This window comes from Nocardia sp. NBC_00511 (assembly GCF_045161165.1).
GTDB lineage: Bacteria > Actinomycetota > Actinomycetes > Mycobacteriales > Mycobacteriaceae > Nocardia.
The window spans coordinates 1-113,281 of record NZ_CP107849.1 but is presented as its reverse complement, the minus strand read 5'-3'; the positions used below and the strand labels follow the sequence as shown (position 1 = coordinate 113,281).

The 113,281-nt window shown below is 67.4% G+C and carries 110 protein-coding genes, 2 tRNA genes and 1 pseudogene (1 of these 113 cut by a window edge); 50 read left to right on the top strand and 63 right to left on the bottom strand.

The window, feature by feature from the left end:
- Positions 1–541: the final stretch of a RecQ family ATP-dependent DNA helicase gene (locus OG300_RS00565; RefSeq protein ID WP_405490973.1), read on the top strand. 1,604 nt of this gene lie to the left of the window's left edge; 541 of the gene's 2,145 nt are visible here — the last part of the coding sequence; the start codon falls outside the window, past its left edge; the stop codon is at positions 539–541.
- A gap of 176 nt (positions 542–717) precedes the next feature.
- Here OG300_RS00565 and OG300_RS00560 read toward each other — a convergent pair whose 3' ends face one another.
- Positions 718–1,200, bottom strand: coding sequence for a MarR family winged helix-turn-helix transcriptional regulator (locus OG300_RS00560; RefSeq protein ID WP_405490971.1), 483 nt, complete (start codon positions 1,198–1,200; stop codon positions 718–720).
- 124 nt (positions 1,201–1,324) lie between these two features.
- Here OG300_RS00560 and OG300_RS00555 point away from each other — a divergent pair, with 124 nt between their 5' ends.
- A complete protein-coding gene (locus OG300_RS00555; protein ID WP_405490969.1) occupies positions 1,325–2,164 on the top strand; it encodes an NAD(P)H-binding protein in 840 nt (279 codons plus the stop codon).
- Positions 2,165–2,273: 109 nt separating this feature from the next.
- Positions 2,274–3,374, top strand: a complete 1,101-nt coding sequence (locus OG300_RS00550; RefSeq protein WP_405490967.1) for a methyltransferase — start codon at positions 2,274–2,276, stop codon at positions 3,372–3,374.
- Positions 3,375–3,543: 169 nt separating this feature from the next.
- Here OG300_RS00550 and OG300_RS00545 read toward each other — a convergent pair whose 3' ends face one another.
- From OG300_RS00545 to rplU, 5 genes are all read right to left on the bottom strand, one after another.
- A complete protein-coding gene (locus OG300_RS00545) occupies positions 3,544–3,993 on the bottom strand; it encodes a DUF4254 domain-containing protein (RefSeq protein WP_405490965.1) in 450 nt (149 codons plus the stop codon).
- A 475-nt stretch (positions 3,994–4,468) separates the two neighbouring features.
- Positions 4,469–5,590, bottom strand: a complete 1,122-nt coding sequence (gene proB, locus OG300_RS00540) for a glutamate 5-kinase (RefSeq protein WP_405490963.1) — start codon at positions 5,588–5,590, stop codon at positions 4,469–4,471.
- Between the two features lie 128 nt (positions 5,591–5,718).
- Positions 5,719–7,173, bottom strand: coding sequence for a GTPase ObgE (obgE, locus tag OG300_RS00535; RefSeq protein ID WP_405490961.1), 1,455 nt, complete (start codon positions 7,171–7,173; stop codon positions 5,719–5,721).
- A 158-nt stretch (positions 7,174–7,331) separates the two neighbouring features.
- A complete protein-coding gene (gene rpmA, locus OG300_RS00530) occupies positions 7,332–7,598 on the bottom strand; it encodes a 50S ribosomal protein L27 (protein WP_400347954.1) in 267 nt (88 codons plus the stop codon).
- A 42-nt stretch (positions 7,599–7,640) separates the two neighbouring features.
- The gene (rplU, locus tag OG300_RS00525) at positions 7,641–7,952 is read right to left on the bottom strand and encodes a 50S ribosomal protein L21 (RefSeq protein WP_036547931.1); all 312 of its coding nucleotides are present in this window, start codon (positions 7,950–7,952) and stop codon (positions 7,641–7,643) included.
- Between the two features lie 340 nt (positions 7,953–8,292).
- On the opposite strand from rplU, the gene OG300_RS00520 reads away from it, so the two are divergent.
- A complete protein-coding gene (locus OG300_RS00520; protein ID WP_405490958.1) occupies positions 8,293–8,700 on the top strand; it encodes a DUF3224 domain-containing protein in 408 nt (135 codons plus the stop codon).
- A gap of 83 nt (positions 8,701–8,783) precedes the next feature.
- On the opposite strand, the gene OG300_RS00515 is transcribed toward OG300_RS00520, so the two are convergent.
- The 5 genes from OG300_RS00515 to OG300_RS00495 form a co-directional block, all read right to left on the bottom strand.
- The gene (locus OG300_RS00515) at positions 8,784–12,014 is read right to left on the bottom strand and encodes a translation initiation factor IF-2 N-terminal domain-containing protein (protein ID WP_405490956.1); all 3,231 of its coding nucleotides are present in this window, start codon (positions 12,012–12,014) and stop codon (positions 8,784–8,786) included.
- 560 nt (positions 12,015–12,574) lie between these two features.
- A complete protein-coding gene (gene ndk, locus OG300_RS00510) occupies positions 12,575–12,991 on the bottom strand; it encodes a nucleoside-diphosphate kinase (RefSeq protein WP_405490954.1) in 417 nt (138 codons plus the stop codon).
- 158 nt (positions 12,992–13,149) lie between these two features.
- Entirely contained in the window at positions 13,150–13,488 is a 339-nt protein-coding gene (locus OG300_RS00505) for a DUF4233 domain-containing protein (protein WP_405498864.1), read from the bottom strand.
- Between the two features lie 149 nt (positions 13,489–13,637).
- The gene (locus OG300_RS00500; protein ID WP_405498863.1) at positions 13,638–15,008 is read right to left on the bottom strand and encodes a bifunctional folylpolyglutamate synthase/dihydrofolate synthase; all 1,371 of its coding nucleotides are present in this window, start codon (positions 15,006–15,008) and stop codon (positions 13,638–13,640) included.
- Between the two features lie 74 nt (positions 15,009–15,082).
- Positions 15,083–17,779 carry a valine--tRNA ligase gene (locus OG300_RS00495; RefSeq protein ID WP_405490952.1) on the bottom strand — a complete coding sequence of 899 codons (2,697 nt, stop codon included), beginning with the start codon at positions 17,777–17,779 and terminating at the stop codon, positions 15,083–15,085.
- 362 nt (positions 17,780–18,141) lie between these two features.
- Between OG300_RS00495 and OG300_RS00490 the strand changes: the two genes are divergently transcribed.
- Complete coding sequence (locus OG300_RS00490) at positions 18,142–18,780, top strand: class I SAM-dependent methyltransferase (RefSeq protein ID WP_405490951.1); 639 nt, start codon at positions 18,142–18,144, stop codon at positions 18,778–18,780.
- Between the two features lie 247 nt (positions 18,781–19,027).
- The gene (locus OG300_RS00485) at positions 19,028–19,390 is read left to right on the top strand and encodes a hypothetical protein (RefSeq protein WP_405490949.1); all 363 of its coding nucleotides are present in this window, start codon (positions 19,028–19,030) and stop codon (positions 19,388–19,390) included.
- A 59-nt stretch (positions 19,391–19,449) separates the two neighbouring features.
- Here the strand turns inward: OG300_RS00485 and OG300_RS00480 are convergent, their stop codons facing one another.
- Together OG300_RS00480 and OG300_RS00475 are read right to left on the bottom strand one after the other, a co-directional pair.
- On the bottom strand, positions 19,450–20,448 hold the full coding sequence (locus OG300_RS00480; protein ID WP_405490947.1) for a diacylglycerol/lipid kinase family protein: 999 nt from the start codon (positions 20,446–20,448) through the stop codon (positions 19,450–19,452).
- Positions 20,449–20,489: 41 nt separating this feature from the next.
- Complete coding sequence (locus OG300_RS00475) at positions 20,490–22,148, bottom strand: FAD-binding oxidoreductase (protein WP_405490945.1); 1,659 nt, start codon at positions 22,146–22,148, stop codon at positions 20,490–20,492.
- 20 nt (positions 22,149–22,168) lie between these two features.
- On the opposite strand from OG300_RS00475, the gene OG300_RS00470 reads away from it, so the two are divergent.
- Both OG300_RS00470 and OG300_RS00465 read left to right on the top strand, forming a co-directional pair.
- Positions 22,169–22,807 carry a TetR/AcrR family transcriptional regulator gene (locus OG300_RS00470; protein WP_405490943.1) on the top strand — a complete coding sequence of 213 codons (639 nt, stop codon included), beginning with the start codon at positions 22,169–22,171 and terminating at the stop codon, positions 22,805–22,807.
- A gap of 106 nt (positions 22,808–22,913) precedes the next feature.
- Positions 22,914–24,452 carry a glycerol-3-phosphate dehydrogenase/oxidase gene (locus OG300_RS00465; RefSeq protein WP_405490941.1) on the top strand — a complete coding sequence of 513 codons (1,539 nt, stop codon included), beginning with the start codon at positions 22,914–22,916 and terminating at the stop codon, positions 24,450–24,452.
- Between the two features lie 206 nt (positions 24,453–24,658).
- Here the strand turns inward: OG300_RS00465 and OG300_RS00460 are convergent, their stop codons facing one another.
- Positions 24,659–25,069 (bottom strand): hypothetical protein, encoded by a 411-nt coding sequence (locus OG300_RS00460; protein ID WP_405490939.1) that lies wholly within the window; start codon positions 25,067–25,069, stop codon positions 24,659–24,661.
- A 185-nt stretch (positions 25,070–25,254) separates the two neighbouring features.
- On the opposite strand from OG300_RS00460, the gene OG300_RS00455 reads away from it, so the two are divergent.
- On the top strand, positions 25,255–26,820 hold the full coding sequence (locus OG300_RS00455; protein ID WP_405490937.1) for an FHA domain-containing protein: 1,566 nt from the start codon (positions 25,255–25,257) through the stop codon (positions 26,818–26,820).
- Positions 26,821–26,828: 8 nt separating this feature from the next.
- Here the strand turns inward: OG300_RS00455 and OG300_RS00450 are convergent, their stop codons facing one another.
- From OG300_RS00450 to OG300_RS00435, 4 genes are all read right to left on the bottom strand, one after another.
- Positions 26,829–29,888, bottom strand: a complete 3,060-nt coding sequence (locus OG300_RS00450) for an FAD-dependent oxidoreductase (RefSeq protein WP_405490935.1) — start codon at positions 29,886–29,888, stop codon at positions 26,829–26,831.
- Between the two features lie 127 nt (positions 29,889–30,015).
- Complete coding sequence (locus OG300_RS00445; protein WP_405490933.1) at positions 30,016–32,199, bottom strand: protein kinase domain-containing protein; 2,184 nt, start codon at positions 32,197–32,199, stop codon at positions 30,016–30,018.
- 19 nt (positions 32,200–32,218) lie between these two features.
- Complete coding sequence (locus tag OG300_RS00440) at positions 32,219–33,559, bottom strand: hypothetical protein (protein ID WP_405490931.1); 1,341 nt, start codon at positions 33,557–33,559, stop codon at positions 32,219–32,221.
- Positions 33,556–34,005, bottom strand: coding sequence for a hypothetical protein (locus OG300_RS00435; RefSeq protein WP_405490929.1), 450 nt, complete (start codon positions 34,003–34,005; stop codon positions 33,556–33,558). The genes OG300_RS00440 and OG300_RS00435 overlap by 4 nt, the downstream gene beginning before the upstream one ends.
- 130 nt (positions 34,006–34,135) lie before the next feature.
- Between OG300_RS00435 and OG300_RS00430 the strand changes: the two genes are divergently transcribed.
- The 5 genes from OG300_RS00430 to OG300_RS00410 all read left to right on the top strand — a co-directional run bounded on the left by OG300_RS00430 (position 34,136) and on the right by OG300_RS00410 (position 39,535).
- Positions 34,136–34,531, top strand: coding sequence for a hypothetical protein (locus OG300_RS00430; protein WP_405490927.1), 396 nt, complete (start codon positions 34,136–34,138; stop codon positions 34,529–34,531).
- 756 nt (positions 34,532–35,287) lie between these two features.
- Positions 35,288–37,606, top strand: a complete 2,319-nt coding sequence (locus OG300_RS00425) for an FdhF/YdeP family oxidoreductase (protein ID WP_405490925.1) — start codon at positions 35,288–35,290, stop codon at positions 37,604–37,606.
- Positions 37,603–38,412, top strand: coding sequence for a formate dehydrogenase accessory sulfurtransferase FdhD (fdhD, locus tag OG300_RS00420; protein WP_405490923.1), 810 nt, complete (start codon positions 37,603–37,605; stop codon positions 38,410–38,412). Before OG300_RS00425 ends, fdhD begins: the two co-directional genes overlap by 4 nt.
- 115 nt (positions 38,413–38,527) lie before the next feature.
- The gene (locus OG300_RS00415) at positions 38,528–38,899 is read left to right on the top strand and encodes a nuclear transport factor 2 family protein (protein ID WP_405490921.1); all 372 of its coding nucleotides are present in this window, start codon (positions 38,528–38,530) and stop codon (positions 38,897–38,899) included.
- A 96-nt stretch (positions 38,900–38,995) separates the two neighbouring features.
- Positions 38,996–39,535: a hypothetical protein gene (locus OG300_RS00410; RefSeq protein ID WP_405490919.1), complete on the top strand. Its 540-nt coding sequence runs from the start codon at positions 38,996–38,998 to the stop codon at positions 39,533–39,535.
- A gap of 357 nt (positions 39,536–39,892) precedes the next feature.
- Here the strand turns inward: OG300_RS00410 and clpX are convergent, their stop codons facing one another.
- From clpX to OG300_RS00380, 6 genes are all read right to left on the bottom strand, one after another.
- The gene (gene clpX, locus OG300_RS00405; RefSeq protein WP_405490917.1) at positions 39,893–41,176 is read right to left on the bottom strand and encodes an ATP-dependent Clp protease ATP-binding subunit ClpX; all 1,284 of its coding nucleotides are present in this window, start codon (positions 41,174–41,176) and stop codon (positions 39,893–39,895) included.
- Between the two features lie 332 nt (positions 41,177–41,508).
- Complete coding sequence (locus OG300_RS00400) at positions 41,509–42,183, bottom strand: ATP-dependent Clp protease proteolytic subunit (protein ID WP_405490915.1); 675 nt, start codon at positions 42,181–42,183, stop codon at positions 41,509–41,511.
- 32 nt (positions 42,184–42,215) lie between these two features.
- Positions 42,216–42,797 carry an ATP-dependent Clp protease proteolytic subunit gene (locus OG300_RS00395; RefSeq protein WP_405490913.1) on the bottom strand — a complete coding sequence of 194 codons (582 nt, stop codon included), beginning with the start codon at positions 42,795–42,797 and terminating at the stop codon, positions 42,216–42,218.
- A gap of 226 nt (positions 42,798–43,023) precedes the next feature.
- Positions 43,024–44,430, bottom strand: a complete 1,407-nt coding sequence (tig, locus tag OG300_RS00390; RefSeq protein ID WP_405490911.1) for a trigger factor — start codon at positions 44,428–44,430, stop codon at positions 43,024–43,026.
- A gap of 98 nt (positions 44,431–44,528) precedes the next feature.
- Positions 44,529–45,083 carry an FKBP-type peptidyl-prolyl cis-trans isomerase gene (locus OG300_RS00385; protein WP_405490909.1) on the bottom strand — a complete coding sequence of 185 codons (555 nt, stop codon included), beginning with the start codon at positions 45,081–45,083 and terminating at the stop codon, positions 44,529–44,531.
- 183 nt (positions 45,084–45,266) lie between these two features.
- On the bottom strand, positions 45,267–46,508 hold the full coding sequence (locus OG300_RS00380; protein WP_405490908.1) for a hypothetical protein: 1,242 nt from the start codon (positions 46,506–46,508) through the stop codon (positions 45,267–45,269).
- A 250-nt stretch (positions 46,509–46,758) separates the two neighbouring features.
- Between OG300_RS00380 and OG300_RS00375 the strand changes: the two genes are divergently transcribed.
- Positions 46,759–48,534, top strand: a complete 1,776-nt coding sequence (locus OG300_RS00375) for a 3' terminal RNA ribose 2'-O-methyltransferase Hen1 (protein WP_405490907.1) — start codon at positions 46,759–46,761, stop codon at positions 48,532–48,534.
- Positions 48,534–51,110: a polynucleotide kinase-phosphatase gene (locus OG300_RS00370; RefSeq protein WP_405490905.1), complete on the top strand. Its 2,577-nt coding sequence runs from the start codon at positions 48,534–48,536 to the stop codon at positions 51,108–51,110. The genes OG300_RS00375 and OG300_RS00370 overlap by 1 nt, the downstream gene beginning before the upstream one ends.
- Before the next feature lie 205 nt (positions 51,111–51,315).
- On the opposite strand, the gene OG300_RS00365 is transcribed toward OG300_RS00370, so the two are convergent.
- Entirely contained in the window at positions 51,316–51,789 is a 474-nt protein-coding gene (locus OG300_RS00365) for an NUDIX domain-containing protein (RefSeq protein ID WP_405490903.1), read from the bottom strand.
- Positions 51,790–52,002: 213 nt separating this feature from the next.
- Here OG300_RS00365 and OG300_RS00360 point away from each other — a divergent pair, with 213 nt between their 5' ends.
- On the top strand, positions 52,003–52,878 hold the full coding sequence (locus tag OG300_RS00360; RefSeq protein WP_405490901.1) for a hypothetical protein: 876 nt from the start codon (positions 52,003–52,005) through the stop codon (positions 52,876–52,878).
- Here the strand turns inward: OG300_RS00360 and OG300_RS00355 are convergent.
- Entirely contained in the window at positions 52,875–54,089 is a 1,215-nt protein-coding gene (locus tag OG300_RS00355) for a GAF domain-containing protein (RefSeq protein WP_405490899.1), read from the bottom strand. The genes OG300_RS00360 and OG300_RS00355 overlap by 4 nt on opposite strands.
- Positions 54,090–54,253: 164 nt before the next feature.
- Between OG300_RS00355 and pflB the strand changes: the two genes are divergently transcribed.
- From pflB to OG300_RS00340, 3 genes are all read left to right on the top strand, one after another.
- Positions 54,254–56,506, top strand: a complete 2,253-nt coding sequence (gene pflB / locus OG300_RS00350) for a formate C-acetyltransferase (protein ID WP_405490897.1) — start codon at positions 54,254–54,256, stop codon at positions 56,504–56,506.
- Between the two features lie 34 nt (positions 56,507–56,540).
- Complete coding sequence (gene pflA, locus OG300_RS00345) at positions 56,541–57,314, top strand: pyruvate formate-lyase-activating protein (protein WP_405490895.1); 774 nt, start codon at positions 56,541–56,543, stop codon at positions 57,312–57,314.
- Positions 57,315–57,390: 76 nt separating this feature from the next.
- Positions 57,391–58,071, top strand: a complete 681-nt coding sequence (locus tag OG300_RS00340; RefSeq protein ID WP_405490893.1) for a response regulator — start codon at positions 57,391–57,393, stop codon at positions 58,069–58,071.
- Positions 58,072–58,083: 12 nt separating this feature from the next.
- Here the strand turns inward: OG300_RS00340 and OG300_RS00335 are convergent, their stop codons facing one another.
- From OG300_RS00335 to OG300_RS00325, 3 genes are all read right to left on the bottom strand, one after another.
- Entirely contained in the window at positions 58,084–58,386 is a 303-nt protein-coding gene (locus OG300_RS00335) for a type II toxin-antitoxin system PemK/MazF family toxin (RefSeq protein WP_405490891.1), read from the bottom strand.
- Positions 58,383–58,622: a YlcI/YnfO family protein gene (locus tag OG300_RS00330; RefSeq protein WP_405490889.1), complete on the bottom strand. Its 240-nt coding sequence runs from the start codon at positions 58,620–58,622 to the stop codon at positions 58,383–58,385. Before OG300_RS00330 ends, OG300_RS00335 begins: the two co-directional genes overlap by 4 nt.
- Positions 58,623–58,718: 96 nt before the next feature.
- On the bottom strand, positions 58,719–59,060 hold the full coding sequence (locus OG300_RS00325; RefSeq protein ID WP_405490887.1) for a hypothetical protein: 342 nt from the start codon (positions 59,058–59,060) through the stop codon (positions 58,719–58,721).
- A 141-nt stretch (positions 59,061–59,201) separates the two neighbouring features.
- Here OG300_RS00325 and OG300_RS00320 point away from each other — a divergent pair, with 141 nt between their 5' ends.
- Positions 59,202–59,882: a GntR family transcriptional regulator gene (locus tag OG300_RS00320; protein WP_405490885.1), complete on the top strand. Its 681-nt coding sequence runs from the start codon at positions 59,202–59,204 to the stop codon at positions 59,880–59,882.
- Here OG300_RS00320 and OG300_RS00315 read toward each other — a convergent pair.
- From OG300_RS00315 to OG300_RS00295, 5 genes are all read right to left on the bottom strand, one after another.
- Entirely contained in the window at positions 59,879–60,781 is a 903-nt protein-coding gene (locus tag OG300_RS00315; RefSeq protein ID WP_405490883.1) for an alpha/beta fold hydrolase, read from the bottom strand. The genes OG300_RS00320 and OG300_RS00315 overlap by 4 nt on opposite strands.
- A 41-nt stretch (positions 60,782–60,822) precedes the next feature.
- A complete protein-coding gene (locus tag OG300_RS00310) occupies positions 60,823–61,479 on the bottom strand; it encodes a TetR/AcrR family transcriptional regulator (RefSeq protein ID WP_405490881.1) in 657 nt (218 codons plus the stop codon).
- A gap of 40 nt (positions 61,480–61,519) precedes the next feature.
- The gene (locus OG300_RS00305; RefSeq protein ID WP_405490879.1) at positions 61,520–61,702 is read right to left on the bottom strand and encodes a hypothetical protein; all 183 of its coding nucleotides are present in this window, start codon (positions 61,700–61,702) and stop codon (positions 61,520–61,522) included.
- Between the two features lie 108 nt (positions 61,703–61,810).
- On the bottom strand, positions 61,811–62,026 hold the full coding sequence (locus OG300_RS00300; protein ID WP_405490877.1) for a hypothetical protein: 216 nt from the start codon (positions 62,024–62,026) through the stop codon (positions 61,811–61,813).
- A complete protein-coding gene (locus OG300_RS00295) occupies positions 62,026–62,466 on the bottom strand; it encodes a DUF4254 domain-containing protein (RefSeq protein WP_405490875.1) in 441 nt (146 codons plus the stop codon). The genes OG300_RS00300 and OG300_RS00295 overlap by 1 nt, the downstream gene beginning before the upstream one ends.
- A 171-nt stretch (positions 62,467–62,637) precedes the next feature.
- Between OG300_RS00295 and OG300_RS00290 the strand changes: the two genes are divergently transcribed.
- The 4 genes from OG300_RS00290 (at position 62,638) to OG300_RS00275 (ending at position 65,373) form a co-directional block, all read left to right on the top strand.
- On the top strand, positions 62,638–63,555 hold the full coding sequence (locus OG300_RS00290) for a helix-turn-helix domain-containing protein (RefSeq protein WP_405490873.1): 918 nt from the start codon (positions 62,638–62,640) through the stop codon (positions 63,553–63,555).
- Between the two features lie 16 nt (positions 63,556–63,571).
- On the top strand, positions 63,572–63,931 hold the full coding sequence (locus tag OG300_RS00285; protein WP_405490871.1) for a DUF397 domain-containing protein: 360 nt from the start codon (positions 63,572–63,574) through the stop codon (positions 63,929–63,931).
- 325 nt (positions 63,932–64,256) lie between these two features.
- Entirely contained in the window at positions 64,257–64,700 is a 444-nt protein-coding gene (locus OG300_RS00280) for a hypothetical protein (protein WP_405490869.1), read from the top strand.
- 391 nt (positions 64,701–65,091) lie between these two features.
- Positions 65,092–65,373, top strand: a complete 282-nt coding sequence (locus tag OG300_RS00275) for a tyrosine-type recombinase/integrase (protein ID WP_405490867.1) — start codon at positions 65,092–65,094, stop codon at positions 65,371–65,373.
- A gap of 506 nt (positions 65,374–65,879) precedes the next feature.
- Here the strand turns inward: OG300_RS00275 and OG300_RS00270 are convergent.
- Positions 65,880–66,749, bottom strand: coding sequence for a sterol desaturase family protein (locus OG300_RS00270; protein ID WP_405490865.1), 870 nt, complete (start codon positions 66,747–66,749; stop codon positions 65,880–65,882).
- Positions 66,750–67,514: 765 nt separating this feature from the next.
- Entirely contained in the window at positions 67,515–68,279 is a 765-nt protein-coding gene (locus OG300_RS00265; RefSeq protein WP_405490863.1) for a TetR/AcrR family transcriptional regulator, read from the bottom strand.
- 61 nt (positions 68,280–68,340) lie between these two features.
- Between OG300_RS00265 and OG300_RS00260 the strand changes: the two genes are divergently transcribed.
- The 3 genes from OG300_RS00260 to OG300_RS00250 all read left to right on the top strand — a co-directional run bounded on the left by OG300_RS00260 (position 68,341) and on the right by OG300_RS00250 (position 70,165).
- Positions 68,341–69,150, top strand: coding sequence for an ABC transporter ATP-binding protein (locus OG300_RS00260; RefSeq protein ID WP_405490861.1), 810 nt, complete (start codon positions 68,341–68,343; stop codon positions 69,148–69,150).
- Positions 69,147–69,953 carry an ABC transporter permease gene (locus tag OG300_RS00255; RefSeq protein ID WP_405490859.1) on the top strand — a complete coding sequence of 269 codons (807 nt, stop codon included), beginning with the start codon at positions 69,147–69,149 and terminating at the stop codon, positions 69,951–69,953. Before OG300_RS00260 ends, OG300_RS00255 begins: the two co-directional genes overlap by 4 nt.
- 65 nt (positions 69,954–70,018) lie before the next feature.
- Positions 70,019–70,165: a hypothetical protein gene (locus OG300_RS00250; RefSeq protein ID WP_405490857.1), complete on the top strand. Its 147-nt coding sequence runs from the start codon at positions 70,019–70,021 to the stop codon at positions 70,163–70,165.
- Between the two features lie 124 nt (positions 70,166–70,289).
- Here the strand turns inward: OG300_RS00250 and OG300_RS00245 are convergent, their stop codons facing one another.
- From OG300_RS00245 to OG300_RS00230, 4 genes are all read right to left on the bottom strand, one after another.
- On the bottom strand, positions 70,290–71,426 hold the full coding sequence (locus tag OG300_RS00245; protein ID WP_405490855.1) for a hypothetical protein: 1,137 nt from the start codon (positions 71,424–71,426) through the stop codon (positions 70,290–70,292).
- Between the two features lie 392 nt (positions 71,427–71,818).
- Positions 71,819–72,523, bottom strand: a complete 705-nt coding sequence (locus tag OG300_RS00240) for a hypothetical protein (protein WP_405490853.1) — start codon at positions 72,521–72,523, stop codon at positions 71,819–71,821.
- Positions 72,524–72,606: 83 nt separating this feature from the next.
- The gene (locus tag OG300_RS00235; protein WP_405490851.1) at positions 72,607–75,018 is read right to left on the bottom strand and encodes a WXG100 family type VII secretion target; all 2,412 of its coding nucleotides are present in this window, start codon (positions 75,016–75,018) and stop codon (positions 72,607–72,609) included.
- Positions 75,018–75,314, bottom strand: a complete 297-nt coding sequence (locus tag OG300_RS00230) for a type VII secretion target (protein ID WP_405490849.1) — start codon at positions 75,312–75,314, stop codon at positions 75,018–75,020. Before OG300_RS00230 ends, OG300_RS00235 begins: the two co-directional genes overlap by 1 nt.
- Positions 75,315–75,481: 167 nt before the next feature.
- Here OG300_RS00230 and OG300_RS00225 point away from each other — a divergent pair, with 167 nt between their 5' ends.
- Complete coding sequence (locus OG300_RS00225) at positions 75,482–75,913, top strand: hypothetical protein (protein ID WP_405490847.1); 432 nt, start codon at positions 75,482–75,484, stop codon at positions 75,911–75,913.
- A 36-nt stretch (positions 75,914–75,949) separates the two neighbouring features.
- Here the strand turns inward: OG300_RS00225 and OG300_RS00220 are convergent, their stop codons facing one another.
- Both OG300_RS00220 and OG300_RS00215 read right to left on the bottom strand, forming a co-directional pair.
- A complete protein-coding gene (locus OG300_RS00220) occupies positions 75,950–76,795 on the bottom strand; it encodes a hypothetical protein (RefSeq protein WP_405490845.1) in 846 nt (281 codons plus the stop codon).
- Between the two features lie 43 nt (positions 76,796–76,838).
- The gene (locus OG300_RS00215) at positions 76,839–77,441 is read right to left on the bottom strand and encodes a TetR/AcrR family transcriptional regulator (protein ID WP_405490843.1); all 603 of its coding nucleotides are present in this window, start codon (positions 77,439–77,441) and stop codon (positions 76,839–76,841) included.
- Positions 77,442–77,555: 114 nt separating this feature from the next.
- Here OG300_RS00215 and OG300_RS00210 point away from each other — a divergent pair, with 114 nt between their 5' ends.
- Together OG300_RS00210 and OG300_RS00205 are read left to right on the top strand one after the other, a co-directional pair.
- The gene (locus tag OG300_RS00210; protein WP_405490841.1) at positions 77,556–78,455 is read left to right on the top strand and encodes an alpha/beta fold hydrolase; all 900 of its coding nucleotides are present in this window, start codon (positions 77,556–77,558) and stop codon (positions 78,453–78,455) included.
- Positions 78,452–79,363, top strand: a complete 912-nt coding sequence (locus OG300_RS00205) for an alpha/beta fold hydrolase (protein WP_405490839.1) — start codon at positions 78,452–78,454, stop codon at positions 79,361–79,363. Before OG300_RS00210 ends, OG300_RS00205 begins: the two co-directional genes overlap by 4 nt.
- On the opposite strand, the gene OG300_RS00200 is transcribed toward OG300_RS00205, so the two are convergent.
- Positions 79,318–80,121 (bottom strand): DUF1542 domain-containing protein, encoded by an 804-nt coding sequence (locus OG300_RS00200; RefSeq protein ID WP_405498862.1) that lies wholly within the window; start codon positions 80,119–80,121, stop codon positions 79,318–79,320. The genes OG300_RS00205 and OG300_RS00200 overlap by 46 nt on opposite strands.
- An 89-nt stretch (positions 80,122–80,210) precedes the next feature.
- Entirely contained in the window at positions 80,211–81,206 is a 996-nt protein-coding gene (locus OG300_RS00195) for a diguanylate cyclase domain-containing protein (protein ID WP_405490837.1), read from the bottom strand.
- 403 nt (positions 81,207–81,609) lie between these two features.
- On the opposite strand from OG300_RS00195, the gene OG300_RS00190 reads away from it, so the two are divergent.
- Both OG300_RS00190 and OG300_RS00185 read left to right on the top strand, forming a co-directional pair.
- Positions 81,610–81,680, top strand: a tRNA-Gly gene (locus OG300_RS00190).
- A gap of 22 nt (positions 81,681–81,702) precedes the next feature.
- Positions 81,703–81,779: transfer RNA gene (locus tag OG300_RS00185), tRNA-Pro, on the top strand.
- Between the two features lie 84 nt (positions 81,780–81,863).
- Here OG300_RS00185 and OG300_RS00180 read toward each other — a convergent pair.
- Positions 81,864–82,109, bottom strand: a complete 246-nt coding sequence (locus OG300_RS00180; RefSeq protein WP_405490835.1) for a hypothetical protein — start codon at positions 82,107–82,109, stop codon at positions 81,864–81,866.
- A 114-nt stretch (positions 82,110–82,223) separates the two neighbouring features.
- The gene (locus tag OG300_RS00175; protein WP_405490833.1) at positions 82,224–82,631 is read right to left on the bottom strand and encodes a hypothetical protein; all 408 of its coding nucleotides are present in this window, start codon (positions 82,629–82,631) and stop codon (positions 82,224–82,226) included.
- Positions 82,632–82,788: 157 nt separating this feature from the next.
- Between OG300_RS00175 and OG300_RS00170 the strand changes: the two genes are divergently transcribed.
- The 3 genes from OG300_RS00170 (at position 82,789) to OG300_RS00160 (ending at position 86,357) form a co-directional block, all read left to right on the top strand.
- Entirely contained in the window at positions 82,789–83,412 is a 624-nt protein-coding gene (locus OG300_RS00170; protein ID WP_405490831.1) for a glyoxalase, read from the top strand.
- Positions 83,413–83,699: 287 nt separating this feature from the next.
- Complete coding sequence (locus OG300_RS00165) at positions 83,700–85,019, top strand: phosphatase PAP2 family protein (RefSeq protein WP_405498861.1); 1,320 nt, start codon at positions 83,700–83,702, stop codon at positions 85,017–85,019.
- Positions 85,020–85,079: 60 nt separating this feature from the next.
- Positions 85,080–86,357, top strand: a complete 1,278-nt coding sequence (locus OG300_RS00160; RefSeq protein WP_405490829.1) for a glycosyltransferase 87 family protein — start codon at positions 85,080–85,082, stop codon at positions 86,355–86,357.
- Between the two features lie 6 nt (positions 86,358–86,363).
- Here OG300_RS00160 and OG300_RS00155 read toward each other — a convergent pair whose 3' ends face one another.
- Positions 86,364–87,359: a LysR family transcriptional regulator gene (locus OG300_RS00155; protein ID WP_405490827.1), complete on the bottom strand. Its 996-nt coding sequence runs from the start codon at positions 87,357–87,359 to the stop codon at positions 86,364–86,366.
- A gap of 206 nt (positions 87,360–87,565) precedes the next feature.
- On the opposite strand from OG300_RS00155, the gene OG300_RS00150 reads away from it, so the two are divergent.
- The 4 genes from OG300_RS00150 to OG300_RS00135 all read left to right on the top strand — a co-directional run bounded on the left by OG300_RS00150 (position 87,566) and on the right by OG300_RS00135 (position 91,425).
- Positions 87,566–88,255 (top strand): succinate dehydrogenase cytochrome b subunit, encoded by a 690-nt coding sequence (locus OG300_RS00150; protein WP_405490825.1) that lies wholly within the window; start codon positions 87,566–87,568, stop codon positions 88,253–88,255.
- A 2-nt stretch (positions 88,256–88,257) separates the two neighbouring features.
- A complete protein-coding gene (locus OG300_RS00145) occupies positions 88,258–90,195 on the top strand; it encodes a fumarate reductase/succinate dehydrogenase flavoprotein subunit (protein ID WP_405490823.1) in 1,938 nt (645 codons plus the stop codon).
- Positions 90,196–90,208: 13 nt separating this feature from the next.
- Entirely contained in the window at positions 90,209–90,952 is a 744-nt protein-coding gene (locus tag OG300_RS00140; RefSeq protein ID WP_405490822.1) for a succinate dehydrogenase/fumarate reductase iron-sulfur subunit, read from the top strand.
- 155 nt (positions 90,953–91,107) lie between these two features.
- Positions 91,108–91,425, top strand: a complete 318-nt coding sequence (locus tag OG300_RS00135) for a hypothetical protein (RefSeq protein WP_405490820.1) — start codon at positions 91,108–91,110, stop codon at positions 91,423–91,425.
- Between the two features lie 27 nt (positions 91,426–91,452).
- Here OG300_RS00135 and OG300_RS00130 read toward each other — a convergent pair whose 3' ends face one another.
- Complete coding sequence (locus tag OG300_RS00130) at positions 91,453–92,109, bottom strand: TetR/AcrR family transcriptional regulator (protein ID WP_405490818.1); 657 nt, start codon at positions 92,107–92,109, stop codon at positions 91,453–91,455.
- 90 nt (positions 92,110–92,199) lie between these two features.
- On the opposite strand from OG300_RS00130, the gene OG300_RS00125 reads away from it, so the two are divergent.
- On the top strand, positions 92,200–93,702 hold the full coding sequence (locus OG300_RS00125) for an MFS transporter (protein ID WP_405490816.1): 1,503 nt from the start codon (positions 92,200–92,202) through the stop codon (positions 93,700–93,702).
- Between the two features lie 74 nt (positions 93,703–93,776).
- Here the strand turns inward: OG300_RS00125 and OG300_RS00120 are convergent, their stop codons facing one another.
- Entirely contained in the window at positions 93,777–94,088 is a 312-nt protein-coding gene (locus OG300_RS00120) for an EthD family reductase (RefSeq protein WP_405490814.1), read from the bottom strand.
- A gap of 164 nt (positions 94,089–94,252) precedes the next feature.
- Between OG300_RS00120 and OG300_RS00115 the strand changes: the two genes are divergently transcribed.
- Entirely contained in the window at positions 94,253–95,155 is a 903-nt protein-coding gene (locus tag OG300_RS00115) for a LysR family transcriptional regulator (protein ID WP_405490812.1), read from the top strand.
- Between the two features lie 137 nt (positions 95,156–95,292).
- Here the strand turns inward: OG300_RS00115 and OG300_RS00110 are convergent, their stop codons facing one another.
- Together OG300_RS00110 and OG300_RS00105 are read right to left on the bottom strand one after the other, a co-directional pair.
- Positions 95,293–95,775, bottom strand: coding sequence for a hypothetical protein (locus OG300_RS00110; RefSeq protein WP_405490810.1), 483 nt, complete (start codon positions 95,773–95,775; stop codon positions 95,293–95,295).
- A 163-nt stretch (positions 95,776–95,938) separates the two neighbouring features.
- Entirely contained in the window at positions 95,939–96,448 is a 510-nt protein-coding gene (locus OG300_RS00105; RefSeq protein WP_405490808.1) for a hypothetical protein, read from the bottom strand.
- 698 nt (positions 96,449–97,146) lie between these two features.
- On the opposite strand from OG300_RS00105, the gene OG300_RS00100 reads away from it, so the two are divergent.
- A complete protein-coding gene (locus OG300_RS00100; protein ID WP_405490806.1) occupies positions 97,147–97,800 on the top strand; it encodes a hypothetical protein in 654 nt (217 codons plus the stop codon).
- Positions 97,801–97,903: 103 nt separating this feature from the next.
- Here OG300_RS00100 and OG300_RS00095 read toward each other — a convergent pair whose 3' ends face one another.
- Together OG300_RS00095 and OG300_RS00090 are read right to left on the bottom strand one after the other, a co-directional pair.
- Positions 97,904–98,716 carry an Fpg/Nei family DNA glycosylase gene (locus tag OG300_RS00095; RefSeq protein ID WP_405490804.1) on the bottom strand — a complete coding sequence of 271 codons (813 nt, stop codon included), beginning with the start codon at positions 98,714–98,716 and terminating at the stop codon, positions 97,904–97,906.
- Positions 98,717–98,719: 3 nt separating this feature from the next.
- Positions 98,720–99,190 carry a ribose-5-phosphate isomerase gene (locus OG300_RS00090; RefSeq protein WP_405490802.1) on the bottom strand — a complete coding sequence of 157 codons (471 nt, stop codon included), beginning with the start codon at positions 99,188–99,190 and terminating at the stop codon, positions 98,720–98,722.
- A gap of 248 nt (positions 99,191–99,438) precedes the next feature.
- Between OG300_RS00090 and OG300_RS00085 the strand changes: the two genes are divergently transcribed.
- Positions 99,439–100,434, top strand: coding sequence for a M48 family metallopeptidase (locus tag OG300_RS00085; protein WP_405498860.1), 996 nt, complete (start codon positions 99,439–99,441; stop codon positions 100,432–100,434).
- Between the two features lie 46 nt (positions 100,435–100,480).
- On the opposite strand, the gene OG300_RS00080 is transcribed toward OG300_RS00085, so the two are convergent.
- Positions 100,481–101,125 carry a disulfide bond formation protein DsbA gene (locus tag OG300_RS00080; protein WP_405490800.1) on the bottom strand — a complete coding sequence of 215 codons (645 nt, stop codon included), beginning with the start codon at positions 101,123–101,125 and terminating at the stop codon, positions 100,481–100,483.
- 167 nt (positions 101,126–101,292) lie between these two features.
- On the opposite strand from OG300_RS00080, the gene OG300_RS00075 reads away from it, so the two are divergent.
- From OG300_RS00075 to OG300_RS00065, 3 genes are all read left to right on the top strand, one after another.
- Positions 101,293–102,513, top strand: a complete 1,221-nt coding sequence (locus tag OG300_RS00075; RefSeq protein ID WP_405490798.1) for an NAD(P)/FAD-dependent oxidoreductase — start codon at positions 101,293–101,295, stop codon at positions 102,511–102,513.
- 115 nt (positions 102,514–102,628) lie between these two features.
- Entirely contained in the window at positions 102,629–103,030 is a 402-nt protein-coding gene (locus OG300_RS00070) for a YciI family protein (protein ID WP_405490796.1), read from the top strand.
- A gap of 21 nt (positions 103,031–103,051) precedes the next feature.
- On the top strand, positions 103,052–104,410 hold the full coding sequence (locus OG300_RS00065) for an RNA polymerase sigma factor (protein ID WP_405490794.1): 1,359 nt from the start codon (positions 103,052–103,054) through the stop codon (positions 104,408–104,410).
- A 201-nt stretch (positions 104,411–104,611) separates the two neighbouring features.
- Here the strand turns inward: OG300_RS00065 and OG300_RS00060 are convergent, their stop codons facing one another.
- Positions 104,612–105,196: a TetR/AcrR family transcriptional regulator gene (locus OG300_RS00060; protein ID WP_405490792.1), complete on the bottom strand. Its 585-nt coding sequence runs from the start codon at positions 105,194–105,196 to the stop codon at positions 104,612–104,614.
- Positions 105,197–105,283: 87 nt separating this feature from the next.
- On the opposite strand from OG300_RS00060, the gene OG300_RS00055 reads away from it, so the two are divergent.
- The gene (locus OG300_RS00055; RefSeq protein WP_405490790.1) at positions 105,284–106,216 is read left to right on the top strand and encodes an NADP-dependent oxidoreductase; all 933 of its coding nucleotides are present in this window, start codon (positions 105,284–105,286) and stop codon (positions 106,214–106,216) included.
- Here the strand turns inward: OG300_RS00055 and OG300_RS00050 are convergent.
- On the bottom strand, positions 106,180–106,701 hold the full coding sequence (locus OG300_RS00050; RefSeq protein ID WP_405490788.1) for a DUF4262 domain-containing protein: 522 nt from the start codon (positions 106,699–106,701) through the stop codon (positions 106,180–106,182). The genes OG300_RS00055 and OG300_RS00050 overlap by 37 nt on opposite strands.
- Before the next feature lie 142 nt (positions 106,702–106,843).
- On the opposite strand from OG300_RS00050, the gene OG300_RS00045 reads away from it, so the two are divergent.
- Positions 106,844–107,440: a GNAT family N-acetyltransferase gene (locus OG300_RS00045; RefSeq protein WP_405490786.1), complete on the top strand. Its 597-nt coding sequence runs from the start codon at positions 106,844–106,846 to the stop codon at positions 107,438–107,440.
- A 90-nt stretch (positions 107,441–107,530) separates the two neighbouring features.
- Here OG300_RS00045 and OG300_RS00040 read toward each other — a convergent pair whose 3' ends face one another.
- From OG300_RS00040 to OG300_RS00020, 5 genes are all read right to left on the bottom strand, one after another.
- Positions 107,531–108,769 carry a thiolase family protein gene (locus OG300_RS00040; RefSeq protein ID WP_405490784.1) on the bottom strand — a complete coding sequence of 413 codons (1,239 nt, stop codon included), beginning with the start codon at positions 108,767–108,769 and terminating at the stop codon, positions 107,531–107,533.
- A 102-nt stretch (positions 108,770–108,871) separates the two neighbouring features.
- Positions 108,872–109,336 (bottom strand): nuclear transport factor 2 family protein, encoded by a 465-nt coding sequence (locus tag OG300_RS00035; RefSeq protein ID WP_405498859.1) that lies wholly within the window; start codon positions 109,334–109,336, stop codon positions 108,872–108,874.
- 158 nt (positions 109,337–109,494) lie between these two features.
- A complete protein-coding gene (locus OG300_RS00030; RefSeq protein ID WP_405490782.1) occupies positions 109,495–109,626 on the bottom strand; it encodes a hypothetical protein in 132 nt (43 codons plus the stop codon).
- Positions 109,627–109,666: 40 nt separating this feature from the next.
- Positions 109,667–109,840 carry a CsbD family protein gene (locus OG300_RS00025; protein ID WP_405490780.1) on the bottom strand — a complete coding sequence of 58 codons (174 nt, stop codon included), beginning with the start codon at positions 109,838–109,840 and terminating at the stop codon, positions 109,667–109,669.
- A 529-nt stretch (positions 109,841–110,369) separates the two neighbouring features.
- Positions 110,370–111,386, bottom strand: coding sequence for a fused (3R)-hydroxyacyl-ACP dehydratase subunits HadA/HadB (locus OG300_RS00020; RefSeq protein WP_405490778.1), 1,017 nt, complete (start codon positions 111,384–111,386; stop codon positions 110,370–110,372).
- Positions 111,387–111,560: 174 nt separating this feature from the next.
- On the opposite strand from OG300_RS00020, the gene OG300_RS00015 reads away from it, so the two are divergent.
- The gene (locus OG300_RS00015; protein WP_405490776.1) at positions 111,561–111,968 is read left to right on the top strand and encodes a nuclear transport factor 2 family protein; all 408 of its coding nucleotides are present in this window, start codon (positions 111,561–111,563) and stop codon (positions 111,966–111,968) included.
- A gap of 111 nt (positions 111,969–112,079) precedes the next feature.
- Here the strand turns inward: OG300_RS00015 and OG300_RS00010 are convergent, their stop codons facing one another.
- Positions 112,080–112,586 (bottom strand): hypothetical protein, encoded by a 507-nt coding sequence (locus OG300_RS00010; RefSeq protein WP_405498858.1) that lies wholly within the window; start codon positions 112,584–112,586, stop codon positions 112,080–112,082.
- Positions 112,560–113,255 (bottom strand): annotated as a pseudogene (locus OG300_RS00005) (ferric reductase-like transmembrane domain-containing protein); the annotation flags it as partial. The pseudogene OG300_RS00005 and the gene OG300_RS00010, both read right to left, overlap by 27 nt.
- Between the last annotated feature and the right edge of the window lie 26 nt (positions 113,256–113,281).

Sequence of the window (113,281 nt, the reverse complement as noted above, 5' to 3'; positions counted from 1 at the left end):
GCAGTGGCCGACCGGCCTGGCCAAACTCGGAATCTCGTTGTCCGGCAAGATCACCGGCGGCGCGTCGACCGGCCGCGTGCTGGGCCGCCTCAGCGACCTGGGCTGGGGTCAGCGGCTGCGCCCGCTGCTCGACGGCCCCGACGCACCCGTCCCCGACGAGATCTTCCGCGCCTGCACCATCGTGCTGCGCGAATGGAATTGGGACCAGCGGCCCACCGCGGTGCTGGCCCTGGAATCCGGCAATCGGCCGCTGCTCACCCGCTCCCTGGCGGCCCGGCTCGCCGAAGTCGGCCGCCTGCAGGACCTCGGCACCATGCACCTGCGCCCCGACCTGCCGCCCGTCTCCGCCGCCAACTCCGCCCACCGGGTGGCAGCACTCGACAATGCCTGGGAGACACCGGATCTCGGCTCAGTCACCGGCCCGATCCTACTGGTCGACACCCTCACCGACACCGGCTGGACCTTCACCATGGCCGCCCGCACCCTGCGCGCGGCGGGCGCGGCGGCCGTCCTACCCTTCGCCCTGGCCACCCCGAGCTGAATCGATAAAGCGCTCAACGGCTTTCGGGCCTCCCGAGCTCTCGACAAAACCGGCAGCCCAGGCTGGGGCACAGTCGAAGTCGCGAACCCGCACGAGACAACGCCACGCCGGGAGGATGGAAACCTGCGCGGTGACCTTCAGGGCGGGAGCGGCCGCCAGCGAATCCCCTCGACCGATCAGTGATCCGGGGTCGAGGAGCGGCGGAGCTGCTCGCAGGCGTCGACGTAGCGGAGCATGAGGCGGGCGAAGTCGAGGCGGTCGCGCTCGGGCCAGTCGGCGGTGATCTGTTCGTAGGCGCGGCGCTGATGGGCCCGGTAGCGGGTCATCAGTTCCTCACCCTCGGCGCTCAGGCGTAGGACCGCGCGGCGACCGTCCTGCTGGGAGGGGACGCGGACCAGGTAACCGGCCTTGATGTTGTCGGTGACCATGCGGCTGGCGACCGACGGGTCCACGCACAGATGCTCGGCCACGCCACCGACGGTGATCTCCGCGTCGGGATCCTGACTGCGTTCCAGCACCACGTGCAGCACCATGGTGCGGGTCATGTCCTTGGCCGAGAGCGGGTTCTCGACCTCGCGCAGGACGCCGCGACGCAGCTTGCCGAAGGCCGGGCCGACCTGGTTGAGCAGGTCTTCGTCGGTACGGGAGTCCTCGGTCATGGGCATATCGTAGCGAGCCTGCATATGTGTGCACACACGAATATATGTGTTGACTGTCAAATGTGTGCATGACAACATGCATTTATCCAGTTCTCGTGGATTACCCCGAACGGAGAGTTCCCCCATGACCATCCTCGTCACCGGCGCCCGCGGTCAGGTCGGCCGCGCCGTCATCGACCGGCTGCACACCGCCGGACTGCCGGTCCGCGCCGCGACCGCCGATCCCTCGGCCCTCGAGCTGCCCGCCGGGGTCGACCGTGCCGAATGGCGCGACGATCCCGAAACCCTCACCGCCGCACTGAAAGACGTGCGCGAGGTGTTCCTCTACGCCAACCCCGCCACCATCGACGCCATCCTCACCGCAGCCACCCGGGCCGGGGTGGAACACGCGGTGCTGCTGTCATCCGGCGCGGCCGGGCATCCGGGCGCGGCGGAGAACTTCATCGGCAGCCGGCACCTGGTCGTCGAAAACGCGCTCGCCGCTTCGGGTCTCGAGGTCACCGCGCTGCGCCCCGGCGGCTTCGCCAGCAATTCCTTCTCGTGGATCCCGGCCGTCACCTCCGGGCAGCCGATCGAACACCCCTACCCGGAGGCGAGCCAGACCCTGATCCACCCGCTCGACATCGCCGACCTCGCCGTCTCCGCGCTCACCGGCGGCGAACCACGCGGGCGCACAGTCACTCTCAGCGGCCCCGAGGCCGTGAGCTTCCGTGCGCAGGTCACACAGCTGGGCGCTGCGCTCGGGCGGGAGATCCCGCTCGTCACCATCGATCCCGGTCGGGCCCGCGCACAGATGATCCGCACCATGCCGCCCGAAATCGCCGATTCGCTGCTGACCTACTGGGCCGCCTCCCTCGACCATCCGGAGACCATCGACGACACCACGGCGACGCTGCTGGGCGTCCCGGCCCGGACCTACGCGCAGTGGGCCCGCGACAATATCGCCGCCTTCACACCCCACTGATCCGACCGAACAGTTCATTCGTCGCAATACCGAAACCCGCTGCCCAGCGCCACCCACCGCGTACGCTCGAACCATCCCGCAGCCGCCTAGCGATCCTCTGGAGTTCATCATGGCGTCCGCATCACCGAAGATTCCTCCACTGCCCCTGCTGCGTGCGATCGGCCGCTTCCGGGACGGCCTGGCCGCCCTGCACCGGCGCACCACGCCCGGGCACATCGCCCTGCTGGAATTGCAGATGACCGGGTTCCTGAGCCAGGCCATCGGCGCTGCCGCCGAACTCGGCATCGCCGATGCCCTGGCCGAAGGACCAAGGCAGCCGGGCGATCTCGCGCGGGCCATCGGCGTGGACGAGGACGGACTGCGGCGGTTGATGCGGCTGCTGATCAGCTTCGAGATCTTCAAGCAGCGGCGCGACGGGTCCTATCAGCTCAACGGCATCGCACAGGCGCTGCGCAGCGACACCGACGTGTCACTGCGAAATCTGTTCCTGTTCTTCGGATCCGAGTATCACCGCTCGCACTGGACCCACCTCGCCGACGCCGTGCGCACCGGGAAATCCGTCGGGCCCACGCTGGACGGCATGGAATTCTTCGCCTACGCGGCCGAGCACCGTGAGATCGGCGAGGTCTTCGATCGGGCCATGACCAGCATCAGCAGCCTCGCCACCGCTCCGCTGCTGGCCGCCTACGATTTCGGCCGCTACGGCACGATCGTCGACATCGGCGGCGGGCACGGCAGCCTGCTCATCGATATCCTGCACCGCCAGCCCTCCACCCGCGGCATCATTTTCGACCTGCCCGAGGTGGTCAAGGAACTGCCGCAACAACTCTCGAGCTCCGGGCTCACCGGCCGCCTCACCATCGAGACCGGCAGCTTCTTCGAAGCCGTGCCCGCCGGGGGCGACGCCTACATCCTCAAACACATCCTGCACGACTGGTCCGACGAGGCCGCCGGACGCATCCTGCGCAGCGTACGCGCGGCCATGGACGCCGAAACCCGGCTGCTCATCATCGATATCGTCATGCCCGCGCATCGGCGGCCGCATCCGGGCAAGTTCATCGACCTGGAGATGCTGGTCAATACCGAGGGCGGCCGTGAACGCACCCAGGACGAACTGGGAACCCTGCTCTCCCGCAGCGGATTCGTGCTCACCCGGGTGATCCCGACCGCCGCGCCCGACAGCATCATCGAGGCGCACCCCGCCTGGTGACGGCCGCGATTCCCGATGCCGCGCCGCGATCGAACGCCGCGGCCGAACGGGGGTCGGACCCTGCACGATCCCCGTCCGGACGCCGCGACCCGTGCGGTGTGTACGGCGCAACCCACACGCCCGACACGGGCCCATTGACCACCTGGATTCGGCTGTCACGCAACCGGATTCAGGCGGAACGCCGGATATCCTGGCCGACAACCCCTGCGGCCCGGTCGGTCCAGCCGTCCGCCATCTGCGCGAGCAGGAACCAGGCGGCATGCACTTGTTCGTCGGACACCTTCTCCACCGTGCGCAGCAGATACACCGCGCGCACCTGCGCCGCGGCCATCGCATCCACCACGGCACCCAGCGACTCCGCCCGCGCTGCACCCCTCGGCAGCGCCCGGTTGGTCACCCACTCGTCGATGAAGCCCACCAGCCGCGCCCGTAGTTCGTCGATCCCACCGGCGTCGCCGGGGCGTTCGCGGCGGCGCAGATGCAGCTCGGCGAGGGCCCGGGCCCAGCGGGTGACCGGGTGATCGTCGGGCTGGTCACCGATGTGGCCGCAGAAGGCGGCCAGCAGTTCGTGCCAGTCGGGCAGTACCGGGCGGGTCTCGAAACCGAAGTCACGACCCACACCGACCCGCCACAACTGTGTGTTATCAGGTTGCGGTACGTACATACCTTCCTCCACGGCAGTGCGGGCGCACCCGGCGCCGCGGGCGGTTCCTGGACCGCGAGCCCGGCGCGGCAAGGGCGGACCGCGCCGGATCCAGGTAACCGCTATCGGCGAAGGGCACATCTCGATACGGCACCGGGTGCACTACCTAGAATCCTCCGCATCCCGGTCCCGCCCACTGCCCTTCCCCCGCCCTCCGACTGCCCCTCACCCGCCGCGTCCCCCGACACGCCCACCAGCCCCAACCGACCAGTCTCCCCTGTTACTCGCCCTCTGCCCCAACGCAATTCACCCGTGACCACCCACCATCAACAGAATCCCTGAATACCCACCGAATTCGCCGCCGAATCCAGACATTTCCAGCCCGGGCGACAGAAAATCCCACCGCGCCAACATCACTCACCGCACGAGGCAGGTCCGGGGGTGCTGCGGGTCAGAGTTTGACTAGGTCGTCGGCGTGAACCACGGGACGCTGCATGCTGTCGGGGAGGTCCGTGCTGGAGCGACCGCGCATGGTTTCGAGTTCGTCACTGTCATAGGTGGTCACGCCACGGGCGACGAGATGACCGTCGGGGGCGATCAGGTCGATGACGTCGCCGCCGTAGAAATGCCCCTTGATCGCGGTGATGCCCGCGGCCAGCAGCGAGTGGCGGCGTTCCGCGACCGCCAGCACCGCACCCGCGTCCAGATGCACCTCACCGTGCGCGTCGGCGGCGTGCCGGACCCAGAACTTGCGGGCGGACAGGCGAACCGGTCGCGCGGCGAAGGCGGTACCCACCGTCGCGCCGGAGAGGGCGGCGGCGGCATCGGAGGCGGCGGCCAGCAGGACGGGAACGCCCGCGTCGGCGGCCAGGCGGGCGGCCGAGAGCTTCGACGCCATGCCGCCGGTGCCCAGCGCGCCACCCGAACCGGCGATCACGCCGTCGAGGTCGGCGCTGCCGCGGACCTCGGGAATGAAATTCGCGGCGCCCTTGCGCGGGTCACCGTCGTAGAGGCCGTCCACATCCGACAGCAGGATCAGCGCGTCCGCGCCGACCAGGTGTGCCACCAGCGCGGCCAGCCGATCGTTGTCGCCGAAACGGATCTCTTCGGTTGCGACAGTGTCGTTCTCGTTCACCACCGCGATGGCGTGCAGCGAACGCAGCCGGTCGAGCGTGCGCTGGGCATTGCGGTGATGCTCACGACGGCCGAAGTCACCGGCGCTCAACAGCACCTGGCCGACCACCCGGTCGTAGCGGCCGAACGAGGTCCCCCACGCGTGCGCGAGCGCCAGCTGACCGACGCTCGCCGCCGCCTGCTTGGTGGCCAGATCCCTGGGGCGCTTGGACAATCCGAGCGGCGCCATCCCCGCACCGATGGCGCCCGAGGACACCACCACCAGATCCGAACCCGCCCGCATGCGCGCCTCCACCGCGTCGGCCAGTAGATCCAGCCGATCGGTGTCGAGGCCGCCGGCCAGGCTGGTCAGCGCCGAGGACCCGATCTTGACGACCACACTGCGCGCCGAGGCGATCGCGTGACGCGCCGCACTCTGCTGGGCGGCTCCCGAATTCACCTGCACCACACCTCAATTCGCCCGCGATACCGCCGCATCGCCGCACTCGAATCCGATCCTACCGGCGCCACGGCCGCTCCCCCGCGAACGATCGTTCGCACGGGAGCCGACCGCGTTGCGGCACATGACTATTCGTCGTCTCCGTCGATCAGGCCACGACGCGCGCGCGAGGCGTGCTTGCGCTCGGCCGCGCCGATCCGCTCGGTCTGCTCCAGTCGCGGGTCCACGCCACGACGGGTGAGCAACGTCTCGACACCGGCCGAGATCGACGGCTCCCAATCGAAGCAGTAGTCGGCGATGGTGACCGACGCGCCCGGCTGCGCACCCAGCTTGACCAGCTCGTCCTCGACACCGAGGCGCGCCAGCCGGTCGGCCAGGTAGCCCACGGCCTCGTCGTTCTCGAACTGGGTCTGATGCACCCAGCGCTCCGGCCGCTCGCCGATGACGATGAACCCGCCCTCGACCTCCGGATCCGCGATGACACGGAAACCACTGTCGCCCTTGGCGACCGGGCGGATGATCTGCCGCTTCGGCTCCGCCTTCGGATTCGCGGCACGGTAGGCCAGCACCATCTCGGCCAGACCGAAAGTCAACGGGCGCAGGCCCTCCCGGCTCACCGCCGAGATCTTGTACACCGGCCAGCCGCGCTTCTCGAACTCCGGCAGCACGAACTCCGCCAGCTCGTCGGCGTCGGGGATATCGGCCTTGTTGAGAATGACCACGCGCGGGCGATCAGCCAGATCACCCAGACCCGCATCACCCTGCAGCGCAGGCTGATACGCGGCCAACTCGGCCTCCAGCGCATCCACATCGGAGATCGGATCGCGACCCGGCTCCAGCGTCGCGCAGTCCACCACATGGGCGAGCACCGCGCAGCGCTCCAGATGCCGCAGGAAATCCAGACCCAGACCACGACCCTCGCTGGCACCCGGAATCAGACCGGGCACATCGGCGATGGTGAAGGTCGTATCACCGGAAAGCACCACACCGAGATTCGGCACCAGCGTGGTGAACGGGTAGTCCGCGATCTTCGGCTTGGCCGCCGACAGCACCGACACCAGCGACGATTTACCGGCCGACGGGAAGCCCACCAGGCCCACATCCGCCACCGACTTCAGCTCGAGCACCAGATCGCGCTCCTGGCCGTCCTCACCGAGCAGCGCGAAACCGGGAGCCTTGCGCGCCTTCGACACCAGCGCGGCATTGCCCAGCCCGCCGCGACCGCCCTGAGCGGCCACGAACTGGGTGCCCGCACCCATCAGGTCGACGATCACCTCACCGTCGGTACTCATCACGACGGTGCCGTCCGGAACCTTCAGCAGCAGACCCTCGCCCTGCTTGCCATTGCGGTTGCTGCCCTCACCGGGCTTGCCGTTACCGCCCTTGGCATGCGGGTGGAAGTGGAAGTCGAGCAGCGTGTGCACATTCGGGTCGACCTCGAGGATCACATCCCCGCCGTTGCCGCCGTTACCGCCATCGGGTCCACCCAACGGCATGAACTTCTCGCGGCGCACCGAAGCGCACCCGTGCCCTCCCCGGCCCGCACGAACATGCAACTCGACCCGGTCGACGAATTTGGACATATCAGTGATCATCCTCCTTCAGGACTTGTCGACTGTGATCGGTGCTCGGACAAGCAACCGTGTTGAAAACAGAACTGGCTGAAAACACAGAAACGGGCCAGGGTTACGACAACCCTGACCCGCTTCGGAAGTGTGTGGAGAGAACTCCGGTGTGCCGGTCAGGCGTTCACCGGCTCCGGAACCACGATGTTGATGGTCTTGCGGCCACGCTTGGTGCCGAACTTGACCGCACCCGCCTCGAGGGCGAACAGCGTGTCGTCGCCGCCACGGCCGACGTTGACGCCGGGGTGGAAGTGCGTGCCACGCTGGCGAACCAGGATCTCGCCGGCCTTGACGACCTGACCGCCGAAGCGCTTCACACCGAGCCGCTGGGCATTCGAATCGCGACCATTGCGCGAGCTGGATGCACCCTTCTTATGTGCCATTTCTCAAACTCCTCGTGCCGGGGTGACGAACCCCAAGTCGGATTACTTGATGCCGGTGACCTTCAGGACCGTCAGCTTCTGACGGTGGCCCTGACGCTTGTGGTAGCCGGTCTTGTTCTTGAACTTGTGGATCCGGATCTTCGGGCCCTTGGTCTGTTCGACGACCTCGGCGGACACGGAAACCTTCGCCAGCTTGTCAGCATCGGTGGTCAGCTCGGCGCCATCAACTACCAGCACCGGCGACAGCGACACCGAAGTGCCCGGCTCACCCTCGATCTTCTCGACCTTCACCAGGTCACCGACCGCGACCTTGTACTGCTTTCCGCCGGTCTTGACGATCGCGTACGTTGCCATCGGTCGGCTGCCCTTCTCTCTTTACAAGTGCTGGGAAGAGCACTCGTCTCACACGGCTGGCTATCCGACTTCACATCGGAAACCGCCGCAGACTGGTCTGGTGGTATTCTCCGCCGCCTCGGGCCACCCGTTCGAGATCCGAACCGGGACCCGCGCTCTCACAGCACTAATCACAAAAGAGTGCCGTCGCAGGGGGCAGCGACTGGCCAAGACTACAGGACATGCGCGACCCCATCCAAACCGGGGTTATCGGCGTCACCGCGAAGTGCCGCCCGGAGCATCGGACCAGGCTGTCGCATTCTTACAAGATCGCGCGGCCGGTTCGGGAGAAGATTGTCCCATGCGTGCAACCGGAACCTTCAGCGTCAAATCCTTCGTCCCCACCGACGTGACACCCGAACCGGCCATCGCCACCGCGCTGCCGGTCGGGCTGGCCAAGCTGGAGAAGCAGTTCGAGGGCGAGGTCACCGGACGGTCCGCGACCCTGTTCACCTCCGCCTACGACCCGGCCAGCGGGGTCGGCACCTACCTGGCGATGGAGTCGTTCGAGGGGACGCTCAACGGGGTCGCGGGCAGCTTCAACTTCGTGCACTCGGCCACCACCACCGGCGAGGATCGCGGCAACCTGTACTTCCTCATCGTCCCGTCCAGCGGCACCGGCGGACTGGCCGGGATCACCGGCACCGGCGACCTGTCCATCGACGCGGACGGCACCCACCACATGTGGTTCGAATACGAACTGTCCTGATCACTTCACGCTGTCCTGCTTCACGAAAAGGCCGTGGCCCCACCGGAATCCGGTGGGGCCACGGTCGTTGCTGTCCGCGACGGCTAGTTCGCGTCGGCCTCGGGGGCACCCGCGGCCCGGCCCGCCGCACGCCGGCGCGGGCGAGCCCGCGGCGGCACGACGGCCGGAGCCAGATCCTCGAGATCGAGAACCGGAGCCTTCGGCTGATCCGAACTGGAGAGCACGAACACCGCGCCCGCACTGTCGGCGGCCGGAGCGGACGCGGTCCGCGCCACCCGGCGACGGGCCGGACGACGACCCTCCGCGACCGGCTCGGCGGCCTGCGACTCCTCCACCAGCACGGTGGCCTGCGCGGCGGCGGCAGTCGCCTCGCCCGCGACCACCACGTCGGCCGCGGCCGACCGAGCGGTGCCGTTGCTCCGGCCACGGTGCCGGGTCCGGCCGTTCTCGGCCCGAGCCTCGGTGCCGGACTCCACCTTCTCGACCGCGGCGGCGGCCAGGGCGGATTCGGCGGCGGCGTTCTCCGTCAGCGTCTCGACCGAGGCAGCGGCGGCGGCGACATCGGCCTCCGTCGCCGAATCACCCTCGGCCAGCAGCTCGTTCGCGACATCGGCGGCCGCTTCCGCGTCGTCACCCGCCACGTGCGTGGAATCCTCGGCCGCATGCGCGGCCATGGCCATCGCCACCGGATGAGCCCGCTTGATGGCGGCCCGCTCCGACTTCTCCTCGAACTCGTGCTCGTCCGGCTCCTCGGCGACGACCTCGACCGCGGCCGGGGTCTCGGCGGGCGCGTTGCGGTCCTTGCGGCGGCGACGCGAACCCTCGCGACGACCGACACCGTCACCGCTCTCGGCCGGAGCCGACGCCTCGACCGGGTAGTTGTGCACCAGGATGCCGCGACCGTGGCAGTGCTCACACGTGGTGGAGAACGCCTCGACCAGGCCGGTGCCCAGCTTCTTTCGCGTCATCTGGACCAGGCCCAGCGAGGTGACCTCGGAGACCTGATGGCGGGTCCGGTCGCGCCCCAGCGCCTCGGTCAGACGCCGCAGCACCAGATCCCGGTTGGACTCCAGCACCATGTCGATGAAGTCGACGACGATCATGCCGCCGATGTCCCGCAGGCGCATCTGACGGACGATCTCCTCGGCCGCCTCCAGGTTGTTGCGGGTCACCGTCTCCTCGAGGTTGGACCCGCCCGACCCGGTGAACTTGCCGGTGTTGACGTCGATGACCGTCATGGCCTCGGTGCGGTCGATCACCAGGGTGCCGCCCGAGGGCAGCCACACCTTGCGATCGAGCGCCTTGGCCAACTGCTCGTCGATGCGCAGGCTGCCGAACACGTCGACGCCGGTGCCCTCGTAGCGCTCCACCCGGGCCAGCATGTCGGGAGCGACCGTGCGCACATAGTTCTCGACGGTCGTCCAGGCCCGCTCGCCCTCGATGATCAGCTTCGAGAAGTCCTCGTTGAAGAGGTCGCGAACCACCTTGACCAGCAGGTCGGGCTCTTCGTACAGGGTCTTGGGGGCATTGCCGCCGTGCTTGGCCTGCTCCTCGATGGTGCGCCAGGTGGCTTGCAACCGTTCGACATCGCGGGCCAGCTCCGGCTCGGAGACACCCTCCGACGCGGTCCGGATGATGACCCCGGCGTCCTGCGGCACGATGTCGCGCAGAATCTCCTTGAGCCGCTTGCGTTCGGTATCGGGCAGCTTGCGCGAGATACCGGTGGAGGTGCCACCCGGCACGTACACCAGGAAGCGACCGGCCAGGCTGATCTGCGTGGTCAGGCGGGCACCCTTGTGGCCCACCGGATCCTTGGAGACCTGCACCAGCACGGTGTCACCGGGACGCAGCGCCTGCTCGATCTTGCGCTCCTTGCCGCCCAGACCGGCGGCCTCCCAGTTCACCTCGCCCGCGTACAGCACGCCGTTGCGACCCCGGCCGATGTCGACGAACGCCGCCTCCATCGAGGGCAGCACGTTCTGCACCTTGCCCAGGTACACATTGCCGACCATCGAGGCCGAACCGGTGCTGGTCACGAAGTGCTCGACCAGGATGTTGTCCTCGAGCACCGCGACCTGGGTGGTGGAGGTCGGGTGTTCGGCGAAGTGCTTGTCGCGCACCACCATCACCCGGTCCACCGCTTCGCGGCGGGCCAGGAACTCCGACTCGGTCAGGATCGGCGGGCGACGACGACCGGCCTCACGGCCGTCACGGCGACGCTGACGCTTGGCTTCCAGCCGCGTCGAACCGCTGATGCCCTGCACCTCGTCGACATCCTTGGCCGCGGCGGCGGCGCGGCGCTTGCTGCGCGGCTCCCGCTCGTGCACCACGGTGTTCGGCGGATCGTCCTCGGAGTTGGCTTCGGGCTCGTTGTCCTCGCCGCCCTTGCGGCGACGACGGCGGCGACGGCGACGGCTGCTCGAGCCCTCGGGCACGGCGTCGTTGTCGTCCTCGTCGTCGGTGTCGGCGGAGTCGGCCGACTCGTCGTCGGCGGTATCCGACTCGTCGTCGGTGTCGTCGCCCTCGTTCTCGGGCTGTTCGCCACGACCACGGCCACGGCCGCGACGGCCACGACGACGACGACGCGAGGTGCCCTCGCGGTCCGAATCGTCGTTGCCGCGCTGCTCGCCGTCCTGATCGCCGTCCCAGTCACCGTCTTCCACGGTGTCCTCGGGTGCGGGCGCCTCGACGACGGCCTTCGGCTCGGGGGTCGCCTCGACGACGACCGGCTCGGCCTCGACGCGCGGCTTGCGCTCGACGCGGCGCTTGCGGCGGGTCTCCTCGGCGGCGACGGCGTCCGGCGGCAGGAACAGCGGCGCGGCGACGACCGCGGTGGGCTGGTACTGCACCGAATCCTCGACGACCGGAGGCGCCTGGAACTGGAAGGGGCTGGCGAACAGGCTGGTCTGCGGTGCCGTGGACTCAGCGGCAGCGGCGGCCTCGGCCGCTTCGACTTCCTGGGCGGCCAATTCGTCGGCCGCGCGGTCGTCACCGGCCGCGATGGCGGCGTCGACCGTGGTCTCGGCGATCGGGGCGGGCCCGGCCACCGGTTCGGCGGTCTCGACCACGTCGCGCGGCCCGAACGCATCCCGGACAGTCTCGGCGACCGTCCGATCCAGACTCGATTGCGGACTTCTCGCTTGGGCGCCCATCTCGGTGAGGTGGGCCAGGATACGTTTGCTGGTTGTGCCCAGCAGCTTCGCCAGTGCGTGCACTCGGATCCGTTCCGGCAATTGTCCGGCACCCGGGGTGTTCTGAGCGCCCTCCCCTTCACCGGTGCTCTGCGATGCTTCCAGCGGCTCTTGATCGGCCACGAATTCTCCTCGGGGCCCCCGGGCGCGTCCCTCCGAAGAGAATCGCGGCCGACGCGGGGGCTGTCAGTTGGCCTCGCACCCCTCGGGGCGCGAGATCGTAAGTCTTCGCGCCGCGTGGCCCGTTATCGCCGTATTCTCGTCGTTCGGGCTAAAAGGTCACGTGGCGCCTGGTTGGTTGGCTCAACTCCGTGTCACGAGCGTTCATCCAGCGTGCCCGCCCGACGGCCGAGTCTCGGTAGCCGTCGGCGGCAGCGATGATCGTCCGTCGCTCCGCGGTGTCAATTTCGAAAGAGAACATCACCCGCCGCTAATGGCGGGCGTCGATCACTTCCAGAGCCAGTATCCCACACCACGTCGGGGCCCCGTGCCCGCGCGGTCGCGACTGGCTTTCGCGAGTCGTGTACCGGGCGCGGTCACACCCCCTCCCGCACCGGGTGGAGCGGGATCCCGCGAGCTGTGGCGACTCGGCGGGTTTTCGGTGCTCGGCGTAGGAACGCCGGTAGCCTCGCACCCCGCTGCCGGGGCGGCGGGGCACGGAAGACTAGCGGTAAGACCCTCGGTCAGAGGGTGAATTCGGGGAACCAGAGCGAAATCTCACGCTTGGCGGACTCGGGCGAGTCGGAGCCGTGCACGAGGTTGTACTGGGTCTCGAGGGCGTAGTCGCCGCGGATGCTGCCCGGGACGGCCTTCTCGACCGGGTCGGTGCCGCCGGCGATCTGGCGGAAGGCGGGGATGGCGCGCTCACCCTCGAGGACGGCCGCGACGACCGGTCCGGAGGTGATGAATTCGATCAGCGATCCGAAGAACGGACGCTCGGCGTGCTCGGCGTAGTGTTCGGCGGCGAGTTCGGGCGAGACGTTCACGAGCTTCAGCGCCGCGATCTTCAGACCCTTGCGCTCGATGCGGGTGATGATCTCTCCGACGAGGCCACGGGCCACGCCGTCGGGCTTGATGAGTACCAACGTCTGCTCAGTCACAGCGCCACAGTACCGCCTCCCCGGACCTTCAGCGCACGGCCGGGAGCCGTCGGCACTCCCATTCGCGTGCCGGCGGTCAGGACCCGAAACAATTTCGGACGTACCCGACAAGTTACCCCAGTCGCAACGAAATCAGTTGTCGCCTCGGGCAACGTCTTTCAGACGTCCGATACCCGCTGGCTGGGCAGCGTGCCCGCTTCCATGCGTTTCTTCACATCCGCGCGCAGGAACAGGACGAACAGCCAGACGGCCGCGAAGACCACGCCGATCACCAGGATCGAGAGGTGGATGAAACCGCCGAGCAGCAGCGCCACCTGGAGGAGCAGGTTGAAGGGGATGGCCCAGGGGCGGCGCTGCATGCCCGCGCCCAGGAACATGATCAGGGCCAGGCCGACGCAGTAGAGGGTCGACCACCAGTGCAGGCCGCCGCCGACCGCGCTGAGCACCGGCAGGGCGAGCAGCACGGTAATGGCTTCCAGGACAAGAGTTCCGGCCATGACCCCGCGTAGGCCCTTCCAAGGATCGGTCGCGGGCGGCGGCACTTCGGTTGTCGCTTCGTTCTCGCCGCTCACGCCTGCGCCTCGCTGGCGCTCGGCTTCGGCGTGCGCGGTGCGCGCTGTGCCATCGGTTCGCTCGCTGCGCTCGCTCACGCGGGGTCCTTTCCGAACAGGCTGCGGGCCGCACCGGCGGTGACGACCGATCCGGTGATGACAACGCCCGCGCCGGAGACCAATTCGCCGTCCTCACCCTCTTCGGCGAGGGCGATGGCGGTTTCGATGGCGTCGGCGAGGTCGTTGGCCACCGCGACGCGTTCGTCGCCGAAGCGCTGCACCGCGAGGTTGGCCAGGTCGTCGACGGGCAAGGCGCGCGGGGAGCCGTTCTCGGTGACGACGATCTCGTCGAAGATCGGTTCCAGCGCGTCGAGGATGCCGCCCGCGTCCTTGTCACCCAGCACCGCGATCACGCCGACCAGTTTGCGGAAGTCGAATTCGCTGGTCAGGGTGGCGGCCAAAGCCGCTGCGCCGTGCGGATTGTGGGCGGCGTCGAGGAAGATGGTGGGCGCGCTGCGCATGCGCTCCATCCGGCCGGGACTGATGGCGGTGGCGAAAGCCGCACGGACAGCGTCGATATCGAGCTGCCGGTCGGCGCCCGCGCCGAAGAACGCCTCGACCGCGGCCAGTGCCAGCACCGCGTTGCGGGCCTGATGTTCACCGTGCATGGGCAGGAAGATGTCGTCGTAGACGCCGCCGAGCCCCTGCAGTTCCAGCACCTGGCCGCCGACGGCGACGCGGCGCGAGAGCACCCGGAACTCCGAACCTTCGCGTGCGACAGCGGCATCCACCTCGACCGCGCGGCGCAGCAGGACGTCCATGACTTCGGGTTCCTGCTGGGCGATGACGGTGACGGTGTCGCGCGGGACCAGTTCGTCCTCGGGGGCCTTCTTGATGATTCCGGCCTTCTCCCCCGCGATGGAGGTGAGGTCGGGTCCCAGATAGTCGGTGTGGTCCAACCCGATCGGCGTGATGACCGCGACCTGGCCGTCGATGACGTTGGTGGCGTCCCAGCGTCCGCCCATGCCGGTTTCGACGACGGCGACGTCGACGGGCGCTTCGGCGAAGGCCGCGTACGCCATCGCGGTCAGCACCTCGAACTTCGACATTGCCGGTCCGCCCGCGGCTTCGGACTGCTTGTCGATCATCTCGATGAACGGCAGCAGTTCCTTGTACACCTCGACGTAGCGGCCCGGCGTGATGGGCGCGTTGTCGATGGCGATGCGTTCGGTGGCCAGCTGCAGATGCGGGCTGGTGATGCGGCCGGTACGCCGGTGCAGCGCGGTGAGCAGCGAGTCGATCATGCGGGTGACGGAGGTCTTGCCGTTGGTGCCCGCGATGTGGATGGCCGGATAGCTCTGCTGCGGTGAGCCCAGCAGGTCCATCAGGGTGCTGATCCGCGAGAGCGACGGTTCGATCTTGGTTTCCGGCCAGCGCTTGTCGAGTTCGGCCTCGACCAACGCCATTTCGGCGAGGTCGACCGGCGAGGTGCCGATGGGGGTCAGGGGTCCTTCGGCGTACCGGCGTTCGGGTTCGTCGTTCACTTGGCCGCCACCGTCTTCGCGATCTCGGCCAGGCGCGCGGTGATGCGGGTGACGTCGCCCTCGGCGATCTCCTTGCGCGCCTTGATCTTCTCGACCACGGCGTCGGGCGCCTTGGCCAGGAAGGCCTCGTTGCCGAGCTTGGCGTCGGTGCCCGCGAGTTCCTTCTGCGCTGCGGCCAGGTCCTTTTCGAGGCGGCGGCGTTCGGCGTCGAGGTCGACGGTGCCGGAGGTGTCGATCTCGACGGTGACGGTGGCGGTGCTCAACCGGACCTCGAGCGACGCGGTGGCGGCGAACTCGTCGCCGGCGGCGGTCAGCTTGGCCAGGTTGGCGATTCCGGCTTCCTGCGCGAGCAGGTCGGCGGTGTCGATGCCGATGAGCTTGGCCGCGACCTTCTGACTGTCGGCCAGACCCTGGTCGGCGCGGAAGCGGCGGATCTCGGTGATCAGCTTCTGGGTGTCGGAGATGCGCTGTGCCGCGCCGGTATCGGTGCTCGCGCCGGAGACGGTCGGCCAGGACGCGACCACGATGGATTCGCCCTCCGCACCCTCGGTGAGTGCCTGCCACAGGGATTCGGTGACGAACGGGACGGCCGGGTGCAGCAGTCGCAGCACGGCGTCGAGGACGTTGCCGAGCACGATCCGGGTGCTCGCCGCCCGCTCCTCGGTGTCGGAGAACTGCACCTTCGCCAATTCCAGGTACCAGCTGCAGAATTCGTCCCACGCGAAGTGGTAGAGGCCCTCGAGGGCCTTGCTGAACTCGTAACGGTCCAGGGCCGAATCGACTTCGGCGACAACCTCGTCGAGGCGGTCGAGGATCCACAGGTCGGAGTCAGTGAGGGTGTCGCGGGCGGGCAGTCGGCCCGGCTGCGCACCGTTCATGAGCGCGAACTTGGTGGCGTTGAACAGCTTGGTGATGAAGCTGCGCGACGCGGTCACGTGCGGGGTGCCGACCGAGAGGTCGCCGCCGGGCTGCGCGCCGCGGGCGAGGGTGAATCGGGTGGCGTCGGCGCCGTATTCCTCGATCCAGTCCAGCGGGTCGATGCCGTTGCCCTTGGACTTGGACATCTTCTTGCCGTGTTCGTCGCGGATCAGGCCGTGCAGGAACACATCCCGGAACGGCACCTGCCGGGCGTCCTTGCCCGCGGTGAGCACCGGGTCGTCGGCGACGAACATGCCGAACATCATCATCCGGGCGACCCAGAAGAACAGGATGTCGTAGCCGGTGACCAGCACGCTGGTGGGATAGAACTTGGTCAGTTCCGTGGTGGCGTCGGGCCAGCCCATGGTGGAGAACGGCCACAGGCCCGAGGAGAACCAGGTGTCGAGCACGTCGGGGTCCTGCACGTAGCCCTCGGGCGCCTGCTCGTCGGGTCCGACGCAGACGATTTCGCCTTCGGGGCCGTACCAGATCGGGATGCGATGACCCCACCACAGCTGGCGCGAGATGTTCCAGTCGTGCATGTTGTCGACCCACTCGAACCAGCGCGGTTCCTGGCTGGCGGGGTGGATCTTGACGTCGCCGTTGCGGACCGCGTCCCCGGCGGCCTTGGCGATGCCCTCGACCTTCACCCACCACTGCATGGACAGGCGCGGTTCGATGGGTTCGCCGGAGCGCTCCGAGTGGCCGACCTGATGCAGATACGGGAACTTGCGCCCGACCACGCGGCCCTCGGACTCGAGGCGTTCGCGGATCTTCAGACGCGCTTCGAAGCGGTCCATGCCGTCGAATTCGGTTCCGCTGTCGGCGATCTTGCCGGTCTTGTCCATGATGGTCGGCATGGGCAGGTTGTGGCGCAGGCCGAGCTCGAAGTCGTTGGGGTCGTGCGCCGGGGTGATCTTGACCGCGCCGGAACCGAATTCGGGGTCCACGTAGTCGTCGGCGACGATCGGGATCTGCCGTCCGGTGATCGGGTGGTAGAGGGTGGTGCCGACGAGGTGCTTGTAGCGCTCGTCCTCGGGATGCACCGCGACCGCGGTGTCGCCGAGCATGGTCTCGACTCGCGTGGTGGCCACGATCACGTGCGGCTCATCATCGTTGAGCGAGCCGTAGCGCAGGGAGACCAGTTCGCCTTCCACTTCCTTGTGGTCGACCTCGAGGTCGGAGATGCCGGTCTCGAGCACCGGCGACCAGTTGACCAGGCGCTCGGCGCGGTAGATGAGGCCCGCTTCGTAGAGGCGCTTGAAGATGGTCTGCACGGCGCGGGAGAGGCCCTCGTCCATGGTGAAGCGATCGCGGTTCCAGTCGACGCCGTCGCCGAGGCGACGCATCTGACCCTGGATCTGGCCGCCGCTCTCGCGCTTCCAGTCCCAGACCTTGTCGACGAACAGTTCGCGGCCGAAGTCCTCTTTGGTCTTGCCGTCGACGGCGAGCTGCTTCTCCACCACGGTCTGGGTGGCGATGCCCGCGTGGTCCATGCCGGGCAGCCACAGCACCTCGAAGCCCTGCATGCGCTTGCGGCGGGTGAGCAGGTCCATCAGCGTGTGGTCGAGGGCGTGGCCCATGTGCAGGGTGCCGGTGACGTTGGGCGGGGGCAGCACGATCGAGTAGGCGGGCTTCGTACTGGTCGCGTCGGCGGCGAAGTAACCGGCGGCTACCCAGCGCTCGTACAGGTCGGCCTCGACGTCGCTGGGGTTCCAGCTCTTGGGGAGGGCATCGGCACGATTACGTGGGTTCTCAGAGGCTGCGCTGGTCACCGTGTGATTCTAAGGGCTGGGATTATCGCCCCTCGACCGGGTTTTTGCCGAGGTCACCGAGGACGGCGGACGAACCGGGAGCGGACAAGCCGAAGGGCGAGGCATCCGGCGGATGAGGGACACCGGATGCCTCGCCCTCGTGACTCAGCCTACCGCCGTTTTCGCCGGGTCTCGGGTTTCCAAAGGCAATTCTCAGGTTCTGACCCAAATCGGCCAGGGTAGACCACAATTCGTTGCATCCGCGTTGCGTTGCGCGCATTGTTTCCACGCTGTGACACGGGGGCTGCGAGACCATGGACACCGGGGCTGCGAGACCGCCGGATACCCGGTCAGGCGGCGGCTCCGACGGTAGCCTGATGTTCATGAATCCCATCGTCGACCGGGTGATGTCCACCGTTGCCGGGCAGCTGGGCAATCCGCACGGCCTGCTGGGCAAGGGTGTCGCGACCTTCCTCAACCGGGGGAACCGGGCCATGATCGAGGCGGCCGTCGCGGCGGCCGAGGTCGCGGCCGGGGAATCCGTGGCCGATATCGGGTTCGGCGGCGGCATCGGTTTGACGCTGCTGCTGGATCGGGTGGGCACGACGGGCAAGGTGACCGGTGTCGAATTGTCGCGAGACATGCTGGTGCGGGCGCGATCCCAGTTCTTCGACCAGGTGTCGACGGGAAAGCTGCGGGTGGCCGAGGGCTCACTTACCGTGCTGCCGTTGGATATCGGGTCGGTCGATGCCGTGATCACTTGCAACACCGTGTATTTCGAGCCCGCACTGGAGGAGGCGTGTGTGGAGCTGGCACGGGTGCTGCGGTCGAAGGGACGCCTGGTGGTGGGGATCGGCGATCCGGACGCGATGGCGAGAATGCCGTTCACCAAGCACGGTTTCCGGCTGCGCCCGGTCGCCGAGGTGGTGGCGGCGATGGAGGTCGCGGGCCTGTCTGTGGAGCAGCGGGAGCTGCCCATGAAGCCGATTCCGGGCCATCTGCTGATCGGCCGCCCGGAGTAGCGGCGGGTCGGTCTCGCCCCGAAAAGCGGAGGCGGGACCGCCGTCACAATGTCCGATTCGCCCCGCTCGAGGGCCGTGTCGAAGAGCACTCGTAGCCCGTGTCGTGAGCCGGGTCTCATACCCCTTGCCTTCGCTACCTGCGGTGATGTGTTCTGGCTATCCGGCTGGCGCCAGTCGTCTCCAGTTCCACAACACACCGACACAGCTCCCCAGGGATCCTTCGTCCCACGCTGGAAAGCGAGTCATCATGCGTGTTCGAACCTTCGCCTTCGCCGCCCTCGCCGGTTCCGCCTTCGCCGGACTGACATCCCTCGGAACCGCTTCCGCCGCAACCCCGTTCGTGATTCCTGATGCCGCCGCGGTGGGCGTGGAACTGACGCCGGGCGAGACCCAGTCGCTGGCCAGCGGTCCGCTTCCGGCACTGGTGGACCGTTTCGTGCCGTCGTCGTCGGTCACCGTGGGTGTCATGCCCGACTCCAGGCTGCCGCAGGACGACAAATACGTGTACGCGGATGTGAATTCGATCGTCGGCGAGGCCGCGTCCCGCCCGGGCGGCTCGGTGGACGTCGTGATCGATTCGGAAGGGCTTGCCGTACTCCAGTACTGGTGATCCCGGAAACAACTGTGCCCCTTGCCTTCCAGGCAGGGGGCACAGTCATGTATCGAGGGTCAGGGTACGAGCACGTCCAGTGCGCCCGCCTGTGCCCGGAATACTGCGGGCAGCATGCCGACCGGATCGCCGTCCGCGGTGGCGGGCGCGCCCGGAGCGGTGAGCCGGATCTCGGCGGCCCGGTACTGGACCGCTGCCGGATGGTCGATGCGCTTGCCCGAGGACAGCGTGGGCAACAGCCGGATCATGTCCAGCCGCGACATGGCCCCGACCACGGTGAGGTCCAGCAGCCCGTCGTCGATCTCCGCGTCGGGGCAGATGAGCATGCCGCCGCCGTAGGTGCGGGTGTTGCCGACCGCGACCATGCACGCGTCGAGTTCGAGCACGGTGCCGTCCGGATGGTCGGGCGAGCCGGTGAGTTCGATGCGGTACGGGACGGCCAGTTTGCCCGCGAGCTCGAGCAGGGCCGCCAGCGTGTAGCGGATCGGCCCCTTGGGCCAGCGCATCTCGTTGGCGCGCAAGGTGACTCGCGCGTCGAGTCCGGTTCCGGTGACGGTGGCGAACCAGATCGGCCGGGTGGCGTCGAGGGCGGGGTGGGTGGCGTCGGCCCCGGCGCCGAGGACCGGACTGCCCGCACCGGACGACTTGCCGATCGGCTGGGCCGCCACGGTCCCCAGATCGACGGTGCGCGTCTTGCCCGCCAGCACCACGTCCACGGCCGCGGTGGTCTCGTCCGGGATACCGAGTTCGCGGGCGAGGTCGTTGCCGGTGCCACCGGGGACCAGGCCCAACGGAATGCCGGTGCCCACGACGGCCTGCAAGGTGACGCAGACCAGGCCGTCACCACCGGCCGCCACCACGGCGTCGGGGCGGGTGGCGGGGTCGGCGAGGGTCTCCCGCAGCAGGCGTTCGGTGTCGGCGGCGGAGTCCCCGTGCACGACGGTGACCTGGATGCCGCGTGCGGCGAACTGGTCGGCGGCCGCCACCGCGACCTCCGCGCCCTTGCCGTGCCCGGACAAGGGGTTGGTCACCAGGGCGATGGAGCGAATACTTGTCACGCTGTAGTCCTTATCAGCCTCGGGCTATCGGCCGGGTCCGGTCACGGAATCAGCTTGCCGGGGTTGAGGATTCCGGCGGGGTCCACGGCCTGCTTGACCGCGCGCAGCACGCGCACGCCCAGGTCGCCGATCTCGTCGGTCATCCACGGGCGGTGGTCCGCGCCGACGGCGTGGTGGTGGGTGATGGTGCCGCCGGCCGCGACGATGGCGTCACCGGCGGCGCGTTTGGCGATGGCCCACTGAGCGATCGGGTCCTCGGCCTGCTTGCCGACGATGGTGAAGTACAGCGACGCACCGGTCGGGTAGGTGTGCGAGATGTGGCACATGACCAGGGCGGGGGTGCCCTGCGCGGTGAGCGAATCCGTCAGCGCGGCAGTGACCTTCGCCTTGAGGTTGGCGAGATTGGCCCAGGTGGTGGCGGTTTCGAGGGTTTCGCACAGTACGCCGACGTCCAGCAGCGAGTCGCGCAGATACGGGGCGGCGAAGCGGCCGTGTTCCCATTCGCGGGCGGGGGTTTCGCCGAGTGCGGTGCCCCCGGCGGCGGTCAGCAGTGCGGTGGCTTCGGCGCTGCGGGCGGCGACGTGTGCGGCGGTGCCCTCGAAGGTGGTGACGGCCAGACAGCCGCCGACGGCCGCGCCGCCGATGTCTCCGGCGCGTGCCAGGTTGAGGCCGGTTTCGGCTTCGTCGGACAGTCGCATCACGGTGGGTGCGGCCCCGGCCTGGATGACGGTGCGCAGTGCGGTCGCGCCGGTGGCGAAGTCGGGGAAGGACCAGGCCTGGTAGCCGGTGGCCTCCGGGACGGGGTGCACGCGCAGGGTGACGGCGGTGATGATGCCGAGTGTGCCCTCCGAACCCGAGAACAGTTCGCGCAGATCGGGTCCGGCGGCCGAGGCGGGGGCGCGGCCGAGTTCCAGGGTGCCCGCGGGGGTGGCGATGGTGAGGCGCTGGATCATGTCGTCGAAGCGCCCGTATCCGGCCGAGGCCTGCCCGGAGGAGCGGGTGGCCGCGAAGCCGCCGATGGTGGCGTATTCGAAGCTCTGCGGGAAGTGGCCGATCGAAAGACCTTGCCGGGCAAGCAGTTCCTCGGCCTGTGGACCGGACAGACCGGCGCCGAGGGTGGCGGTGCCGCTGATCGGGTCGACCTCGGTGAGGGCGTCGAGGCGGTTGAGGTCCAGGGCGATGACGGTGTCGAAGCCGCCGCGCGCCGGGTCGAGTCCGCCGACGACGCTGGTGCCACCACCGAAGGGCACGACGGCGATGCCCGCTGCCGAACAGTATTCGAGCAGGGCCGCGACCTGGGCGTGGTCGCCGGGGAAGACGACGGCGTCGGGGGCGTCCTGCGGGCCTTCGCTGCGGCGGCGCAGCAGGTCGGGGGTGGATTTGCCGCCGGAGCGCAGCAGCCGGTCGCGGTGGTCGGTCGACACGCGTTCGGCGCCGACCAGCGCGGCGAGTCCGGCTCGGTGTTCGGCGGTGAGCGCCGATGCGGGCAGCGGCACGTCGCCCTCGTCGCGACGGGCCACCGGCTCACCGGAGACTCCGAAAACCTGGGTGAGTAGCCCCCGGATCTGCTCGGACAGTGGTTTGTGTCCGGCCGGGGAGCCCCAGGCGTCCCACACCATACTCGGGCGGGCTTGCGGCCCGCCCGGGTTTGCTACGACGGCACTGTCCGTCGAGGTGGCGGCTGCTTGTGTGTCGACCATGCGTTACAGTCTGTCATAGAATGTCAAGCAGTAACGTCCCTACTCCCCCGGCGGTGGCAATCATGACCTCGACCGAACCGCCCTCCGCCGTGGACCGGGCGATCCTCGACGCGGCCCGCGAGTGCGTGGCCGAGTTCGGCGTGCGCCGCACCACCCTCACCGAGGTGGCGCGCCGGGCCGGAGTCAGCCGCCCGACCGTCTACCGCCGCTGGCCCGACACCGGATCCCTGGTCGCCGACCTACTCGTGCGCGAACTGCGCGATATCGTCGCCGACACCGCACCCAGTACCGGCACCGCCCGGGAACGCCTGGTCGGAGCGATCGTCGGCGGTGGCGCGATGATCCGCCGGAACCCGTTGTTCGCCAAGATCTTCCGCGCCGACACCGACATCATGCTCACCTACGTCTTCGAACGGCTGGGCCGCAACCAGCGCGCGCTGATCACCCTGTTCGCCGATGCCATCCGCGAGGGACAGGGCGACGGGTCGGTGCGCGCCGGGGATCCCGAGCAGATGGCGGCCATGCTGCTGCTCATCGCTCAGTCGGCCGTGCAGTCCGCGAGCACCTTCGCCCCGGTGCTGGACGCCGAGCACCTGGACCTCGAGCTGACCCATGCGCTGCACGGCTACCTCCGGCGCGATCCAGAGGAGGGTCGATGAAAACCCCGACGCTCCACGACTTCCGGCCCGGGACGCCGCCCCTGTCCGCCCCGCGTGCGGCGCGCGCTCTCTTCTCGACTTCGACACGGAATCGAAAGGCCTTCTCATGACCAGCAATTCGCATATCGATCCGTCTTCGCTGAATCGTGCACGGCGGCAACAGGAGCTGCTCGCGCTCGCCGACGGCGCGGCGGTCGACGTGCTGGTGATCGGCGGCGGCATCACCGGTGTCGGGGTCGCCCTGGACGCGGTGTCGCGCGGACTGCGAACGGTGCTGGTGGAGAAGCACGATCTGGCGTTCGGGACCAGCCGGTGGAGTTCCAAGCTGGTGCACGGCGGACTGCGGTATCTGGCCAGCGGCGGGGTCGGCATCGCGCACGAGAGTGCGGTGGAGCGCGACATCCTGCTGACCCGCACCGCGCCGCATCTCACCCGGGCGCTGCCGCAGGTGGTGCCGTTGCTGCCGAATATCGGTGTCGCGCAGAAGCTTCTGGTGCGCACCGGGTTCGTGGCGGGAGACGTGCTGCGGCGGACGGCGGGGACCTCGTCGTCGGTGCTGCCCCGTTCCCGGCGGGTGGCGGCGGCAGAGGCGCTGCGGATGGCTCCGACGGTTCGGCGCGCGGGTCTGCGCGGTGGCCTGGTGGCCTGGGACGGGCAGTTGGTCGACGATGCCCGGCTGGTGGTGGCGATTGCGCGCACGGCGGCCCGGGAGGGGGCCTCGATCCTGACTCGGGTGGAGGCCACCGACGTCACCGGCACCTCGGCCACCCTGCGTGACGGCCTGACCGGCGAAACCTGCTCCGTGACAGCGCGTTCGGTCATCAACGCGACCGGTGTGTGGGCCGATCAGGTGGATCCGAGCATCGAGCTGCGCCCCTCGCGCGGCACCCACCTGGTGTTCGACGCCGCCGCCTTCGGTGGCCTGTCGGCGTCGCTGACGGTGCCGATTCCGGGCAGCACCAGCCGGTTCATCTTCGCCTTCCCCGCCGCGCACAATCGCGTCTACCTGGGTCTCACCGACGAGGAGGCCCCCGGCCCGGTGCCGGATGTTCCGCACGCCACCGACACGGAGATCGACTTCCTCCTCGACACGGTCAACACCGTCCTGCGAGAGCCGTTGACCCGCAATGACATTCGCGGCACCTTCGCGGGCCTGCGCCCGCTGCTGAAGACCGGCGACGACAGCACCGCCGACATCTCCCGCGAACACGCCGTCCTCACCTCCCCCACCGGCGTGATCACCGTGGTCGGCGGGAAACTCACCACCTACCGCCGCATGGCCCAGGACACCGTGGACGCCACCGTCGCCCATGCCGAGCTGTCGGCCTCCCCCTGCCGCACCACGAATCTGCCTTTGGTGGGCGCGGTTTCGGGTGCGGCCCGAGACGCCATCCAGGCACCCACCCGACTGGTGGAGCGCTACGGCAGCGAGGCGAACACCATCCTCGAACTGGTGCGGCAGGACCCCGCGCTGGCCGAGCCGGTCGCCCCCGGAATGGATGTCACCGCAGCCGAATTCGCCTTCGCCATCCAGCACGAGGGCGCTCTCGACGAAGGCGACCTCCTCGACCGCCGCACCCGCATCGGACTGGTGGACACCGACCGCAAGGCAGCCCGACCGGCCGCCGAACGAGCCCTGTCCTGATAGCGACTCCGCAATCGCACAAGTCCGATTCAGCCCGTCTCTGCCGAGAAGCCGCGCTTCGGAGGGCGTCGCCGGCACGAATCCTGGCGATGCGGTCGAAGTTGGCGAAGTACCCACGGGTGCCGAACCCGTGGCGGGCACGATCAGGTCACGGTCTTCTGCGAGGTGAGACCGTCCGTGACGGTGTGGCCCGGGACGATCTGCGGCTAATTGGTTACGGCGCAACCGGATCCGGTGAGCAGTCCGACCCCTACGGTGACGTCCACGTAGGGGAAGACATCGTCGCCGGGCCGGGAGTGCTGGACGATCTGCAACCGGTGCGGGCCCGGGGTCGCCGGAATCCAGTGGGCCTGAGCCAGACCGCCGGAGGGGTAGGCGAAGGCGAAGGGGACCGTGTTGTCGTAGAAGACGACCGGGGCGCTGGGGTCATCGACGTAGCCGTCGATGTCGTAGCCGCAGCCGGTGCCGTAGTTGGTGGCCGAGCCGAAGCTGATGCCGGGGTCGACGCCGACGCGGGTGCCGGTGGCGCCCGCGGGGGCGGCCAGTGCGGTGGCGGCGGCGAGGGCGGCCAGGCCCGCGGCGACGGTGGTTCCGGTCCTGAAGCTGGTGCCCGTCATGATTCGGTCCTCATCGGTGCTGCCGGAGCCCGGGTGCGTCCGGCACAGTGTCTCGATCCTCGCGCCCGCGGGGCCGGTTCGGGGCGCATTACGGCAATCCGTCCGGTTCCGTGTCGCTGCGGGCGGGTGGGAAACGGCCCTATGCTTGGCTGCGTTGCTGTCAGCGCCAGGCGAGGGAGGCGCGCATGGGCCGGATGCCGACGACGGTCGGATTGGTGGCCGGATCGGGTCTGATCGCGCGCTTCGGCGCGGTGATCCTGTTTCTGAGCGGGGAGAGCACCTCCACCGAACGCATGCTGGGCGCTGCCGAGACCGCGGCGGACGCACCGGATCCGGGAGTCGCGATCGCGCAGCGACTGCTGGCCACCGTGTTCACCGGCGGGTCGGCGCAACCACCCGCGTTCGGAGTGGTCGCGCCGACCGACGGCGGCATCCTGCTGCTGCTGCGGGGTTCCGTACGCGCCACCGTGGACGGCCCGGAGGGTCCCCGACTGCTCTCCGGTGAGCGCGCCATGACCTGGGCCGACGAGATCATCCGCGACCCGGTCCGCCGAATCTCGATACTGTCCGACGGCGCCGCGCCCACCCCGATCCCGCGCACCGACCTGCGTGCGGGCGTGGTCGCGGGCGGCGGCTTCATCGTGCAGGCCCCCGTATTCGGACTCGCCGCCCGCGAAAACAGTGGTTCGCTGCCGAAAGTCGCCGCGCCCGAACCGCTCCCGGACGTCACCCGCCGCTCCCCCACCCCGACCACGTCACACACCCGCATATCGGCCCCCATCCCCTCCTCGGATTCCGGCCGCCGCCAGCAGGTTTCACCGGATCCGGACCGTCAGCAGCCTTCCCCCGAGCACGGCGTCGACCGCGAGCAAGGTCCAGCCGAGCAGGGCGGGGACCGTCGCCAGGGTGCATCCGAACAGCCCGGGAGCCGCCCAGGCGATCGCCGAACTGCCGCAACCACACCCGCTTCCGCGCCGCCGTCGGTCTCCGATCGCCCGGTGCGCATGGACGCCCAGCCCGCACCACCCGTACCGAACCCGGCGGGTGGCCGTGAGCCCGCGAGTAGTCCACGGCTGCCGAAGGATCCGATCAGTGCCCCACGGCTACCGAAGGATCCGGCGAGCAGTCCTCGGCTGTCGCGGGACCCGGCCAGCAGCCCACGGTTACCCCGGGACCCCGCCAGCAGCCCCCGATTCCCGCAAGACCCCGCCAGCAGCCCACGCTTGCCGCAGGGCCCAGCCAGCAGTCCGCGGTTGGCGAAGCAGCCGGTGCGGGAACCGAATTCGGGGGCGGTGGCGAGGCCGGGTGAGCGGCCGGATCCGGACGATCAACCACCGACCGCCGCCTATAACCCGGAGGCCGAGAGTTTCGGCGAGGCTCCGCCGCCCACCTCCGATATGGCGGCGGTAGGCGGCGCGCTCACCGGTGCGGACGGTGCCGTGTATCCCCTGGATCGCCAGTATGTGATCGGCCGTGATCCGATGATCGACGAGGCGGTGCGGCGCGCGGCGGCGTCACCGATCGTGATTCCCCGCGATCGGCACGTGTCGCGGGTGCACGCGCGCCTGAATATCGAGCAGGGCAAGGTGTTCGTGCGGGATGCGGGCACGCCGGGTGGGACGTTCATGGCGGCTCCGGGCGCACCGGATTGGGTGCGGGTGGGGCAGCGGCCGACGGAGTTGCGTCCGGGCTGGAGTCTGCGGATCGGCGAGCGGGTGCTGACCTTCCGGACCGCGCAGGAGTCGCACTGAACCCGGTCTCATTGCAGAACCGACCAGTCGCCGTGCTGTAGTGCGGTGCGCACGCCTGCAGGCACCGGCAGCCGACCCTTCACAGCCTGTTGTGCCGCAGCCACATCGGCGGGGTGATGACCGATGACGATTGCTCCGGCTGCCCGCCCCTCCGACAGCACCAGCCGCCGATAGGACCCGTTCGCGGATCGATCCACGACGATCACCTCGTCGCGCGCTTCGGGTTCGACGCGGCCGACGCTGAACAGTTCCAGGCCGACACCCTTCAGAATCGTCGCTGGAGTTTCCGCGGTCAGCACCTGATCACCGCCGAGCGCATTGACTGCCGCCGCCTGTGCCTGTTCCGCGGCGATCGGCCACAGTCCGAGCACCCGGTCGCGATGCTCGGCGACGTCTCCCGCCGCGTACACGTGTGGCACACCGGTCCGCATCCGGTCGTCGACGAGAATGCCTCGGCGAACCGGGATTCCGGCCCGCCGCGCCAGATCGATGTTCGGGCGGATGCCGATGGCGGTGAGGAACACCTCGCACGGAATCCGGCTGCCGTCGTTCAGGATCACTCCGGACACCGTCGAATCGCCTGCCACCCGGGCGGTTTCGGCGCGGTACCGCACCTCGATGCCGAATCGGCTGAAATGGCTGTGCACCAGCGCCGAGGCTCGCGGGTCGAGTTGCTTGCCCAGCAGCCGCTCTCCGCGTTCGAGCACCGTCACCCGCAAACCGAGCTGATACAGCGCGTAAGCGGCTTCCAATCCGAGCAGCCCGCCGCCCGCGACCACCGCGAGTCCGCAGGAGCGCTGCTGGGCGTAGGCGCGCATGTGCAGGGCGTCCCCGGCTTCGCGTAGTACGAAGCTGCCGGGCAGGCCGAGCCCCGGGATGTCGGGCTGGGCGGCGGCCGCGCCGGTGGCGAGCACCAGCCGGTCGTAGGGCAGCACGTCCCCGGTGCCGAGCCGGATCCGTTGTGCGCGTGTATCCAGCTGGGTGGCAAGGGTATTGAGCCACGGCGTGACCCGATGCTCCTCGTACCACTGTGGGGGCTGCAGGTACAGGCCCTGCATGGCGGAGCGCCCGTGGATGAGCCGGGAGATGCCCATGCGGTTGTAGAAGTCGTGGGATTCGCGTCCGACGAGGTGAATTTCGCAGTCGGGGTGGCCGCGGCGCAGGAAGTCGGCGGCGGTGACCCCGGCGATCCCGGTGCCGATCACCACGACGCTCATGATGGAGCGGTCGAAATGCGCTGGCGTGCTGCCGTTTCCGTGCCCAGGTTCGGGTGTGAGCGAGACCCGGACCGCGCCGGTCGCGCCGTCGGTGATGCGGGCACAGCACGCCATCCGGGTGTTGTCTGCGAATCCGAGGCGGCGCAGCGTATTCCGTTCCTCCGGGGTGGGTTCGCAGAGTCGGTCGCCGCCCGCGAGCACGGCGACGGGATCGGCTCCGCAGACGCCCATGCGGCAGCCGGATTCGATGGTCAGCTTGGCCTGCTCGGCCAGATCGAGCAGGCTCGCACCGGTTTCGGCGGGCACGCTGACTCCGGCGGGCTCGAAGCTGACGGGTGCGGCCTGGGCCACCGGTTCCGCCACGGCCGCACGGGATTTGGGGAACGGCAGCAGTACCGGCGCACTGCGGGCACCGGTCGTGACCGCGTACTGGAGTTCACGCACCCGCGTGCGCGCCAGGAACAGTACGGTCGCCACCAGCACCACCAGGCTGATCGGCCAGCGCAGCCAGTCCACCCCGACACCGGTGACGGTGTGGATCGACGCGGCCAGCACGGGTCCCGCGTACCAGTAGAAGATGTTGAGGGCCAGCGCCGCGTACCCAGCGGTCAGTACGGCCGCACTCACCGAGGTGACCGCCTCCACCGCGAAGAACACCCCGACCGCGACCAGCACGAACAGCCCGAGCGCCAGATACCGTTGCGCCAGTGGCAGATTCCCGTACCCCGTGAGCACCATGAATCCGAGCACGAACCCGGGCAGGGCGGCCGCGAACAGCTTGCGCGGTGCGCTCCAGCCGCTCTCGCTGTCGTCCATGTCGGCCTGGTAGGCGGCGCGCGGCTGGAAGTCGAAGCAGTTCTTGGCACAGCCCACGCAGGGCTGGCAGTGATTGTTGGCGACCGTCACGAACGGTGTCTGCCCGTACACGCGCTGCACCGGGAACAGCGGGCAGATGCTGCTGCACCACCCGCTCTTGCCCTTGAACACGACGCCGCCCGCGAACGCGGCGGCCAGCACCGCCGACAGCACCGCACCGCTGGCGACGCCGCTGCGATCCAGGCCAGCCACCCGGGATCCGGCGATGCCGAAGAACAGCGCGACCGCGATCAGATATCCGCGCCGCTGCAACCAGGCGGGCGGGGTCAGCGCCCGGGTGAAGCCGAACAGTCGCGGCAGCTGATTGGTGGCGGCGAGCGGACAGGTGTTGCGCCACAGGCCCGGCGCGATCAGGAACAGTCCGGGCAGCAGCGGCACGATCACCTTGAAGAACCAGAACAGTCCGGCCGTGGGCCGCACGAACATGGTGACGATCAGGACCAGGTAGACGGCGATGCTCACGAATCGCAGTGCCTGCCAGGCGCGCAGCGGCACCCGCTGCGGCAGTTCGGTGAAGGCGGGGAACAGGTTCCGGGTCCCGGTGGCATCGATGTCGAGGATCCGGTTGGCCAGTGCCACCGCGCGGCCGGGCGTCGGTTCCGGTCCGGGCGGCCGGGGTGCGGGTCCGGGGGCGGTCCCGAGTTCGGTTACGGATCCGTCGTATTCGGGGGTCTCACCGGTCGGGCTGTGCAAGACGAGGATTTCGGCGCGCCCCAGCCGCACCACGTCCCCGGTGACGAGTTCTCGCCGTCCGGTGATCGCCAGCCCGTTGACGGTGGTGCCGTTGCGGCTGCCCAGATCGGCGACCGACAGCGAGGTGGGTGTCGGCACCAGCCGCAGATGCTGCCGGGACACACCGTGGTCGGCCAGCACCTCCCCGTCGCCGCCGCGCCCGAAGACGATGGGCCCGTCCAGTTGCCGCCGCCGCGGTGGCCGCCCCCATTCCCGGATCTCGATTACCGGCCGTCCCGCCATGTGCTGTACCTCCCCGCCCCGTGCGCGCCGATCATGATGCGCTCGTGGAACTATCGACGGTGACCGGCCTGTTGGTTACCGCTGTCCGGGTATTTTTCCGTGAAATCGGGCGCTCCCGCGCAGCGAATCAGGCGCGCTCCCGCAGCAACTGCACCCGCAGGTACCGGAAGCGTTTGCCGACCCGGCGGCAACCGGTGGCGAGCGCCAGACCCGTGACGGCACCCACGGCCGCACACGCGATGACGGACAGCAACGTCGGCTCACGCCCCAGCAGTACCCAGGCCACTGCCACCGCCGCGACACCGAGCAGTCCCGTGCTGATCGCGAGTCCGACGGTGGCGGAGAATCGGGCGCTGCCGTGACGCAGTGTGCGCGCGTTGGATTCGGCGTAGGCGGCCGCGAACAACACCAGCAGCAGGGTGGCGACGGCGGTCGCCGTGGTGGTGGAACGCTGCGTGGTGCGCACCCCGAACCGATAGGTGGCGGTGTCGGAACCATTGTGGGACAAGGTGACCGCACCGGTGAGATGCCCGGCCAGCACATACTGGTTCACCGGTGCCGCCAACTCCGCCGTACCGCCGCTCAACGGGGTACTCGTGCCGCCGGCCTGGATACCGAGCAGGTTCACCGAGAGCTTCGCGGCGTCGGCGTCACCGCCCGAAACCGTGACAGGGATCGGCTTGGACAGATCAAGGCCCACGGTTCCCACCGCCGGATCGACCCCGCCGATCTGAATCATCCCGGCAGGCGGCATATCCCGGCTCGGTGACCCGACTCCGAGCACCGCCAGCGCCCCGAGGAGCACGATCAGCACCGCCGCCGCCAGGAACGGCACCCGCGGCGACGGCAGGGTGATTACCCGCTGCACCGGCAGCAGCTCCGACCGATCGACATCGGCGAGTCGAATACCGCTGTGCCGCACCGGCTCTTGTGGACGCATGCGTGCCTGCGGCCCGGGCCTCGGCATCTGCGGATACATGGCCCGGCCAGCACCCGAGCCGACCTGTGGTGCAGCGGGATCTCCGCGCCGTGGCATGGCCGACGGCGCGTGACCTGCACGCTGCCCGGCCTCGGTGCCGCGCTCCGTTTCCTCGCCACGATTCGGAAGCTGCTTTGGCTCAGCGGTATTCGGAATCTGACGAGAGCCGAACGGCTGACCCATGGATGTCCGAGTGGGCGCACCGGGGGGCGGTGTCCGCGGGCCTCTGCCGTCCTCGGTTCGGGCATACGGCGCGGGTCGCGGGCGACTCGGTGACGAGTCCGTGCCGGTCCAGCGCGGGCCGGGTGTCATCGGGCCCGCGACGGGGTTGCCTGGTGGCGGGGTGTACGGCGCTGGCGACGGACCGTACGGTGCGGGAGTTCTCGGGCCGCGAGCGCTGCCTGTAGCTGCCGCGACGATGGTGTCCGCACCGATCACCGGAATGCCCACCGGGGTAAGCCAATTCACGCCCCAGCAGTGGGCGGCGGGCTCGGCGAGGGCGACGCCGAACGTCTCTGCGGTGTCGAAGCGTTCGGCCGGGTCCGGGGCCAGGCCGCGCATGACGGCCTCGGCGATCGGCTGCGGGATGAACGGAGCGACCTTACCCAGCGGAACGGGGTCCCCGTAGGCATGGGCGAACAACAGCGACAGCGCGTCGGAGCCGGGCGGGAAGGGCAGCACCCCCGAAAGCAGCTGATAGAGCATGGTGGCCAGCGCGTACACGTCGGTGGCGGGTGAAAGCTGGTGTCCTCGCACCTGTTCCGGCGCGATGTAGGACGGGGTGCCGATGATCTCCCCGGCGCGCGTCACCAGTGTCTCGTCGCCGCCGACGATCTTGGCGATCCCGAAATCGGCGAGTTTCAGCGTCCCGTTCGCGGCGAACAGCAGGTTGGACGGCTTCACATCCCGGTGCAGGATGCCACCGCGATGCGCAGCCTCCAGTCCGGCCGCGCACGACAGCGCCACCGCGACCGCCGCGGTAGCCTCGAAACCCGCTGTGACGAAACGATTCTCGACAGTGCCGCCGGGCAGATACTCCAGGACCAGCAGACACAGGTCCTCGTGCTCGACAAAGTCGTAGACCGGTACCACGTGCGGGTGATCCAGACCCGCCATCACCCGCGCCTCGTCGACGAAGCGCCGCCGCACCTGGGCATCGTGGGCGAACTGCGGCGGAATCTGTTTGATGGCGACCCGGCGGCGCAGTCCGCGATGCACCCCGGCCAGCACCACACCGCAACCGCCGCGGCCGATCTGGCCGCCCACCTCGTATCCGGGCAGGGCCGCCCGCACCCGGGCGATGTCCGCACCGGTCAAGTCGGCCACGCTCATGGTTTCGCTCCCCGCGGTCTCATGGCTTCGCTCCCCCGGACCCGGAATCGCGCGGGACACTGCGGATCGTCGGCTCGTCGTCACCGGATTCGGCGGACCGGCCGATCGTGGTCTCGCCGGTGCGGGGGCCGGGTGGCGCGATCGGACCCGCGACGGTCGAATCGTTCATGCCCGCACCGGAATACCGGACCCGACGGCCCGGGACCGGGGCTCCAGGCGCGACGACGGTGGGTCCCTCGCCGGGCCCGCTCGGCCCGATCACGGTCGGCAATCCACGCGGTGCGCTGCCGGGTGCGATGCGCCGGGTCTCGGTCTCCGGGCGGATGCCACCGCGATTGCCCTGGTCCGGGAAGGCGACACCCCGACGCCCCGGCTCCGGCGCGGTCTCCCACTGCGCCGCGAATCTCGGATCCGAGAACCCACCGCCCCCTGGGGTTTCCGGCACCAGGTCGGGGAATGTCCCGCCGTGCGGCGGAGATCCGCCCGTCGGCCCGCCGGGGGCATTCGGTCCGGCAGGGTAGCCGTGGGCGTCGAGTTCCTTTGCCGCAGCGAGGTCTTCGGCGTCCAATCCCAGATCGTCGGCCTGACGCGGTGTGGGCGAGAGATATCCGACCAGGAAGAACACGGCGGCCACCACACCGGCCAGCGACAGCCACAGCGCGGTCCCCGGCACCCACCAGCGCGCCACCGACGCGGTGAAGCCGATCATCAGCCCGATTCCGAGGCCGGGCGCGAGCAGCCGCAGGCCGCGCTGCCAGCGGTTGGCCGAAAGCCGTTGGCGGGCAACGGTGAGGACGGCGTCGGCGATGGCGAGCGCGGTCAGCACCGCGATGATCACCCCGAACAGGCCGTACACCGACACGATCGACCCGCGCACATCCACAACCGTGTGCTCGGCGGTCAGCGGCTTCCCGTCGGAGCCGATGAGCGTGAAGTCGGAGCCGATCAGCCCGGTCGCCTGACCGTCCAGACCCGCCGGATCCAGGCGGTAGGTGAGCTTGCCGGTCTTACCCGCCGCCACCGTCAATTCGACTGTCGTGGAATAGGAGAAGAAGTTCAGACCGAGCACGTGACCGGTGACGTCGACGCGGCGGATGGAGATCGGCTTGTCGGTGCCGTTGGCGACGTCCACCACCACCTGCGAGACGCGGCTCGGATCCAATCGCACCGGGTTTCGCGCGCCCGCACCCGCGATGGCCCGGCCGTCCAGCGTCGCCACGGCGGTCACCGTACCGGCGGCGGATGCCGGTGCGGCCGCCAAAATTGTTGCGGTACAGAAGAATATGATGAGCAGCAACCCCGAGATCAGTCCGGGTGCGCGGGCCGATGCCGCCATGGATCCACGTGCACTGCCGGTCATCTTGGCCTCCGAGCCGGGAGATGGGACACCAGGCGGTGGCCGTAGAACCACCCGCCGATCAGCAGGAAGAACAGCAGCACCGTCATGGTGCCCGCATCGCCGCCGACCTGACTGACCAGCACGATGTCCAAGGGGGCGGCCAGCTTCCGGCCACACTCGGCGGTCACCTCGTGCTGGCCGATCCCGGTATCGCCGGTGGCGAGCGTCGCCTGGAAACCGCCGTCGGCACGCGCCGTGGTGTCGGCCCCGTTCGCACCCCCGATCGCCAGATGAACGGACGCGCCCGGATCACAGCCGGTTCCGCTGGCCACCACCTGCGCACCCGGCGGCACCGCGACCGGATTCAATGACAGCCCGGTTGTCTGGGCGGGAGCGGGAGTCGGGGTGGTCGATGGTGGCGGCTGCGCGTCCGATGTGGTCGGAGGCGCGACAGGCACGGTGGTCACGACCGGCGTGGTCGGCGGAATCACCTGCGGCGGAGGCTGATTCCCACCACCCGGCGGCGACGTCACCCCCGCGGTCACGCACACCCCGCTCGCCGGTTTCACCGAACCGTCGGGACAGGTCTGCGGCTGCGTGGTGGGACAGTTCCCGCTCGCGGGCTTCGTGGAACCGTCAGGGCAGGTCTGCGGATGTGTGGTCGGGCAATTCCCGCTCGAAGGCTTCACCGAACCATCCGGGCAATACTGCGTCGCCGGGCACGACCCGCTCGAAGGCTTCACCGAACCATCCGGGCAATACTGCGTCGCCGGACATGAACCGCTCGAGGGTTTCACCGAACCATCCGGGCAGTACTGCGTCACGGGACACGAACCACTCGACGGCTTCACCGACCCGTCTGGGCAGTACTCCGGCTGTGTCGCTGGGCAACTGCCGCTCGAAGGCTTCACCGAACCATCCGGGCAATACTGCGTCACCGGGCACGATCCACTCGCGGGCTTCTCCGAACCGTCCGGGCAGTACTCCTGCTGAGTCGGGCAGTGCTGGCCCTTCTGCTGCACTGAGCCATCCGGGCAGTAGGTCGTCGCCGGGCAGGACCCGCCGGATGGTTTCAGTGAGCCGTCCGGGCAATATTCCTGCTGCACCGGGCATTTGCCGCTGGCGGGCTTGACCGAACCGTCGGGGCAGTACTCGGTGGGTTTGCTCCCGCAACCGGTGCTGGCGTAGCAGGGGTCGGACTGCCCGCCGCTGTTGTAGCCCGGATTCGGTGTGGTGGTGGGAACTTTCGCGGGTGCGCGATCCTGGTGAATCCCGATCGGCGCGACCGCGGGTGCGGTATCGTTCGGGGCCGCCCAACCGATCACCGCCGGAATCGCCAGCGCGAGGGCGGACACCAGCAATAGCAGCAGCCGCGAGGTTCGCTGTGAAAGCCGCACCGCGCGTGTCAATTTCGCGCGCCGGCGTTCCCCTCCGGCACGCCGACCAGAATGTACGCATGTATTCATTCGGCGTGACCTCGCTCGTTCGATGGTAAGTCCGTCGAGCCCGGGAGCGGAGCCGTCTCGCCGAGGCGTTACCTGTCGGACGCATCGACGACAACCCCTGGACGGCGTGTGCACGCCGGTATGAACCCCTCGATCCGGTTATCGCGGCCCACCGCGTCCGCGTTCACACGACGCCCGCATCGAACCCCGGACACTCCCACCGCGCCCGGGTCCCCCGCGATTCGGACATACGATGCGGATACCGACTGGGACAGCCCCCGCGCCGGAGAGGACAATCGAGGCCATGCATCGTTCCGCGCCGAAGAGTGATATCGACGAGTCCGCGCTGACGGTCACCGCGCCGAAGACGGCGGCGGCGGGGGTCAAGGCGGTCACGGTCGCGTTGGAGCGCGCGGTCGAGGAGATGGGCGTGACCCGGACCGCCCGCACGCTGACCCGGGTGAATCAGCGCCACGGGTTCGACTGCCCGGGCTGCGCCTGGCCGGAACCGAGCGGTCGGCGGCGTCCGGCCGAGTTCTGTGAGAACGGCGCGAAGGCGGTCGCCGAGGAGGCGACCCTGCGCACCGTCACCCCCGAATTCTTCGCCGAGCACTCCCTCGCGGATCTGGAGGGCAAGTCCGGCTACTGGCTCGGGCAGCAGGGCCGCCTCACCCATCCGATGGTGTTGCGCGAGGGCGACACCCACTACTCCCCCATCCCGTGGGACGACGCCTACCGGCTGATCGCCGAACAGCTCAACGGCCTGGACTCACCCGACGAGGCCGTCTTCTACACCTCCGGCCGCACCGCCAACGAGACCGCGTTCCTCTACCAGCTGCTGGTCCGCAGTTTCGGCACCAACAACCTGCCGGACTGCTCCAACATGTGCCACGAGTCCTCCGGCACCGCGCTGGTGAGTTCGATCGGCATCGGCAAGGGCTCGGTGACCATCGACGACTTCTCGGCCGCCGACGTGATCATCGTGGCCGGGCAGAATCCGGGCACCAATCATCCGCGCATGCTCTCGGCGCTCGGCGAGGCGAAAACGCACGGCGCGAAGGTGATCGCGGTCAACCCGCTGCCCGAGACCGGGCTCATCGGGTTCAAGGATCCGCAGACCGTGAAGGGTTTCACCGGCGGCATCACCATCGCCGACGACTTCCTGCAGATCCGGCTCGGCGGCGACATGGCGCTGTTCCAGGGCCTGGGCAAGCTGCTGTTCGAAGCCGAGGACCGGGCACCCGGGACCGTGGTGGATCGCACGTTCGTGGACGCGCACACCGCGAGCTTCGCCGAGTACGAGAAGCAGATGCGGGCCGTCGACCTCGCGGTGGTCGAGCAGGCCACCGGGCTCTCGCGCGCGGACCTGGACCGCACGGCGGCGCTGCTGGCCGAATCGAAGGCCACCATCATCTGCTGGGCCATGGGTTTGACCCAGCAGGTGCACGGGGTCGCCACCATCGAGGAGGCCACCAACCTGCTGCTGATGCGCGGCATGATCGGCAAGCCCGGCGCGGGCGTGTGCCCGGTGCGCGGGCACTCCAACGTGCAGGGCGACCGCACCATGGGCATCTGGGAGAAGATGCCCGAGGCGTTCCTGTCCGCGCTGGATCACGAATTCGGGATCACCAGTCCGCGTGAACACGGCTGGGACACCGTCAATGCCATTCGCGCCATGCGGGACGGGCGCGGCAAGGTGTTCTTCGGTATGGGCGGCAACTTCGTCTCCGCGACCCCCGACACCGAGGTGACAGAGACGGCGCTGCGCAATTGCGCTCTCACCGTGCAGGTTTCGACCAAGTTGAACCGCAGTCACGTGGTGCACGGGCGGACGGCGCTCATCCTGCCGACGCTGGGCCGCACCGACGAGGACGTGCAAAACGGTGCGCGGCAACAGGTTTCGGTCGAGGATTCGATGTCGATGGTGCACCTGTCCACCGGGCGGCTGAAGCCCGTCAGCGGCGAACTGCGCAGTGAGGTCGCCATCGTGTGCGAACTCGCCCAGCAGGTGTTCGGTCCCGAGCACTCGGTGCCGTGGGCGGAGCTGCAACGCGATTACGACCGGATCCGCGACGCCATCGCGAATGTCGTCCCCGGCTGCACCGACTACAACGCGAAGGTGCGCGGCCGCAACGGTTTCCAGCTTCCGCACCCGCCGCGGGACGCCCGCGAGTTCCGGACCAGCACCGGCAAGGCCAATTTCGCGGTCAACGACCTGCACTGGCTGCCCGTCCCCGAGGGCCGGTTGATCCTGCAGACCCTGCGCAGCCACGACCAGTACAACACCACCATCTACGGCCTCGACGACCGCTACCGCGGCATCCACAACGGCCGCCGGGTGGTGCTGGTCAATCCAGCAGACATCACCGAATTCGGTTTGGCCGAGGACGATCTGGTGGATCTGGTCTCCGAGTGGACCGACGGCAGTGAACGCCGCGTCACCGGCTTCCGCGTGGTCGGCTACGCCACCCCGCGCGGCAACGCGGCCGCCTACTACCCCGAGACCAACCCGCTGATCCCCCTCGACCATGTGGCGCAGCGTTCCAACACCCCCGTCTCCAAGGCGGTCACCATCCGCCTCGAACCCCACGTCCACACCGTCGCGGACGTCCCCACCGCATGAGCAGAGTCACCGCCCGCCGCCCCACCCTGCGCATCTCCCCCACCGGCACGGTCACCCGCCCCGACACCCTCGCGGTGGAGGAGCCACTCGAAATCCGCACCGGCGGAGAGTCTCTGACGGTCACCATGCGCACCCCCGGCGCCGATATCGACCTCATCCACGGCTTCCTCTACACCGAGGGCATCATCACCGCCGCCGAGGACATCCGGACGGCCCGCTACTGCGCCGGCACCGACGAGAACGGCCAGAACACCTACAACCTCCTCGACATCCAATTCCGCACCCCGATAACGGTGCGCCCCCGCAACTTCCTCACCAACAGCGCCTGCGGCCTCTGCGGCAAAACCGCCCTCGACGAAGTCCGCACCCGCCTCCCCAACCCCATCCCCGCCCCCACCCCGCTGGTCGACGTCCCCACCCTCGCGAAGCTCCCCGACCAACTCCGTTCCCTCCAACAGGTTTTCGCCGCCACCGGCGGCCTGCACGCCGCGGGCCTCTTCACCCCCGACGGCACCCCCCTCGTGGTCCGCGAGGACGTAGGCCGGCACAACGCCGTCGACAAGGTAATCGGCTGGGCCCTCCGAGAATCCCGCCTCACCCCCGACCTCCTCCTCATGGTCTCCAGCCGAGCCTCCTTCGAACTGGTCCAAAAAGCCGCCATGGCCGGCCTCCCCTTCCTCGGCGCCGTCTCCGCCCCCAGCTCCCTGGCCGTAGACCTGGCCACCGAAACCGGCATCACCCTCGTAGGCTTCCTCCGCGGCGACTCCATGAACGTCTATTCCGCCCCCGAACGGGTGATCCTCTGAACACCCCGGAGCGGGCCGAAAACCGGTTCCGCACAGTGAGGCGCAGGGGTTCGCGGCGGGTCGGTGGCTGCTACGCTGCGCGGTAGAACACGTTTCAATTCGAACGGGAGTTTCCATGGCAGCGCAGCCTCGTGATGTGGTCGAACAGTATGTGAAGTTGGTGGCCAGCGGGCCTACCTCGGCGATCGTGGATCTGTATGCCGAGGATGCTGTCGTGGAGGATCCGATCGGGACTCCGCAGCGGCGGGGGCATGCGGCCATCGGGGAGCTCTACACGGCGCTCGAGAGCTTGGAGCGGGAGACCGAGTTGCACACCGTGAAGGTGGTGGGCAATCAGGTGGCTGCTTCGTTCACATTGGTGACGGTGTCCAATGGGCATCGGATGACGTTGTCGCCCATCGACGTGATGGAGTTGAACGACGAGGGCAAGATCATCAGCATGCGGGCCTACTGGGGGCCCGAGGATCTGAAGATGGAGCAGATCTAGCTCGAGGGTTGTTCCCTCCCGCCCTCGGAATTACGGTGGCAGCACAGTGATTCGGCGCGTGCCGCCCCGAATCGGGCCCGAGGGTGGGAGGGACCTGTGCGGATCTCTTTGCACGGCACCGGAAACGGTGTGCGCGTCAGCATGAAGCTGGAAGTGAACCGGCGGCGGTGGATCGCCCTGTTCAGCCTGCTGGGGGTACTGACCGCGATCGGAATCATCACCGGGCTGTGGGCGGTGTGCGCGCCGGAATCGTTCTACGACAGCTTCCCCGGATTCGGGCTGCACTGGGTGCGCGCCGACGGGCCGTACAACCATCACCTGGTCGCCGACGTGGGGGCGTTCTTCCTCGCACTGGGCGCCATCTCCGGCGCGGCGCTCTGGTATCGCGACAGCGTCATCGCCCGGGTCGCGGGCTTCGGCTGGATCGTCTTCGGCGTCCCGCACCTCATCTACCACGCCTTCCACCACCCGGAAGAGCTCAGCACCGTCAGCTACACGCTGTCGCTGCTATCGGTGCTCGCGCTGCCCGCCTTGGGTCTGGCCGCACTGCTGGTCGCCCCGCGCGAACGCTTCCCGGTCCCGGAACCGACACCCTTCACCGTCCGGTTTCCCCGCCGCGGCAACACGGGCCGATGATTTCGCGGGCATCGCGCCGTCGTAACAGGTGAGGAACACACACCGATTTCCGGAGTAGCGGAGTAAAGGTTCAACGGCGAACCACGGAAGATCAACGGCGATCTTCACAACCGGCCGCGATCGAGCAATCGACCGTCACCGACTCCGTGACCGACCGACAACGGGCGGTCGATATCGAAGAAGATATGCAGCGGTACCGGAAACTCCCCGGGCACGGGAGGATCCGCATGGGGGAATCCCAGATCCAACGGCTGTGCGGCGCTGCGACGCGACGAAGCCCGCCGACAACAACAACGAGAGCGGCTCCGCGATTTACTCGCGGAGCCGCTCTCTGGGTATTTCGAACCGGTCGGCCGGTTACGCCGACTTCTCGCGGCGCTCCGGACCCGACTGACGCTTGCGCGGCACGATGGTCGGCAGCACATTGTCGTTGACGGTGTCGGCGTTCACGACCACCTTGGCCACATCGTCGCGGCTGGGGATGTCGTACATCACCGGGAGGAGCACCTCCTCCATGATGGCGCGCAGGCCACGAGCACCGGTGCCACGCAGAATCGCCTGGTCCGCAATGGCTTCCAGCGCGTCCTGGGTGAATTCCAGGTCCACGCCGTCCATCTCGAAGAGCCGGACGTACTGCTTGACCAGCGCGTTCTTCGGCTCGGCGAGAATGCGGACGAGGGATTCCTTGTCCAGGTTGGTCACCGAGGCCACGATCGGCAGACGACCGATGAACTCGGGGATCAGACCGAACTTGATCAGGTCCTCGGGCATCACGTCGACGAAGTGGTCGGCGGTGTCGATCTCGGCCTTGGAACGCACCTCGGCACCGAAACCGATGCCGCGCTTGCCGACTCGATCCTGCACGATCCGCTCCAGACCCGCGAACGCACCGGCAACGATGAACAGCACGTTGGTGGTGTCGATCTGGATGAACTCCTGGTGCGGGTGCTTGCGACCGCCCTGCGGCGGCACCGACGCCTGCGTGCCCTCGAGGATCTTCAGCAGCGCCTGCTGCACACCCTCACCGGAGACGTCGCGGGTGATCGACGGGTTCTCCGACTTGCGGGCGATCTTGTCGACCTCGTCGATGTAGATGATGCCGGTCTCGGCGCGCTTGACGTCGTAGTCGGCGGCCTGGATCAGCTTCAGCAGGATGTTCTCGACATCCTCACCGACATAACCGGCCTCGGTCAGCGCGGTGGCGTCGGCGATGGCGAACGGGACGTTCAACATCTTGGCCAGGGTCTGCGCCAGGTAGGTCTTACCGCAACCCGTCGGACCGAGCATCAGGATGTTGGACTTCATCAACTCGACCGGTTCACCCCGGGAGTCGCGGCCCTTGTCGCCGGCCTGAATTCGCTTGTAGTGGTTGTAGACCGCGACCGCGAGGGTCCGCTTGGCGGAGTCCTGCCCGATCACGTACTGCTCGAGAAAATCACGGATTTCCGCGGGCTTGGGCAACTCGTCGAGCTTGACCTCGCTGGATTCGGCGAGCTCTTCCTCGATGATCTCGTTGCACAGGTCGATGCACTCGTCGCAGATGTACACCCCCGGTCCCGCAATGAGTTTCTTGACCTGCTTCTGGCTCTTTCCGCAGAACGAGCACTTCAACAGATCGCCGCCATCACCGATGCGCGCCATCTCCTGGGTCCCTACTTCCTTGTCCGCGTGCAACCGTCTGTCCCCGGCTGCCGGCGAGCTGCCTTCTTCGAGCGTAAGCCGCGACCCCTGAGTTTGCGGATCCGGCGATTCGGCTGGTTCACAAAATCGCGTTCGTTACGAGCTGCGTTCGTGAAGAGCAGAGCCGACAACCACGAGCAAAGGTCCCTAGAGTGACCGTACCCGTTCCAGCCGACCGAGGTCGACAACTTGGGCACGTTTCTCGACGGACATGTGCGTGGCCTCACCCTGCCCGGGTGGCGAGCGTGATCTCACCCGCCACCCGGCCGCGGTGCAGCGGCGCGGTTTCCCGCTTACTTCTGGGCGCTGAGCTTCCGGTACTCGAAGACCGTGTCGACGATGCCGTAATCCTTGGCATCGGCCGCGGTGAGGATCTTGTCGCGGTCGGTGTCCTTGCGGATGGTGTCCGCGTCCTTGCCGGTGTGCCGGGCGAGGGTGATCTCCATCAGGCGACGCATCCGCTCGATCTCGGCGGCCTGGATCTCGAGGTCGGAGACCTGACCCTGGATGCCACCCGAGGTGGACGGCTGGTGGATCAGCACGCGGGCGTTCGGCAGCGCGGCGCGCTTGCCGGGGGCGCCGGCCGCGAGGATGACCGCGGCGGCCGAGGCGGCCTGGCCCAGGCACACGGTCGCGACGTCGGCGCGCACGTACTGCATGGTGTCGTAGATGGCCATCAGCGCGGTGAACGAGCCACCGGGCGAGTTGATGTACATGGTGATGTCGCGGTCCGGATCCTGCGACTCCAGCACCAGCAGCTGCGCCATGATGTCGTTGGCGGAGACATCGTCGACCTGGTTGCCCAGGAAGATGATTCGCTCTTCGAACAGCTTGTTGTACGGGTCGGAGGTCTTGACGCCGAAGCTGGTCTGCTCGGTGAACTGCGGCAGGATGTAGCGCGACTGCGGCAGGTTACCGGCGGCGGCGAAGGTGACGCCCGCGGCCCGCGGATCGATCATGTTGGACATAAACGTCTCCAGAAGTCTGTAGGGGTGCGGACCTAGTTGCCGTTCGCCTGGCTGGCGTGGGTGACCACGTGGTCGATGAACCCGTAGTCCTTGGCGTCGGCGGCGGTGAACCAGCGGTCGCGATCGGCGTCGGCGGTGACCTGCTCGATGGACTTACCGGTGTGCAGCGCCTGCAGCTCGTTGAGTTCGCGCTTGGTGTAGGCGAACTGCTCGGCCTGGATGGCGATGTCGGCGGCCGAACCACCGAGACCGGCCGACGGCTGGTGCATCATGATCCGCGCGTGCGGCAGCGCGTAGCGCTTGCCCTTCGCGCCCGCGGCGAGCAGGAACTGACCCATGGAGGCGGCCAGGCCCATGCCGACCGTCTTGATGTCGCACTCGGCGAACTGCATGGTGTCGTAGATGGCCATACCCGCGGTGACCGAACCACCCGGCGAGTTGATGTAGAGCGCGATGTCCTTGGTCGGGTCTTCAGCCGACAACAGGAGGATCTGCGCGCACAGCTTGTTGGCGATGTCGTCGTCGACCTGAGTCCCCAGGAAGATGATTCGTTCGCGCAGCAGGCGCTCGTACACCGAATCACTGAGGTTCAGACCAGCAGTCGCGGATGTCATGCGCACCCCTGCCTGATGAATTGTCACGGATACCTGCCCTCTCTCAACGGCTCGGTTACAAGCCCCTACTGATCACTTGAATAACCCAGCACCTGAAATTCCAGCGCTGTCACAGACCCTAACGAAGCAGGGCGGCACCGAACTCCCGGTACCGCCCTGCTTCGCTCACAGCGCAAAACTACAAGGTCGCTGCGCGGCCCGGCGCGCCGGGCCGAATATGGAGTTCTTACTTGGCTTCGACTTCGGCTTCCGCCTCGGCCGCGTCGGCGACGGTCGCGAGCTCCTCAGCGGAAACCTCTTCGGCTTCTTCGGCCGGGTTGCCGAACATCTCGGCGGTGTCCACGGTGTTGCCCGCGGTGTCGGTGACGACCACGCTGGAGACCACACCGGCGAGAGCCTTGCCGCGACGCACGTCGGCGAAGACGGCGGGCAGCTGACCGGCCTGCTGGATCTGCTGGATGAACTGATCGGGCGACATGCCGTAGCGCTGCGCCTGGAAGATGATCCGCTCGTAGAGCTCGTCCTGGCCGACCTGGGTGTTCTCCTGCTCGGCGACGGCGTCGAGCAGCAGCTGGGTCTTGACCGACTTCTCGGCCGACTCCTTGGTGTCCTTCTCGAACTCCTCGAGCGAGGAGCCCTGCGCCTCGAGCGCCTCGGCCAGCTTGGCCTCGTCGTGGTCGAAGCCGTGGACGGCGTCGTGCTTGACGGCGTCGATCTCGGCCTGCACGACCTTCTCCGGCAGCGGCACCTCGACCTGCTCCAGCAGCGCCTCGAGCACCTTGTCGCGGATCTCGCCGGCCTGCTGCACCTTCTTGACGCGCTCGACGCGGGTCTTGAGGTCCTCGTTCAGCTCGGCGATGGTGTCGAATTCGCTTGCCAGCTGGGCGAAGTCGTCATCGGCCTCGGGCAGCTCGCGCTCCTTCACCGACTGCACGGTGACGGTGATGATCGCTTCCTTCTCGGCGTGCTCGCCGGCGACCAGCTTGGAGGTGAAGTCCTTGGACTCGCCCTCCTTGAGGCCGATCAGGGTCTCGTCGAGGCCCTCGATGAGCTGGCCGGAACCGACCTCGTGCGACAGGCCGCTGGTGGAGGCCTCCTCGACGGGCTCGCCGTCGACGGTCGCGGACAGGTCGATGGAGACGAAGTCACCGGATTCGATGGCCCGCTCGACGGCCTTGAGGGTGCCGAAGCGCTGACGCAGCGACTGCAGCTGCTCGTCGATGTCCTCGTCGCTGATCTCGATCGGGTCGACGGTGACCGCGAGGGTCGAGAAGTCGGGCAGCGCGATCTCGGGGCGGACGTCGACCTCGGCGGTGAACGCCAGCTCTTCGCCGTCTTCGATCTTGGTGATCTCGATCTCCGGCTGGCCGATGACCTTGGCCTTGGTCTCGATCACGGCTTCGCTGTAGCGCTTGGGCAGCACATCGTTGACGACCTGCTCCAGCACGGCGCCACGGCCGACACGGGCCTCGAGGAGCTTGGCCGGAGCCTTGCCCGGACGGAAGCCGGGGATCTTGATCTGCTGCGCGAGAGCCTTGTAGGCGCGGTCGAAGTCGGGCTTGAGCTCCTCGAAGGGCACCTCGACATTGATGCGGACCCGAGTCGGGCTCAGCTGCTCGACGGTGCTCTTCACGGACATGCTCCTTGTTCGTTGTTCATTCATGGTTGACGTCTAGGTTCCCCCCGAACGCATCCCGACCAGGTTAGTCGACGGTGCGAGCGGGGTCGCAATCAGCTCCCGACCTGGACGGCGTCGGTGACGAAGACCAGCGTCTCGTTGGGCTTGATGCCGTTGCCGCCCTGGCCGTAACCGAGGTTGGACGGGACGATGAGCACGCGGCGGGCGCCCTTCTGGACACCGACCAGGCCCTGGTCCCAGCCCTTGATGACCTGGCCCGCGCCGAGGGTGAGGGTGAACGGCTTGCCGCGGTCGAAGGAGCTGTCCAGCTTCTTCTTGTCCGACCAGGTGACCAGCGAGTAGTTCATGGTCAACGGCTGTCCGGCCGCCGCGCCCGGGCCGCTGCCGGGGACGATGTCCTTGACGATGAGGTCGGTGGGCGGCGTGCAGCCGTCCGGAATGGTGATCTTGGGGGCGGTGCCGAAGCCGCCGTCGATGGTGACCGCGCAGTCGTGGCCGTCGGCCTGCGGGACTGCGACGGTGGCGGTGAACGGGGCCGCCGTCGAGGACGTCGAGTCGGACTTGCTGTCGCTGCTACCGCAGCCGGCCACCAGTACCACCGCGGCCGCGGCCGCACCGATCGCACCGATCTTGCCCATCAAGCGCATCGCCGCTCCTGTTCCACCGTGTCCGAGTCCGGCCGCGGGGTTGCGGCGCGCCGCGCCGAACCTACACGCCGGGGGCGATGTGGGCGGGGTGGGGCGACGCGGAACGCCTTGCCCCGATGCGAGAACCGCTACATCGGCGGCCGATGGGGAGTGCCGCACCACTGGCCGATGGGGAGTGCCGCGCTACTGGTCGGTGGCGAGTACCTCGTACTGCGCCGCGGCCTTGCGCCGCACATCCGGTGCGGTCGCGGCGGGCACCAGCGCCAGGTAGCGGCCCTCCAGTACCAGGCAGCGGTATCCGTCCTCGCCCGCCTGCGGATCCGTCTCGGATTCGTGCCGGCAGACGGTGTCGGGGACGCCCGCCGGGGATTCCACGGCGGACCCGTCGGCGTCGCGTTCGGTCAGGCGCCGCAGGGCTTTTCGCGCCGCGACCGGATCGGCGAAACGGAGCAGTCGCGCGGATCCCGAGACGGCCATGGCCTCGACCGGGATCAGGTCTTGTTCGGGCCGGTCGAGCCAGACCTGCGCGAGCAGCGGTCCGTAGACGATCCCGTCCGCGCCGCGCTGCCCGCCCCAGCCTGCGATGTGCGCGTCGTCGTCGCGAAACACCCTGGGGTACGGCCATTTTCCGGCTTCGGCGGGCACGAGTCGGCTCAGCAGTCCGTCCGGGTCGAGCGGGAGGGCGGGCAACCCCTCGGCGGGAGTGGGCGCGAAGGCGTCGAGGCGCGGTAGTTCCGCGTCGAAGGCGGTGGTGGCCAGGTCGCGCAGGGTGGCGCGGTCGGTGGTCGGGTCGGTGATGAACAGGGTCACCACGTAGGGTCCGTGCGCCAGCGTGGCGGCGAACGTGGGCACGAGGGGCCGCCAATGCCCGTGTGTCGCAAAGTATTCGGAGAATCGCACGGCGACGTTGTCCCGGTTGTAGTCGTAGTCGACCGAGTCGATGTCGTGGGCGGCGTCGATGGCCGCCGTATTGTCGCGCACGCGCAGCACCGTGATCCGCACCGAGCGCGCGGTGCCGATGTGCGGGGTGCCGGTGGGGTCGTCGGTGCCGCCGATGCTGAAGCCCGCCAGCATGCCGTGCGCGGTGAGCGTCGGGACGGTGACGTCGGCGAGGATGCCGACCGCGTCGGCCGGGGTCGGCACGGGGACCGCCGCGATGTGCGTCAGTCCCGGGTCGATCGCGAGCGGTGAGACGAGTGCGTCGGCCATCCGCACCGATTCCATCAGCGCCCCATAGGTTTCCCCGGCCGCCGCGGGCTCGGCCAGCGCTCGACCGCTGTATCCGTCGAGGTCGAGGCGTCCCAACCGTGGCGGGGCAGCCTGTGGGCTGCCCGCGACGGTGCAGGCGGTCAGCAGCGTGGCGACCGAGAGCACGGGTAGCAGTCCGGCGCGGTCGTATCGATTGGTCGGGTCGGATCGGCGCATGTCGCCACCACCTGTCGCGCAGACCCCGCCCCGGCCGATCCGTCCCCCGGAGCCGGGCCCGCCGGTAGTGCGCTGACCGGCGAGAACGTCCACTGGACGCTTGTTCGAGTGTGATCGCCACCGTGCTGTGCGACAACGGTTTTCGGCGAGAGCGACGCCAGGTTGTGACCATCCGCACCGTCCCGGACAGCGAGCCTTTCGAGACGGAAATATGTTTGCGACCCGCCTTGACGTAAGAGAGCATCTCAGCATGCTGCTGACGATTTCTTGTACGCGACCCGAGGGCGCCGCCTGGCCGGCCACCGATCTCGGTTTTCTGCTGCACAAGAACCCTTCGCGCATCCAGACTTTCGAGCAGTCCTACGGTGTCGCGCAGGTGTTCTATCCGGAGGCGACAGAGCAGCGCTGCACGGCGGCGCTGCTGCTGGAGATCGACCCGGTCCGTCAAGCGCGGGGAGGCGGAGCGGTGCGCGGAAAGTCCAAGGGCACACCCGAATTCAGCCTGGCACAGTACGTGAACGACCGGCCGTACGCCGCGTCGTCGCTGCTGGCGGTGGCCATCTCCACGGTCTTCGGCAGCGCCCTGCACGGCCGCTGCACCCAGCGCCCTGAGCTGCCGGACACTCCGCTGGCGCTGCGCATCGAACTCCCGGCCGTACCGTGCAAGGGCGGCCCGGAGTACGCCGAACGCGTCTTCGCACCCCTGGGCTGGACGGTCACGGCCACTCCCCTGCCCCTGGACCCGGCCTTCCCGGACTGGGGCGACTCGCATTACGTGCGCCTCGAACTCACCGGCACCCTGCGCCTGGCCGACGCCCTGTCGCACCTCTACGTCCTGCTGCCCGTCCTCGACGGCAGCAAGCACTACTTCCTCGACACCACGGAGATCGACAAACTGCTGCGCGCCGGTGAAACCTGGCTCGCCGACCACCCGGAACGCGAGTGGATCACCCGCCGCTACCTGTCCCGCCGCTACGCCCTGGTCCGCACCGCCCTGGCTCGCCTCGCCGAACTCGACGACCGCGAACCCGATGACCTGGATGTGCTGGACGACGCCTGCGACGAGGAGCAGCCGGATTCCGCTCCCGACGTGGTCGGAACTCATTCCGGGACAGCAGGACCCGATGTCGCGAGCGGTCCGGCGACGAGTCCGGTACGCGCTGGCCGGGCAGCACCGTCACACGGCGAAGCCACCTCGAAGCCGGACGGCGTAGCGGTGTCGGACCCGGACGGTGTGCTCGAAGGACGCGCGGATGTGCCGGAGGTCGATCCGGCCCGTCCCGCGCAGACGGCCCACACCGGCAGTGTTGCCGATTCGGCCCCGGCGACTGCGGACGATGCCGGCGGCTCGGCGAGCGGCGATCCGGCCGACGGCGCGGTGGTGTCGGACGCCGAGCGTGGGCCTGCGCTGGCCGTGCTGCGGCGGGCGGCGGTGCGCCGGGCGCTGCTCGGGGTCGGGGCGAGCCGGGTGCTCGATCTCGGGTGCGGGCAGGGTGCGCTGCTGCGAGAACTGGTGGCGGACCGGGCTTTCAGCGAGATCGTCGGGATCGACGTGTCGATGCGCGAGCTGCATATCACGGCGCGGCGGCTGCGGCGGTTGCCGGAGTGGCAGGCGCGGCGGGTCAGTGTGCGGCAAGGGGCGCTGACCTACAGCGACGCCTCGCTGCGCGGGTACGACGCGGCGGTGCTGATGGAGGTGATCGAGCATGTGGACGCCACCCGGCTCGGCGCGCTCGAGCAGGCGGTGTTCGGGTCGGCGCGGCCGGGTGCGGTCATCGTGACCACGCCCAACGGTGAGTACAACGTGCTCTACGAGGGCCTGGACGCGGGCGCGTTCCGGCATCACGATCACCGATTCGAGTGGAGCCGGGCGGAATTCGCCGCCTGGGCGCACCGGGTCGGCGAAAGTTACGGCTACACGGTGGGATTCGAGCCGGTGGGGCCGGTCGACGAGCAGGTGGGGGCTTCGACGCAGATGGCAGTGTTCACGCGCACGGCGCACGACGACGAGCAGGGAGCGGCGTGATGACGGAACTGTCGGTACCGGCGCTGTCGCTGGTCGTGTTGATCGGCAGCAGCGGCTCGGGGAAAACCACGTTCGCGCACAAGCATTTCCGCTCGACGGCGGTGCTGTCCTCGGACGCCTACCGCGGTCTGGTCAGCGATGACGAGGCCGATCAGTCGGCCACCGACGAGGCGTTCGCGCTGCTGCACCATGTGGCGGGCGTGCGGTTGCGGCTGGGCCTGCGCACCGTCATCGATGCCACCAATGTGCAGCCGAAGGCCCGGCAGTCGCTGGTGGAGCTGGCGCGCGCCCACGATGTGCTGCCGGTGGCGATCGTCCTGGACGTGCCGGAGGCGGAGTGTGTGCGGCGCAACGCGTTGCGGCTGGATCGCACAGATCTGGGCCCGCACGTGGTGTCGCGGCAGCAGCGGGAGCTGCGGCGTTCGCTGCGGTTCCTGGAGCGTGAGGGCTTCCGCAAGGTGCACGTGCTCGCCGGTGTCGAGGAGATCGAGGCCGCCACCGTTGTCGACGAGCGGCTGTGGAACGACCTCACCCACCTGACCGGCCCGTTCGACGTGATCGGCGACATCCACGGCTGCCGTGCGGAATTGGAGGAGCTGCTGGGCGAACTCGGCTACCCGATCACCCGCGACGAGGCGGGCCGGGCGGTGGATGCTCGCCACCCCGAGGGTCGCACCGCGGTGTTCGTCGGCGATCTGGTCGATCGCGGCCCGGACACCCCGGGCGTGCTGCGTCTGGTGATGGGCATGGTGGCGGCCGGAAACGCCCTGTGCGTCACCGGAAACCACGAGTTCAAGCTGGTGCGCGCACTGGACGGCCGCCGCGTCAAGGTGGCGCACGGCCTGGCCGAGTCGCTCGAGCAGCTCGCCGCCGAGGACGCCGACTTCCGCAAGGCCGCACAGGAGTTCATGCGGTCGCTGGTCAGTCACTACGTGCTGGACGGCGGCAAGCTGGTGGTGGCGCACGCCGGTCTCAAGGAGGCCTACCAGGGCCGCACCTCGGGCCGGGTGCGCGAGTTCGCCATGTACGGCGAATCCACCGGGGAGACCGACGAATACGGGCTGCCGGTGCGCTACCCGTGGGCCAGCGACTACCGCGGCAAGGCACTGGTGCTCTACGGCCACACGCCGATGACCGAGCTGGTGTGGGTGAACAACACCCTGTGCCTGGACACCGGCGTGGTGTTCGGCGGCCGTCTGACCGCGCTGCGCTACCCCGAGCGAGAGCCGGTTTCGGTTGCGGCGCACGAGGTCTGGTTCGAGCCGGTGCGCCCACTGGAGGCCGCCACCTTCGCCACCGGCACGGCCGTGGTGCAGCGGGATCCGGGCGTCCTCGACCTGGACGACGTGCTGGGTCGCCGTGTGGTGGAGACGCGGCACCTGGGCCGGGTGAACGTGCGAGAGGACGCCGCGAGTGCCGCACTCGAGGTGATGAGCCGTTTCGCCGTGGATCCGCGCTGGCTGGTGTACCTGCCGCCGACCATGTCGCCGTGCGCGACCTCCACGCTGGAGGGTCTGCTGGAGCATCCCGCGCAGGCCTTCGAGTACTACCGCGCCGAGGGTGTGAACACGGTGGTGTGCGAGGAGAAGCACATGGGTTCGCGTGCGGTGCTGGTGGTTTCACGATCGGCGCAGGCCGCGCGGGACCGCTTCGGTGTCGAGGACGGCAGCACGGGCGCGATCTACACCCGTACCGGCCGCCCGTTCTTCGACGATTCGGCGCAGACCGAGGCGCTGCTGGCGCGGGTGCGGGCGGCGGCCGAAACCGCCGGGCTGTTCGAGGAATTGGAGTCGGACTGGCTGCTGCTGGACGCCGAGCTGATGCCGTGGTCGGCCAAGGCGCTCGGCCTGCTGCGCCACCAGTACGCGGCGGTCGGCGCGGCGGCCAGGGCCTCGCTCTCGGAGGCCTCCCGCCTGCTGGCGACCGCGGCCGAACGCGGTCTTGACGTAGCCGAGCTGGCCGAGCGCACCACCGCGCGCGGCCACGACGCGGACGCCTTCACCGCCGCCTACGGCCGCTACTGCTGGCCGGTGGACGGTCTAGCGGGCGTGCGTCTGGCTCCCTTCCAGCTGCTGGCGGCCGCGGGCGCGAATTACGCCGTCCGCGAGCACAGTTGGCATCTGGAGCGCATCGACCGTCTGGTCGCCGCCGACCCGGAGCTGTTCACGCCGACCGCCCGCGTCACCGTCGACCTCGCCGATCCGGAGTCGGAGGCCGCCGCCACCGCCTGGTGGACGCAGCTCACCGCAGCGGGCGGCGAGGGCATGGTGGTCAAACCCGCGGATTCCTTCGTCGCGGGCAGCGGACGCAGTGGCCGCCCGGTGCAGCCGGGCGTGAAATGCCGTGGCCCGGAATACCTCCGGATCATCTACGGCCCGGAGTACCTGCGCCCCGACCAGCTGGCTCGACTGCGCTCGCGGGGGCTGGGCGGCAAGCGCTCGATGGCACTGCGCGAATACGCCCTGGGCCTGGAAGCCTTGGAGCGCTTGGTGTCCCGCGAACCGCTGTGGCGGGTGCACGAGGCGGTTTTCGCGGTGCTGGCGCTGGAGACCGAACCGGTCGATCCGCGACTGTGAACCCGGACCGGGCCGATGCGATCACACATCGGCCCGGTCCCACACTCCCGCGCCAGTCCGAACTCGTTGCGCTAGTGCATCTTCCGCACCGCAGACCCAGCCTGCGAGCCGACATCGTCACGCATGCGAGCGCTGTCGCTGCGCAGCGTGCGACCCACCTCAAACCCGGTGGTCTCCGGTCTCGGCTGAGCGGTGGTCGCCCCGATCAGCCGAGGTGCTCGCGCAGGCGGTCCAGGTAGGGCCGCTGTCCCTTGCCGAGCTTCTCGTGCGCGGTCTCCAGGTCGAACCATTCCGCGCGGTCGATCTCCGGGAATTCGGCCATCCGTCCGGAGCGCGGCGGCCATTCCATCTCGAAGGTGCCGGGCACCACGAGGCTCACGTCCAGATCGCCCTCGAGGGCCCACACGGTGACCTGCTTCTTGCCGCGCCCGCTGCCGTATTCGACGTCGCCGAGCGGGATCCAGTCGCCGTCGGGGACCGGCAGCCCGAGCTCCTCGGTGAACTCGCGCGCGGCGGCGACGCGGGGTTCCTCGTCGCCGGGGTCGTATTCGCCCTTGGGGATGGACCAGGCGGCGGCGTCCTTCTTGGCCCACAGCGGCCCGCCCATGTGCCCGATCAGCACTTCGAGGCCGGTGGTGCGGCGGAAGAGCAGGACTCCGGCGCTGTATCTGAGGCTCATGTCCAGCAGTTTGCCGGTTCGCTGGTCACGGGTGTCGGGCGGGCGCTAGGGTGATCGACACCAACCGGCAATCCGCCCCAATCGGATAATTTCCCGATAACGGGCGAATCAGTCGGGTTGGTCTTCTGCGCCCGAAACCTATTCGGCACCTACGACTTCCATTAAGCTCCTGGGTTTGGATCGGCCCCACCTGATGACGGATTGGATACCGCAATGCAGTTCCGCAGCGCTACCGCGGCAGCCACCCTGGTGATCGGCACGTTCGTAGCCCAGGGGGCAGTACTCACCGCGGGAGCCGGCCCGGCCTTCGCCGAACCCGCCTCGCCCACGACGCCCGAGAACATCACCTACTCGGCGAAGTTGATCGACAAGGCGGTCGTCACCACCTTGCGCGGCGGCACCTTCGCCCTCTCCAAGGCGCTCGACACCGAGGTCGCCGCGGGCGGCAGCCAGCGACTCAGCGACCAGAACGGCACGGTCGTCGACGCCACCGGCGCGACCGTCGACCCGGCCAAGGTCGTCAACGTGGTCGACGTGAAGGACAGCGACGGCAAGGTGCAGCTCACCCTGCCGCTGGCCTTCCACCTCGGCCCCATCGACATCCCGGTCAAGCCGGAGCTCCAGCAGAACGACACTGTCCTCGCCCTCACCCCGGACAAGCCCGCGGGCCTGTCGATCAGCCAGCCGCTGGTGGCCAAGCCGATCGCGTCGGATGTCGAGAACCAGCGCGCGATGGGCAATTTCAGCAGCCAGTTCGGTCTGGCCTCCAGCATCGGCAGTTTCGTCGGCACCGCGCTGGGCGCGGGCATCGGCTGTGTGGCGACCATCGCGGCGGGCTGCATCGGCGGCCTGGCCACCGGCGCGGGCATCGGCGGCATCATCGGCACCATCGTGGTGGGCGGCCCGGTCCTGATCGCCGCGGGCGTGGATCTGGTCAGCACGCTGACGGCGCCCAACGGCACTTCCAAGTGGTCGGACAAGGCACAGGCCGCCCAGGCCTCGGCGGCCGCTGCCGCCACCGCGACGCCCGCGGCCCCCGCACCGGCGGCGGCTCCGACACCGCAACCGGCGGCGCAGCCCGCGAACTAACCCTGCGGCAGCGGCACCCGCCACAGCAGCGTGGTGCCGCGGCCGTCCAGGCCCGGAGTCACCTCGAGCACCCCGTCGAGTTCGGTGGCGCGTTCGGCGATATTGCGCAGCCCGCCCCGACGCGGCGTATCACCGAGTCCGATGCCGTTGTCCGCCACCATGATCCGCAGTTCACCGCGGTTCACGTCGACGCGTACGTCGATGCGGGTGGCGTCGGCGTGCCGCACCACGTTAGACAGTGATTCCCGCAGCACCGCGATGCCCTGCCGGGCGATCTCCGGCGGCACCACGGTGTCGATGGGCCCGTTCTGCCGCAGGGTCGGCGTGAAGCCGAGGTGCCGGGCCGCGGTGGTCACCAATTCGGTGATGTCGCTGCGTAATCCGCCGTGCCCGCCCGCCGCGGATTGCAGCGAGAAGATGGTGCCGCGAATGTCCTGGATGGTTTCGTCGAGGGCGGTCACCACGCGTTCGAGGCGTTGCTGGACGTCCCGCGACGGCTCCAGCCGCACCGCCCCCTGCAATGCCAGCCCGGAGGCGTAGATCCGCTGGATGACCGAGTCGTGCAGGTCGCGGGCGATGCGGTCGCGATCCTCCATGACCGCGATCTTGATCGAATCCTCGTGTCGCCGTACCGCATCGCGCTGCACCTGCCGGTACATCCGCACATTGGCGATCTTGACCGCGGCGATGACGGCCAGCGCCTCGATGATCCGCTCGTCCTCCTCGGAGAAGATGCCGCCGCCGCGCTTGTCGGCCAGGTACAGATCACCGAGCACCCGTCCCCGATAGCGCACCGGCACGCCGAGGAAGCTGCGCATGTCGGGATGCCCCGGGGGCCAGCCCTTGAAGGCCGGATGCTGACGGACATCGGCCATCCGCACCGCCTCTTCCCCGGCGAGCACCGCGCCGAGTACCCCTTCGCCGCGCGGCCAGTGCCCGATGAGCGCGATGGTCTCGTCGTCCATGCCGACGGGCACGAATTGCGCGAGTCGCCGCTCCTCGGTCTCGGTGTCGATCTCCAGCAATCCGAGGGCAGCGTATTTCGCGTCGACCAGTCGGGCCGCCGCGGCCACCAACTCGTGCAGCACCCGGTCCACATCCAGGTCGGAGACCACCGAGTAGACGGCCTCGACCAGGTCGTGCAGTCGTTCCCGGGAGGCGGTCAGTTCACGCAGCTCGTCCGGTACCACACCCCACGGCTCTTCCGACATGAGAAGAGGCTACCCACCGGCAACCTGGGGACATTTGTCTCTGGGTTGGGGTGTCGCGCGGGACGAGCATAGGAGTCGACCATCTGGGGACATTTGTCTCTGGGTTGGGGTGTCGCGCGGGACGAGCATAGGAGTCGACCATTCGGCTGAACAGGAGTCACACAATGACGATGATCGGAACCGAATCGCGTACCGAGGCCTGGACCGGATTCAAGGGCGGCCTGTGGCATGACGCCATCGACGTGCGCGATTTCATTCAGCAGAACTACCTCCCCTACGAGGGTGACGGCAGCTTCCTGAGCGGACCCACCGCCCGCACCCTGGGCATCTGGGACAAGCTCAGCGCGATGTTCCCGGCCGAGCGCGAACGCGGCATCTACGACGTGGATCAGCACACCCCGTCGACCATCACCGCGCACGCCCCCGGATACATCGACGAGGACAACGAGTACATCGTCGGTTTGCAGACCGACGCGCCGCTGAAGCGGGCGATCATGCCCTACGGCGGCTACCGCATGGTGCAGACCAGCCTGCAGGCCTACGGTGTCGAGGAGGACCCGCAGGTCACCGAGATCTTCACCAAGTACCGCAAGACCCACAACGCGGGCGTGTTCGACGCCTACACCGCCGACATCCGCGCGGCCCGCAAGGCCGGCATCGTGACCGGTCTGCCGGACGCCTACGGCCGCGGCCGCATCATCGGCGATTACCGCCGGGTCGCGCTCTACGGTGTGGACCGGCTGATCGCCGCCAAGATGGCCGACAAGCAGGCCCTCGACGAGCTGTGGGCCGATGACGAAACCATCCGTCGCCGTGAGGAAGTCAGCGAGCAGATCCGCGCGCTGGACGAGCTGAAGACGATGGCCGCGAGCTACGGCTACGACCTCTCCGGTCCCGCCACCACCGCGCAGGAGGCCATCCAGTGGCTGTACTTCGCGTACCTGGCCGCGGTGAAGGAGCAGAACGGCGCGGCCATGTCGCTGGGCCGCACCTCGAATTTCGTCGACATCTACCTGGAGCGGGATCTGGCCGAGGGCCGGATCACCGAGGAGCACGCCCAGGAACTGGTGGACGACTTCGTGATCAAGCTGCGCATCGTGCGCTTCCTGCGGACTCCCGAGTACGACGAGCTGTTCTCCGGTGACCCGACCTGGGTGACCGAGTCGATCGGCGGCATCGGGGTGGACGGTCGTCCGCTGGTGACCCGCACCAGCTTCCGCTACCTGCAGACCCTCTACAACTTGGGCCCGGCCCCGGAGCCGAACCTCACCGTGTTCTGGTCGCCGCGACTTCCCAACGGCTTCAAGCGTTTCTGCGCGAAGGTGTCGATCGACACCAGCTCCATCCAGTACGAGTCGGATGAGCTGATGCGGCCGCGTTTCGGCGACGACACCGCGATCGCCTGCTGTGTGTCGGCCATGGAGGTCGGCAAGCAGATGCAGTTCTTCGGCGCGCGAGTCAATCTCGCCAAGACGCTGCTGTACGCCATCAACGGCGGGCGTGACGAGAAGTCCGGTCAGGTGGTGGCGCGCGGCTTCGAGCCGATCACCGGCGACCTGCTCGACTACGACGAGGTCGACGCCGCCATGGACAAGCTGATGGACTGGCTGGCGAGCACCTATGTGCACGCGCTCAACGTCATTCACTACATGCACGACAAGTACGCCTACGAGCGTATCGAGATGGCGTTGCACGACACCGAGGTCCGGCGCACCATGGCCTGCGGTATCGCGGGTCTGGCGGTCGCGGCGGACGCGCTCTCGGCGATCAAGTACGCGAAGGTGCGCACTCTGCGCGACGAGACCGGCCTGGTCACCGATTACGACATCCAGGGCGAGTTCCCGACCTACGGCAACAACGACGATCGGGTCGACTCCATCGCCGCGGATCTGGTGATGCGGTTCATGCAGAAGATCCGCAAGTACCCGACCTACCGCAATGCCGAGCACACCCAGTCGGTGCTGACCATCACCTCGAATGTGGTGTACGGCAAGAAGACCGGCAACACTCCCGACGGCCGCCGGGCGGGCGAACCGTTCTCGCCGGGTGCGAACCCGATGAACGGACGCGACACCCACGGCATCGTGGCCTCGGCCATGTCGGTGGCGAAGCTGCCCTACGAGCATGCGACGGACGGCATTTCGCTGACCACCACGGTGACGCCGCAGGGTCTGGGCCGTGAGGCCGAGGAGCGCATCACCAATCTGGTGGGTGTCATGGACGGCTACATCGCGACGACCGGTTTCCACATGAACGTGAACGTCCTGAATCAGGAGACGCTCACCGACGCGATGGATCATCCGGAGAACTACCCGCAGTTGACGATTCGCGTCTCGGGTTACGCCGTGAACTTCGTGCGACTGACTCGCGAGCAGCAGCTCGACGTCATCAACCGCACCTTCCACGCCAGCCTCTGACCTACCCGCTCCAGTTCGAGAAAGGTTGAATGTCATGTCCGCACCGGTCCTGATGCAGCCGAGTATCGGCGTCGGCGCTCCGCTCACCGGTTCCGTCCACTCCTGGGACATCTCCACCGGGGTGGACGGGCCGGGCACCCGGTTCGTCACGTTCCTCAGCGGCTGCCCGCTCCGCTGTCTCTACTGCCAGAATCCCGATACTTGGTTGCGCAGCAACGGATCTCCGATGAGCGCGGACGACGTGCTCACGGAGGCGGCCAAATACGTGCCGTTCATCCGCGCTTCGGGCGGCGGCGCAACCATCAGCGGCGGGGAACCGTTGCAGCAGCCACAGTTTGCGACCTCACTGCTGCGAGGGTTCCAAGGTCTCGGCCTGTCCACAGCGCTGGATACGTCCGGCTACCTGGGGCGACTGGCGTCCGATGAGCTGCTTGCGGCCACGGACCTGGTCCTGCTGGACATCAAGGCCGGGCAGCCCGAGACCTACCGCCGCCTGACCTCCCGTGAACTGCGGCCGACGCTGGAGTTCGCCGAACGTCTCGCCGAACTGAACAAGAAGGTGTGGGTCCGCTACGTGCTGGTGCCCGGGATCACCGACGCGCCGGAAGAAGTCGGCGCGGTGGCGAAGTTCGCGGGCGGCCTGGGCAATGTGGAGCGGGTGGATGTCCTGCCCTTCCACACGCTCGGCCAGTCCAAGTGGGAGGCGCTCAATCGTCGTTTCGTGCTCGCCGATACCCCGCCACCGAACGCTGAACAGGTCGAACGGGCACGAAACGAATTCCGGGCCCACGGCCTGGTGGCGTACTGAGCTGTGCAGGTTTCGGCCCGTCACCCGCCGCGCTCGCCTCACCGGTTCCGCCGCGACCACCTGCGAGGATGAAGCGATGGACAACTCAGGCAAGATCCGGGTCTTCCTGCTCGACGATCACGAGATCGTCCGCCGCGGTCTGCAGGATCTGCTGGAAGCCGAGGGCGACATCGTCGTGACCGGCGAGGCGGGCACCGCCGCGGAGGCGCTGCGCCGGGTTCCCGCCGTCCGCCCCGACGTGGCGGTCCTCGACGTCCGCCTCGAGGACGGCGACGGCATCAGCGTCTGCCGCGACCTCATCTCGGAGATGCCGGACCTCAACGTCCTCATGCTCACCTCGTTCTCCGACGACGAGGCCCTACTCGGCGCGGTCCTGGCGGGCGCGAAAGGCTATGTCCTCAAACAACTCCGCGGCCCCCAGCTGATCACCGCCATCCGCCGCGTAGCCGCGGGCGAATCGCTGATCGACCCCCGCACCGCCGCCGAGGTCACCGAACGCCTGCAACGCCGCACCCCCGTGAACCCCCTCGCCGACGTCGACCTCACCGAACGCGAACGCCAAATCCTGCTGCACATCGGCCACGGCCTGAGCAACAAGGAAATCGCCGCCAAGGTCTACCTGTCGGAAAAAACGGTCCGCAACTACGTCTCCGCCCTCCTGGGCAAACTGGGCCTGGCCCGCCGCTCCCAAGCCGCCATCCTCGCCGAACACCTCCGCCACGAACACGGCGACAACTGGGCCGACGGCGGCAGCTAGCGATCGATTGATCTACTTCAGTTCGAACGCGGCGTGAATCGCATCAGTCAGGTACGGCTCCTGCGCCGGGTGCAAATAACCGACGCGGCGGCCGAGCGCATCGGCCGGGATGGTGGTGACCTTGTCCAGCAGCACCACGCAGTCGTGGTCCAGCCCATTGCTCGAGTCGAGCCGAACCTCGGTGGGTATATCGCGGATGGTGCTGGTGATCGGAGCGACGGTGACCGTGTTCAACACAGGCCGTGCGACCTCGCGGGTGAGCACGAGCACCGGCCGGGGCTTTGTGCCCAACTCGGCAATGTGAATCGGCCTCACTCATCACCCCATACGGACTTGTTCGCAGCGGACAGAAATTCGTCCAGGTCTTCGTCCTCGCCGTCGGGGACCGAGGCGTATCCGGCAACGATTGCTTCACCGATTGCGCGTTCGCGGTAGTGCTCGAGAGCGGCTGCGACCAGGGCGGCACGGCTGGCGCAATGCTGGGCAGCTACCTCGGCATCCACGAAGTCGACTAGCTCATCCGGGAGTCGGATGGTGATCTGCTTGCTCATACCAGTCAGCATACCAAGCTCGGTATGGAACCTGGGATTCATCCAATCAGCCGCCGCGTATCGCAAGTAGGATGTCTATCCAAATCGGTTGTGCCACTACCGGTTCTCGGCCTGGGACGGCGGGTTCGCCCAGCGGACGAAGGTCTCCTCCGGTTCGAGGGTGATCACGTCGACGAGGTTGACGAGGTCGCCGGGGACGGCGCCGCCTTCGAAGTGCCTGATGCTGGGGACCACGACCGCCTCGGCCTCGAGTCGGACGATGGTGGCCTTCAGACCCGCCACCGGTTGTGGGCTCGAGCGACCGTCGACGACCACGACCTTCGCGAAGTCGTACCCGAGCCGCCTGGCGTGGCTGCGAATTCGCTCCTCGTCCCAGGCCAGCCTCACCCCGCTGATGTCGCTGCGTAGATATCCGACTGCGGTCGGCCGGAACCTCATGGCGATCCTTCCCAGCACTGGAAGCGACGATGATGCGAGAGTATACACAGTTGCGTATACGCATGTTCTGCGGATACGCAACTGCGTATACTGACAGCGAGTTTCACAAGAGCGACAACGTGATTCGAAGGGAACGAGCCGATGGCGGAACCTGCCTATGTCTCGATCGCAGGCGACTACGCGAGACAGATCCACACCGGCGCGCTACCCCCGGGCACCCAACTCCCGAGCCTGGCCGAGGTCGCCGAACGCCAAGGCGTTTCCCAGATCGTGGTCCGCCAGGCCGTCAAACTGCTGCTGAGCCAGGGCCTGGTGCGCACTGTCGAACGACGGGGAACCTTCGTGGCAGACCGCCCCGACCTGGTCCGACTGGCCCCCGAACGCCAACTGGAAACTCCGGAAACCACCTTCGCCAACGAGTCCGACCGAGAAATCCGAGTCGACCGCGACTCCGAACGCCTCTCCGCCACCGACGACCTGGCAGCCCTGCTCGGCATCTCCCCCGGCAAGCCGATCATCCACGTCGTCACCCGAGCCAGCGAAGACGGCCGCCCCATCTCGATCTCGGATTCCTACCAGCCCTTGAATGTCCGCGACACCAGCGACGCGGCGTTCCTGGAGGAGACCATCGCCGACCGCCTCCCCTCACCGGCGCATGCGGCCTGGCTGGGCACCACGGCAGGAGATCTGGTCAAAGCCGTCCACCAGAGGTTCCTGTCCACCGAAGAGCGCGTGCTGATGGTCTGCGACGTGTCCTACCCGCGAGATCGCTACGGCGCGTTCGTATTCCGGATGGCGTTGAAGTCCGACGAGTGCCGTTAGCTGCCGACCTGCACGGGCGTACGTTGAACCAATTCACGGATGAAGGCCGCGATATCCACGGGCTTTTCTTCTGCCATGAAGTGCCCCGCATCGATCGACTGATAGGTGGCGTTCGGAGCCCATTTCCGCCATAGGGCAGAGGAGTCGAATCCGAGGCGCGCCCCCCAATCCTGCGAGATCACGCCCACGGGCATGGCCAACTGAGCACCGGCTTTCCGGTCGACCCGGTCCATCTCGAGGTCGATACCGGCGGTGGCCCGGTAGTCGGCGACGATGGATGGTACTGCGCGCGTGGAACTTTCGATGTAGTGCCGGCGTACGTGTGGCGGGAATGTGGTTCCGCTGGGGTCCCAGGCGTCGAGGAACGAGCTGAAGAAGTCGTCGGCGACTGCTCCGATCATCCGCTCGGGCAACCCTTTCGGCTGTGCCATCAGGTACATGTGCCAGGCGACCGCCGCATCGACACCGTGCAGCACGTCCCAGGTATCCATGGTCGGCAGGACATCGAGGATCCCCAGGTGAGTGATCGTCTCCGGGTGGTCGAGCGCTGCCCGAACCCCGACCAGCGCGCCACGGTCATGACCGATCAGGCTGAACTGTTCGTATCCGACTGCGCGCACGACGGCGACGATGTCGCGCGCCATGGTCCGCTTCGAGTACGTGTCCGGCGTCGTTTCCTCGGGTTTGTCACTCTCCCCGTAGCCACGCAGGTCCGGCACGATCACCGTGTACTGCCCGGCGAGTTCACCGGCGACGTGCCGCCACATGAGGTGAGTCTGCGGGAAACCGTGCAACAGGACGATGGGCTCACCCGAGCCGCCGATGGCGACATTCAGCTGAACTCCGTCTTCCCCTGCGAGCCTTCGATATTCGAAGCCGTCGATCGTCGTGCCCGTCATCGGCGCACCTTTCATTGGTTCGAGTCGAGAGAAATGTGCCGTCACGAGAAGATCGCCGACAGCGGCGGTTCAGAGCCCACACTCGCCCGCAAGGCCGGAATCAGAATGGTGTCCACCAGGTGCGCCAGGTACTCAGGCCCTGCGGGAAGCCCATTCATCCTGCGCAGCAACAACACCGACCCGGTGATCTCCTCGTAGGGGAACGCTTGCGCACCGGCTGGTAGCTCGCCCCGGTCGATGGCCGCGGCCATCACCGATGCCGGCAGTTTGGCCCCCGTCGGCCCGGTCACCTCTTCGATATGACGACACAGATCGGGGTCTTCCAAACCCGCTTGCAGCAGCATCAAACTCATCGTCGAGTCAGCCGACCGCATAGTGGTATCGAGCCGCTCACACAGCGCGACCAAGTCCCCCCGCAGCGACCCGGTATCCACCGGCTCACCGGACCCACCGGATGCAGGACCAGCCTTAACCGCGGCAACCACCATGTCGCGCTTGGTTTCCCAACGCCGATACAGCGTGGCCTTCGATGCCCGAGCCCGACGCGCGACCGCCTCGAACGTCAACGCGTCATAGCCAACCTCGCCGACCAACTCCAACACGCACACCAGAATCTCGCCCTCACGTATTCGATCGCGAGGTCGCCCGGTACGCACTTCAGCGGCCACATCAGCAGCGGACTCATTACGAAACGACACGTTCCGTACTGTATCAGGTCCATCCCCGATCAGTCGAGGGTCAGGGAGCCGCGAGGATCGATGCAGCCAGTACCGCACACGCGTCGGGCTCATGGCCGCGATGGAGCAGACGGAGTTGCTCGGCGCGACGCGCGGTGAGGCCGAGTAGTTCGACCTGGCAAAGAGATTCGGCGAGCACTCCGTCCGCGTGGACGAACATGTGGGTGACAGCGGGCTCGAACATGAGCGCTCCCGGTCGAGGTCTGGATTGATGCTGTCGCAGCCTGCCGAACGTTGTCGGGAGCGGCGTCAGTGGTGGCGAGCTGCTGATCGCTCGACCGACGTGCGTTCGTCAGTAACCGATCGGCGTCGCAATGCGAGCCGCACGCCGCAACTCGACACGTTCGCGCTCGATCCGTGCGGCGATACTTCGCACCGTCCAGCAATCCTGCTGCGCGGCGGCGCCAAGCTGATGGTTCGAGTCAATAGTCCTGTGGTTCAACAACACCCACATGATCAGCACACCCATACCCAGGCCGACCAGGAATGTCACTATCACCATGGTCATCACACCCTCCTGATTTCCCCAGGCGCACAAGGCAATCGCCGCCGCCCACAGGTCAATTCGTCTTTGAGGTCCTCATAGCCGATCGCCAACTCCGCCAACCGTTCCCAGGTCTCACAGAGCCCGATCCCTGCACCGCTCAGTTCCACGAAGGCGCAAGCACTCAGCTGCGCCAGCCGATCTATCACCATGCCAACGGTTTCGGTGTGCAACCGGGCACATCCAAGCGACCGAGGCAGCTGCCGAGCCACCCAGGAGTCGATCTCCCGAATCGCCGCAACCCTCCGCCGCTCGACCTCGGCATCGGCGACCTGGTCCGGCCTCGACAGCCGCCGCTGATGAATTCCGGACAACTCACCGGCCCACTCCAGTAGCGGATGGTTCTCACCCGCGCCGCCCCAGCAAGCGGCCAGCAGTCGATTTCTGGCGGGAAACAGGTCCATCGGAGTCACCTCGTGCCGTATGCGGTTGAAGCGGGCTGCCGAAAATTGGAGAACCAAGTCTGCACTGTCGCCCCGAGGCCGGGACTCGTCCGAGTCACGCGAACCGGGGCATCCGAACCTCTGCAATGCTATTCCGTATATATACACGATTCAATACATGGCCTAGATTGGGTGGTCATCACCATCGACGTAGGATGTATTTGTCAACTCATCCAGCCACAGTGGGAGGCGAAGGTGCCGGACCATCGTTCCGATCCTGCGGCACTGCGGTTCTTGATCGGTCACGATCTGCGGGTTTCGCGAGAAGAGGCCGGAATGACCCAGGCCGACGCCGCCAGGGTCCTCGGCTGCAACCAACCGAAGATCAACTATCTGGAAACCGGTAAGACACAACAGAAGCCGGACGAGACGACCGCGTTGCTGCGCGCGTACGGGGCTGATGTCGAGCATGTCGACCGCATCGCATCCCTTGCCGGTCAAGCTGATCGGGCGACGTGGTGGGCTGCCTTCTCAGATGTGCTTCCGGACTGGTTCCGAACCTTCATGGGCCTGGAAGGGCTGGCTGCCGGGCAGTTCGTATACCGCGCCAAGGTGATCCCCGGTCAACTGCAGACGGAAGGCTACGCCACCGCGCTCCTGGAGGGTGGCCTGCAAATCGCGTTGATGGATGTCCCGCAACTGGTTCGAAGCCGGATGGCACGGCAGCGTTTGACCGAAGACGCGAGCCCCTTGCACATGGTCGCGGTCCTCGAGGAGACCGTGTTGGACCGGTTGGTGGGCGGCCCGGCAGTGATGCGGGAACAGCTCGAGCATCTGCTGGAACTGATGCGACTGGACAACCTCGAACTGCGAATCATGCCTGTTCGTGTCGCCGTGCACGATGGCCTGGACGACGAGTTCATGCTCCTCGACTTCCAATCAGCCCAGAGCATAGGTTATTTGGAGTTCGCGGCAGGGGCCCTCTACGTGCAGGACAAGGATCAGGTGCGCTTGTATAAGATGATGGCCGACCGTATCCGTGCTGCGGCACTCTCACCTTCCGAGTCTGCAGAAGTCATCGCGGAACGACTTGCCAACCTGGAAGCGTGAGTTCGGAGCGACCAAGGTGAACAACACTGCCGCCGTATGGCGAAAGTCCAGCTACAGCGGAACCAACGGCGGCGAATGCGTCGAAGTCGCATTCGAGAACGACCGAGCGCTCATCCGCGACAGCAAGTTCCTTCGCGACCCCGCCAACAACCCGGCCGCACAACCTCTGATCACGATGAACGTGAAGCTCTGGCCAGCGTTCCTGAGTCTCGCCCTGGGCGGGACCACCGTTGCCGCCGGAGTACCGATCATTCAGCGCGAGGCCGAGTCCGGTGAGGTACGCCTCCGCTCCGCGACAGGCGTTTGCCTGACATACACAGCTGCCGAGTGGGCCGCATTCATCTCCGGTGCGCGCGACGGAGAGTTCGCAGCCTGACCGCTCGCGAACCTTGATACGCGACAGCGTATTTCGCAGCTGACACCTACGCCCCCGCCGCGACCTCCGGCCCTTCGGCGGCACCGTGCCCAGAGCCGACTCCACCCAGGCCACTCCCGGCGTCCGGTCGCTCGTCGGCTGCATGAAGCAGCCACTGTTACGCGTGCGCCGAACCGCAGGGGTTAATTGAAGTATGGGCTTTTCAATTTGCACGCGCGGGCCTCGCCACGCGGTTACCGTCGGAGCGGCACTCAGGTGCCGACACGACCACTCCAACGGGAAAGTACAGATGAGGCATATGAATTGGGCCGCCGCCACGGTGGCCATGCTGGCGATTCCGGTCGTCGCGGCGGCATCGGCGTCGGCCACGGTCGACAATGTGAATCTGATGCAGATCGAGACCGGCATCGGCGGATGTGAGGGTGCAGGCAATACCTGCACGATCTACGTGGCCACCAGCGGCGCGGATGCCCTGACGCCTGTCACAGTCACCTTGAACGGGCAGAACGTCGGCACCTTCACCCCGCAAGCCGGATCCACCGCCGGCACCGGAACCATCCAGACCGTCTATCGCTCAAAGCTTCCCGAAGGCATCTACAACCTCACCGCCACGCAGGGCTCGTCGACCAAGTCCATGTTGGTGCAGAACTGCGGCAGCCAGCCGACCGGCAGCTCCACCGCCTCGGCCCAATGCACCGGAAACAACATTCTCGGCACCCTGCTGATGCCGCTGATCATCATCGCCGGCTCCGGGCACACCCAACTCTGACCGACCAGTTGGGGCAGTGGGTCGATGAACGTCACGAAGCGCAGTGGTCGACGTCGACTTCAGTGCGCCGCAATTGACATCAAAAACGGCCGGTCATCGCAACGCCCACGACGACCACCCGAACCCACACCGCATGCCGCGCGGTCGCCCGAGGCACCAGACCTCACCCAACTAGCGATCAACGGCCCCAGGGTATATCGGTGCCGTCGTGGTGTCTGAGTAGCCGAGTTCCGTGCGACTGGCAGAATCCCGCAATATCCACTAGCCAAGTGTCCTGGTTCGCGAATTTCAAAGCAGGAGTGCGGGATTCTGCCAGTCGGCGCGTGAACGCGACGTATCGCGGCGACCCGCGCGTCTGCTCGGGCGGTTCGCCAGGGTCGCGGCATCGTGAATGATGGCTCCCTCACCCGACCTCGATGTCACCTTCGCCGGTGACGACCTCGTGCTCCGGCTGGCCGAGCGGTCGGTGGTGCGGCTGCCGAAACTGCACCCGCACATGCTGCGCCACACCTTCGTCACCACCATGCTCGACGCCGGTGTGGACCTACGCGATGTCCAGATCGCCGCGCGCCACGCAGACCCACGCACCACCATGCGCTACGACCGGGCTCGAACCAACCTCGACTGGCACCCGAACTACATCCTCGCTGCCTACATGGCCTCAGCCACATGACATCAACCATCCGCACATGCCGAGTTCCGTGCGACTGACAGAATCCCGCAATATCCACTGGCCAAGTGTCCTATTTCGCGAATTTCAAAGCAGGAGTGCGGGATTCTGCCAGTCGGCGCGTGAACGCGACGTATCGCGGGACTGCACGCCATTGCCGCATCCCGCGCGATTCGAAACGGCCACGCGGCCTAGCTGAAGATCAACGCCCCGAGATCATCTCGGGGCGTTCGTCGTCCCGGGAACGTCCGCAACTGCCGAATGTGGTGCAGACTCAAGGGATCTGGTGTCAGGCTGGGGCATTGGTCGGCCGGTACGGTTTGTTGCGACATTGCGGATTCGCCATGGGGAATGGCCGCCACTGGAATTCGGGGCGAAACTACCGGAACCCGAGCATCATCAGTACTTGAGGTAATCGGTCCAGCAGTCCGGTCAGGGCCTCGTCGATGGTGTTGCCGGGTCGGCCGTGCGGGACCTTGCTGTGGGCGCTGGTCGAACTGTGTTCGTCACTACGTGTGTGTGGTGATTGCGGACCTGATCGGCGCGGTGGGCGGGCCGAAGACCGCGCGCAACACCGCGCGCGTGCCGTGTGCTCGGCCGATGTCGGTGAGCATGGCGAGGAATTCGTGGAAGTTCGTAGTGGCCGGGTTGAAAGTTCCGATGTTCCTGGTCAGTCCGTAGACGACGGGGTCCGATTCGTGTGCGTAGCTGCCGAATACGCGGTCCCAGACGATCAGGACGCCACCATAGTTCTTGTCCAGGTACGGGTTGTTCGAGCCGTGGTGCACGCGGTGATGTGACGGGGTGTTGAACAGGTATTCGATCGGTGCCGGGAGCATGTCGATGCGTCGGGTGTGTAGTGGCCACTGGAAGAGCAGGGTCACGGTCTGCCAGAACAGAATGACCGACGGCGGGATCCCCGCTAGCGCGGCGGGCGCCAAGGTGGCGTTGTCGAGGAAGACCGCGAACGGCATCAGCGCCGGCATCCGCAGCGCGGTGGACAGGTTGAACTGCTCGCTGGAATGGTGCACGCTGTGCGCGGTCCACAACAGGCGCACCCGGTGATCGGCGCGATGTCCCCAGTAGTAGCAGAAATCGGTGGCCGCGAATCCGATGGCCCAGGTCCACCACCGGTCGGCGGGCAGGTGGATCGGTGTCCAGGCCGCCGCGACGAGGGTGAACGAGAACGGGACGAGCAATGCTTCCAGTGGTCTGGTCGCCTTGCTCACAATCCCGATCACCAGACTGTTCACGGTGTCGCGACCATGGAATCCGTTGCCCCGCTCGGTGTCCGAGACCCGACGCCAGGACACCCATTCGACGGCCAGAGCGACACAATATGCTGTGAACGCGAACAGGAAGATACATGTGTAATCCACCGTGGGGTCCTCGTCGGGGTGTTCGCGGCGCGGTGCCGCGTGCTTGCGTTCCGGAGCTCAACTGCAGGCGATTTCCGGGAATCGATTCTCGGGAATGTCGGCCTCCCTCAGGAGAACTCGCTGCGGGAGGTTGCGGTGACGAAGAAAAGGATCGGAAGCCGAATTCCAGCGGAAATCTCAACTATCCGTGCGCGACGATGTCGGTGCAGGGGCTGAGGAAACTGAGATGCCACATCCCCGCGGGGCACGGGTCGAGGAGGCTGCTTGACCCGGCCCCCAACCGCGACCCGGTAGCCGACGACCCGGTCGCGGGCTGGGTTGTGGTTGCGATCGGCGCAGCGGGCCCGAGGGTGGTCGATGTGGCGACGGCTGCCCCCTTGGCTGCGGCCAGTCCGGTGAAAAGCACGGCGGCGGCCACTGATCCGCGAATCATCGTTCGAGTGTCGAACTTGGACAACGTATTCCCCCAACTAGGTTGTGTAGAGGTCCCCGAGGCTACCGATTGCGAAGCATTTGTATTTCAAATCATTTGCCCCTATTTTTCGGGGCACTGTCGGCCGGTGGTGCCCCGAAACCTGAACGACCGGCGCACGGACCTGCGCACCGCATCTGCCAGCCAGGTCGCGTCAGGTGAACGCACTATTCTGGCCGCATACCGTGCTGACCGAGGAGACCAGCGCGAAGAGCGAAAGGTCGACTGGCCGTATCGGAACGTCGGATGTTCTTCACTGGGCTGTCCGATAGCGATTTAACGGGTGTGCCTGCTCAGGTGGCGAGCAAAGCCGCCACCCCGGCGAGGAGGCGGTCCAGGCCGAATACATAGGCGTGCTCGGGATTCTGCGCGGCTTGGTGTTCTTCACCGGCGGCTCGGCCGACTCGGTCGGCGACCGGAAACTGTTCGGGATCGAGGACTTCGGATAGGGCCGGGCCCGCGGCTGCCCACCATTGTTGGTCGGTGATTCCGGTCCGCCGCACGGCTTGCTCGGCGTCGACGCGGCGCCGGGCGACGCCTTCGACGTGTGTGTGCACGAGCGTGAGGACGGCGTCCATCTGCACGTCGTCGAGGCCGATGCCGTCGATGACCGAAAGCTCGAGATCGTATTTCGCGATGGCATTGGGTCCGAGCGCCGGGCGGCCGGTGAACACCTGCAGCGCCCATGGATGTTGTTGGTACATCCGCCAATTCAGGTCCGCGACCACGTGCAGCCCGTCACGCCAACTGGTCGGCGTTTGTTCTCGCAACGCCCGCACGACGTCGGCGTAGATGGTGTCGAGCATCGCCTCGACCAGCTCGTCACGGGAGGCGACGTAGGTGTAGAGCGACATGGTTCCCACGCCGAGCCGCTCGGCCACGCGCCGCATCGACAGCGGCGCGATGTCCCGGTCGGCGTCGGCTATGGCGATCGCCGCGATCACGACCTGGGTGGAGTCCAGGGCGTGGCGCGGGCCGCGCTTCGGCAGTTTGCGCGTACCCCACAGCAGCGAGATCGTACGGGCGGGATCGAGCGGTGCCGTGGTCTCGGAGGCCATCGGACCAGCATAACGATGCTTCTCCGTACGCCATACGGATAAATCTGATACGCTTTTCCGTATGCCATACGGAGAAGATGGGGAAGTAGCGATCGAAGCGACAGCTTTGACCAAGCGGTACGGGGAGAAAGCCGCACTCGACGGCTTCGATCTGAAGGTTCCGGCGGGCAGCGTCTGCGCCCTGCTCGGCCCGAACGGCGCGGGTAAGACCACGGCGGTGCGCATCCTGACCACATTGCTGCGCCCGGATTCCGGGACAGCGGTTGTCGCCGGACACGACGCGGTGCGCGACCTCAGCGCGGTGCGCTATCGCATCGGTCTGGTCGGACAGGACGCCTCGCTGGACGAGGTGCTGAGCGGGCGGGAGAACCTGGTTCTGTTCGGCCGGCTGTACCACCTGTCGGCCGGACAGGCCCGCGCCCGTGCGGCCGAACTGCTCGACCAGTTCGGACTCACCGAAGCCGCCGACCGCTCGGTCGCCGGATACTCCGGCGGCATGCGACGGCGCCTCGACCTCGCGGCCAGCCTCATCCTGACCCCGCCGGTGCTGTTCCTCGACGAACCCACGACCGGGCTGGACCCACGAGCACGGATCGAGGTGTGGCAGGCCATCCGATCACTGGTCGGGGGTGGTACCACCGTGCTGCTCACCACCCAATACCTCGAAGAGGCAGACCAATTGGCGGACCGGATCGCGGTCATCGACGCCGGCCGGGTCGTGGCCGAGGGCACTCCGGACGAACTCAAGGCGAAAGTCGGACCGGACCGCGTCGAAACGGTGACCCGCAAGCCGTCCCTCGACGAGGTCTTCCTGCACCTCACCGGGCGATCGGCCCGAACCATCACCAGCCAGGAGGCAGCATCCGCATGACCAGCGCAGACCGAACCCGCTCACGCACAACATCATTCACCGATTCCGCCGTCCTGACCGGGCGGATCCTGCGGCACTGGCGCAGACGCCCGGTGTCGCTCGTACTCGGGTTGCTCTTCCCGGTCCTGATGGTGCTGATGTTCGGATACCTGTTCGGCGGCGCGATGGCCGTCCCGGACGGCGATTACCTGGATTTCCTCATTCCCGGAATGCTCGCCATGACCATGCTCTTCGGCCTCGAGGCGATGGTGCTGGCGGTCACCACCGACGCGGCCCGAGGTGTCACCGAACGGATCCGGGCGATGCCGGTAGGCACCCCGTCCGTCCTCGCCGGGCGCAGCGCCGCCGACATGCTCAACGCCCTCGTCGGGTTGGCGGCCATGATCGCGACCGGTCTCCTCGTTGGCTGGCGACCAGAACAGGGGCTGGGCCGGACACTGGCCGCGATCGGGCTGCTGCTGTGGCTACGACTGTCGTTCACCTGGGTCGGCATCTCCCTCGGACTGCTCCTGAAGACACCCGAGTCCGCGGTCGCCGTCCAGGTGCTGGTCTGGCCGGTCGGGTTTCTGTCCAGCGCCTTCGTCTCCCCCGACACCATGCCGGGCTGGCTCGGAGCGATCGCTTCCTGGAACCCGTTGTCCGCCACCGCCACCGCAATCCGCGACCTGTTCGGAAACCCGACATGGAACGACCAGGCCTGGGCCGCACAGCATGCGATTCTCCTGGCGATGGCCTGGCCCGCAGCCCTCACCGCGTTCTTCCTTCCACTCGCGGTCGGCCGATACAGAGCACTTGCGAACTAGGCCCGTTATGTCGGATCTGGCGTGCCCTGCCACGTTACGGCGGCCGATCAGGCATGATCGAAAGCATGAGCGAAGATCTGGAACATCTCCGGCACACGCCGGTCTGGTCGAACCCGTTGATCGACGATCCCGCTGTGGCGATCGAGAACCACCCGTTGCCGACGGCGCATGACTACGGCGTTCTCTTCCGGGCGGCTCCAACCGGGGAATAGTCCGAGCCCGTGTGCGCTGACGGATCAGCGTCGGCGCGCAGGGCTTGCTCGGAGTCCACGAATTCGTTGGTGGCCGAGCGTTTGTGCGAATCCACCGCACTGACCGTGGATACCCCGTCGGCTGCTACCGGCTGAAGGCGAGGAAAGTGACGGTCTGCTGGTCGCCCAGATCTCGTTGGGCGGCAGTGGCTTTCACACCCATTTGCGGGTTGGTGCCGATTTGTGGACCCTGTTTGTCGGGTCGGTCCGTCTGGTAGTCGACGAAGACCAGGCCGTCGGGTGTGCGGCGCGCGAAGTTCCAGTGGCCGGCCGACACGACGAGGACCGCGAAGACGCAGCCGTCGTACTTCGGTTGCAGCATCGCTTGCACCGCATCCGCGAAGGGCAGGGCGGTGGATTGGGTGCCCTGTTCGGTCACCCCGAACTGTTGCGCCACGGCCTTGATGCCGTCGGCCGCTTTGGCATTCACAGTCACGGTCTTCGCGAGATCGGCCATGTTGCTGCCGCCCTGGAGGTTGCGGCCGAAGCTCACGAACGATTCCGGGTGCTGATAGACGGTGGCGTAGTCGCGGCCCGCGAGGCCCGTCCGCGCCGCGTCGACCAGTGGTGCGGCCGGGTAGATCCTGCGGACCACGTCGGCTGTGGTGACGAAACTGCCGGTGACAGCGGTGATTACGGCGGCCGCGGTGCACAGGCCACAGTTGATGTCCGCCGGGACGGCCATTCTCGGCTTGTTGTAGTACCACTTGTCGGCGACCAGGTTGCATTCCACGGTGCTGCCGTCGTTGAGGAGCATCGCGTGGGTCATCTTGTGGTGGATGATCAGATCGCGGATCGCCACGACGCTCGCCGCGTCACCGGACCCCGCGAATTCCCGCAGGTAGGCGTCGGCCGCGAGCAGCACCGCGTCGGCGTGTTGAAAGCTCGGGTCGGCTGTCATGGCGCGGTCGGCCCGATTCACGTTCGCCAGCAGTACCCGACCGGTCTCGGTGTGCGCGTCGTTGCGCACCTGTGTCACAGCGGCATTCCGCTCTTCGCCCGGGTGCTGCGTGAGCTGTTGCTGAGCCCGCTCGCGCACCTGTCGAAGCACCGGCACCAGCCCCGGATCGTCCGGATCGGCCTTGCTGGAGACCCCGTAGAGGTCCAGCGCCGTCAACAGTTGCTGATATTGCGTATTCGATGCCCCGATGTTTCCGACACCGGGAACGTCCAGATTCGCCCTCGTCCATTTGAGCATGCGGCGGCCCACCTCGAATCCCATGGCCCGAGCGAGTTCTCCGACCAAGTCGGCTGACCGCGCGTCCCACACTGCTGTCCTGGCGAACCCATACCGTCCGCGATCACGAGACGTCTTCCCACCGCCCACCCGGCGGATGGTCGGCGCTGTGCGGCATTGCCTCGCTCAAGTGTGGCACGCTCAATTCACCTGAGCGAGAACATCTGTCGAGGTCACGGCACTATTTGGGAACCGACCGGTAGCAATGCCGTCGAGCGACTACCGAGCCCGACGCGACCAACCTTGCGCCACGTCCTCGAGATTCCACCAGGAAACGAAGTCCGGGTCTCGAGTCGAGCGTCAGCTCCACGAACGCCCACTGACGCTCGACTCGGATTGGTCCACACCGTCATCCATGATTCGCACAAATGCGCGGTCTACCAACCCGGATAGGCGGGAAGCGCCGCAGGCGCTGTGGCGATGGGTTCGCTGACATCTCTGCCGCCCGCCGCGGGCGCGCCCGCGTCAACGGTATGTACCCAGGCATCGCAGGCCTGATCGGATTCGAAACGCGATTCCCGACTCACCTGAATTGCCCACCCGGTGAACACGTTTGTGGCGGGCGCTGACCACTGAGCGGGCGACTGTGGCGCAGCGGCGGATGTCGATGGCGCGTCACGGTGTGGCTGCCAGTCACTGCCCTGAACTTGGGACCGAGGTGGCACGGGACGGAATTCGAGTTCTTGTACAGCGGGCGCGGGACGCAACCGAAGGAAGCTGCCGTCCTGCTGCTTTATCGCGAAACCCCTACCACCGGTACAGATCTGGACGGCAAATCCACTATCAGCGTCCTTGACCGACACTATCCGCTGCTGCGCGGTGCCGAACACAGTGTGCGGACCCTGAGCGGTGAAAACCTCGTTCTCGGTCTGCGCCGTGTCGCGATCGATCGCTTCGGTGAATCCGAGATAGGTGCTGCTCGGCCCCTCCAGATTCGCAACGATGCCGGCTTCGACTGCGGCACGGGCAAGCCTGCCGTCTCGGCCAAGCAGGTCGATACCGGGCTCAGCGGACCAGACCATCGTCGCGTCGCGGATTCCCGGTGGAGGCTGGTACCCACCCGAGTCGACGGGTGCTTTCACCGGAGCATTCGGTGTGGTTGTGCCGCAGGCGGATACGGCCACCGCGATCGATACTGCGGCAGCCCATGCGAATCGGTGGCGGGTCACTGTGTCCATTCGTCATTGCCGTTCGGGGACAGGGTGCCGAGCATGATGCCTTTGGTGGCGTCGGATGGGTTGATACCGGGCGGATGTATCGACGGATCCTGGTGTATCTCCGCGCCCGTCGCCTGGCTGAGGTAGCGAGTGAGATCGGTGTCCTTCACCCCTGCGCCGGTGAGGATTCCCTCCAACGGACCGAACCGATTCAATCTGTTTCCACTGGTGTCTACGTCGTTGGCGACATCGACGTACGGACGTGTCTTGCCATCGCCGTCAAGATATTCCGAGGGCAGGGCTTTCGGGTTGAGGCTGCCGGTCTCGATGAGTCCCTGCATCATCGAGTACATGCGTTCATGGTCGGTGCCCGACTGAATCAGGTTGGTGTGTGGGCCGACGGTCTGGTCAGGGATGATGATTGCCGGATTGTGCAGGGTGTCGACCCGATGCTCGAGTATGGCTTCCATGATCTTCGCGGCCGGGGTGACAACCAACGCGGCCTCTTTTCCGCCAGGTACGACAGTGGCCCCGACTGCGATCGCTCCATTGACGATCTCGGATTTCACCTTCCAGGCGACCGCATCTTGCTGGTTGGCCAGAGCGGCGGCTTGGGCAGCGTCGAGGTTGCGCACTGCCGCTTCGGTGGTGAGACCGTTCTGAGTCAGCCAGCGCAGATGTTCGGAATAGATACCGAGATCGGTATTCCCGCCGAGACCAGAGGCATCTTGGGCGGCGAACAGCTTGTCCATCAGCTGCGCCTGGGCCATGGCGGTGCCGTTCATGATGCCGCCGGCGGTGGGGTCGGTGTCGAGAAGTGAGAACACGCGCACCGCCTCGACCGGACCGAAGGATTGGAATCCATGTGTTCCCGTGACGACCTCCGGCACTCCTGCCAGGCCTGCCGCGTAGGGAGCGAGGGCCGTGGAGATCGATTGTGCGGCAACCGGGTTCACTGCGCCGAGGGTGGAGTCGTGGTGCGGCCCAAGGTGTTGCATGAGGCTGTCGTAGTTGCCGGGGGCCGACAGGATCTCGGTGAGCCCGCTGGCCGCGCGCGCGGACCGGGTCGCGATGTCGAGGTCGGGGGAACCCGCATCCTGGCCGATCCAGTCGAACATCTTGCCCAATTGGGTGCCGTGGTCTTGCCATTGGTGCTGCAGCAACGGCATGACCACCGTGTCGCGGTTCCAGGTCGCCAGGGTGTTGTCGGCATTGGTGCCGGTGAGCACGTGATAGGAGGAGTCGGTGTTGCGTTCGCCGCCGGCCAGGAACTCCCGCATGGTGTTCTCGGCATTGAAACTGGGCGGCACCCCCATCCCGGAGTCGACGCTCAGGGCCAGACGAGCGGCGACACGGTCCATCTCGATGCCCATCTGAGTGCCGGGCTTGATCTTCGGGTCGGCTTTGTCGACCAGGTTGCCGAGGCGCTGCAGATCGGACAGATTCTGAAGGTTCGCGACCGGTGAGCCCAAAGGGTTTGTGTACGAGGGCGTTTGGGATCCCAGACCGATCATCGCTTGTAGATCTGTCGGGATCTTGTCGTAACCGCCCTGGTGGGATCCGGTGCCGTTGTCATGATCCGACAGCAGATACAGACCATTCGCCAGCCCGGTCTCCGCCCGTACCGCGTTCGGATCGAGCGACAAGATGGTCAGCCGATCGGACATGCCCAGCACGCCCTGGCCACCGAGTGTGTTGTAGAAACGGCTGAGGTAGTCCATCTCCTCGTCGCTGACTTGCCCGGGCTGAATGCCGGCGAGTTTGTTGCCGATCCGCACCAGATCGTCGTTTCCGGCCTGTCCCGAGGCGACCAATTGCGCATCACGTTTGCCGTCTTCGCCAGTCAGTCCGGCCGCCTCGTCCCCGGTCGGGGTGAATTGGGTGGTGAGCAGATTGGCGAATGCCGCGTTCACCGCCTGCTCGGCGGAATCATCCGCTGCACCGCACGCGGCCAAAGCCGACTGAATCGTCTGCTGATATTGCGCGGCTTTGGCTTCCAGCCCTGCCAGGGTGACCTGATTTGCGACCCGGTTGCCGATCGCCAGTTGGGTCAATACCGACGGGTCGATACGGACCTCACCAGTGTCACTGACGACAAACTTCGCGTTCTCGACGGCGGCGAGCTGGGTAAGCAGCGTATTCTTCGCCGTTTGGATGGCCGTTGCACCGGAATGGGCGGCGGTTGCCCCGTCCTCCAGCGCTTTTCGCACGCCCCTCGCATCACCATGGATCTCGTCGTGCCGATCGCGCATCGTGTCACCACCGGCACCAACCCAGTAGTGGTGCGAACTGTCCACGGCCCGGGCCGAGGCATCCATCGTGTCACCGAGTGTCGTGGCCTTCTGTTCCCACTCCGCGGCCTGGGTGTTCAGAACCTCCGGATCCCACTGGCGCACCTGCGAGATCGTGGGAGTGCTCATCAGGCGAGTTGCTCGGTGGTGGCCGTCAACCTGACCGCAGACTCTTCCTCAGTGCCGTCATAGGCGCCAGCGCCCGCACTGGTATGCCCACGAAGCGAACCGAACCGATCCGAGATCGAGGTCAGCGCGGCCGTCGCGGCACCGCCCGCCGCAGCGCACGCGGGCGCGACCGCAGTACCACTCAGCCCAGCCGAAAGGTGATCGGCCGAGTCGTGACCGCTGATCCCCTGCACCGTCGTCGCGTGGTCACCGAACCTCGATGCCAGCGCACGAACCCGTTCCGGATCGACTTCCAACCGATCGACCATGACCCTTGTCCCCTCGCCTTGATCATGAACGGCGCACTCCCGCAGCACTCTACCGCGCGCACTGGCTCGCGGGCACCCGCCGACAGGACTGGACAGCTCATGCGGTGGGTGGAAGGCTCTGCTGGGCAAGGGAATCAACCTGGGGGCTGAATCTCATGAATGCGATCGGTGACCGATTCACAGGCGTTGCGCTCGATCGATTCGCGGACGAAGCGGAACACCTACAGCTCGCCATAACGACCCGTACGGTAACCACCGCGACGCCAGACGGCACCATCAGCGTCGAGGTGAGTGCCGATGGCCACGTGCACCGCTGGCAAGTGCCCGGCACCATCGACACCGACGCGAGCACGCTCGTCGCCACAGTCATCGGCCTCATCGAGGAGGCCCGCACTGCCGCTCAGCACAGTCTTCACGACGAGATCGACGCGATCACCGGCAACGGCGAAGTACGTGCTGTCCGCGACGCTGTCCGGGATGTACTGGCCAGCGCACCATCACGATCGCTGCCCGATGCGCGAACGGCGGTCACCGACGAGGAGGACGAACCATTCCATGCGTCGTCCATCCGAGCCCCGGACTGGTGAACACCCAGAACGAACCCCTGGACGCGCACAGCGCTTTCACTTCGTGGAGCCACCGCGGCGCGACCAACCTTGCGCCACGTCCTCGAGATTCCACCAGGAAACGAAGTCCGGGTCCTGGGACGTCAGTTCCCAAGAGGCAGCCAACGTGTCGAAGAAGGCGTCGTCGCCGGTCTTGCCGCCCTTGGGTTCTCCGATGAAGATCAGGCGGGTGCCGCCGGAGCGTTCGAAATCGGCGAGAGCCTGCGATGCCATGGCGTTTCCCCAGCCGGGCGGCCAGCACAGGAACAGGACGCGGTCATCACTTTCCGACGATCGCTGATCGTCGATACCGCCGACCTGATACCAAATATCCTGCTGGCCCGCAGAATTCGGGAAGGAGGGGTTGGCCGTCTCGTCCGGAGGCTCGACATCGTAGGCGTCGACCGCGAGTCCGGCCGCGGCTAGTCGAGCAGCCCAATATCCGCGTCCAGCACCGAGTTCCACGACTGGACCGCCCGCGCAGAATTCGGCCACCCAGGCGACCGTCTGCGGTGACGGAATCGCGTACGCGTAGGCGGATTGCAGGATGGTCTGGGCATATCCGAGCCGGGCGCTGCCGTTGTCACGGCCGCCGTTCACCACCCGGCGACCCTCCTGCTCGCTGATCGAGGGCGCGACGATATCCCAGTACGGATTCGCCGAAACCGTTGCGCCACCAGTCATGTAGTGCACCAGCCGCAGGTCGAAGGCGGCGTCGGCCTGCTCGTCGCCGGTACCGGGGAGCCGGGGTGCGGTGTCGAGATAGTCGGCGACCTTGGGATATTCGGTGCGCAGGCGGTGCTGGTCGCCGAGTAGCGCGGCCAGTTCCGCGCGGCGCTCCGCGGTCAGCACGAGATCCGTCATGGTTCGATTCTCGCTTCCGGCAGCCGGTTTCGTGGGTGCTTCGTCAGGCGGGCTGGGTGCGCAGGCCGTTGACGAGGGCGAGCACCACGGGTTCGGTCTGTGCCCGGGCGGCTTCGGGGTCGTCGGCGTTGGCGATGAACATGGCGGCTTCACCGAGGGTGGCGAGGATCATCAGGGCCAGCGGCCGGATGTCGAGATCGGGGCGCAGCACGCCGGACTGGATGCCGTTGTGCAGTCCGGCGACGACCAGGCCGAGCCCGTACTTCTCGTCGACCGCGCGCCACTCCTGCCAGCCCAGGACGGACGGGGCGTCGATGAGGCTGATGCGGACGCGTTCGGTGTCGACGCAGGACAGCAGGAAGTTGTGCAGTCCGGCTTCGAGGACGGCCATGGCGTCGGTGGGCGGTTCGGCGGCCATGGTGTCAGCGACCTCCTGCAGGATCTCCTGCTGAACCTGTTCGTAGACGGCGCGGAAGAGATCCTTCTTGTCCTTGAACTGGTGGTACATCGCGCCGCGGGAGCTGCCCGCGCGTTCGACGATCTCGGGGGTGCCGACGGCGGCGTAGCCGCGTTCGGCGAACAGTTCGCGCGCGGCGGCGATCAGGGCCGCGCGGGTCGACTCGGATCGTTCGGCTTGCCTGCTCATCTGCACCTTTCCCGCTCTTTCCTCGGATCGTATCGCGACGGTATTGAAAACAGGCAGCCTGTTTGTTACTTTGAAGACCTCTTCGCAATCTCCGATCCAAGGGGGATCACTCGGATGACGAACAACACCCTTCAAGCCCGCGCGGCCTGGCGCGACCCGGCTCTCGGCACCCGCCGCGAACTCTCGCTCCCACAGGGCAAACTGGTCGTATTCGAAAGCGGCGCAGGCGATCCCGTCGTCTTCGTGCACGGCCTGCTGGTCAACGCCAACCTGTGGCGCAAGGTGATCGCGCCGCTGTCGCGTGAATATCACTGCGTGGCAATCGATATGCCGCTCGGTTCGCACACCGTCCCGATGCCGGACGCCGAGCTGGACGCACCCGGCCTGGCCAAACTGGTCATCTCGGCCATCGAGAGACTAGATCTGGGCCCGGTCACCCTGGTCGGCAACGACAGCGGCGGCGCCGTCAGCCAGCTGGTGCTCGCCGCCCGCCCCGACCTGGTCGCCCGCCTGGTGCTGACCTCCTGCGACGCCTACGAGAACTTCCCGCCCCCGTTCTTCAACTTCGTCGGCACCATGGCCCGCACGCCCGGCGCACTGACCATGCTGGCCCTGAGCCTGCGCATCCGCGCGGCCCGCCGCCTGCCCATCGCCTTCGGCTGGCTGGCCACCGGCAAACTCGATCCCGCCGTCGGCGACTCCTACGCGCTGCCGGTCAACGATCGCGCCATCCGCGAGGACGTCCGCCGCGTCATCACCGGCCTCGACAACAGCCAAACCCTCGCCGCCGCAAAGACTTTCCCCGATTTCAAGAACCCGGTCCTGCTGGCCTGGTCGGCGGGTGACCGCTTCTTCCCGGAGCGCTACGCCGAACGCCTGGCCGCCGACTTCCCCGATGCCCGCATCGAATGGATCGCGAACTCCCGCACCTTCTCCCCCGAGGACCAGCCCGCCGTCCTGACCGCCGCCATCACCCGCTTCCTGGCCGAATCCGCCGTCCGGGACCCGCGGTGACCGACCGCCCCCTGCCCCACCTCGCCGGCGTCGAACACCGTTTCCTCGACGTCGGCGGGTTGCGCACCCACGTGGCCCTCGCCGGAGCGGGTGAACCACTGCTCCTGCTGCACGGCTGGCCTCAGCACTGGTGGCAGTGGCGTCACGTGATCGGCCCACTGTCCCAGCACTATTCGGTCATCTGCCCCGACCTGCGCGGCCTCGGCTGGACCGACGCCCCGCCCGACGGCTACCGCCCCGACACCATGGCCGACGACATCACGGCGCTGCTCGACCAACTCGGCATCGACACCTTCCGCGCGATCGGCCACGACTGGGGCGGCCTGGTCGGATACCTACTGGCCCTGCGCATCCCGACCCGCATGCGCAACTACACAGCCATCAACACCGTCAGCCCGTTCCTGCGCCCCACCCCCCGAGTCCTGGCCGACAGCCTCCGCCTCTGGCACATCCCCGCCAACACCATCCCCCACCTGGCCGCCGGTCCGGTACCCGATTGGGCTCTCCGCCAATGGACTTCGCGATCGGACTCCATGGCCCCCGAAGACCGCGCCATCTTCCTCGCACAATTCCGCGAACCGGCCCGAGTACAGGCCACCGTCCACTACTACCGCCACCTGATGACCCGGGAGATCCCCCGCCTACTGGAAGGCCACTACCGCCGCACCCGCCTGCGAGTCCCCACCCTGGTCCTCGCCGGTACCCGAGACCCGCTGTTCACGATGTCCGCCATGCGCGACTTCGGTTCGTACGCTGATGATCTCCAGATCTCTCCGCTTCTCGAAACTGGCCACTTCCCCGCTACCGAGCAACCCCAGCAGGTCATTGATCGAACTCTGGCCTTCTTCGATCGGAGGCGCGCTCAGAAGTCGCCGTCGAAGGCGTCCATGCCGCCGAAATCGCCGTAGTCGCCGAAGTCCTGGCCGCCGAGGTTGGCGTTCGGGTCGAAACCGGGGTCGGCGCCGCCCTGGTCGTAGTTCTGGTCGTAGCCGCCGTTCTGGTCGACGAAGTTCTGGTCCGCACCCGCGTCGAGACCGGCCTGATAGCCATCGCCGTAACCGTTTTCGAAGGCGGCGGCGTCGTAGCCGACACCGGACATGCCGTTGAACAGCGAGCTGAACAGTAGTGCGGAGCCGACGCCCCAGGCTCCGGCGACGAGGGCGGGCTTCCACCAGGGTTCGGAGTACCACCCGGCGGGGACGGGGCGGCCCGCGACGCGGCCGCCGGGGTAGTAGTTGGGGGTGGTGGCCGAGGGGTTCGGCGACGCCTCGATGCTGCGACCCTCGTAGTCGATGCTGCGGTCCTCGGTAACCTGCCCGGCGCTGCGCTGGCCGTCGAGTTCGGGGACGGCGGGCCCGGGGTCCAGGCCCATGGCGGTGCGGGCGGCGCTCACGTAGTAGAGCCCTTCCAGCGCCGTCTCTTTGGCGAGGCGGGCCTGTGCGGGCGTGGTGGCCTGTTCGATCTGGGATCCGGCGGCGTTGAAGCGCTCACCCGCGTCGGCGAGGGCCTGCTTGGACGCGTCGTCGCTGCCGACCAGGTTGTAGACCTGACCGCCGAGTCGTTCGATCACCCGGCGCGCATCGGCTTTCGCGTCCGCGAGCTGAGTGTTGGAGCGCGAGCGTTGCGCGCGGTTCACCACGACCACCGCGAGCAGCACGACAACCATGACGATGAGCAGAACGACGACCGTAGCCACGCGACCAGCCTACCGGGCAAAATTCGCCAACTAGTTGCCAAGCGTGCTTGGTGATCGGATCAACCGGCCACTGCGGCAAAGCGCGTGTCGCGTCTTGCTGGATCAACCTCCTCGGCGTCGAGTTCCGATACCGCGAATTGGCGTTTGCCCGCGGTTTTCGCCGAGTACATGGCGCGGTCCGCGCTGCGCAGCAGGTCGGAGAAGTCGCAGTCGCGGCCGGGCGGGCAGTACGCGGTGCCGACGCTCGCCGACGCCGGAACCGGGCCCGACGCGGTGTGCACGGGTTCGCACAGCGCGGTCAGCACCCGCATCGCCAGTTCGGCGAGCGCGTTGCGGCGAGCGGGCAGCGCGACCACGAATTCGTCGCCGCCGTAGCGGGCGATCACGGTCTCGGGCGGGCAGGTCGAACGCAGCCGCTGGGCGATGGTGACCAGTACCTCGTCACCGACGCTGTGCCCGTAGCCGTCGTTGATCTGCTTGAAGTCGTCGAGATCGATGAGCATCAGCCCGACTCCGCGCACCGGATCGGTGGCCATCACCCGCACCCGCTCCTGCAACAGCGACCGGTTGGCCAGGTCGGTGAGCGCGTCGTGGGTGGCGTCGTGCCGCAGCCGCGTCTGCAGCGCCGCGATCTCCTGCACCCGCACCGACACCGCCTCCGACAGGCTGCGTTCCTGCTGCGCGAGCGCCCGCTGCTGCAGCGCTTCGGCATACGCGTCGATGGCCTGGCTGGCGATGAACGGCCAGCGGGTGGCGATCAGCGAACCCGGGTCGCCCGGTGAGAGTCCGAGCAGCGCCCGGCTGGCGGGCGCGAGCATGCGGGTCCGGTCGAACGGCGATTCGGCCAACCGGCGGCCGACGCGGCGCGCGGCCTGCACCGGAAACGGTTCGGAGCCCGCCAATTCCAGCAGATCATCGATCACGTGCCCGAAAATGCGCTGTACGTGGTCGGCGGGCACGGAGCCGGCCGCACTGCTCGGGTGCACTGACCGCACCCATTCCCGGATGGTGGCCGCGACGATCGCGGAGGTCCGGGTGTCGAGACGGATGGGCATGCGCGCTCACCCTGCGTAACTGCTGATCGGGCCGGCGTTCTCACCGGTCACGCCCTTTTCGAGCTTCTTGCGAATCAGGTCGAACTCACTAACACGCGGTCGGCCACACTCGAGGTGCACGCTCACCGCCCCCTTTCCAGATACCCCCGTCCGGACAAAAAGGATCCTAGCAAGCCACCCGACATCGAAAACCCCTGTTTCCTAACAGGATCCCACTGTCTCGCGAATGGCGACGGAGATGACATCGCTCCCGCGACCTCTGCGTTACACCCGATTTCGGCATGTTTTCCGCGACGCGCCGAACCCCCGACCCGACCGGCCCCGACGTGCACGAACCCAGCCGGATTGGCATTCCGGGAGTGAGGTTCGGTACAGTGCTCATCGCACAAGAGAAGTGGTGCACGCGGGTGTAGTTCAATGGTAGAACCTCAGCCTTCCAAGCTGATGGTGCGGGTTCGATTCCCGTCACCCGCTCTAGACCCCTCGCGGGTCGCAACGGGGTGTAGCGCAGCTTGGTAGCGCATCCGCTTTGGGAGCGGAGGGTCGCAGGTTCAAATCCTGTCACCCCGACCAGATTTCGACCCGACCAATCGACGAGCCTCCGCAACCGACCTGCAACAGGTTTGGCACGGAGGCTTTTTCACATTCGACGTCGAGTCAGACGGTCGGTGGGTATCCGCGCGAGGGTTGCGGCACCGAGCTTTCGGCGCTCGGGTGGTGGGCGGGGGCCGGAGCTGGTCGGCCGCGGCGGAGGATGTAGCGGTTTTCGACGTGGACGCCGCCGATGATCATGGCGACGATGACGATGATGCCCAGTATCGGTGTGATGTATTGGCAGATGGCGCCGCCGAGGCCGATGGCGGCGAAGGCCACCAGTAGACGCCAGAATTTGGCCAGAAACATTGTCCCCCCAGATGTTCGAACGTTCTCGGGGGCAGATGATACCGGCGGCACGGGGTCTCGGGCGAACGGTTGGAGGCCCCGGCTCGGATCGGGGGCGAGCCGGGGCGGCGCCGGTCAGTAGGTGTAGTGGCCGGTGATCTGCAGGGTGTTCACGTGGACTTCGGCGTCGCCGAGGATCTCGTTGCCGGTGATGGTGACCGAGGCGGTGAAGAGGTCGTCCTCGTTGACGCCGTTGACGGCGGAGCCGGTGAGTTCGGCCGAGGTGCCGTCGAGGGCGGGGGTGTCGGTGCGACCCGCGGTGACGAAGGCGGCGTGGCTGTCGGAGGTGACGTTGTACATCTTGCCGTAGACGGTGTACGTCTCGCCGATGTGGTGGGTGTAGTCGGTGAGGGCGGCCTGCAGGGTGGATTCCGAAGCGGGGGACTGCTTTTGGATGGTGGCGACCGGCTGGGCGGAAGCGGTCACTGCCGTGCCGCCCGCCACTGCCATGGCGAGTACGGCGACGGTGATGATCTTGCGCATGTGTGGTTCCTGTCGTGTCTGCACGAGGGACGGCGCGTCCCCCGGATCAAGATCGCGGGGTGGTGCGCCGGGGTTAACGCGCTGGGGAAACCCGGCGTGGCGGACCGATCAGGAATCGAGAAGCGTCCGGGTGGGGTGGGAAATTAGCGTTATCGGCATGAACAACATCGAAGCAATCACCCTCGACGTCACCGACACCGCCGCCGCGAAGGCGTTCTACGACAAGGCTTTCGGACTCGGCGACACGCTGCGGTTCCGGCAGTCCGATGCCCCGTCGACCGGCTTCCGCGGCTACATCCTGTCGATCGTCACCGCACAGCCGGGCAATGTGTCCGCGTTCGTCGACGCCGCGGTCGCGGCCGGGGCCACCGTCCTGAAGCCCATCACCAAGTCGATGTGGGGCTACGCCGGGGTGCTGCAGGCCCCGGACGGCTCGATCTGGAAGGTCGCCTGCTCGGCCAAGAAGGACACCGCGCCGATCAGCCGCACCGTCGACGATCTGGTGATCCTGCTCGGCGTCGCCGATATGGCCGCCGCCAAGAAGAGCTATGTCGAGCACGGTGTCACCGTGGCCAAGAGCTTCCCCGGCATGTACGTCGAATTCGCTTCCGGCGCGTGGAAACTCGCCCTCTACAAGCACAAGGCGCTCGCCAAGGAGGGCGGCGTCGCTGCGGAGGGCACCGGATCGCACCGGATCGCGCTCACCGGCACCGGCCCCTCGTTCACCGATCCGGACGGCTACGCCTGGCAGTCCACCGAATCCGTCTCCCCCACCGCCTGAGCCGGGCTTGCCCCGCGTCGTCGGTCGGAGGGTGGCGTACCGCTGCCGTGACAGTGCAGCGCGTCACCCTCCACCGACCGGGCGCCCCGCCTTCCACCTGGTCAGTTGGCCAGAAGAACTGCGGGTGAACGACACGGACGCCGCAAAACCCGGCCAAGCGATTGCTCCCCGGCGTGTCTGGCCGATACCCGCCGAAACAGTAACCGGATGTTGTGCCTCCGTTTCCTCTGTGTTAGTGATTTACAGTGCTGGTCGACCACGAGATGAACGTTTCCGGCTCGTCGTCGATGGCCGGCGGCGGCACCGGATCGCGGATTTTGCCTGCCACCGCAGCGGTGGCGGCGCTGATCGCGCTGCTCGCGGCACAGATCTGGGCCTCGATGCACCACGTGCTCGGCCCACTGCACAGCCTGCTCGACGACTATCTGGGCAATCCGCAATCGGCCGCGGTGTCGTGGGCGGGACTCGGCCTGGCCTGCATCGGCGTCCCGGCGCGAAACCGCATGCTGAGTCTCGGCGCGGCCGCCGTCCTCGACGGTCTGGTGCTGGCACTGCAGGCCGCCTGCGGCTGGCACGTGTCGATCGGCACCGGTCCGACGCTGGCGCTCACCGCACTCATCGTGGTGGTGTGCCGCTGGCCGGAGTCGCAGCGACGAACCGCGTTGCACGCCATCGCCTTCGGCGTGCTGCTGATCATGGCCTCGAAACTGGCCGACACCTGGCTGCTGGTGAGCATCATCGCCGGACCGCGGGTACTCGATCAGTACGTCCAGCTCGCCGACCGCGCCCTCGGGGAACCGGCCTGGCTGGTCGGGCAGGCGCTCGACGCCCTGGGCCCGATCCCCTCCAACATCCTGCACGTCGTCTACATCCAGCTGCCGGTGGCCGCCGTCGTGGTCGCGGTGTGGCAGCTGCGGCACGTCACGACGAGCCCGTGGCCCCGGCACAACCTGTTGCGAACCTTCCTGGTGCTGGGCGTGATCGGCCCGCTCGGCTACGTGCTGTTCCCGGTCGTCGGCCCGGTCTTCGCCTACGGGCCGCTCGGTCACGGCCTGCAGCTGGCGGATTGGCCGCACACGCTGCCCGCGCTGTCGTTCTCGCCGCGTCCGATGCAGTTCGATTCGGCCACCGCCCGCAACTGCATGCCGTCGATGCATTCGGCGTGGGCGACCGCGCTGTTCATCCATTCCCGCAACGCTCCCCGCTGGCTGCGCTGGGCGGGAGGCTTCTGGCTGGTCTGCACCCTGCTGGCGACGCTCGGCTTCGGCTACCACTACGGTTGCGATCTGGTGGCGGGCATCGTGCTGTGCCTGACCGTCGAGTCCGCGCTGCGGGAACCGGAGCGCGGCTGGGATCGGTATCGGGTCCGGATCGTCGGCCTGGGCGTCAGTGTGCTGGCCGGACTGCTGCTGTCGTATCGTTTCCTGGCCGTCGCCATGGCCGAACATCCGATCCCGGCGGGATTCGTCGTGCTCGGTGGGCTGGCAACGGTTACGTTCATCTTCTATGCGACCTGGTTCGCCGCACCGGGTAGCCGGATCGCGCTGTGGGGCGGCCGGAACACGCGATGGGGCGAACGGCGCCTACCCGAACCAGCCATCGACTAGCAACTCTCACAACGCAATCCAGAAATCTGGTGTGAAGCCCGAAAGGTTAGTGTCTGCCTGATGATCACGATGCGGGCGGGGCAGCGAAACATGCTGCGTTGGACCAAGCCGGACGACAATCGCTATGTACCCCGCATCCCGATCGTGCTCGGTGTCGTGCTGTCGGTGGCTATCGCGCTGATCTTCTCGGCCATGCACGGATTCCTGGACCTGCAGGTGTACCGGGTCGGTACCCGGGCATGGCTGCATCACCATGCCCTCTACGGTCCGACGCTGCCGGTCGCCGGGCACACCGACCTGCCGTTCACCTATCCCCCGTCCGCGGCGATCCTGATGATTCCGCTGGCCGTGATCCCGCTGTGGCTGGCGGAGCTGCTGGTGACGGCGAGTTCCCTGCTCTGCCTGGCGATCACGGTGTGGCTGGTGCTTTCCCGCGTCCGACCGGATCTCGATCCGCGCGCCAAGACCATGCTGACCACGGCCGCGGCGGTCGCGCTGCTGGCGATCGAACCAGTCCGGATCACCCTGTGGTTCGGTCAGGTGAACCTGGTGTTGATGGCGGCGGTGGCGCTGGATTGCCTGACGCCCAAGCCTCGTTGGCCGCGCGGACTGCTCGTCGGCATCGCCGCAGTTACCAAACTGACCCCTGCCGCGTTCATCCTGTACTTCCTGATCCGCAAGGACTGGAAGGCGGCCGCCACCGCCACGGCGACCTCCGCGACCGTGATCCTGTCCGGATTCCTGTTGTTCCCCAGGGAATCCCGCGACTACTGGTTCCATGCGGTCAGCGACACCGGCCGCATCGGTTCGCCCGACTACGTGAGCAACCAGTCGATCAAGGGCATGGTGTTCCGCCTGGGCTTCACCGGTTCGACCGCGATCGCGGTCTGGCTGGGAGTGGCCCTGGTGGTCGTCGTCGCCGGTGCGGCGCTGATGCGCTACCTGTTCACCCTGGAGCAGGCCACCGCCCGCGACACCGCCTCGGTCCTCCCGGTCACCGCCCTGCTGGTGAATGCGGCTGTGCTGCTGCTGATCTCACCGATCTCCTGGACCCACCACTGGGTGTGGGTGGCGCCGGCCCTGGTCACCGCCGTCGCCTGGGCGACCACGAAACCCGGTGTCGGCGTGTATGCCACCATCGCCGGTGTCGCCGCCGTCTTCCTGATCGGCCCCGGCCTGGTCCCCAATGGCAAGCACCGGGAACTGCATTGGACGTGGTGGGAGCACCTCGGCGGTGACGTCTACATCCTCGTCGCCGCGGCGTTGATCGTGGCGGGCGTGTGGCAACTGGTGCGGCTACGCACCCGCCGCACCCCGGCATCGGCGAGCGCCACCTAGCCGAGTTCACCTGGCCGCGTGTGCTTCCCGCTGGGTGAGCGCAACCGGACCGTCCGGCGTCGACAACAGTTCCACGCCGGGCGGCAGGATGCCGTGAGCGGCCGCGTCGAAGAGGAAGTCTTCGAGCGTCGCGCGGAAGGCGGTGGCGGCGTGGGTGGGTTCGACGTCCTTGCGGTGTGCGAGCGCGACTGTGCGGTAAAGGCTTCGGGAACTTCCGTCGAGGGATAGCGGGATGCCGCGTAGCCCGGGGCGTCCGGCCAGTACCGTGCTCGGCACCACCGCCATACCGAGTCCCACTTCCACGAATCGCAGGACCGCGTCCATCTCTCCGCCTTCGACGGCGAAGCGTGGTTCGAATCCGGCGTTGCGGCAGGCGGCGATCGTCGCCTCGCGCAGGTCGTAGCCGGGGCGGAACATCACCAGGGGTTTGTCGCGCAGGTCGGTGATGCGCAGGTGGGCTCGGTTCGGGATCGAGGTGTCGCCGATCCGGGTGGCGACCATCAGGTCTTCGCGCAGGATCGGGGTGGTGGCCAGCGGGGTGTCCTCGGCGAGCGGCAGGATCACCAGGGCGAGATCGATTGCGCCCCTGGTCAATTCCCGCACCAGGTCGCGGGATCCGCCTTCCTCGACGACGAGCCCGATGCCCGGGTAGGTGTCGTGGTAGCGCCGCAGCACGTCGGCCAGCAGTCCGACGCACAGTGACGGCGTCGCCCCGAGCCGCACCCGGCCGCGTCGCAGTCCGGCGAGTTCCTGCACCTCGAGCCGCGCGGTGTCGACGTCGGCGAGGATGCGGTTGGCCAGCGGCAGCAGCGCCTCACCGGCGGGTGTCAGGCTGATATTGCCGCGCGCCCGGCTGAACAGCGGCGCGCCGAGCTCGTCCTCCAGGGCCCGCAGCTGCTTGGACAGCGACGGCTGCGCGACGCCCAGCGCCTCGGCGGCCTGGGTGAAGTGCCTGGTCCGGGCCACGCCGAGGAAGTACGTCAATTGCTGCAGCTGCACCATCGACAACCTAGATCCGCGATCGTGCGGGTGCCGGTTCCGAGAGCAGGATCACGCCGCGTATCCCGGCCCGTGTGAAAGGTGTCACGCGCTCAATCCCCTACGAGGCGTAGTAATTTCGGCCGCAGCTCGCTGCATAGCCTGCGGTCATGGTGACCAGAGCGCCGCGGACTTGGACCGGCCGATTTCCACGGACGTACCGTCCGCTCGTGGCTATCGCATTGGCGCCGCTGTACCGCTCCACGGTGGGTAAGAAGGCCGTGATGGCGGTGACGGGCGGCATCCTCGTACTGTTTCTGGTCGCCCATATGGCGGGCAATCTCAAGGTGTTCCTCGGGGCATCGACCTTCAACCACTACGCCGCGTGGCTGCGGACGCTGGGCGAGCCCGCGCTGCCGGGCCGCTGGTTGCTGACGGGCCTGGAGCTCGTGCTGGGTGTGAGCGTGATCCTGCACATGTGGGCGGCGGTGTCACTGGCCCGCATCGCGCGTCGGGCCCGGCCGGTCAGGTACGCGGCGGGCAAGAAGTCGCACGCCGCCGGTTATGCCGCGCGGACCATGCGGTACGGCGGTGTCATCATCGTGCTGTTCCTGGTCTGGCACCTGCTGGATCTGACCTTCGGTGCGGTGAATCCCAAGGGCGGCAACGCGACTCCCTACGACCGGGTCGTCGCCGACTTCGCACCGGAACGCTGGTACATCACGCTGTTCTACATCGTCGCGGTGGTGATGGTCGGCGTGCATCTCCGGCACGGAATCCGCAGTGCCTTCCAAACATTGGGCTTGGCCGACGGACCGCGTCGCGCCCGCTACGACCTGCTCGCGGCCGTCGTCTCCCCGCTGCTGGTGGCCGGATTCCTGGCCGTCCCGATCGCCGTCTCCTTCGGATGGGTGAAGTAATAATGAGCGAGAACCGCTACCGGATCGGTGATCCGATCGCCGACACCAGGGCTCCGGGCGGGCCGATCGTCGACCGCTGGACCACGCGTAAATTCGAGGCCAAGCTGGTCAATCCCGCCAACAAGCGCAAGAAGACGATCATCGTGATCGGCACCGGCCTGGCGGGCGGGTCGGCCGGAGCCACCCTGGGCGAGCAGGGCTATCACGTCATCCAGTTCTGCTTCCAGGATTCGCCGCGGCGTGCGCATTCGATTGCGGCGCAGGGCGGTATCAATGCCGCCAAGAACTATCGCAATGACGGCGACAGCGTGCACCGCCTGTTCTACGACACGGTCAAGGGCGGCGATTACCGGTCGCGGGAGTCGAATGTGCACCGACTGGCGGAGATTTCGACACAGATCATCGATCAGTGTGTGGCGCAGGGTGTTCCGTTCGCCCGCGAGTACGGCGGCCTGCTCGACAACCGTTCGTTCGGTGGCACCCAGGTTTCCCGCACCTTCTACGCTCGCGGCCAGACCGGGCAGCAGCTCCTGCTGGGCGCGTACCAAGCCCTGATGCGCCAAATCGACGCTGGCACTGTCGAATTGCATGCCCGCCACGAAATGCTGGATCTGATCATGTCCGAGGGTGTGGCTCGCGGGGTGGTGGTTCGCGACCTCGTCACCGGTGAAATCCGTTCCTACACAGCCGATGCGGTGGTGCTGGCCTCCGGCGGCTACAGCAATGTCTACTTCCTCTCGACCAATGCCATGGGCTCGAACGTCACGGCCTCGTGGCGTGCGCACAAGCACGGCGGGTACTTCGCGAATCCGTGTTTCACGCAGATCCATCCGACCTGCATCCCGGTCTCGGGCGATCATCAGTCGAAGCTGACCCTGATGTCGGAATCGCTGCGCAACGACGGGCGGGTGTGGGTTCCTCGGCAGGTCGGCGACCACCGCGCGCCCGCCGAGATCCCAGAAGCCGAGCGCGACTACTACCTCGAACGCATCTACCCGGCCTTCGGCAACCTGGTCCCCCGCGATATCGCTTCTCGCGCAGCCAAGAACGTCTGCGACGAGGGCCGCGGCGTCGGCCCCGGCGGGCTCGGCGTCTACCTCGATTTCGCGGACGCGATCGAGCGCCTCGGCCTGGACGCGGTGCAAGCCAAGTACGGCAACCTCTTCACCATGTACGAGCGGATCACCGGCGAGAATCCGTACCAGCGTCCGATGCGCATCTACCCCGCCGTGCACTACACGATGGGCGGCCTGTGGGTCGACTACGACCTGCGATCCACCATCCCCGGCCTGTTCGTGATCGGCGAGGCCAACTTCTCCGACCACGGCGCGAACCGGCTGGGCGCCTCGGCGCTGATGCAGGGCCTGGCGGACGGGTACTTCGTGCTGCCGACGACGATCGGCGACTACCTCGCCCGCACAACGACTTCGGAGGTTCCCGCCGCGGCGATCGCGGCGGCCGAAGCCCGCGTGACCTCGATGATCGACCGGCTCCTCGCCGTCGAAGGCGACCGCACCGTCGACTCCTTCCACCGCGAACTCGGCCACATCATGTGGGAGCACTGCGGCATGGAACGCACCGAGGAAGGCCTGCGCAAGGCCCTCGAACTGATTCCAGCTCTGCGCGCGGAGTTCTGGGAACGCGTCAATGTGCCCGGTTCCGGCGACGATCTCAACCAGTCGCTGGAGCGCGCGGGCCGGGTGGCCGACTTCCTGGAACTGGCCGAACTCATGGTTCTCGACGCCCTGCACCGCACCGAATCCGCGGGCGGCCACTTCCGCGCCGAATCCCGCACTGCCGACGGCGAAGCCGAGCGCGACGACGCGAACTTCTCCTACGTCGCCGCCTGGGAGTGGACCGGCGCCAGTGAGCCACCCACCCTGCACCGCGAACCCCTGGAGTTCGACTACGTCCACCCGACCACCCGGTCCTACAAGTAAGGCGGTGTCTCCCATGAAGCTCACCCTGCGCATCTGGCGGCAGCGGAACAACGCCGACCGGGGCAGGCTGGTCGACTATCCGGTCGAAATCTCGCCCGACGCTTCGTTTCTGGAGATGCTCGACGTCCTCAACGAACAGTTGACCGGCGACGGCGAGGAGCCCGTCGCCTTCGATCACGACTGCCGCGAGGGCATCTGCGGCATGTGCTCACTGGTCATCGACGGCACCCCGCACGGACCCGAGCAGGCGACCACCACCTGCCAACTCCACATGCACAAGTTCACCGACGGCGAGACCATCACGGTGGAACCGTGGCGCGCCAAGGCTTTTCCCATCGTCAAGGATCTGGTCGTCGACCGCTCCGCCTTCGACAAGATCATCCAATCCGGCGGTTACATCACCGCCCCCACCGGCGCCGCCCCCGAAGCCCATTCGGTCCCGGTCCCGAAAGCCGACGCCGACTTCGCTTTCCAGGCCGCCGAATGCATCGGCTGCGGCGCCTGTGTGGCCGCCTGCCCCAACGGCTCCGCCATGCTCTTCACCGCCGCCAAGGTCGTCCACCTCGGCCTGCTCCCCCAGGGCCAACCCGAACGCTATTCCCGCGTCACCGAAATGCTCGACACCCATGACGATTTGGGCTTCGGCGGCTGCACCAACACCGGTGAATGCACTCTCGCCTGCCCGAAGGAAATCCCCCAGGACGTCATCGGCCGCCTCAACCGAGACCTGCTGCGCGCGGCGAGGAAAAGCCGCTGATCGCGCCGACGGGAATTCGATTCCTGTAACGAATGGATGCGCCTTTCGATGCCCAGCCGAGGCTGTTTCACTACTTTGTCGCCTCGCAACACATAAAGTAACGAGGGCTTTCAGCGTGCGATGTTCTGAGCACATATCCAATTCAGGAGGTCGGAATGCTATCTGCGAAGCGGCTTGCTGCCAGTGCGGTCGTCGTCACTGCGGCGGCGGGAACCATGTTCGCCACCAGCGGGGTTGCCTCGGCTGACGTCCCGGTATGGCAGGCCAACTGCCAGGTGTACAACATCTTCAATACCGGCGGAATGTCCACCTGCGAGCTTCCCACTTGGCATCAGGTGAAACTCACCTGCATCGCCTGGCCCGTTCCATTCACCTATTGGAAGTACGGCCCCGTGCAATATGGACAGAACCAGTCGTGGGCGAGTTGCGACTCGTTCAACGCACTGGCGAATGTCGAAGTCATTCAGGCATAGTCGCCGTTTTCCGGCAACGAGCCGCCGTCAATCCAGGCGGCCGTAGACCAAGCGCAGGATCGCCTCGGTGAGGTCGTCGATGCCATCGGCCACCTCACCCTCGGGCGTCGCGGACAGCTGCGACAGACGCCCGTCGCGCATGAGGGCGACGAGGGTCGCGAGCGTGGCCGAGTCGATGCCGCCGGGCGCGAGTCCGGCGGCGCGGTCACGGTCGATCTTGGCGGCCAGGCCGCTGGTGAACCGGGCCTGCATGGCGGCGAGGAATTCGGTCAGCGGCGGGTAGTTGCTGTCGTAGCCCTCGAGTGAGCAGACCAGGATCGGATTGTTGTCGTGCCAGACCTCGGCCGCCCCGAGCAGCTGGGCGTGCAGGAGCTCGCGCTGCGGGCCGGTGGACGGCAGCCAGACGTGGGTCTGCGCGTAGCGGTCGCTCACGTCCTCCATCAGGCGGGCGAGCACGGCCTGCTTGGACGGGAAATAGAAGTAGAAGCCGGTGCGTGAGATGCCGGTCGAGTGGGTGATGTCGTCGACGGTCAACTTGGCCATCGACTTGTTCGTCAGCAGCGCACGGGTCGCGTCCAAGATCTGGGCCTCGCGCTGATCACCCTTGGACATGGCGCCGCGGCGGCGGACGCCCTCGGTCGCGCCTCGGGCCTCGGTCACCTTGGGTTCACCCTGCTGCGCCATGACCTCACCATAGAGCGCTTTCCATTCCCCTTGTGGACGTGTCGTCAATCATAATCGACACTGTGTCAATTCTGGCGTAGCGTCCCCCGAATGACCTCCCCGCTCGAGCCTCGGCGCGCCGCCTCGCCGACCGCGATCGTGCTGACCATGGCCAGCACCGTGTTCCTCCTGGCCCTGGTCCAGACCCTGCCCGTGCCCGCCCTGCCGCAGATCGGCATGCAGCTCGGCGTCTCGGCGACCACCGTCGGCTGGGTGACGACCGCGACCATGCTGGCCGCCTCCGCGCTGACGCCACTGCTCGGACGCCTCGGCGACGTCTACGGCCACAAGCCGATCGTGCTGGCGACCCTGGTGGTGACGCTCGCGGGCAGCGTGATCGCCGCCTCGGCCCACAGCATCGACCTGCTGATCGTCGGAAGGGCTTTGCAGGGAGCGAGTTTCGGCCTCTTCCCGCTGGCGATCAGCGTGCTGCGCCACGAACTCCCGCCGCAGCGCCTCACCGGCGCGCTGGCCGTCACCGCCTCCACCCTGGGTGTCGGCAGCGGTGTCGCCCTGGTGGCGACCGGGCTGCTCACGCAGGGCGGCGCGGACTACCGCCGCATCTTCTGGCTGTGCGTCATCCTGACCGTCGTCGTCCTGGCGCTGGCGTTCATCACCATCCCGCGCCGCGCGGGTCAGGGCGGCCGCGTCGACTACTTCGGTGCCGCGGTACTCGGCCTGGGCCTGGTCTGCCTGCTGCTGCCGATCTCGCAGGGTCACGAATGGGGTTGGGGCAGTGCACGAGTCATCGGCCTGTTCATCGCCTCCGTGGTAGTGCTGGCCGGATTCCTACTGCTGCAGTCGAAGCTGCGTGAGCCCCTGGTGGCCACGTCGCTGCTGGCGCACCGCCCTGTCGCTATGACCAACCTGGCCAGTTTCTGCGTCGGCTTCGCGATGTTCAGCGTCTTCCTCGGCGCGACCTACTTCGTGGCGACTCCGAGAGCGTTGGCGGGCTTCGGCTTCGACGCTTCCGTCCTGCGCACCAGCGTCGCCTTCATGCTCCCCGGCGCCATCGCCTCGGTTCTGATGGGCCCGATCGCGGGCCGCCTGGTGGGTCGCATCGGCCCCCGCTACGTCCTGCTCATCGCCAGCGTCATCGGCCTATGCGCCCTGACCTCCCTGGCCCTGCTCCACACCTCCAGCGCGGAAGTCGTTGTCGCCCTGGTGATCGCGAACGCCGCCATCGCCATCGCCTACGCCGCCATGCCCGCCCTGCTGGTCGCCAACGTGGCCCCTCATGAAACCGGCATCGCCAACTCCATCAACTCGATCATGCGCACCGTGGGCGGCGCCATCGGCAGCGCCCTCGTCGTCACGATCCTCACCAGTGACACCCTCGGCCACGCCCTCCCCAACGGCGCGATCATCGCCCTCCCCGCCGAGGGCGCCTACCGCATCGCATTCCTCACCGGGGCGGTCTTCTTCGCCCTGGCCGCCCTACTGGCAGCCTTCGGCCTGAAGCAGGCCGGTCGCCGCCTCACCCCGCACGAGGTGGAGGAGGACATCGCCTTGGCAACCGCAGGCGAGTTCGCCACCGTATCCACCAGCCTCTGACCGTCCAGTCATTGCCGATTCGGCCGACAGCCGGACGTGGACGCGCCGGGCGACCGAACGCGTCCCGTCCTGCCTCAGGCGATGCTGTCCCGCACCGGATAGTCGATGACGACCACGCCGCCGGTCGCGTAGTTGACGACATCGGCGGCCGCCTGCTGGCCGGCCGGCGACGCCTGTGCCGCGGCCATGGCGTCGGCGTCGGCGAAGTCGGCTTCGAAGACCGCGAAGTACGGCGATTCTCCCCGCTTCGCCGCCACGTCGAAGCTGTAGCGCCACGCGAGCAGCCCGGGCCAATCCATTACCAGCGGAAGATGTTTGGTCACGTAGTAGTCGCGGAAGTGGTCGGGGTCGACGGGCTCGGGATACAGGACCAACAACTTATGCACGACGACCTCCGCCCAGATCAGTGTCGGTGTGTGTGAGTGCGGTATCCGGTACCGCGATCGGTTGAATCGTCATATGCGCAGGTTAGGGCTTGATGCGTGGGCGAGGGAAAGACCGGTCCGAGATAGACTCAGAACGGATCGTTATCAATCGGCAGGGAGGGCACGTGGCACCGGATACGGTGAGCCTGCGGTACTTCCTGGTGCTGGCGCAGGAGTTGAACTTCACCCGCGCGGCCGCCCGGATCGGTATCGCACAGCCCGCGCTCAGTGCCCGGATGCGCCGATTGGAGGCGGAACTCGGCACCAGCCTGCTGGTTCGCAACACGCGCAGCGTCGAATTGACCACGGCCGGTGCGGCTTTGGCGGAGTCAGCACCGCCCGCACTGGCGGCGCTGGACCGAGCATGGCATACCGCCCGCAGTGCGGGGGCCGGTGAACTGGGCACCATGCGCATCGGATACAGCCTCAGTGCGGGGGCCGGGACGGCACCGGCCCTGGTGGACAGGCTGATTCACGACAGCCCGGGACTCGAGGTCGGCGCGGTTCCGATGACGACACCGGAGATCTCCCGCGCCGTCGCCGACGGCCGCATCGATGCGGGAATCACGCGTGGTGAACAGCCGGGTCGTGGCGTGCGCCGGTACCTGCTGCGGCGTGTGCGCATCGGAGTCCAACTGGCACAGCATCATCCGCTGGCCGAGCACCCGGAGATCGCAATCACCGACGCCGCCGCGTACCCACTGCGACTCCCCGACCGTACCGCCAACCCCGCGATCCACGATCAGCTGTCCGCACTGTTCCGCGACACCCGACCGGATCTCCGATTCCACACGCCCGCAGTCTCTTTCGACATGTTCCAGCACGATCTACGCGACGGCCTCACCCTCGCCCCGGCCGGTGAAACCGCGATCACGGCACTACCATCCGGTCTCACCTGGCGACCACTGCGGGGCGCACCCACCTTGACCTTCCACCTGGTTCTCCCGCGCGAGCAGTCACCACTGCACCACCGCATCCGCACCGTCGCCAAAACCCTGGCCCACGAGCTGCACTGGCTGCCGGACTGACGCACAGCAAGTCGCGCGAGACGGACGTCCGCGCGCACTGTCCGCCGCCCTCGCGGGATCGCGCCCGAGAGCCTGACGCCAGGTCGGGTTCCGGCGGTGGCCCTGGTTCGATACCCGGCCCGGGCGTGATGGGGCGACTACCCGCGAAGCGCGCCGTCCGGCCAGACGATGTCGACGGGAAGACTTCTGTTCCTGGCGAGTTCGACGACTGTGCCCGTTCCGCCTTGCTCGCCGGTCTTGCCGTCCCACACTGCGATCAGCCGGTCGCAGGTTCCGACCACGGCTTCGTTGGCAGCTTCGTAGGCTTCGGCGCCTGCCTCGTCGAAGTCCATCACGCGCACGTTCGCGGCGCGGGACACCAACGTGTCGAACAGGTCGGCGTGGTCCGGATTGACCTTGCGTTGGCGGTAATTGCGTGACGGGAGAACAACTTCCAGTCGGCCACCCGCATCGAGTACCGCTTGCGCGAAGACACTGTCGGCCCCACGCGCGATGCAGCTGACACCTACCAGTTCGGCCGGATCGCCCGCGTCGGCAAGCAGACGGGAGATCTCGGCGTAGATCAGCGGAATCGAGTCGGCAGTGATGTTCATGTGCCCGGTGACGCCGATGCGTGTCATGCGCACTTCTATACCGGATGAAGATGCGACCCCGAAGACGACCGCCGCGATCCCGATACCGCTGCCGCACAGCACCGTTCACCGCGCCACGATCGAGCACCTGGCATCGATGCCCGCGATGCGGCCGGGTCGGCCGCACCGCGGGAACCGATGCCCGGTCCGATTACTGACTCGAGCCGCTGGTCAATACTCCGAACAGGCCGGACAGGATGCTCAGTCCCAGCCCGGCGGGCAGGCCACTCCTGGAACCGGAGTTGAAGCCGCTGGCGGAGCCGGTCAGGTAGCCCTTGCCCGGGCCGCTGGTCGAGCCGGTGAGGGTGCCGGGGGCATCGTTGCCCAGCTCGTCCAGGGCGCAGGTGGCGAGGCCGCCGCCGGAGCCGCTGGCCAGGCCGGAGATGATGCCGTTGGCCAATCCGGCCGCGGAACCGGCCTCGGGGCCGCCGCTGGAGCCGCCGAGGTAGCCGACCGCCGAGCCGGTGACCGAGCCGGTCGCGCCGGATTTGGCTGAGCCGCTGAGGAATCCGTCCACGCAGGACTGGCCCGCGGGTTGGGTCGTGGTGTCGACCGGGGTCGCGCTCGGAGTGTCCACGGTGAGCGGCTCGGCGCCCGCGGGTGCTGCTCCGGCGGCGAGTGTGATGCCGATGAAAGCGGTGATCAGAAGAGTTTTTCGCATGGTGTAGCTGCTCTCGTGTGATTCTCTGGAGGATGAGGCAGGCACTGGCTGTCACCTGCTGCTCCGCCACTGCACCCCGGCTCGACTTTTGTTGTTCTACAACAACTTTCGAGCGACAGGGAGGTTCGTCCCGGTGATCACCGAGGAGCATCCACCGAATCGGCGTGCGCGTAGCACCCTCGCCGGCACCGAAACCCCCTCTCGCACCAAGCGGGAACTCGAACCCTCAGAGATCACCTGGACGTGTGACCAATGTAGATAAACAGGCAGGTACGCATGCGTCTATTGAAAAAACCCAGCAGAATAAATCCCTTTCGGGACCGCGAGCAGCGCCACCCGGATCCGGGAGCCAGCAGGTTGCGGAACCGATTGGACCGCAACAGGATCGACGAGTGCGCGCCTTCGCGCGAGCCGGTGCGTCCGACCTGCTCGCGCACCATCTCGCCAGCGTTCACGCTGCCGCAAAATGGCATCGACGGGTCTACGATCGGCCATGACCAGGATGTAGCTGGGCATGCTGGCAGCCGAACGATCCGGAAGTCGGCTCGGCTTGCTTCCAATCCCATTCGGGCAACGGGAAATCGGTTCGACCCCGGACCTGCTCCGGTGCGCCCGAGTGTATGAAACGACCGTACGTAAGATCGGTGGTGGATTTCCTGCCGGAGCAGTGGCGGCGGGTTGTGGATGAAAGGATCCCGATGACCACCGAGACCACCGAAGACACCCGCCAGGCGGAGACCCCGCAGGCGCCGATGACGCGGGCCGATCAGTTGCGCGCGGTGGTGACACTGGTCAAATCAGGTGGCTTGAAGCCGCTGGCGATCTACCTGTACGGCGAGCGCAAGAAGGCCGCCAAGAAGTCCATGTACCAGTACCTCGGCAAGGGGGTCATGGCGGGAACGGCCGCGCTGCACCGCGCCCTGGTGCCGGTGGCGACCGCACCCGACGCGGGGCCGGTTCGCGACCGGCTGATCGAACTGCTCGACCGCCAGGCCGAGGTCATCCACGCCGCACCGGTGCGCAAGGTGGCCCTGACCTGGCTCGCCGCCGGCACCCCGGTCGATTTGAGCGCGCCAATGAGCAAGGCCGACATGTTCCGGCTGGCGTTGAACTACCACTACCGCCAGCCGTTCGAGGAGTTGTTCGCGACCGAAGAGGGCCGTGCGGCGCTCGGTGCGGGCAACGTGCCCGCGGCGGTCGCGCAACTGGTCGGCCCGATCGCCTACGGCCGACTGGTCGGGGCCGCCCGCGCCACCCACAGCGACCACGTTCGCATCGTCGACGAGTTCCTGGCCGCGCACAAGCAGCCGGCGGCCGAGGCCGAGCCGACCGACGCCGCTACGGAGTCCTGACACAGATCGCAGGTTCGAATCCTGTCCCCGCTACTGCGAAAAGGTCTCGGAACCAATGGTTTCGAGACCTTTTCCGTTTCCGGGTACCCACGCGCGTCGGCGATCAGGACGGCTGACAGGTGGGGCACCAGAACAGGTTTCGGGCGTCCATGACCGAGTGCAGAACCGGAGTGCCGCAGAGTCGACAAGGGTCGCCGACTCGGCGGTAGACATACGTGCGGGGACGATCGGCGGCGTAGGAAGCAGCGCCGTGGTCGTGCTCCGGGCGGACCACGTGCATTTTGCCGCGGCGCACGCCGACCTTCATGAGCTCGACCAGGTCGGCCCAGATGGCGTCCCATTCGGTGCGGGTCAACGACTTTCCGGGGCGGTGCGGTGAGATGTTGTGGCGGAAAAGGATTTCCGCTCGATAAACGTTGCCGACTCCGGCGAGGACCTGCTGATCCATCAGCAGTGCGCCGATCGAGCGCTGGGAGCGGCTGATTCGAGCCCATGCACGCTCGGGGTCGGCGTCGCGGCGCAGCGGGTCCGGGCCGAGGCGGGCGGTGAGGGCTTCGACCTCGGGCGGCTGCAGGATCTCGCAGGCGGTGGGCCCGCGCAGGTCGGTGCCGTGGAATTCACCGGACCGGCCGCCGCCGATCAGCCGCATCCGGACCTCACCGACGGGCGGGTCCATGGGCACCGAGGATTCGGAGAACTTGCCGTACAGCCCCAGGTGGATGTGCAGGCTGACGCCCGAATCATAGTGGTGGAGCAGGTGTTTGCCCCACGCTTCCGCGCGCGTCAGCACGCGCCCGTCGATCAGGGCCGCGCCGTCGGCGAAGCGGCCCTGCGGGCTGGATACTCGGACCTGCCCGCCGGCGAAGCGCTGATGGTGCTGCTTCGCCAGTCGGTGCAGCGTATGGCCTTCCGGCACAGGTCAGTTGGGGAGGGCCGGGGGGACGCCGGTCTTCTCGTACTCGGCGAGGATGTCGATGCGACGCTGGTGTCGGGCCTCGTCCGACCACGCGGTGGTGACGAAGGCGTCGACGATGGCGAGGGCTTCCTCGGTGGAGTGCATGCGGCCGCCGATGCCGAGCAGCTGCGCGTTGTTGTGCTGGCGGGCGAGCTGGGCGGTCTCCACGCTCCAGCCGAGGGCGCAGCGCGCGCCCGGAACCTTGTTGGCGGCAATCTGTTCGCCATTGCCGGAACCGCCGAAGACGAAGCCCAGCGAACCGGGGTCGGCGACGGTGCGGCGCGCGGCCTCGATGCAGAACGCCGGGTAGTCGTCGAGGGCGTCGTATTCCAGCGCGCCGCAGTCGACGACCTCGTGGCCCTGACCCTCGAGGTGGGCCTTGACGTGATTCTTCAGTTCGAAGCCGGCATGGTCGGCACCCAGGTATACGCGCATGGCAGCGATTGTGTCAGGCGTCCGGGACCGGGATGCGCAGGGGGTTCACGCCCGCGACCCGCCCGGAATCACGCGCCGCGCGACGTCGAACCGGCGTCACCCACCCGACGTAGTATCCGGACATGACGTCCGACGACCAGGGTCAACCGCCGAACGCCTACCAGGGGCAGACAACCGGGGGCTATCCGACAGGGTCCCATCCGGCACCACCACCCGCGAACCAGCCGGGCTGGAATCCCGTCACCGGGATGAGTGGCTGGAATCCGCAGGTGGGTCCGCCGGGTTGGGCTCCGCAGCAAGCGTATTCGCCGCCTCCGCCGCCGATGGTGCAGCAGGGTCGGGGCCTGTCGCCGTTCGGGATGCCCGCGCGGCACAGCTGGGAGATCCCGCTGCTGATCCTGGTGATCCTGACGACGGCGGTCGCGTACGCGATCGCGGTGCTGCTGTTGATCACCGGCTACGCCAACCAGTGGGTGCTGGTCCTGGTGTTCGCGCCGGTGCTCGTCTACCTCGGCCGCGGTATGAACTTCGCGACCCAGCGGGTGAACGGCGTCAAGATGTCGCCCACCCAGTTCCCCGAGGGCTATCGCCTGGTGCAGGAGGCGGCGGCGCGCTTCGGCATGCCGAAGGTGCCCGACGCGTACGTGGTGCTGGGCAACGGTCAGATCAACGCGTTCGCCTCCGGCCACGGCTTCCGCCGTTACGTCTGCGTCTACAGCGATCTGTTCGAAATCGGCGGCGCCGCACGCAATCCCGACGCGCTGGCGTTCATCATCGGCCACGAGGTCGGGCACATCGCGGCCGGGCACGTCTCCTACTGGCGGCAGCTGGGCATGTTCGCGGGCTCGTTCCTGCCGATCCTGGGCAGTTCGCTGATCCGCGCCCAGGAGTACACCGCCGACAATCACGGCTTCTGCAACCGGCACGTCGGCGCGCCCACCGCCATGCAGACCCTCGCGGGTGGCAAGTACCTCAACAACCTGGTCGGCTTCGACGAGATGGCCGATCGCGCCGCGCAGGAGAAGGGCTTCTTCGTCTGGATCGTCAACGCGATGGCCAGCCATCCGGTGCTGACCTGGCGGATGTGGGCGCTGCGCGACCGCAGCCGCCACGGCAAGCTGTTCTGGCGGCCGAATCCGCCGGTGGCCGCACCGCCGTCGGTGTACCCCGGCTATCAGCCGCCCGCTCCCGGCGGATACGACAATCCGGCCGCGTACTACAACTACGGCGGCCCGGGTAACTGACGGCAGGTGTCCCGGGAGCCGGATGGTTCCCGGGAACGCCTGTGGCTCAGTCGAACTGGGGATCCTCGTTACGGGTCCGCTTCAGCTCGAAGAAGTGCGGGTAGGCGGCCAACGTCACCGACGCGTCCCACAGCTTGCCCGCCTCCTCGCCGCGCGGGATCCGCGACAGCACCGGGCCGAAGAAGGCGACGCCGTTGATGTGGATGGTCGGGGTGCCGACATCCGGGCCGACCTTGTCCATGCCCTCGTGGTGCGAGGTGCGCAGCGCGGCATCGAAATCGGAGACGTCCGCGGCGGCCGCCAGCTCGGCGGGCAGCCCGGCCTCGGCCAGCGACTCGGCGATGATCTGCGCGAGCAGCTCCTCGCGCGGCCCGTCCTGCGGGTAGTCGGCGCGGCGGTTGTGCAGGCGGGTGCCCATCGCCGTGTAGAGCGGCAGCAGCACCTTGTCGCCGTGCTCCTGCGCGGCGGCGATGGCGACGCGGACCGGACCCCAGCCGGTGCGCAGCAGTTCTTCGTACTGCGGCGGCAGTCCGTCGCGGCCCTCGTTGAGGACCGACAGGCTCATCACGTGGAAATGCGCTTCGATATCGCGGACCTGCTCGACCTCGAGGATCCAGCGGGAGGTGATCCAGCACCACGGGCACAGCGGGTCGAACCAGAAATCGGCCCGGTCCTTCTTGGTGTCGCTCACTGGCGAGTCCTTTCAGAGTTCATCTGCGGCCGGGGCACGGCCGTCTCCTTGCGCAACAACCCGGATTGTTGCGGATATTTCCGCTCGGGCCGACACGCCGCGGGTTAGTGTCGGATATCGGCCTCGCAGGCGGCGGCACGCACCACGGCAGCAGGGAGATGAGCCCCATGACCAAGGCATCCAGGTTCGTGATCGCAGGCGGGGGTCTGGCCGCGGCCAAACTCGCGGAGGCCTTGCGCGCCAACGACTTCGACGGGACGGTGACGCTGGTCGCGGCGGAGGACCGGCTGCCCTACGAGCGGCCGCCGCTGTCGAAGGAGCATCTGCTCGGCAAGAAGGAGCTCGCGGAATTCACCGTCGATCCGGCGCAGTGGTACCGCGACCATCACATCGAGGTGCTGCTGGGCACCAGCATCATCAGCCTCGACCGCACCACCAAAACCATTGCCCTGCCGGACCGTACGACCCTGCCCTACGACAAGCTGGCCCTGGCCGTCGGCTCCCGGCCGCGGCTGCTGCGGATGCCGGGCGCGGACGCCGAGGGCGTGCACGTGCTGCGCACCATCGAGGATTCCGACGCGCTGCTGGCGGTGTTCGCCTCCGCGCGGCGGCTGGCGGTGATCGGCGCGGGCTGGATCGGGCTCGAGGTGACGGCGGCGGCGCGGGCGGCAGGCGTGGAAGTCACTGTGCTGGAGGCGGAATCGGTGCCGCTGTCAGCGGCGCTGGGCCCGGAGATGGGTCAGGTGTTCGCCGACCTGCACCGGGAGCACGGCGTCGATCTGCGGCTCGGGGTGAAGGTGGCCGAGATCACCACCGCCGACGGCAAGGCCACCGGCGTCCGCCTCGACGACGACACGCACATCGAGGCCGACGCGGTCCTGATCGCGATCGGCGCGCGCCCCAATATCGAACTGGCCGCCGATGCCGGGCTCGCGGTCGCGGGCGGCGTCCTGGTCGACGAGAGCCTCGCCACCAGCGACCCGGACATCGTCGCGGTCGGCGATATCGCCGAACAGCTGCATCCGGTGCTGGAACAGCGAATCCGCGTCGAGCACTGGGCGAACGCGCTCAATCAGCCCGCCGTCGCCGCCCTGACCATGCTCGGCAAGCCCGCCGTCTACGACCGGCTGCCCTACTTCTTCACCGACCAGTACGACCTGGGCATGGAGTACACCGGGTATGTCGCGCCCAAGCAGCAGGCGACCGTGGTGGTGCGCGGCGATGTGAGCAAACGGGAATTCGTGGCGTTCTGGCTGGACTCCGGCAACCGGGTGCTCGCGGGCATGAACGTGAACGTGTGGGACGTGACCGACCGCATCAAGGAACTCGTGCTGTCCGCTGAGGCGGTGGATCCGGCCCGGCTCGCCGACACGGCGACGCCGCTGTAGGCGGTGACAGCGGTCATAGTCGAAGATCGAGCAGGTACGTCGAATCCGCGTGCACGGCTCCGACCAGTGCACGAGAGCGCCCGCCCGGGACGCCGCCCACTGCAAGGAGCCGACCGTGAAGTACATGCTGATCAAGACCTACAGCCCCACCGCCTACTGCGACATCCCGCTGCCCGAATGGGATCCGCAGGACATCCAGGCGCACATCGACTTCCAGCGGGTGCTGGGCGAGGAACTCGCCAAATCCGGTGAGCTCGTCGACGCCCAAGGCCTCGCCGATCCGGGGCAGGCGCGCATCGTCATGTCCGACGGGCGGTCGGCGCCGGTGATCACCGACGGGCCGTTCCCCGAGACCAAGGAGTTCCTGGCCGGGTACTGGATCGTCGACGTCGACAGCCCCGAGCGCGCCATCGAGATCGCCGCCCAGGCGTCGGCCGCGCCGGGCCCCGGCGGGAAGCCGATCGGCGAGTACATCGAAGTCCGCGCCATCATGAGCGCCCCGCCCTCGGACTTCTGAGAGCGGCCCGGAACCACCACGGTGACAGTCGATTCCACGCTCGAGGACCTGCTGCGCGAACTCGCACCGCAGGTCCTCGGTGTCCTCGTCCGCCGCTATCAGGACTTCGACGCGACCGAGGACGCGGTGCAGGAGGCGCTGCTGGCCGCCGCCCTGCAGTGGCCTGACGAGGGCGTTCCCGCCAACCCGCGCGGCTGGCTGATCCAGGTCGCGCAACGCCGGTATGTGGATACCGTCCGCTCCGAGGTCTCGCGCCGAAACCGGGAGGCCGCCAACGCCTTCCGTGAGCCACAGGTGCTGGATGCAGCCGTGCCGGATCCGGCGGAAACTGTCCTCGAGGATCTCACCGACCCGTTGGCGTGCGGGCTCGCCGACCCCTCGGACAGCCCGCGACCGGCCGCAGGCACGGAGGCGGTCCGCGACGACACCCTTTCCCTGTTCTTCCTCTGCTGCCACCCCGTGCTGCCGCCCGCGAGCGCCATCGCCTTGACCCTGCGGGCGGTCGGCGGGTTGACCACCGAGCAGATCGCGCGCGGGTTCCTGCTGCCGGAAGCGACTATGGCGCAACGGATCACGCGCGCGAAGAAGCGCTTGTCCGCCGTGGAACGGCCGTTCGCGCCACCCACCGCATCGAACGGCCAACGCGGGGAATGGCATGAGCGGCTCGGCACCGTCTTGAGCGTGCTGTACCTGATGTACACCGAGGGCCACACCACCGGCGGCCCGCAACTGCATCGCGCGGATCTGGCGTGCGAGTCGATTCGCCTGGCCCGCAACCTGTATGCGGTACTCCCCCAGAATCCGGAGGTCACCGGCCTACTGGCCCTCCTCCTACTCACCGACGCCCGCCGCGACGCCCGCACCGGCGCCCACGGCGAACTCATCCCACTGGCCGAACAGGACCGCACCCTCTGGGACCGCGACATGATCATCGAGGGCGTCCGCCTGGCCACCGCCGCCATCAGCACCGGCCTCATCGGCTCCTACCAGATCCAAGCCGCCATCGCCGTCCTGCATGCCCAGGCCCTACGCCCCGAAGACACCGACTGGCCCCGAATCCTCCTGCTGTACAACGCATTGGAACGCCACTCCCCCAACCCCATGGTCACCCTCAACCGAGCCGTGGCCACCGCCGTGGTGCACGGCCCCCAGGCAGGCCTCGACCTCGCCGACACCCTCCAAACCTCCCTCGCCACCAACCACCGCTTGGCCGCCGTCCGAGCCCACCTACACGAAATGTCCGGCGACCCAGACGAAGCCATCACCTACTACCTGACCGCCGCCCGCCTCACCACCAGCACCCCCGAACGCGACTACCTAACCCTCCGCGCCGCCGAACTCACCAAGCGAACCGCCGAAACCGGCCGCACCCCAACCTGATCGCACCAGGCGAGCACGACACGATTTCCCCTGCCAGCGCCAGCATTCGAACCACGCAGGCCCCCGCCATTCGGAGATTCACCCGCACTGAACTCGACCATCGCGCCCAAGCATCGATTTGCAGGCGAGCGGAAGATACGGGGCCGCCTACTTCAAAGGGGTTGGGGGCGAGCGCGACTCCCGTGTGAGAGTGCACTGGATTCAGGGGCGGGGACCGGCGGTGATCGACCAGGCGGCTTCGATCATTTGGAAGATCTCGTTCACCGCGGCTTCGGGGTTCGGGGACTCACGGCCCAGGGAATAGGCGTCGATCACGAATCTGGCGATTGCCGCGGATCGGGTGTCGGTTGGCGGCAGGCCGAGGTCGGTAGCGATGGCGGCGGCCAGGGATTGCGCGTGGCGCAGGTGCATCGACTGTTCATACTGGCGCAACGCGGGTGAGCCGTCGATCATTTGCCAGACGGGGATGGCTTCTGCCGCGGCGCAATGCCGGACCATGGCGTGGATTTCGTTGCGCAGCAAGGGAATCAACGGTTCGCCCGGTGGCCGGTCGGTGACCGCGCGCGCGAGGCCGTGTTCGAAGTCCTCGTCTCGCTCGAAGACCAGGGCCTCCTTGGAGGGGAAGTGGGCGAAGAGCGTGGTGACGGCCACGTCGGCCTCGGCGGCGACATCTCGGATGCCGACCGACTCGTAGCCGCGTTCCAGGAACAGGCGCAGGGCGGTGTCGGCGATCTTCTGGCGGGTCGCGGCCTTCTTGCGCTCCCTACGCCCGGTCGGCACGGTCATGCATCGGATGCTATCAGCTACGAACATGCATCAGGTCTGAAACACTACCCGTTGCAAAACACTAACTGTTAGCGTTATGTTCGAGGCATGAAAGCAGTTCGCTTCGCCGAATACGGCAGCCCGGATGTACTGCAACTGACAGAAGTTCCCGAACCGCACGCGGGCCCCGGCCAAGTGCGCATCGCGGTGCGAGCGGCGGGGGTGAATCCGCATGATTGGCGGGTCCGCGAGGGCCAGTTCCAGCGGATCAACCCGCTCCGACTGCCCTCGGGCGTCGGACAGGACGCCGCAGGTGTTATCGACGAAATCGGTGACGGCGTAACTGGTTTCGCGATCGGCGATCCGGTCTTCGGCCGAGGTTCGAACACCTATGCCGAGCGAGCTGTGCTCTCCTCGTGGGCACGCCTGCCCGGCGAGCTCAGTTTCGAGGAGGCTGCCGGATATCCGTCGGTCGTCGAGACCGCGCTGCGAATCATCCGCATGGTCGGCATTCAGCCCGGTCAGACGCTGCTGGTCAGCGGGGCGGCGGGCGGCGTCGGCTCGGCGGTGACACAGATCGCCCGCGACCGGGACATCACGGTGATCGGCACCGCGGGCCCCGCGAACCAGGACTATCTGCGCGGTCTCGGAGCCCTCACCACCACCTACGACTCCGGCTGGGCCGACCGCGTGCGGCAGTTCGGCCGCATCGACGCCGCCCTCGACCTCAACGGCACCGGCGTCCTGCGTGAACTACTCGATCTGACAGGCGATCCGGACAAGGTGGTCACCATCGCCGATCTCGAAGCGCCGATGCTCGGCATCCGATTCGCCGGAGTGGGCGGGAGCATGGCCGACGCTTTGGCCGAGGCCGTCGACCTGATTCAGCGCGGAAAGCTCCGTATCCCGGTCGACCGGTCCTACCCGCTCGCCGAAGCCGCGGCGGCCCACGGTGACAGCCGCGCCGGGCACACTCGCGGCCGCCGAGTCCTACGCGTCACCGATCATTCCGCAGAATCCCAGGCCAACCAGTCTTCGTAGTCGTTGGTCCACACGCCGCCGGGATGCTGCCCGGGCTCCAGGAACAACTGCGGCTGCATGTCTTCGAACTCGGCATCGAATCCGGTCTCACCCGGATACCGCGAGTCCCGATCCGGCCAAACACACTGCAGGATCCGCCAATCGGCGGTCGCACGGTAGATCCGGTCGGCGGTACCGAAGAACGGCCCCCGCCAGGCATCGTCGACCGGTCCCAGACGGACCCGGTAGTCGCCCCCGACCACATCGTCGAGCAATTGACCGTCCGCGAGCCGCGCGCCGGCGGCAACCTGCGCGCCGACGACATTGAGCATGGGGATGGCCCGCTCCGGGTCGATGCCGAATATCGCCGCCTCCGGCACCCGGAAGGTGTGCCACAACCCCACCGTGAACGCCCACCCCGGGGACATCTCGTCGGCCGGGATGGCGATGACTCCCCAGCCGACCCGGTCGATATTCGCAGCCAACTCCTGGTCGATGGGGTCCATTTCGGCACGGTCCCCGTAGTCGCGACAGACCACACAACGACACTCCGAGCTACTCACGCCCGCGACCATACTTGACAAATCCGACACCACCCGCGCCATATCCAGTTGCCGCCGGCGCGGTCCCACCGCCACTATCAGCTGCATGGACGTGGAACTGTCACCGGCTCTCGCACCAGGTGTATGCCCTCCGCAGCGAATCGACCTGGAGGGGTTGGTGATCCGCCGCTGGCAGCCGGAAGACCTGATGGCCCGATTCGAGGCGATCGCCACGTCCTACGACCACCTCCATCCGTGGATGGACTGGCTCACCGAACCCATCACCCTCGAACAACAGCGCGTATTCGGTGAGGCCGCCGCACGCGGCTGGCCCACCACCGGCGGCGGCTTCAACTACGGCATCTTCGACACCGATGGCACGCTGCTCGGCTCGATCGGCATGAGCGATTGCCTCGGCCCACCCGCGGTCGAGATCGGCTACTGGTGCCACGTCCACCACACCGGGCGCGGCGTGATAACCCGCAGCGCAGCCGCTCTCACCCGAATCGCACTGGCCCTGCCGGGAATCGACAGGGTCGAAATCCATTGCGACGCAGCGAACCTCCGCAGCGCAGCCGTCGCACAGCGGCTCGGCTACCACCTCGACCGCATCGCACCCCGCGAAAAGCGCACGCCCGCCGAATCCGGCCGCGGCATGTTCTGGGTCAAGAAACAGGCCGGAAGTAGGCCCCGGATCGCTTGACCCACAACAGGATCACAGCCGCAAGCCCGACCAGCCAGTTCAACTCTTCCTCCCACGCCCGGATCCCCCCGGGCGCTACATCACACCACGTCAGGCGGCGGAAGGGTTTTCGAGGACGATGGCGACTCCCTGGCCGGATCCGATGCAGACTCCGATCGCGCCGTAGCGCGCATTGCGTTCCCGCAGTTCGGTGGCCAGGGTCAGGACGTAGCGGGCGCCGGTGGCGCCGAACGGGTGACCGATGGCCACCGCGCCGCCGTTGGGGGTCAGCTTCTCGTCGGGGATGACGAAACCGCCGAGCTGGTTGGGCAGTTCACGCAGTACGCCGAGGGCTTGGGCGCTGAAGGCTTCGTGCACTTCCCACACGTCGATCTGCTCGGGGGTCAGGCCCGCGCGCCGGATCGCCAGCGGCAGCGCCCACGCCGGAGCCAGACCCATGTAGAGCGGATCGATCCCGTACACGGCGGACGACACCACCCGGGCCAGCGGTTCGACGCCGAGTTCGGCTGCTCGTTCACCCGAGGCCAGCACCAGTGCGCTGGCTCCGTCGGTGAGGGGAGTCGAGTTCGCGGCGGTCATCTGCGTGGTGCCCGGCTGCGGGGGCAGGGCCGCCAGCTTTTCGGCGGTGGTGTCGTCGCGAATGAATTCGTCGTGTTCGACCAGGCGCGCGGGAGTCTTCCTCGTGGCGGCGATCTCGACCGGCATGATCTCCTTGGCCAGTCGTCCGGAATCCCTGGCCGCCTTGGCATTTCGCTGCGTCCGCAACGCGAACGCGTCGATTTCCTCCCGGGTCAGCCCATAGCGGTCGGCGACGTTCTGCGCCGTCTCGATCATGCCGATGTAAGCGTTGCGCGCCAGCAGCGCCGAATTGGCGGGACCGCCCGCACCCGCCCACATGGTGTCGAGCAGGATCACCGGGCCACGCGGCCCGAACGGCGAGTCGCCCTTCATGAACGCCCACCCCGACCGTGACATCGACTCGACACCAGCCGCGATCCCGACACCCAGATCGCCCGCCTTGATCGCGTGCGCGATATTGACGGTCGCACTCAGCGACGAGCCGCAGAACCGGTTGATCGTCGCCCCGGCCACCGTGTCCGGGAATCCCGCCGCCAGCGCCGCCCACCGCGCGACATCACCCATGCCCTCGTGAGCCGGATTGACGCAGCCCGCGACGATGTCCTCGATCTGATCGAGGCCCACCCCGACCCGCTCGCACGCGCCCTTCATGGTCATCCCGAGCAGGTCATCGGTGCGAATATGCGACAGCGACCCCCCGTATCGGGCGAAGGGGGTCCGAACACCACCGAGCACGAACGCTTCCGCCATCACGATCTCCTTAGACAGTGTCCTCAGGGTCGCAACGGGCGTGCCGCCGTTGCCGCTTCCGATCTTGCCTCGATACCGGGCAAATGCGCCACACCGGCGTGCTCAGGCACCGCCGCTCTCAGCGGTGACGACGGTGTCCGCTCCGATCGGGCGGGTAATCGACCAATAGGACCGGAAGTGGCACTTGGACATCTTCCACTCGCCGTTCTCGATGACGTACTCGTCGCTGTATTCGCCCGTCGATACGGTCTCGGTCTTGTTGATCAGATTCACCTGCCGGAAGCGCAGCGTCCAAGCGCCGACAGCGGAGGTATCCGAGGTGAGGGTGATGTCTGGCAGCACCCCGTGATGCATGTCGAGGATCACCGGCTTCCCGTCAACCTGATGCAGCGCAATGGATTCGAAGACCTTCGCGATCCCGTCCGCGTCATCGAAGCGCCCCAACGCGCCGAAGTCGATCGAGGCCCCCTTCGCGATGAAGCACTCCCGAAACCCCTGGGGATTCTTGGCATCACAAGCACGCCAGTACCGATGCTTGAGGGCCTTGATGGCCTCGATCGCTTCCATTCGCACTACCCGCTGACGCAACTCTTCGAGTTCGCTTGTCGTGTCATGACTCACGCGGGTGACGCTATCGGCTCGAGGCACGGGATGCTGTGGATCCCGTGCACTGCCTCATGCTCCTGCATTGCCCTACACGTCGCGCACGGCACGAAACGTCAATGTCAGTGGGGAGTGTCGCCCTCGTAGTCCATGTTCGCGGCCTGGTCTTCGGTGGTCGCTTCCGGATCCGACTGTTCGTCATCCCGCTGGGAGGCACGGTCTTCGGCTTGTTCGCGATTGGATTTCGTGGTCATTCTCGATCCCTTCCTTGTTGAAGAACCGGGATGCGGAACCTCAGTGGCGGAACGCGTCTTTGACCTTTTCTCCCGCGTCCTTCAGGTTCGCCTTGATCTGGTCGGCCTTACCCTCGGCCTCCAGGTCCTCGTCACCGGTCTCATGGCCCAGCTTCTCCTTGGCCTTGCCTGCGATTTCCTCGGCCTTGTTGTTCGCCTTGTCGATAGCGCTCACGTCGGTCCCTCTCTCTTCGCAGTGGTGTGGAGGTCATCGCGTGACCCACCCGACGCCTACCCGGGCATATCGACCGCAAACATCGCTGGATGCCGAGACCGAACCCGTCACAGACCCAGGGTGCCTTTGTAGCGACGGTTCGTGCCGCAGCATGCTGCCCGAGATGCGCGGCAGCAGCGGGTGTTTCAGACTCGATGGGCCGGTGCTTTCCCTGCGGCCGGTATCGGCCCGTGGGCTGCCTGCTCGGACTCGGTGGCGCTGCACGGACCCCTCCTGCAAGCCTTGTCGTCGGTCGAGAACGCAGACTCCCGCCCGACGACCGGCACCGTCGCCGCACATCAGGTAGTAGGCGTGGCCCTTGGGCCGAGGTGGCCCGGACGTGCCCGCGTCCGGGCCACTCCCATATCGAGCAAGGGGACCCCGCGAATCAGCACGATCGGTTGAACTCGCTCCGGTCAACTGAACATAGGGCTCGGGCCATTCCGCAGACCGAGATGATCGGCCCAATTTGGATCGATGAATCGGTTGGCTACCCCAGGCGGATGTCCATCGTGGACAGGCCGAATATCTTGCGGCCCGCAGCCTTTGCGACGAGAACGATTCTGGCAGTTCCACTTTCCGGGTCGATTGCTTTGATGCGACCGCTGAACTCGACATCTCCGGCGGCGAAGGCCTCGATGACGGTGTAGTTGGACAGGCGAGCCGCGTAGCGGGTGATGGCGCCGGGGTCGCCGAGCCAGTCGGTGATGAAGGCTGCGGCGAGGCCCATGGTGAGCATGCCGTGGGCGATCACGTCGGGGAGACCGACGAGGGAGGCCACTTCCTCGTGCCAGTGGATCGGGTTGACGTCGCCGGCGACTCCTGCGTAGTTCACAAGGTCACCGCGGGTCAGTTGGATGGTTCGGGACGGTAGCTCGTCGCCTACGGCAACATCATCCAAGCGGATCACGCCATGTGCCAGGTGTCTTCGCGAGGCAGTCTGGATCCGAGTCGCTATCCGCCCGGGCTGGGCCACTGCTGGAACGGCGTGGGCGGGTGTGGTGTCCAGGCCGCTCATGATCACGCGGTCGATGGCGGCGCTGACGTCGGATTCGACTTCACCGCTGGTGATTCCGACAATCGTCGCTCGCATGACCTGCACGATTTCGCCGGACTGGTCGGTGAATGTGGTGGCGATGGTGAACAGGTCCTTGCCGACGACTCGGCGGACCGAAGTCACTTCGACGTCGCTGGTCAAACGGTCGCCGGCCACGACGGGGCGGTGCACTTCGAAGACCTGGTCAGTGTGCACGAAGGTGTCGTAGCCGGTCATGACGTTTTCGAGTAGGGCGCGATTGACCTGCATGGCCACGATCGAGGTGAAGGTGATCGGTGCGACGAGGCCGGGGTAGCCGAGTTCGGTTGCGGCGGAGTCACTCCAGTGTGCGGGGTGGTAGTCCTGGACGGCTCGCGCGTATTCGCGGATCTTCTCCCGGCCGACCTCGTAGTAGTCGTCTACGCGATAGCGGTAGCCGACCAGCGCCTCCGCGTCGAAGGTGGTTTCCATCAGGTCTCCCCTTGTTCGAGCAGTCAGATCTGAACCAGTGGAACAGAATTCACGATCGGGCCTCACTCTTCCACAGGACGGAAGATTGTCGAGGAGAGCACAAGGCCGACTGGATCCGACGCGATGTCCGAATCTCGCCAGCGCTGCGAGGCGTTGGCTACAAGGATCGGAGCGATGGCAGATGTGATGACCACCTTGCGGGCGTTCTACGCGGCCGAGGCCGCATACCTCACCGACGGTGCGGGATTCGAGGGAATGGCCGCGCATTTGGCCGAGGATGTCGTCATGTATCAGGCGGCCAGCTTGCCCTATGGCGGGGAATGGCATGGACACAACGGATTTCAGGAATTCGTCGCCGCCATGGGTGAGAACTGGGACGGGTTGTGGTTCGACGAGCAGCAGTTCGTCTTCGATGATGAGAGGGTCGTGGTCTACAGCCAGGGCCGCTTGCGGGCGCGACGTACCGGCCGCGTGTTGAAAACGTCTCTACTGCAATGGATCAGCTTCCGCGACGGCTTGATCACCGAGTTCCGCCCGTACTACCAGGACACTGCTGCGGTGCTGGCCACCCTGTCGCAGTGATCGGCCCGATTCAGGCGAGTGCCAGGGCGAACCAGGTGCAGGCTGCCAGCAGGAGAAGGGCGATCGCCCAGACCGTGCGGGTTGTGTACGTATGGCGCATGCCGACCTCTTTCAGACGAAGTTGAAGCGCTCGGTGTGCACGTGGTCGGCGGGGACGTCGAGGGCGGCGAAGGCATCCTCGACGGCGGTGACCATCGGCGCGGGTCCGCAGACGAAGTACTGCTGACGCTGGTACCGCGGTGGTAGATGCCGCTGCAGCAGCGCGCGATCGATGAATCCGTGCTCGCCCGACCAGCCAGGATCCGGATTCTCGACGACTGTCACCACGGTCAGATCCAATCGTGTTGCCAACGAGGCGATCTCGCCGCCGAAGGTCTGCTCTGCCAGCGTCCGGACCGCGTAGACCAGCAGAAACGGTCGGCGGTCACCGCGGTCGGCCATGGTGCGCAGGATCGAAGCCATCGGGGTGATGCCGACGCCGCCCGCGACGAGGACGAAGCCGGGGCCTTCATGCCGATCGGGGGTGAATACACCGTGCGGTCCATCGAGGTAGGCACGGGTACCGGGCGCGATGTCACCGACCGAAGAGGTGAAATCGCCGAGAGACTTGATCGTCATCTCGACGCGGTCCGAGTCCTCCGCGCTGGAGGAGAACGAGAACGGGTGCGCGGTGACAGCGAATGGGGAGCGCCCGACGCTCAACCAACCGAACTGACCGGGTGCGAAGCGAATTCCTTTGTGCCCCAGTGGGGCCAACGTCAAGGTGTGAGCATAGCCGCGCTCGGGGACGACCCGCTCGATGAACCACGGCCTGCGCATCCGCCGGATGGGTGCGACGACCCGCACCCAGACCAACAAGCCGACCAGCGCGACCGTCATCGCCACCCACAGCACCTGCTTCCAGCCGGAGTCCAGGTAGTGGCCGACCAACAGCATGTGTGCCAGCGCCAATCCGACCACGACCACCGACAGCGCGCCGTGCATCAGTTGCCACACCTCGTAGCGAATCCGCAACCGCCGCCGCCACACCGACGTCGCGACCACGATCAGCAGCAGCACCGTGGCCGCGATGGCACATCGAGCCCGCCACGGCGCCTGGGCCAGATTGAACAGCGCCACGATGTCGACGCCGCCGACCTGCAAGAGAATCGGATGCGCCAGGATGAACGCCAGCGCCACATAGGACACCTGGCGATGGAACTGCACCAGCGCGTCCTCACCGAAAGGCGCCGCTACCGCCTTGAACCGGGCGACCAACGCGAATTGCGCACCCAGCATCGACATGCCGACGAACCCAAGCGCGACGGCGAACT

Bases quoted from the DNA above. Each gene is read 5' to 3' on its own strand.
- OG300_RS00560 (WP_405490971.1), bottom strand. From the start codon at position 1,200: ATGACCGAGGACTCCCGTACCGACGAAGACCTGCTCAACCAGGTCGGC.
- OG300_RS00555 (WP_405490969.1), top strand. From the start codon at position 1,325: ATGACCATCCTCGTCACCGGCGCCCGCGGTCAGGTCGGCCGCGCCGTC.
- OG300_RS00550 (WP_405490967.1), top strand. From the start codon at position 2,274: ATGGCGTCCGCATCACCGAAGATTCCTCCACTGCCCCTGCTGCGTGCG.
- obgE (WP_405490961.1), bottom strand. From the start codon at position 7,173: ATGTCCAAATTCGTCGACCGGGTCGAGTTGCATGTTCGTGCGGGCCGG.
- rpmA (WP_400347954.1), bottom strand. From the start codon at position 7,598: ATGGCACATAAGAAGGGTGCATCCAGCTCGCGCAATGGTCGCGATTCG.
- rplU (WP_036547931.1), bottom strand. From the start codon at position 7,952: ATGGCAACGTACGCGATCGTCAAGACCGGCGGAAAGCAGTACAAGGTC.
- OG300_RS00520 (WP_405490958.1), top strand. From the start codon at position 8,293: ATGCGTGCAACCGGAACCTTCAGCGTCAAATCCTTCGTCCCCACCGAC.
- OG300_RS00505 (WP_405498864.1), bottom strand. From the start codon at position 13,488: ATGGCCGGAACTCTTGTCCTGGAAGCCATTACCGTGCTGCTCGCCCTG.
- OG300_RS00500 (WP_405498863.1), bottom strand. From the start codon at position 15,008: ATGGCGTTGGTCGAGGCCGAACTCGACAAGCGCTGGCCGGAAACCAAG.
- OG300_RS00490 (WP_405490951.1), top strand. From the start codon at position 18,142: ATGAATCCCATCGTCGACCGGGTGATGTCCACCGTTGCCGGGCAGCTG.
- OG300_RS00485 (WP_405490949.1), top strand. From the start codon at position 19,028: ATGCGTGTTCGAACCTTCGCCTTCGCCGCCCTCGCCGGTTCCGCCTTC.
- OG300_RS00475 (WP_405490945.1), bottom strand. From the start codon at position 22,148: ATGGTCGACACACAAGCAGCCGCCACCTCGACGGACAGTGCCGTCGTA.
- OG300_RS00470 (WP_405490943.1), top strand. From the start codon at position 22,169: ATGTCAAGCAGTAACGTCCCTACTCCCCCGGCGGTGGCAATCATGACC.
- OG300_RS00465 (WP_405490941.1), top strand. From the start codon at position 22,914: ATGACCAGCAATTCGCATATCGATCCGTCTTCGCTGAATCGTGCACGG.
- OG300_RS00460 (WP_405490939.1), bottom strand. From the start codon at position 25,069: ATGACGGGCACCAGCTTCAGGACCGGAACCACCGTCGCCGCGGGCCTG.
- OG300_RS00455 (WP_405490937.1), top strand. From the start codon at position 25,255: ATGGGCCGGATGCCGACGACGGTCGGATTGGTGGCCGGATCGGGTCTG.
- OG300_RS00450 (WP_405490935.1), bottom strand. From the start codon at position 29,888: ATGGCGGGACGGCCGGTAATCGAGATCCGGGAATGGGGGCGGCCACCG.
- OG300_RS00445 (WP_405490933.1), bottom strand. From the start codon at position 32,199: ATGAGCGTGGCCGACTTGACCGGTGCGGACATCGCCCGGGTGCGGGCG.
- OG300_RS00440 (WP_405490931.1), bottom strand. From the start codon at position 33,559: ATGACCGGCAGTGCACGTGGATCCATGGCGGCATCGGCCCGCGCACCC.
- OG300_RS00425 (WP_405490925.1), top strand. From the start codon at position 35,288: ATGCATCGTTCCGCGCCGAAGAGTGATATCGACGAGTCCGCGCTGACG.
- fdhD (WP_405490923.1), top strand. From the start codon at position 37,603: ATGAGCAGAGTCACCGCCCGCCGCCCCACCCTGCGCATCTCCCCCACC.
- OG300_RS00415 (WP_405490921.1), top strand. From the start codon at position 38,528: ATGGCAGCGCAGCCTCGTGATGTGGTCGAACAGTATGTGAAGTTGGTG.
- clpX (WP_405490917.1), bottom strand. From the start codon at position 41,176: ATGGCGCGCATCGGTGATGGCGGCGATCTGTTGAAGTGCTCGTTCTGC.
- OG300_RS00400 (WP_405490915.1), bottom strand. From the start codon at position 42,183: ATGTCCAACATGATCGATCCGCGGGCCGCGGGCGTCACCTTCGCCGCC.
- OG300_RS00395 (WP_405490913.1), bottom strand. From the start codon at position 42,797: ATGACATCCGCGACTGCTGGTCTGAACCTCAGTGATTCGGTGTACGAG.
- OG300_RS00385 (WP_405490909.1), bottom strand. From the start codon at position 45,083: ATGCGCTTGATGGGCAAGATCGGTGCGATCGGTGCGGCCGCGGCCGCG.
- OG300_RS00380 (WP_405490908.1), bottom strand. From the start codon at position 46,508: ATGCGCCGATCCGACCCGACCAATCGATACGACCGCGCCGGACTGCTA.
- OG300_RS00375 (WP_405490907.1), top strand. From the start codon at position 46,759: ATGCTGCTGACGATTTCTTGTACGCGACCCGAGGGCGCCGCCTGGCCG.
- OG300_RS00370 (WP_405490905.1), top strand. From the start codon at position 48,534: ATGACGGAACTGTCGGTACCGGCGCTGTCGCTGGTCGTGTTGATCGGC.
- OG300_RS00365 (WP_405490903.1), bottom strand. From the start codon at position 51,789: ATGAGCCTCAGATACAGCGCCGGAGTCCTGCTCTTCCGCCGCACCACC.
- OG300_RS00360 (WP_405490901.1), top strand. From the start codon at position 52,003: ATGCAGTTCCGCAGCGCTACCGCGGCAGCCACCCTGGTGATCGGCACG.
- OG300_RS00355 (WP_405490899.1), bottom strand. From the start codon at position 54,089: ATGTCGGAAGAGCCGTGGGGTGTGGTACCGGACGAGCTGCGTGAACTG.
- pflB (WP_405490897.1), top strand. From the start codon at position 54,254: ATGACGATGATCGGAACCGAATCGCGTACCGAGGCCTGGACCGGATTC.
- pflA (WP_405490895.1), top strand. From the start codon at position 56,541: ATGTCCGCACCGGTCCTGATGCAGCCGAGTATCGGCGTCGGCGCTCCG.
- OG300_RS00340 (WP_405490893.1), top strand. From the start codon at position 57,391: ATGGACAACTCAGGCAAGATCCGGGTCTTCCTGCTCGACGATCACGAG.
- OG300_RS00330 (WP_405490889.1), bottom strand. From the start codon at position 58,622: ATGAGCAAGCAGATCACCATCCGACTCCCGGATGAGCTAGTCGACTTC.
- OG300_RS00325 (WP_405490887.1), bottom strand. From the start codon at position 59,060: ATGAGGTTCCGGCCGACCGCAGTCGGATATCTACGCAGCGACATCAGC.
- OG300_RS00320 (WP_405490885.1), top strand. From the start codon at position 59,202: ATGGCGGAACCTGCCTATGTCTCGATCGCAGGCGACTACGCGAGACAG.
- OG300_RS00315 (WP_405490883.1), bottom strand. From the start codon at position 60,781: ATGACGGGCACGACGATCGACGGCTTCGAATATCGAAGGCTCGCAGGG.
- OG300_RS00305 (WP_405490879.1), bottom strand. From the start codon at position 61,702: ATGTTCGAGCCCGCTGTCACCCACATGTTCGTCCACGCGGACGGAGTG.
- OG300_RS00300 (WP_405490877.1), bottom strand. From the start codon at position 62,026: ATGACCATGGTGATAGTGACATTCCTGGTCGGCCTGGGTATGGGTGTG.
- OG300_RS00295 (WP_405490875.1), bottom strand. From the start codon at position 62,466: ATGGACCTGTTTCCCGCCAGAAATCGACTGCTGGCCGCTTGCTGGGGC.
- OG300_RS00280 (WP_405490869.1), top strand. From the start codon at position 64,257: ATGCTGGCGATTCCGGTCGTCGCGGCGGCATCGGCGTCGGCCACGGTC.
- OG300_RS00275 (WP_405490867.1), top strand. From the start codon at position 65,092: ATGATGGCTCCCTCACCCGACCTCGATGTCACCTTCGCCGGTGACGAC.
- OG300_RS00265 (WP_405490863.1), bottom strand. From the start codon at position 68,279: ATGGCCTCCGAGACCACGGCACCGCTCGATCCCGCCCGTACGATCTCG.
- OG300_RS00260 (WP_405490861.1), top strand. From the start codon at position 68,341: ATGCCATACGGAGAAGATGGGGAAGTAGCGATCGAAGCGACAGCTTTG.
- OG300_RS00255 (WP_405490859.1), top strand. From the start codon at position 69,147: ATGACCAGCGCAGACCGAACCCGCTCACGCACAACATCATTCACCGAT.
- OG300_RS00250 (WP_405490857.1), top strand. From the start codon at position 70,019: ATGAGCGAAGATCTGGAACATCTCCGGCACACGCCGGTCTGGTCGAAC.
- OG300_RS00245 (WP_405490855.1), bottom strand. From the start codon at position 71,426: ATGGGATTCGAGGTGGGCCGCCGCATGCTCAAATGGACGAGGGCGAAT.
- OG300_RS00235 (WP_405490851.1), bottom strand. From the start codon at position 75,018: ATGAGCACTCCCACGATCTCGCAGGTGCGCCAGTGGGATCCGGAGGTT.
- OG300_RS00225 (WP_405490847.1), top strand. From the start codon at position 75,482: ATGAATGCGATCGGTGACCGATTCACAGGCGTTGCGCTCGATCGATTC.
- OG300_RS00220 (WP_405490845.1), bottom strand. From the start codon at position 76,795: ATGACGGATCTCGTGCTGACCGCGGAGCGCCGCGCGGAACTGGCCGCG.
- OG300_RS00215 (WP_405490843.1), bottom strand. From the start codon at position 77,441: ATGAGCAGGCAAGCCGAACGATCCGAGTCGACCCGCGCGGCCCTGATC.
- OG300_RS00210 (WP_405490841.1), top strand. From the start codon at position 77,556: ATGACGAACAACACCCTTCAAGCCCGCGCGGCCTGGCGCGACCCGGCT.
- OG300_RS00200 (WP_405498862.1), bottom strand. From the start codon at position 80,121: ATGGTTGTCGTGCTGCTCGCGGTGGTCGTGGTGAACCGCGCGCAACGC.
- OG300_RS00195 (WP_405490837.1), bottom strand. From the start codon at position 81,206: ATGCCCATCCGTCTCGACACCCGGACCTCCGCGATCGTCGCGGCCACC.
- OG300_RS00180 (WP_405490835.1), bottom strand. From the start codon at position 82,109: ATGTTTCTGGCCAAATTCTGGCGTCTACTGGTGGCCTTCGCCGCCATC.
- OG300_RS00175 (WP_405490833.1), bottom strand. From the start codon at position 82,631: ATGCGCAAGATCATCACCGTCGCCGTACTCGCCATGGCAGTGGCGGGC.
- OG300_RS00170 (WP_405490831.1), top strand. From the start codon at position 82,789: ATGAACAACATCGAAGCAATCACCCTCGACGTCACCGACACCGCCGCC.
- OG300_RS00165 (WP_405498861.1), top strand. From the start codon at position 83,700: ATGGCCGGCGGCGGCACCGGATCGCGGATTTTGCCTGCCACCGCAGCG.
- OG300_RS00160 (WP_405490829.1), top strand. From the start codon at position 85,080: ATGATCACGATGCGGGCGGGGCAGCGAAACATGCTGCGTTGGACCAAG.
- OG300_RS00155 (WP_405490827.1), bottom strand. From the start codon at position 87,359: ATGGTGCAGCTGCAGCAATTGACGTACTTCCTCGGCGTGGCCCGGACC.
- OG300_RS00145 (WP_405490823.1), top strand. From the start codon at position 88,258: ATGAGCGAGAACCGCTACCGGATCGGTGATCCGATCGCCGACACCAGG.
- OG300_RS00140 (WP_405490822.1), top strand. From the start codon at position 90,209: ATGAAGCTCACCCTGCGCATCTGGCGGCAGCGGAACAACGCCGACCGG.
- OG300_RS00135 (WP_405490820.1), top strand. From the start codon at position 91,108: ATGCTATCTGCGAAGCGGCTTGCTGCCAGTGCGGTCGTCGTCACTGCG.
- OG300_RS00130 (WP_405490818.1), bottom strand. From the start codon at position 92,109: ATGGCGCAGCAGGGTGAACCCAAGGTGACCGAGGCCCGAGGCGCGACC.
- OG300_RS00125 (WP_405490816.1), top strand. From the start codon at position 92,200: ATGACCTCCCCGCTCGAGCCTCGGCGCGCCGCCTCGCCGACCGCGATC.
- OG300_RS00110 (WP_405490810.1), bottom strand. From the start codon at position 95,775: ATGACACGCATCGGCGTCACCGGGCACATGAACATCACTGCCGACTCG.
- OG300_RS00105 (WP_405490808.1), bottom strand. From the start codon at position 96,448: ATGCGAAAAACTCTTCTGATCACCGCTTTCATCGGCATCACACTCGCC.
- OG300_RS00100 (WP_405490806.1), top strand. From the start codon at position 97,147: ATGACCACCGAGACCACCGAAGACACCCGCCAGGCGGAGACCCCGCAG.
- OG300_RS00090 (WP_405490802.1), bottom strand. From the start codon at position 99,190: ATGCGCGTATACCTGGGTGCCGACCATGCCGGCTTCGAACTGAAGAAT.
- OG300_RS00085 (WP_405498860.1), top strand. From the start codon at position 99,439: ATGAGTGGCTGGAATCCGCAGGTGGGTCCGCCGGGTTGGGCTCCGCAG.
- OG300_RS00075 (WP_405490798.1), top strand. From the start codon at position 101,293: ATGACCAAGGCATCCAGGTTCGTGATCGCAGGCGGGGGTCTGGCCGCG.
- OG300_RS00060 (WP_405490792.1), bottom strand. From the start codon at position 105,196: ATGACCGTGCCGACCGGGCGTAGGGAGCGCAAGAAGGCCGCGACCCGC.
- OG300_RS00055 (WP_405490790.1), top strand. From the start codon at position 105,284: ATGAAAGCAGTTCGCTTCGCCGAATACGGCAGCCCGGATGTACTGCAA.
- OG300_RS00050 (WP_405490788.1), bottom strand. From the start codon at position 106,701: ATGGACCCCATCGACCAGGAGTTGGCTGCGAATATCGACCGGGTCGGC.
- OG300_RS00045 (WP_405490786.1), top strand. From the start codon at position 106,844: ATGGACGTGGAACTGTCACCGGCTCTCGCACCAGGTGTATGCCCTCCG.
- OG300_RS00040 (WP_405490784.1), bottom strand. From the start codon at position 108,769: ATGGCGGAAGCGTTCGTGCTCGGTGGTGTTCGGACCCCCTTCGCCCGA.
- OG300_RS00035 (WP_405498859.1), bottom strand. From the start codon at position 109,336: ATGGAAGCGATCGAGGCCATCAAGGCCCTCAAGCATCGGTACTGGCGT.
- OG300_RS00030 (WP_405490782.1), bottom strand. From the start codon at position 109,626: ATGACCACGAAATCCAATCGCGAACAAGCCGAAGACCGTGCCTCCCAG.
- OG300_RS00020 (WP_405490778.1), bottom strand. From the start codon at position 111,386: ATGGAAACCACCTTCGACGCGGAGGCGCTGGTCGGCTACCGCTATCGC.
- OG300_RS00015 (WP_405490776.1), top strand. From the start codon at position 111,561: ATGGCAGATGTGATGACCACCTTGCGGGCGTTCTACGCGGCCGAGGCC.
- OG300_RS00010 (WP_405498858.1), bottom strand. From the start codon at position 112,586: ATGACGATCAAGTCTCTCGGCGATTTCACCTCTTCGGTCGGTGACATC.